Genomic DNA, 111,280 nt, shown 5'->3' on the forward strand with positions numbered 1-111,280 from the left:
CCACCGGCCCGACCGTCCCCGCCCCCTCCGACGACGAGATCGTCGCCGCCGTCGGCCCGCGCCTCCGACGCCTGCGCACCCGGCGCGACCGCACCCTCGTGTCCCTCGCAGCCGAGACGGGCATCTCGTCGAGCACCCTCTCGCGCCTCGAGAGCGGCGGTCGGCGCGCGACGCTGGAGCTGCTCCTCCCGATCGCCCGCGCCCTCGGGGCACCGCTCGACGAGCTCGTCGGCGCCGCGCCGGAGGATCCCCGCGTGCACGGGCGGCCGATGCGACGGAACGGCATGCTCATCCAGCCGCTCAGCCGCGACGCCGGCGCGCTCCAGGCGTTCAAGCACACGCTCCCACCGGGGCCGGTGCCGGAGCCCGCCGAGCAACGTGCCCACGAGGGCTTCGAGTGGCTCTACGTGCTGAGCGGGCGGCTCCGCCTGCGGCTCGGCGAGCACGATCTGGTGCTGCCGGCGGGCGAGGCCGCCGAGTTCGACACCCGGGTGCCGCACTGGTTCGGTCGCGCCGACGAGCAGCAGGTCGAGTTCCTCAGCCTGTTCGGCCGCCAGGGCGAGCGGATGCACGTCCGCGCATCCACGCGCCGCTGAGCGCGGCCACGCCTCGCCGAGCGCCTCGCGCGGCCACGCCTCGCCGAGCACCTCGCGCGGTCACGCCTCGCCGAGCACCTCGCGCGCGAAGCCCTCGGTGCGTGCCCGCAGAGTCGCGATCCGCTGCGCTCGCGCCGCCTCGAGGTCGAACCCGATGTAGGCGACCGACGGGCGCCGCCGCACGTTCACCGAGCATTCGAAGCGGGAGCAGACGAGCGTGCCGAGCGAGTCCCCCGCCCGCCCGGCCGCGCCGGCCTTCCGCGCCCCGAAGAAGACGACGTCGTTCGGGAGCTGCGCGTCGCGGCACCACGAGCACTGCGCCCGCGAGCGCGGCAGGGCGTCGGCCTGGGTGAGCAGGATCCCGACGAGGCGCTCCTCCAGCGGCACGACGACGTAGGCGCGGCGGCCCATCCGCCGGTCGCGCCAGCCGAGATGGTCGATGACCGACCAGTCCAGCGCGTCGAAGTCCTTCGGCAGCGCGAGATCGGCGACCTCCTTGCGGGAGGCGTTGACGAAGGACTCGCGGATCTCGGTCTCGGTCAGTGGCTGCATGGCGCTTCCGAGCCTAGGCCGGGATCAGCCCAGGTGGGCGACGGCCTCCTTCGGAGCCTGGGCGAGGAACTCCTCCTTCTTCACCCGGATCATCGCGACGGCGACGACGGAGGCGACGACCAGTCCGATCGCGGCCGCGACGAAGACCGCGGAGTAGCCGTCGACGAACGCGACCGGCGACTGCTGCTCGCCCGCGACTCCCGCGTAGAGGGTCGTGAAGATCGACAGCCCGATCGAGCCGCCGATCTGCATGGCGGCGTTGGCGGTCGCTCCGGCGGCACCGGCGTCGTGAGCCGCGACTCCGGTGAGCGCGAGGTTCTGCAGCGGCACGAAGACCATCGCCATGCCGACGCCCAGGAGGATCAGCGCGGGCAGCACCTCGAGGAGGTAGCCGCCGTCGGGGGTGATGCGGCTCAGGTAGAGGAGCCCGGCGGCCGCGATCAGCGGGCCGACGATCATCAGCACGCGCGGGCCGGTGCGCGGCAGCAGCTTGGCGGCGACTCCCGCGACGATCATGATCGTCACCGTCATCGGCAGGTTGGCCAGGCCGGCCTCGAGCGGCGGCAGGCCCAGGACCAGCTGCAGGTGCAGGGTCAGGTAGAGGGTGGAGCCGATCATCACGCTGCCGACGATCGCCTGCACCAGGAAGGCTCCCCCGCGGACGCGGTCGGCGACGATGCGCAGCGGCAGCGACGGGTGGTCGGAGCGGGCCTGGATCCGCACGAAGAGCGCCAGCAGCAGCACGCCGACCAGGAGGAAGCCGAGGGTGTCGACGCGGAGCCAGCCCTGCTCGGCGAGGGTGAAGCCGTAGACGACGCTCCCGAGCCCGAGCGCGACGGTGATCGTCCCGGCGACGTCGAAGCGGTTGCGCCCCTCCGCGCGGCTCTCGGTGACGAGCAGCTGGCCGGCGATCGCGCCGACCACGACGACGGGGACGTTGACGAGCAGGCACCAGCGCCAGTCGGCGAACTCGGTCAGCAGCCCGCCCAGCACGAGGCCGACGGCGGCGCCCGCTCCGGCGACCGCTCCGAAGACGGCGAAGGCCGTGCCCCGCTCGCGGCCGGAGGGGAAGGAGACGGTGAGGAGGGCCAGAGCGGCCGGAGCGAGCAGCGCAGCGAAGGCGCCCTGCAGCCCGCGGGCGGCGATCAGCTCGGTGCCGGAGGTGGCGAGGCCGCCCCAGGCGGAGGCTGCGCCGAAGCCGATCATCCCGATCAGGTAGGTGCGCTTGCGGCCGGTGTAGTCGGCGATGCGGCCGCCCAGGAGCAGGAGCGCGCCGAACGCGAGGGCGTAGGCGGTGACGACCCACTGGCGCTCGACGTCGGTGAGGCCGAGGTCCGCCTGCGCGGCGGGGAGGGCGATCGTGACGATGGTGCCGTCGAGCACGACGACGAGCTGCGTGAGCGCGAGGATCACGAGCACCCACCAGCGGCGGGCGGAGGAGGGAGCGGACGGGGAGGGCATGGCGGCCTTTCACACGGAGCGGAGCGGGACCGGCGGGTCCGGATCCGAGCCGCGTCATCGGGGCCGAACCACCCCAACCAGTTGGTTGGGCAAGGAGGAGTGTATCGTTCGAGCGCCCGGAGGTGAACCATGGAACCGAGATCCGATCCGCTGACGCCCGCTCGCGAGCGGATCCTCCGCGCCGCGTCCGTCGAGTTCGCCGCCCACGGCTTCGCGGGCGCCCGGGTCGACCGGGTGGCGGCTGCTGCGGGCCTGAACAAGGAGCGCCTCTACGCGTACTACGGCGGCAAGCGCGGGCTGTTCGTCGCGACCGTCGTCGAGGCGCTCGGCGCCCTCGACGAGACGCTCCTCGCCGACGCGGCGGACCTCCCCGATCTCGCGGGCCGCATGTTCGACCACGTCTGGGAGCACCCGGAGTTCCTCCGCCTGCTCACCTGGGCGCGCCTGGAGGGCGCCGGCGTGTGGGAGGAGGCCGGCGAGCATCTCGGCGGGGTCCCCGCCCCCGAGGCCCGGGTCCTCGAGTGGCAGCGCACCGGCGTCGTCGACGCGAGCTGGTCCGCCGACGACCTCTTCATCGCCCTCCTCGGCCTCTGCGAGATCTGGCACCTCACCCCCTTCGCGTCCCGCGGCGGCGAGGAGACCCGGGACCGCCGCCGCGCCTTCGTCGTGCACGTCGCGCGACTGGTGGGCTCACCGCGCTGAGTCCGGACCCTCGTCCGGCGTCGGCATCATCTGATTCTCGCGCTGCTGCAGCACGGCCCCCTCGTCGCCCGGGAGGACCACGCCGTCCGCTCGCTGCGCCTCGTCCTCGAGGAGGAGCGCTTCGACATCGCCGGGCACGCACGGCATCTCGGCCCCGATCATGTCCATCTCCTCGACAGCGCCGGTGACGAACGTCGCCCGCAGCACCGGTCCACCCGCCCCGTACACCGTCGGGCGCGGAGTCGAATCGGTCACCCGCCCCGTCATCCCCAGGGACTCCCAGGAGTCCGCGACCTTCCGCGCATCCCCCTCGACATCGGTGCCCGCGGGGGCCCACCAGTCGTAGCTGTAACTCGCGCCAGTCAGGCCGTCGCCGAGGCCGCACACATCGGGCCCGGCCGCGCCGTTCCGCGGCCACCAGCCCTCGATCTCGAGCCGTTCCGCGGAATTCCGCACGAACTCCACCACCCGATCCCGGCCCTCTCGGGCGGACGAGAGCGCCGCGAGGGAGTCGAGGAGGCGCCGGCCCCCGAGGGGCCGTGCCAGGGTGCTGACGGTGTCGAGGACAGGGGTGGAGAGCGCTCCTCCCCCGGCGGCCGCGAAGGCCAGGGAGATCTGCTCGACCCAGGTCGCGTCGGCCGCGCAGATCGACAGCAGCTCGCGGAAGCCCTGGAGCACCGAGAAGGACTCGACCGGCGCCCACGAGCAGCGGTTGCCGAACGCTCCCCAGGCGGCCATCAGATCGTGGAGCCGCGAGCGCAACGCCTCGTCCGCCTGCCGGGTCTGCGAGACGAAGACGTCGAGGTGCTCGGGGTCGGCGGAGGTCGTGCCACCCCCGGCGGACCCCACCGGGGACGTGCGGGCCACCGACTGCGGGGCGAACGCCGCACGGATCGGCGGCGGCACGACGGGCCGGTCGGACGGCGGACGGTCGACGACCTCGTCGACCCCGGCTGCGAGGGCCGCGGCCGGGTCGAGGCGGCGCCGCTGCTCCCGCTCGGCCGCCCGCGTCTCCCACGCCGCGTACGCCTCCCGGCGCTGCCGCTCCTCCTCGGCCTTCCTCGCGCCGACGTACGCGCCCCGGAACTCCTGGAGGGCGTGCTCGGCGGCGGCGGACCGCAGGACCCCTGGGAGGAGAGGGCGGCAGCGGTCTCGTCCGAGGCGCGGACCAGCTCCGTCGCTGCGGCGTGGTCGAAAGGGAACACGGTCACCGCCTCCTGAGTGAGAACATCTCAGGAACCATGGACCGGCTCCGGAACACACACGCGCTCGTGGCGCGAGACGAAGCGCTGGACGCACCCCGCCGACAGGCGCGCGCACGCAGAAGTGGCGCGGACCCCATCGGTCCGCGCCACTCGCTCAGATCCCGCGACTCATTCCGCCGCGGTCAGCCGCTCCAGATATCCCGCGAACGCGCGCAGGTCCTCCTCGGGCCAGGCGCTCAGCGCCTCCTGCATCCGCTGCCGCTGCTCCCCGCCGAGATCGCGCATCCGCTCGCACCCGGCAGAGCTGAGCGAGAGGAACCGCGCCCGGCCGTCGGCGGGATCGGAGGTCATCTCGACCAGTCCCAGATCGGCGAGCTGACGGGCCTGGCGGCTGATCGCACTGCGGTCGACGCCGAGCCGCTCCGCCACGGCACCGGAGTGGACCGGGCCGCACCGCTCGAGCATCCGCAGCAGCCGCAGTCCGAAGGGCGGCAGCGCCGGATCGATCGACGCCGCCGCGTCCCGGACGGCGAGACGCACCTGGACGGCGAGCGCGGTGATCTGCTCCTCGACCTCGTGCAGCGCCTCGGCCGAGGGCGCGGCGGCGGGCATCAGGAGCGCTCGATCACGTCGACGGAGCCGGTGGGAGCGGCGTGTCGGGCGCGCACGACGGCCTCCTCCTGCCGCTCCTCGTCGGCGTGACGGCCGTGCTCGGGAGTGGTCTCGCGACCCTCGCGGGCGTGCGTCGCGTCGTCCGTCCGCCGCGCCTGGCCGACGGGGCGCAGAGCCGCCTGGCCGTCGGAGGCGGCGATGAGCGCGTCCTCCGCAGCCTGCAGCGGAGTGGTGGGCTCCGCCTTGAGCTGCACCGCGTTCTTCGAGCCCAGGCTCACGTTGGGCAGGAGGATGACGGCGATCAGCGTGACGACCGCGAGCGGGATGCTGTAGAGGAACACGTCGCCCACACCGATGCCGTAGGCGCTCTCGACCACGACGCGCACGGCGTCGGGCAGAGTCGCCGGCTGCGGGATCGTGCCACTGCCCAGCGCCTGTGCGGCGAGCGCCTGGTCGGCCGGAGCGAGGCCCGCGATGCCGGTCTTGATCCGGTCGGCGATCACGGTGCCGAGCATCGAGCCCAGGACCGAGACGCCGACGGTGCCGCCGAGGCTGCGGAAGAACGTCACCGCGCTGGTCGCGACGCCGAGGTTCTTCACCTCGATCGAGTTCTGCACCACGAGGACGAGGTTCTGCATCAGCATGCCCAGGCCCGCACCGAGGACGGCCATGTAGATCCCCACGAGGACCAGGTCGGTGTCGTAGCGGAGGGTGCTGAGGAGCGAGGTCCCGATCACGGCGAGCACGCCGCCGCTGATCATGATCGCCTTCCACTTGCCGGTGCGCGAGATGATCCCGCCGAAGATCGTCGAGGCGATCAGCAGGCCGGCCATCATCGGAATGGTGAGCAGACCCGACTGGGTCGGCGTGGCTCCACGGGCGAGCTGCATGTACTGCGCGAGGAACACCGCGACGCCGAACATCGAGACGCCGACCGAGATGCTCGCCACGACGGCGAGGCTGAAGGTGCGGTTCTTGAACATGCCCATCGGGATGATCGGCTCGGACACGGTGAGCTCGGTGATCACGGCTGCGATGAGCAGCACGACGGCTCCGCCGACCATGACCGCGGTCTCCCACGAGGCCCAGTCGAAGTTCTTGCCGGCGAGCGAGACCCAGATCAGCAGGAGCGACACGCCGCCCGCGATGAGCACGGCGCCGAGGTAGTCGATCTTCACGGTGCGCTTGGGGTGCGCGGGGAGGCGCAGCGTCACCTGGAGGAGGATGATCGCGACGATCGCGACGGGCATCGCGATGAAGAAGTTCCAGCGCCAGCCGAACGCGTCGGTGACGACGCCGCCGAGCAGAGGTCCGCCGACGGTGCCGATCGCCATCACGCCGCCGAAGAGGCCGGCGTACTTGCCGCGCTCCCGGGGGCTGATGATGTCGGCCATGATGATCTGGCTCAGCGCGGCGAGTCCGCCGGCGCCCAGGCCCTGGAACACGCGGAAGACGATCAGCATGTTCGTGTCCTGCGAGAAGCCGGCCAGCGCGGAGCCGACGACGAACAGCCCGAGGGCGAGCTGGATCAGCAGCTTGCGGTTGAACAGGTCGGCGAACTTGCCCCAGAGCGGGGTGGAGACCGTGGTCGCGAGCAGGGTCGCGGTGACGACCCAGGTGTAGGCGTTCTGGTCGCCCTTGAGGTCGGAGATGATCCGGGGCAGCGAGGTCGACACGACCGTGCCCGCGAGGATCGAGACGAACATGCCCAGCAGCAGGCCGCTGAGCGATTCGAGCACCTGGCGGTGCGACATGGCGCCGTCAGGCCCGGCGGGGGCGTGCGGCGCGGCGGTTCCGCGCGGTGCGGCGCGGTGTTCGGGGTGTGACATGGGCTCCTCTTCAGCACGGCGGCGGTTCTAGTTGACTGTGATCAACTATTGACCGAGAGCAACTATATAGCCGGGCGTGGCGAATCTCCAGTGGCACTCTGCTGCCGTCCAGGCGCCGCTCCGGCCGCGCCTATCCTCGGAGCATGGACAACATCGATCGGAAGATCCTCGATCTGCTGCGCCAGAACTCCCGCGCGGGCTACGGCGACATCGGCGGAGTGGTCGGGCTCTCCGCCTCCGCGGTGAAGCGCCGGGTCGACCGCCTGGTGGCCGACGGCGTCATCCGCGGCTTCACGATCAAGGTCGATCCCGCCGTCGACGGCATGGCCACGGAGGCCTACGTCGAGCTCTTCTGCCGCGGCACAGTCGCACCCGACGAGCTCCGCCGCATCCTCTCCGCCGTCCCCGAGGTCGTCGACGCGGGCACGGTCACCGGCTCCGCCGACGCGATCGTCCACATCCGCTCGCGCGACATCCCCAGCCTCGAGCTCGCCCTCGAGAAGGTCCGCATCGCGCCCAACGTCGACCACACGCGCTCGGCGATCGTCCTCTCCCGCCTCATCCAGCGCAGCGAGGCCTGACGGATCACGCCACCTCCTCGACGCGCCTCGCGACCGCCTGGTAGTCCATTCCTGTGTGGTTGATCCAGGAGGGCGAGCATGGGCGACAGGGAACAGGCCGGCACAGCGGCACGACGAAGACGGCGCATCTGGCTGATGCTGCCGGCCCTGTTCGTCGGAGTCCTGGCCGGGCACCTCGTCGCGACCGCGGTGGGCGCCGAGGATCCGTGGGACGTCGTGGTCACCGCTGCCGCTGCGGCAGCGGTGGCGTCCGTCGTCCTCGCCCTCGTCGACCGGCGGCGCTGAGCCCTCCCTTCTGGATCGGACTCCGATGGAGGGAACGACGATGGAACAACAGAAGACGAGCACGGCACTGATCGCGGCGGCGGCCGCTCTGCTGGCGGTGCCCCTGTTCACGGCGCAGGCCGCGCACGCCGAGCCGGCGAGGCAGGAGACGAGCGGCCGGGTGCACCTCGAGGCACGGGGCGGATCGGCGTCGACGGTGACCTTCGACGTCACCGACGGCACGCGGATCGTCGAGTCGGCGGGCGGCGGGGTCGGCTTCACGGACGGCGCCCAGACGTCGGACGCGCTCCCGGAGAGGATCGACGTCGGGCGCGGCCGCACCGTGTCGGGCCACTGGTCGATCGACGACTCCGACACGCTCACCTTCCACTTCGCCGCGGACTCGGCGTCGCGCTCAGCGACAGGAGGCCTGCACCTGAACAGCGACTGGAGCTCGCCCGAGTGGGATCACTGCGTCGCCGGGAGCGGCGTCAGCGGTGCCGCGACCGGCGAGGTGATCGGCGCGATCTCCGGTCCCGGCGCGATCGCCTCCGCGACCGGCGGGCTGCTCGCGGGGATCATCGGCGGGGCGATCACCTGCTGAGCGCCGCCTGCTGAACGACCCGGATCAGGCGGGCGCGTCCGCTGCGGTGTGGACGCGCTCGCCGCCGATCCAGGTGCCCAGCACCCGGGTGTCCCCGATCGCGCGGGGGTCGCCGTCGAAGGGGTCCCGGTCGAGCAGGGCGAAGTCCGCTGCGAGTCCCACGGCGATCGAGCCCGACTCGGCCTCCAGGCCGTTCACCCACGCCGAGCCCGCCGTGGAGGCGGAGAGTGCGGCGCCGAGATCGAGGCGCTGCTCCGGGAGGAACACCTCCTCGCTCCACCCCGGCTCGCGCTCGGACGGCGCCGAGAGACGGTTCACCGCGACGTGGATCGCGGCGAGCGGGTCGGGCGTCGACACCGGCCAGTCGCTCCCCGCGGCGAGCACCGCGCCCGAGCGGAGCAGATCGCCGAAGGGGTACTGCCACGAGCCGCGCCGCTCACCGAGGAACGGCAGCGTCAGCTCCACCATCTGCGGCTCCAGCGAGGCCCACAGCATCTGCAGGTTCGCCGCGACGTCGAGCGCCCGGAAGCGCGGCAGGTCGTCCGGATGCACGACCTGCAGATGAGCGAGGTGATGACGGTTGCCGCGGCGCCCGTTCGTCTCGATCGCCCGCTCGACCGCGTCCAGGCACTCGCGCACGGCGCGGTCGCCGATCGCGTGGAAGTGCACCTGGAACCCGGCCGCGTCCAGGAGCGGCACGGCCTCGCTCAGGAGGCGCGGGTCGACCATCGAGAGTCCGTCGCCGTGACCGTGTCCACCGTGCCCGTCCAGGTAGGGCTCGAGCATCGCCGCCGTGAAGTTCTCGGCGATCCCGTCCTGCATGATCTTGACGGTCGTCGGGGCGAAGCGGTCGGTGGCGAGCGCCGCGCGCCGCGCGATCAGCTCCGGGATTTGCTCGATGCCGCGGCCGCGGTCCCACCACAGCGCGCCGCGGACCCGCCCGGTCAGCTCGCCGCTGAGCGCCGCGCGGCGGTACGCCGGTCCGGGGTCGCCCACGTCGCCGTAGGAGCCGATGATCGCGTCCTGCCACGCCGTCACCCCGAACGAGTGCAGGGTCTGCTGTCCGAGGAGCAGGGCGCGGTGGAGCTCATCGGCGCTCGCGGGCGGGAGGTGGCGGCGGACCGCGTCCATGGCACCCTCGTGCAGAGTGCCGGACGGGCTGCCGTCGGCCAGCCGCTCGATCCGTCCGTCGGCGGGGTCCGGCGTCGTGCGGTCGATCCCCGCGAGGCGCAGCGCGGCGGAGTTGACCCAGGCTCCGTGCCCGTCGGCGTTGGTGAGGAAGGCGGGCCGGTCCGGGACGACCGTGTCGAGCTCGCGCGCGGTCGGGGTGCCTGCGGGGAAGTCGGGCAGCTTCCAGCCGCCGCCGAGGATCCACTCCGCTCCGCTCTCCCGTGCCGCGTAGGCCGCGATCGTCGCGAGGTGCTCGGCGGGCGATCCGCCCTCTCCGAGCCAGCAGCGCAGCCGCGCGGCGCCGCCCCAGACCGGATGCACGTGGGCGTCCTGGAAGCCGGGGACGAGCATCCGCCCGTCGAGGTCGACGACCTCGCTGCGCGGCCCGATCCACTCGGAGACGTCGGCGCCCACCGCGACGATCCGTCCTCCGACGACAGCGACGCCGTGCGCTCGGGAGCGCACGGCGTCGGCAGTGAAGACGGCGCCGCCGGTCAGGACGAGATCAGCGGCGCGCACGGGGTCAGAAGCCCCCGGGAGAGAAGGCCGCAGTCAACTGCGAGAACAGCGACACCGTCCAGCCGATCGCGATCAGGAAGGACACGACCACGACACCGAGGAAGATCCAGAGCGGGAGGAGTCCGCCGCCGGTCACGCGCTTCACGACCACGCTGCGGCCGATCACGTACACGTAGGGCGGGACGAGGAAGGCCCACGCCCAGTGGAAGGGACGCTGCACGCCGGCCCGCTTCAGCTGGCGCCAGTCGAGGAAGGCGAAGACGACCTCCGCGGCGTAGAGCAGGAAGCCGACGACCTGGAGCACGCCGAGACCGAGGAAGTACGCGGGCGACATGCCCATCGACGAGCTCGGACCGTAGGTCGAGGCCATCGAGGACTCGACGATGGCGCTCGGCGGGAGCAGGAAGATCGAGAGCGCCGAGAGCAGCGGCAGGAGGACGACGACCCAGATCCACGGCGTGGCGGTGACGATGCTCGTGTCGCGCTGCTGCACGGGTGCTCCGGGAGCCGCGGCGTAGGCAGGGTACTGCGGCTGCTGCTGGCCGGAGGGCTGCTGCGCCTGCTGGCCGTACTGCTGGGGAGCCTGCTGGCCGTAGCCCTGCTGGCCGTACTGCTGGGGAGCCTGCTGGCCGTAGCCCTGCTGGCCGTACTGCTGGGGAGCCTGCTGGCCGTAGCCCTGCTGCGGCTGCTGCTGCCCCTCGGGCTGCCGGCCGTAGCCCTGCTGCGGGTCGGCGGACGACGGCTGCTGCGGGTACTGACCTGAGGCCGACTGCCCGTAGCTCGTCGCGGCTCCGCTCGACGTCTCCCCGTAGGCGGGACGCTCCGCGGGGGCGGCGGGCGGAGTCGGCGCGGTCGGCGGAACGGGAGTCGCGGCGGCCTGCGCCGACCCGCTCTCGGCCGGGGCGGTCGGAGTGGCCGCGGGCGCGTCGCGGAGCGACTCCGTCCAGCCGGTTCCGTCCCACCAGCGCTGACGGGACGAGCCCGCCGGGTCCGGGTACCACCCGGCGCGGGGTCCGGAGGCCTCCCCGCCCGTGCTCGCGCCCTGGTCCGTGCCGGTTCCGTTGTCGTCCGTCATGGCGTCCTCCACTCCCCTCCGGGCGTCTGCCCGCGATCTCGGACCACCGTAGCGCCGCGATGCGATGCGTGGCCTGAGGGCGGGCTGATCGCGCGCTGTCCGAGCGCTGTCCGCGCCGGCAGGCGCCGGGGCGCGGCGACCGCCAGGATGGTCGCATGCCCCACCTCCTCCGAGCCCGTGCCGCCCTCTTCGACATGGACGGGACGCTCGTCGACTCGACGGCCGTCGTCGAGACCATCTGGGGTGCCTTCGCCGAGCGCTTCGCTCTCGACCACGACGCGGTGCTCGGCGCCGTGCACGGAGTCCGCGCCGCCGACAGCGTCCGCCGCTTCGCTCCGGCCGGCAGCGACGTCGACGCGATCGTCGCGGAGCTCGACGCGTACGAGCTCGAGCACACCGAGGGCACCGTCGAGATCCCCGGTGCGACGGCGTTCCTCGCCTCGCTCCCCCGCGAGCGCGTCGCCCTGGTCACGTCCGCGAGCCCGGCACTGGCCGCCGCCCGTCTGGCCGCGGCGGGCGTCCCCTCCCCCGACACCGTCGTCACCGCGCACGACGTCGCGAACGGCAAGCCCGCTCCCGACTGCTACCTCGCCGCCGCGGCCCTGCTCGGCGTCTCCCCCGAGGACGCGCTGGTGTTCGAGGACGCCGAGGCCGGCATCCGGGCGGGTCTGGACGCCGGCATGCGCGTGATCGTCGTCGGGAGCCACGAGAGCGCGAGCACCCGGGGGCTGCCCCGGATCGCGCACTACTCCGACGCGCACGCCGCGCTCGAGGGCGACGAGCTCGTCGTCACCCTCGGCGGGCCTCAGTAGCGGATCGCGTCGATCACCTTCACCCGCACGGCGACGATCGCCGGCACGAGGCCGGCGAGCGCGCCGACGAGGGTGGCCGCCCCGAGCCCGAGCAGCGCCGCCTCGGCCGGGAACGGCGGGATGTCGGTGATCCCGTTGTCCTGCACGAAGGCCACGGTCCACGGGTTCGTGACGAGGATGACCGCGATCGTCACGCCGACGACTCCGGCGACCACGGTCGCCACGACGCTCTCCATCATGATCGAGAAGAAGATGCGGCCGGAGGAGGCGCCGAAGCTGCGCCGGATGCCGATCTCGCGGATCCGCTGCCGGACGGTGACCAGGGCGATGTTGAGCAGTCCGAGCGCGCCGAGCGCCAGCACCAGGCCCGCCACGCCGCCGATCACCCAGGTCAGCACGCCGAACGGGTCGGAGTCGTAGACCAGGTAGTCCTGCCGGTCGACCGACACCTCGACGTCGGGTCCCAGGGCACCGGCCACGTCGCGCTCCACCGCCGCGGCGAGGGGCTCGGCCACCTCGAGCGGCACCCACATCTCGTAGTTCGGCACGCCCTGCCCGCCGTACTGCGGATCGACGTCGCGGGCGACCGCCGGGTAGGCGTCCGCGAGCATCATCATCGACGGATCCGTCTCGAACTGCGAGGAGGGGGTCACGCCGACCACCACGCCCGTGACGTCGCGCTCGGAGCCGAGCAGGGTGACCACCGGGTGGGTGCGCAGATCCGGGCTCCCGATCCGCTCCCAGAAGCGCTCGTTGACGACGAGGGCGGGAGCGAGGCGCTGGGAGTCGCGGGCCGTGAACCAGGCGCCGTCCACGATCTTCAGCCGGTGCATCTCGGCGAAGGGCTGGTCGACCGCCTGCACCGCGACGTCGACGGCGCCGTCGGCGAACTGGACGCGCGCGCTGCCGTAGGTCGAGCGGCTCGCGTAGGTGATGGAGTAGCGCTCGAGCGCGCCGGTCCAGGCGGCCTGGAGGGCGTCGGCGTCGAGCTCGGCGCTGCCGGTGCCGGAGGCGTAGGCGGAGAGGAAGAGGCTCGCCGGCCGCCCGCTGGATCGCTCGGCCTGCTCGATGCTGGCCTGGCGGGCGATGCCGCCGGCGGCCACGACCGCGGTCAGGGCGGCGACGGCCACCGCGACGCCGATCAGCGAGAGCAGCACGCGGCCGCGGTGGATCCGCAGCTCGGTCCACGCCTCCACGATCGCCCCGGCGATCCCGACGAGCGCGCGCATCAGAGGACCACCGCCTCGGCGACGGTGCCCGCATCCGCGGTCGCGCCCAGGCGGCCGTGGTCGAGCCGGTAGTGGCGCTCGGCCCGCGCCGCGATGGCCGGGTCGTGGGTGATGGTGACCAGCGCCGAGCCGGACTCGCGCGCGATCTCGTCGAGCAGGCCCATCACGCTCTCGCCGGTGTCGGTGTCGAGGGCACCCGTCGGCTCGTCGGCGAGGATCAGTCGCGGTCGGCGCACCAGAGCGCGGGCGATCGCGATCCGCTGCTGCTCGCCGCCGGACATGCGCCCGGGCATCGAGTCCACGCGGTGCCCGAGGCCGACCCGCTCCAGCATCTCGGCCGCGAGGTCGCGGCGGCGCCAGAACTCCGACCCGGTCGCGTAGAGCAGCGGCGTCATCACGTTCTCGCGAGCGGTCCGCCCCTCGAGCAGGTTGAACTGCTGGAAGATGAAGCCGATGCTGCCGCCGCGGATGCGCGCGCGGGCCCGCGAGGACAGGGTCTCGGTGGGAGCGCCCTCGAGCAGCATCCGCCCCTCGGTGGGCTCGTCGATGAGCCCGAGGATGTTGAGCAGCGTCGACTTGCCGGACCCGCTGCGCCCCACGACCGAGACGTGGTCGCCCTCGCCCACCTCGAGATCGACGCCGTCCAGGATCGTCAGCGGCGGCGCGTCGGGCAGGGGCACGACCTTGCGGATCCCCTCGAGCCGGAGGATCGTCACGAGCAGAAGACCGAGCCGTCGGGCTGCGCGATGCAGTCGCCGCCCAGCTGGACGTCGGGAGCCGCCTCCTCCGCGCCCGGCACGAACTGCAGGAGCTCGGCGCCCTCCTCCACTCCGCCGGTGATCTCGACGGAGCTGCCGTCGGTGAGTCCCAGCGTCACCGGGACCTCCTCGGTGCTGCCGTCGTCCGCTCGGCGGAAGACGACGCCGGACTCCGCCGTGCCCTCGACCGCGGTGGTCGGCACGACGAGGACGTCCTCGGCCCTGCCTCCCGCGAGCGTCACCGAGGCGGCGAGCCCGGGGAACACGGTGACCTCCGTCGGCACCTGACAGGTGAAGCTCGTGCCGGAGCCGCCGGTCGAGGTCCCGCCGCCTCCGCCGTCCGTCGCTCCGCCGGTCGTGCCGCCCTCGCCGGCTCCGGCGAGAGGGGTGCTGATGGTGAGGTCGGTGCAGGTGAAGCCCGCGGGCCCGCCGGTGATCGCGACCTGCGCCTCCGTCGGCCGGTTCTGGATGCGGTAGAGCTGCTGCGCGTCGATCGTGCCGGTGACGGCGTAGCTCGGCGGCGCGACCTGGCCGGTCACCTCGCCGACCGTGACGGCCTGGTCGTGGATGACGCCGAGCGCGCTGAGGGTGCCGCCGGTCGCGGCGTAGACCCGCTCGAAGCGCACGGAGGGCTCCTGCTGGGTGAGGGTGACGGCGCCGTCCGGGCCGGTCGTCTCGACCGGGTCGCGCGGAGTCTCGACGCGGATGTCGTAGATCAGATCGCCCGACGCGACGGCCGCGCCCTGCTGCACGTAGACGTCGTCGACCGTTCCGGCCGCCGTCGCCTTCAGCGGCACGGCGGGGTCGGCGGCGACGGTGCCCTGGAGGGTGAGGTCGTTGGTGACCGTGCCGCGGGCGACCGCGACAGTGGGCTCGGTGATCTCACCGGTCGGCTGCGTCGGATCGGCCTCGGCCGCACCGTCCGGGAAGAACGCGATCTTCACGAGGGCGATGCTCGCCGCTCCGATGATGACCATCCACACGATCGGGAACACCCAACGCCGAACCGCACCCATCCCGTCCCCCGACTCCGCTTCCAGGGCGCTCCGCCGTGGGGCGCCGGAGGCAGCCTATCCGGCGACGAGGTCGCGTCCCGGACCGTGGCGCGCCCGTCAGACGGCGAGCGCCGAGACGATCGAGGCGACGCGGCGCACCCTCGTCTCGGCGGCCTTCGCGCCCTCGACCGACGTGACGTGGGCCTTCCGCGCGCTGGGCGAGAGCGCTGCGAAGCGCTCAGCAGCGCCCGCCTCGGCCAGCGCGGCCGCCAGGTCCTCCGGCACGACGACCTCGCGCGGCGCGGTGTCCAGCTCGATCACGACGTCGATCGCGTCGCCGCCGGCGAGCCGGGTCTCGCGGCGCTTCTCCGCCGAGAACGGGACGAGCGCGCGGCCTCCCATCGCTCCGACCGTGCTGGTGAAGCGGTAGCCGTTCACCGTCACCGCGACGGCCGGCCGCTTGCCGCCACCGAGGGCCTCGAGGACCTCGGGCGGCACCTCGATGCCGGTGTTGTTGCCGGTCTGGAAGAGCGTCGTGGTGAACTGCACGAGGCGATGATGGCACGGACTCTCGCGTGTCGCGCGGCTGATCGCCGTACTGACGCCCATGGCCGTCGACTCGATCTTCGTGAACCTCCCCGTCACGGATCTGGAGCGCTCGAAGGCGTTCTACACGGCGCTCGGCTGGACCCTGAATCCTCTGTTCAGCAACGACGACGCCGCCTGCTTCGTCGCCTCCGAGCACGTCTACGCGATGCTCCTCCTGCACCCCTTCTTCTCGACCTTCACGGCGAAGGAGATCATCGACGCGCGCTCCCAGGTGCAGGGCCTCTTCGCGGTGAGCGTCGGCAGCCGGGAGGAGGTCGACGAGGTGCTCGAGAACGGGCTGGCCTCCGGTGGCGCCGAGCCGGTCCCGGTGCAGGACCTCGGCTTCATGTACGCGCGCGACCTCGAGGACCCGGACGGGCACGTCTGGGAGTTCCTGTACATGGATCCTGCTGCGGCCGAGGCCGGTCCGCCCCAGGAGTGAGGGTTCGGCGCGCTCAGCAGGAGCGGGTGTCGGGGTCTCCGAGCGAGGAGCGCACGGCGTCGACCGTCATCCTGCCCTCGGGGTCGAGCCGGGCGAGCATGCGCGACATGATGTCGGCCAGCTGCGGGATCTGCTCGGCGTCGAGCGGGTCGATGACGTCGGCCAGCACGGTCGCGACGTGGCCGGGCGCCGTGTCGACGATCTTCTGGAGGCCGGCGTCGGTGAGCACCGCGTTCGTCGCGCGGCCGTCGGAGGCGCAGGGGCGGCGCTCGAGGTAGCCGCGGGCGACGAGGCGGGTCACCACGTGCGAGAGCCGGGGCAGCGTCGCGTTGGTGCGGGCGGCGAGCGTGGTCATCCGGAGGGCGCGGTCGGGTGCCTCGGACAGCATCGCCAGCGTCAGGTACTCGAAGTGCGTGAGTCCCGCATCGCGCTGCAGCTGCGTGTCGAGGGCGCCCGGCAGCAGTTCCACGACCGCGATGAAGCGCAGCCAGGCGTCGAGCTGATCGGGCGTCAGCCAGCGTGTCTCGGGCGCACTCATCCCCCCACACTACCCACTACTTGCCGCGACAAGTAAGTCCCTCTCCCCCGCGCCACCCGGCGGCGACGTGCATCCGATCAGCGCCGCCGCCGCAGCAGCCATCTCCGAGGCGAACAAGCGATTCGCGTGCCAGCGGATAGCCGTAGCCGAACGCACCCCGCTCCGCAGAACGCACCCCGTCGCGAAGCCGACCGCGCCACGGCCCGTCCACACCGCCCCCGCGAGCACCACCCTCAAGGCGAACCGCCGATCCGCGTCCCAGCGGATCGCCGTAGCCGTCCGCACCCCGCTCTGCAGAACGCACCCCGTCGCGAAGCCGACCGCGCCACGCCGGGCAAGGACCGGCGTGGAACGGACTACAGCACGTCGTCGCTCAGATCGATCGGGTTGCCGAAGCGGTGGTTCGTGATCGAGATCGCCTGCTCGCGGAGGAAGGGCAGCAGTTCGACGCGGCCGGCGGGGGTGACCGGGTCGGCGTAGACGGCGGTGTCGAGGGCGCCTCCGAGGGCGTCGGCGAGAGCGGTCGCGAGGGGGACGCGGGATCCGTCGGCGCGGGTGAGCGGGACCGGCGTGCCCGTGCTGCCGCGGGTCATGCCGGCGACGACGTCGGTGAAGGAGCCGGTCGAGTCGGACGATCGGCGGACGACGGCCTGCTGTCCGTGCGACGCGCTGCCGGGGGCCTGCGGGCCCGCGTAGCCGTCGACGCGGTCGGAGACGATGTCGCCGATGATGCGGATGCGCGGGGCCGTGATGCGGCCGGCCGCGGCGCGCTCGAGCCATTGGGCGTCGGTCTCGACGACGATGCGCGGGACGAGCCCCGCCATCTCGGCGAGCTCGTCGCCGCCGAGCATCTCCTGGACCCGCGGGGGGAGCGGGACGGACGTGGAGATGTCCATCCGGGAGCGGGTCAGCAGGCCCGCGGCGATGACGCGGAGGAGCTCTCCGAGGTCGCCGCCGTCGGCCAGACGCAGCGCGACCGGCACGCGGAGGTAGCGGAACAGGTTGCGCTCGACGCCGACCTTCGAGATGTCGGTCACCACGCCGAACTCCGTCGCCCAGGCGAGCTGGTCGGAGAGGGCGGAGCGGCGGAGCAGGTCGAACTGCTCGAACCGGAGCGAGGACTGGGCCGCCTCGATGAACTGGCGCGCGCGGTCGTCGAGGCCGCGCAGGTGCAGCGTCGAGGAGGAGCGCGCGGGCGAGGGCTTCCAGGAGCCGAGGCCGATGAGGTGGTTCGGTCCGCCGGCCTTCGCGCCGCCGCCGACGGACGAGCGCTTCCAGCCGCCGAAGGGCTGGCGCCGGACGATGGCTCCGGTGATGCCCCGGTTGACGTAGAGGTTGCCCGCCTCGACCGAGTCGATCCAGAGGGCGAGCTCGTCGGCGTGCAGGGAGTGGAGCCCGGCCGTGAGCCCGTACTCGGTGCCGTTCTGCATCCGGACAGCGTCTTCGAGGGTCGCCGCGTGCATGATCCCGAGCACGGGGCCGAAGAACTCGGTGAGGTGGACGTAGCTGTCCTCGGTGACGCCCTCGCGGATCCCGGGCGACCACAGCGTGCCGCTCTCGTCGAGGCGCTGGGGCTCGACGAGCCACGACTCGCCCCCTCCCAGCGTGGTGAGCGCGTGCAGGAGCTTGCCGGTGGGCTCCTCGATGAGCGGCCCCATCACCGCCGACGGGTCGTCGGGCCGGCCGACGCGGAGTGACGTGACGGCGTCGACCAGCTGGGCGCGGAAGCGCTTGGAGCGGGCGACCGAGCCGACCAGGATCACCAGGGAGGCGGCGGAGCACTTCTGGCCCGCGTGCCCGAAGGCGCTGCGGACGATGTCGGCGACGGCGAGGTCGTAATCGGCGTGGGGGGTGACGATGATCGCGTTCTTGCCGCTGGTCTCGGCCTGCAGTGCGAGGCCGGGCCGCCAGGAGCGGAAGAGGCGGGCGGTCTCGTAGGAGCCGGTGAGCAGCACGCGGTCCACGAGGGGGTCGGTGATCAGCGCCCGTCCCAGCTCCTCCTCGTCGAGGTCGACCAGGGCGAGGAGCTCCTGCGGGACGCCCGCGTCCCAGAGCGCCTCGACGAGCACGGCCGCCGAGCGGCGCGCCTGGGGAGCCGGCTTCACCACGACTCCGGAGCCGGCGGCGAGCGCCGCGAGGATCGATCCGGCCGGGATGGCGACCGGGAAGTTCCACGGCGGAGCGACGACGGTGACCCGCGCGGGGACGAAGGTGGCCCCGGTGACGGCGTCGAGCTCGCGGGCGCGGGTGGCGTAGTAGTGGGCGAAGTCGATGGCCTCGGAGACCTCGGGGTCGGCCTCGGCGATCGTCTTGCCGGTCTCGGAGGCCATCACCTCGATCAGGCGGTCGCGGTTCGCGGCGAGCACGAGGCCGGCGCGGTCGAGCACGGCGGCGCGGTCGTAGCCCAGGCGCTCGCCCCAGCGCTCGGCGCGGCGGGACACCGTGCGCAGCACCTCCTGGAGCTCCGCCTCGGTGCTCACGCGCGCGGCGTCGGCCGTGCCCGCTCCGATGGTCGAGCCGGCGATGCGCTCGGTGATCAGGCGCGCCCAGCGGCGGTTGCCGGGGAGGGCGGGATCGGTGTCGGGCTCGTTGTGGAAGCCCGCGGTCGCGGCGGCGGCGCCGGAGCCGCGGCTGAGGCCGAGGACGGCCTGCGTCAGGCCCGCGGCGGCCGGGTCCTGCGCCCGCTCGCCGGCGCGGGCGTGCTCCTGCACGAGGCGGCGGCCGGAGCCGGAGGACCACTCCCGCAGGCGGTCCTGCGTGCGGTTCGGCGGCGGGACGGAGTCGTCGAGGGCCTCGAGCGAGGCGCGGAAGCGTCCCAGCTCGCGCTGCATCACCTCCTCGTCGTCGAGGCGGAACGCGGCCGAGAGGAAGTTCTCGGGGCTGCTGTTCTCCTCGAGCCGACGGATGAGGTACGAGATCGCCACGTCGAACTCGTGCGGGTGCACGACGGGCGTGTAGAGGAGGAGGCGTCCGACGTCCTCGCGGACGGCGCGCGCCTGCCCGGTCGCCATCCCGAGCAGCATCTCGATCTCGACCGCGCCGGTCACCCCGCGCTCGGTCGCCGTGAGCCACGCCCAGGCGAGGTCGAAGAGGTTGTGCCCGGCGACGCCCACGCGCACCGCGTCGACGCACTCCGGCCGCAGCGCCCGGTCGAGCAGGCGCTTGTAGTTCGTGTCGGCCTCCGCCTTGCTGCCGACGGTCGCCAGCGGCCAGTCGTGCAGGGCCGCGTCGACCCGCTCCATCGCGAGGTTGGCGCCCTTCACGACGCGCACCTTGATCGGCGCTCCGCCGCGGGCCCGGCGCTCCTGCGCCCACTCGGTCAGCTCGTCGAGCACGCGGACGGAGTCGGGCAGGTACGCCTGCAGGACGATGCCCGCCTCGAGGTCGAGCATGCCCGGCTGCTCGAGGAGGCGCCGGAACACGGCGACCGTCAGGTCCAGGTCGCGGTACTCCTCCATGTCGAGGTTGATGAAGGTGGGGTCGGCGCCGGACGCGGCCGCCTGGTAGAGCGGGGTGAGACGCTCCACGACGCGGTCGACCTCCTCATCGAAGGCCCACATCGACAGCTGGCTGACGACGCTCGAGACCTTGACGCTGACGTAGTCGACGTCCGGCCGCTCGAGGAGGCGGAGGGTCCCCTCGAGGCGCCGCCGGGCCTCGCGCTCGCCGAGCACGGCCTCGCCGAGGAGATTGAGGTTGAGCCGGTCGCCGCCCTCGCGCAGCGCGGCGACGGCCGCGCCGAGACGGGCCTCCGAGGCGTCGACCACGAGGTGCCCGACGAGGCGGCGGAGGACCCGGCGGGCCGCGGGCACGACCACCCAGGGCAGCACGGGGCCGACGGCGCCGCCGGTGCTGATCGCGGCGCGCAGGTAGGAGGGGAGGAAGGCGGGCGTCTTCGCGGTGAGCGCCGCGAGGTTCTCGGCCGCGACCGAGAGGTCCTCGGGCCGGGCGACGCCGTCGACGAACCCGACGGTGAAATCGAGGCCGTTCGGATCCTGGAGCACGCCCGCGAGCCGCTGGGCGGCGGGCTCGACCGGGAACTCGCCGCTGCGCGCGATCCAGCGGCGGACCAGGGACTCGACGCGCTCGATCATCGGGCGGTCGTCGACCTCGGGCTCGGCGGCGGCGGATGCCGCGAGCTCCGGCTCCGACGCGGCGCCGGGCTCGCGCACGGCCTCGTCCTCAGCGTCGGCCTCGTCCTCAGCGTCGGGCTCGTCCTCAGCGTCGGGCTCGTCCTCAGCGTCGGGCTCGTCCTCAGCGTCGGGCTCGTCCTCAGCGTCGGGCTCGTCCTGAGCGTCGGGCTCCTGCGCGGCCTGAGACACGTCCTCGTCCACGGACGCGGACTCCGGCGCCGGCTCGACCTCGGCCCCGCTCCCGGAGCCATCGGCCTCGACCTCGTCGTCCGGCTCCGCGCCGCCCTCCGCCACGTCTCCCGGCGTCCGACCCTCGACGGTCGCGTCGACCCCGCTCCGCACGGCCGCGTCGTCGGACTCTCGCTCCGGGTCGCTGCCGGGCACACCTGGGGTCGTCGACTGCTGCATCCTCCGAGGCTAAGCCCGACCCGCCGCCCGGACGCGGCGTGACGCGGTGGTCGCGCCGACTCGCCGGCGAGCCGCCCCTGTGGAGGAGGGGATCAGTGCCGGCGATGGTCCTGGATGGTCATCCGCGGGCCGTGCCGCGGCTTCTTCGCTCCGCTGCAGCCGATCAGCCGGATGACCCGCTGCCGGTGCCCGCGCCACGGCTCGAGGAGCTCGAGCATCCCGTCGTCGTCGACCCCGAGCCGGCCCGTGAGAGCGAAGCCGACGGCCGCGGCGAGGTGGTAGTCGCCCACGCTGACCGCGTCCGGATCGCCATGGGCGCGCATCATCACCTCGGAGGCCGTCCACGGCCCGATCCCCGGCACCGACTGCAGCCGGCGGGCGACCTCGTCGCCGCCCCGCCCGAGCGCGAGGGTCCGCTCGAGGCCGGAGGCGACGAGCGCGGCGGTGAGGACGGTCCGCGAGCGCCGCGGATCCACTCCCGCGCGGTGCCAGTCCCACGACGGCACGCGCCGCCACTGCTCCGCGCTCGGTGCCACGTGCAGGGCGGCCGGCCCCGGGGCGGGCTCCCCGTGGAGGCGCACCAGCACCCGGTAGGCGCGCCACGCCTCCGTGCTGGTGACCTTCTGCTCGAGGACCGACGGCGCGAGCATCTCGAACACCAGGTTCGCGCGCGTGAGGCGCAGGCCCGACGAGCGGCGGAGCACCTCGGCGAGCGGAGCGTGGGCAGTCAGGTCGAGCCCGCTCCAGTCGTCGCCGTGGCCGAGGAGCTCGGGGACCGCGTCGATCAGCCACTCCGCTCCCCCGCCCCAGGCGCGCGCGTGCACCGCGCCGTCCGCCGCCTGCCGCAGATGCAGGGTGCCCGGGCCGAGCGGGGTGCGGAACGCCCGCCAGAAGCCGGACGCGTCGAGGAGCATGGTCGGGTCGCCGGAGCCGCGCAGCAGCGTGCGGAGGGTGAGCGCGAGGCTCACCGGCTCCGACGGCGCGTAGACCGTCGCCCAGGAGGGCTCGGGAGCGGGGGCGGGGATCGACACGCAGCGATGCTAACCGGCGGCTCCGACACCGGAGCGGACCCTTCCCCGCAGAACCCCCATCCACGACGTGTTCGGAGCGACACGCCCGGCGGATTGGTCCAGACCGCGTGAACACATGCGCGGATCCGATCCTCCGTTTCCACTGGTCAGCAGGTCGCTCCCGGGCGTAGCTTCGCGCTGTCGCGGCGGCGCTCCAGCCGCCCGGCACCCGCCAATCACTGGAGATGCGCACATGTTCGACACGACCTTCATCCGCAACGCGATCGTCAAGAGCTCTGAGACCGCTCTCGACCGTCGCCGCTTCTTCGAGGCCACCGGCGTCGCCGGCCTCGGTATCGGAGCCGCGGCCCTCGCCGCGCCCACCGCCTCCGCCGAGGAGGTCGCTGCCAGCGGCCCCAGCGACGCCTCGATCCTCAACTTCGCCCTCAACCTCGAGTACCTCGAGGCCGAGTTCTACCTCCGCGCCGTCTACGGCACCGGCCTCGGCGGCTCGGACGTGACCGGCAAGGGCACGCCCGGAGGCGTCATCGGCGGCCGCCCCGTCGACTTCAAGACCCCGTGGCTCAAGAGCTTCGCCACCGAGGTCGCGAACGACGAGAAGGCCCACGTGCAGTTCCTGCGGGCCGCGCTGGGCACCGCGAAGGTGGCCCGCCCGGCGATCAACCTCAAGGACAGCTTCAACTCCGCCGCTGTCGCGGCGGGGCTGATCAAGGCCGGTCAGTCGTTCGACCCGTTCGCGAGCGAGTCGAACTTCCTGCTCGGCGCCTTCGTCTTCGAGGACGTGGGAGTGACCGCCTACAAGGGCGCCGCCCCCCTCATCCAGTCGAAGACCTACCTCGACGCGGCCGCCGGCATCCTCGCGGTGGAGGCGTACCACGCGGGCGCGATCCGCTCGGCGATCTACGCCGCCGACCTGTCCGACTCGGCGAACAAGCTCTCCGACGCTCGCGACAGCCTCGACGGCAAGACCGACCTCGACCAGGGCGTCAAGGTCAACGGCCAGGCGAACATCGTCCCGACCGACGGCAGCTCGATCGCGTTCAGCCGCACCCCGGGCCAGGTCCTCAACATCGTGTACCTGAACCCCGCGGCCGGAACGCGCACCGGCGGATTCTTCCCCCGCGGCGTCAACGGCGAGCTCGTCACGACCTAGTCCCACCAGCACCGAGCACGACGACGGGCCCTTCCTCGAGGCGGCGAGGAGGGGCCCGTCGACGTCTGCGTGCACATCCGCTCACCGGGTCCTCTAACCTGAGCGGGTGAAGATCGGGATCCTGACCTCCGGCGGCGACTGCCCCGGCCTCAACGCCGTCATCCGCGGTGCCGTCTACAAGGGCATCAAGGTCTACGACCAGGAGTTCGTGGGCTTCCGGAACGGCTGGCGGGGAGTGGTCGACGGCGACCTCCTGCCGCTGGGCCGCCCCGAGATCCAGGGCATCGCCAAGCAGGGCGGCACGATCATCGGCACCAGCCGGACGAACCCCTTCGAGGGCGAGAACGGCGGACCCGAGAAGATCGCCGAGATGATGGACCGCAACGGCATCGACTCGATCATCGCGATCGGCGGCGAGGGCACCCTGGCGGCGGCCAAGCGCCTCACGGACGCGGGCCTCAAGATCGTCGGCGTCCCGAAGACCATCGACAACGACCTCGGCGCCACCGACTACACCTTCGGCTTCGACACCGCCGTCGGCATCGCGACCGACGCGATGGACCGCCTCCGCACCACCGGCGACTCGCACGGCCGCTGCATGGTCGCCGAGGTCATGGGCCGCCACGTCGGCTGGATCGCCCTGCACTCCGGCATGGCCGCGGGCGCCCACGTGATCCTCATCCCGGAGAAGCGCACCTCCCTCGACCAGATCGTCGAGTGGGTGCAGAGCGCGCAGGACCGCGGGCGCGCACCGCTCGTCGTGGTCGCCGAGGGCTTCTCGCTCGACACGATGGACGACGCCCACTCCGAGCGCGGCCTCGACGCCTTCGGCCGGCCGCGCCTCGGCGGCATCGGCGAGCTGCTGGCCCCGCTCATCGAGGAGCGCACCGGGATCGAGACCCGCGCCACGACGCTCGGCCACATCCAGCGCGGAGGAACGCCCACCGCGTTCGACCGCGTCCTCGCGACCCGCCTGGGCATGGCCGCCATCGACTCCGTCGTCGCCGAGCACTGGGGCCGCATGGTCGCCCTGCGCGGCACCGACATCTACCACGTGGGCTTCGCCGAGGCGCTCGGCACCCTCAAGACGGTGCCCGACGCCCGCTACGAGGAGGCGCGCACCCTCTTCGGGTAGCCGCCCGGGCGGGGGCTGTCCGTGGTCTGTCCGATCTGCAGGCACCTGCGCGATCTGCAGGCACCTGCGCGATCTGCAGGCACCTGCGCGATCTGCAGGCACCTGCGCGATCTGCAGGCACCTGTGCGATCTGCAGGCACCTGCGCGATCTGCAGGCACCTGCGCGATCTGCAGGCACCTGTGCGATCTGCAGGCACCTGTGCGATCTGCAGGACTCCGGCCGGTGAGAGCGTTCTCCTCCGCGTGACTCGTCGGTCGGATGCAGGATCTCCTGCAGATCGCACCTGCACACCGCACCCAGGCCTGCACACCGCACCCAGGCCTGCAGACCGCACCTGCACACCGCACCCAGGCCTGCACACCGCACCCAGGCCTGCAGACCGCACCTGCACACCGCACCCGGGCCTGCAGATCGCTCCTGCACATCGCACCGGAGCCTGCAGATCGCACCGGAGCCTGCACACCGCACCGACCAGCACGCCGGACCGCAGCCCGCGTTCCGGCGCGCGGCCGTCAGCCCTTCGCGCCGTCCGGGGTCGCCGTGGCGACGATCTGCGCCCGCGCGAGAGTGTGGAAGTGGGCGTTGAAGCCGAGGATCGCCGGCGTCGACTCCGGGTCGAGGTCGAGCGAGTCGACATCGAGGGCGTGCACCACGAAGAAGTAGCGGTGCTCGCGGTCCGGCGGCGCCGCTCCGACGAACTGGCGCAGCCGCATCTCGTTGGGCAGCGTCTGCGCGCCCGCCGGGAGCAGCTCGAAGCCGGCGGCTCCGGCTCCCGTGGGCAGCTCGGTGGTGTCGGCCGGGAGGTTGTAGACGGCCCAGTGCCAGAAGCCGGAGCCGGTGGGCGCGTCGGGGTCGAACACCGTCACGGCGAAGCTCTTCGTCTCGGCGGGGGCTCCCGACCAGCGCAGGTGCGGCGAGACGTCCTCGCCGCCGGAGCCTTCGCCGTAGTGGCGGGCGGACAGGGGCGCACCGTCGGCGATGTCGTCGCTCTCGAGCGCGAAGGTCGGCACCTCGCCGAGGCGGGCGTAGGGGTCGTAGGGGTCGTAGGTCCAGTCGGACATCCGGTTCTCCGTTCGGGAAGGGCGGGCGGTGGCCCGCGCCCTCAGCCTAGGAACCCGGCGCCGCACGCCGAAGGGCTTGCGGACGGGGTCAGGACCCGAGATAGCGCCCGGGCCGGTGGTTGAACGCCAGGACCAGGTTGAGCACCACCACTCCCGCCGCCGAGATCAGCACGTTCAGCGGAGGCACCACCAGCAGCGCGGCCGCGACCACGCACGCGTCGAGCGCCATCATCACGTAGCCCGCCCGCCAGCCGAGCCGCTCCTGCGCGATCAGGGCGACGATGCTGAATCCGCCCAGGCTCGACCCGTGCCGGAAGAGGATGAGGAGGCCGATCCCCGCGAGCACGTCGCCCGTGAGGACCCCGTAGACGGGCTCGATCCGCAGCTCGCCGAACGCCAGCGGGTGCAGCCCCGCCAGGACCGAGACCAGCACGATCGAGAACATGGTCCGCAGCGTGAACCGCCAGCCCTTCTTCCACAGCGAGAGGGCGAGGAACGGCACGTTGACCGTGACGAGGATCACGCCGAACGGGATGTCGAGCGGATACCCCAGCAGCAACGCGAGACCCGCGGTGCCGCCCGTGACCGCCTGGCTCGCGCGCAGCAGGTAGAGGCCGAGCGACACGACGAACGCGCCGGTGACGAGGCCGAAGACGTCCTCGAGGCGGGAGTGCGGCACGGGGGCGGAGGCGTCGGGCACCCGACGATGCTGCCACACGCCGCGCCCGGATCCGGACGTCCTCGTAGGATGTGCCGGTGCTGCCGAAGATCCTGCTGTTCTACCGCTTCGTGCCGCTGGCCGACCCCGAATCCGTGCGGCTGTGGCAGCGCGAGCTGTGCGGGTCGCTGGGCCTGCGAGGGCGCCTGCTGATCTCGGAGCACGGGGTGAACGGCACTCTGGGCGGCGGGATGGACGCCCTGAAGCGCTACGTCCGCCGCACCCGCGAGCACTCCGCCTTCCGCGGCCTCGAGGTGAAGTGGAGCGACGGCTCCGGCCTCGACGACGACGGCCGCAGCCTCGACTTCCCCGGGCTCTCGGTGAAGGTGCGCGACGAGATCGTCTCGTTCGGTGCGCCCGACGAGCTGCGGGTGGACGCCGACGGGGTCGTCGGGACGGCGCCGCGCCTCGACCCGGACCAGCTGGACGCTCTGGTGGCCGAGCGCGACGACGTGGTGCTGTTCGACGGCCGCAACGCTTTCGAGGCCGAGATCGGCCGGTTCGACGGGGCGATCGTGCCCGGAGTCAGCAGCACCCGCGAATTCGTCGAGCAGCTCGACGCCGGCGTCTACGACCACCTCAAGGGCCGGCCCGTCGTCACCTACTGCACCGGCGGCATCCGCTGCGAGGTGCTGTCGAGCCTGATGACGGCGCGCGGCTTCGGCGAGGTGTACCAGCTCGACGGAGGCGTCGTCCGCTACGCCGAGGCGCGGCGCGACCGCGGGCTGTGGAAGGGCGCGCTGTACGTCTTCGACGGCCGCGGCTCCGTGTCCTTCTCCCCCGACGCCGAGGTGCTCGGCCGCTGCACCTCGTGCGCCGCTCCGACCAGCCGGATGCGCAACTGCACCGACCTCTCCTGCCGGGCCCAGCTCGTGGTGTGCACGGACTGCGATGCGGCGGCCTGCGCCGCGCACGCGGGCCCTACGCTCGTGCCATGAGCATCGAAGCGCGCGGGCGCACCCTCGTCGACCTCCACACCGCCCCCGAGCTGCTGCAGGTGGTGAACGTCTGGGACGTGATCAGCGCGACCACGATCGCCGCGCTCCCGGAGACCCGGGCGCTCGCGACCGCCAGCCACTCCATCGCGGCGGCGTTCGGCTACGAGGACGGCGAGCGGATCCCGCTGGAGCTGCACCTGGGCATGATCGAGCGCATAGTCGCCGCCGTCGAGGTCCCGGTCTCGGCGGACCTCGAGGCGGGCTACGGAGACGCGGGCGAGACCGTCCGGCGCGCGATCGAGGTCGGCGTCGTGGGCGCGAACCTCGAGGACCAGGCGAAGCCGCTCCCGGAGGCGCTGCGGGCGGTCGAGAAGGCCGTCGCCGCGGCCGAGGAGGAGGCGGTGCCCTTCGCGCTCAACGCCCGCACGGACGTGTTCCTCCGCGCCGGCGACCGCGACCGCCGCGAGGTCCTGGCCGACGCGATCGAGCGCGGCCGCGCCTACCTCGACGCCGGCGCCGCCTGCTTCTTCGTCCCCGGGCTGCTGCAGGACGCCGAGCTGGAGTCCCTCGTCGCCGCCCTCGGGCGGCAGCGCGTCAGCGTCATCGGCGTCCCCGGATCGCAGTCCCCCGCCCGCTTCGAGGAGCTCGGGCTGGCCCGCGTCTCCTACGGCCCGTGGACGCAGCGCGTCGCCCTGACGGCGCTCCAGGACGCGGCCTCCGCCCTCTACTCCGGCGGATCCCTCCCCGAGGGCACCCGGCCCCTGAACTGACCGCCCGGCCGCGGGCCCGCGGGCGTAGCGTGGGCCCATGTACCGAGCCATCGTCGTCGAGCGGCACTCCGACTCCGACACCGACACCCCCGACCGAGCCCGCCTCCTCGAGCGCGACGACCCCGACCGCTCGCACGGCGACGTGTCGATCGCCGTCGAGTACTCGAGCGTCAACTACAAGGACGCCCTGGCGCTGGCGGGGAGACCCGGCATCGTGCGCCGCACCCCGCTCGTCGCCGGCATCGACCTGGTCGGCACCGTGGAGTACGCGGACGGCGAGGCGGGCGAGCGCTTCGACTCCGGCGACCGCGTCGTGCTGAACGGCGCCGGCCTCGGCGAGCGCCACGACGGCGGGCTCGCCGAGCGCGCCCGGGTCGACTCCGCGTCGCTGCTGCGGCTGCCCGGGGCGATCTCGTCGGCGCGCGCGGGAGCGATCGGCACCGCGGGCTTCACGGCGATGCTGGCGGTGCTGGCCCTCGAACGGCACGGCGTGCGGCCGGGCAGCGGTCCGGTCCTGGTGACGGGAGCCTCGGGAGGCGTGGGGTCGCTGGCCGTCGCGCTCCTGGCGCGCCTGGGCCACGAGGTCGTCGCCTCGACCGGCCGGCTCGGCGAGCACGGCGCTCTGCTCCAGCGCCTCGGCGCCTCCGACGTCATCGACCGCGCCGAGCTGCAGGAGGGCGGGAAGCCGCTGCAGTCCGAGCGCTGGGCGGGAGCGGTGGACTCCGCGGGCTCGCACACGCTCGCGAACGCTCTCGCGCAGACGCGGTGGGGCGGCACCGTGGCGGCGTGCGGTCTCGCGCAGGGGCCGGACCTGCCGGTGAGCGTGATGCCGTTCATCCTGCGCGGAGTGACGCTGGCCGGGATCAACTCGGTGGAGGCGCCGCGCAAGCTCCGCGAGGAGGCCTGGCGCCGCCTCGCCCACGACCTCGACCTGGAGCTGCTCGACGAGCTGACGACGACGGTGCCGCTCGGCGGGGCGATCGACGCGGCCGAGGACGTGCTCGCCGGCCGCTCGCACGGTCGGACTCTGGTCGACGTCCGCGCCTGACGGCTCGGCCTCGGAGGCGAGCGCCTCTCCGACACGAGCGCGGAGGCGGAGACGCCTCCGCGGCGCTGCAGCGCAGCAGCGGGCTGAGCGGCAGCGGGCTGTGCGGCAGCGGGCTGTGCGGCAGCGGCCCGTGGGGCGGTGCGCTACTCCGCGGCCTCGGTGGCGCCGCTCGGCTCGGCCGACGCGTGACCGACGGAGGAGTCGGGGCGCGCGGCGCGCGGCTTCGCCGACGTCCTGGGCCTCGGCGCTGGCTTCGCGGCCGCAGCAGGCTTCGCGGGGGTCGGCCCGACGGGCTTCGACCCGGTCGGCGTCGACCCGGCGGGCTCCGATTCCGCGGTCGTCGATCCGGCGGACTCCGCCGGGACCGCGGAGCCGGTCGGCACGGAGGCTGCGGCCTCCGCGGGCGCGGATCCCCGGGACTCGGCCGTCGTCGTCGCCACCGTCCGAGCACTCGTCTTCGGGGCGGCCTTCGGCGTAGCCCGCGAGTTCTTCGGAGCGGCCCCCGCTGCTGACTCCGTCGGCGCCGCGACGTCCTCCACGGCGGCGGCCGCCTCCGGAGCCGCGACCGGCGCACTCGCCGCGCTCCCGCCGCTCGCCGCCTCCCGGCCCTCGACCACCGTCGCCGGACCCGCCGCCTCCGCGGCCACGGCCGCGGCCTCCGCCGCCTTCGCCTTCTTCTTCGCGCGCTTCTCCGCCGCCGCCGCCTGGGCCCGCTCCGCCTGCTCCGCGACCTCGGGGACGATCACGAGGTCGTCGGTCTCGATCACGGGGATCGCCGCGGTCGTCGTCCCCAGCTGGAGGGCCGCGATCAGCTCGGGAGCGTGCTTGGTGCTCACGATCAGGCGGGAGTAGTCCTCGTCGACCAGGTCGATCACGACGGCCGAGGCGGTGCGCTTGATCAGCAGGAAGTCCTTGCCGCCGTGGAACTTCCACGTCCCGGCCGCGAGCGTGAGCGGGACCGCGGTACCGGGCGCGCGGATGCCCCGCACCCAGATCCAGGGGTCCTCGGTGACCGTCGCCGAGCGGATGCTCGACCGGTCGACGACGACGTCGCTGCGGTGGAACGCGAGCAGTCGCTCGGCCGCGGTGAGGCGGAGTTCGAGGCGGTCGGGGAGCACGGTCACGACGGGCATGCCCCTAGTCTGCCCCGCCGCCCGCCGCCGGGTCAGCGCCGGATCGCACAACGATGCCCCGGCGCTCGCGTGGGTGGCAGCATGGTCGGATGCCGATGGATGCGGACGAGGCGCGCCTCCTCGACGCGCTGCTGGCCGAGCGGCAGGCCGAGACGCGCGACGAGGCGGCCCGGCTCGAGGCCTCGCTGGCCGAGCTCCTGCGCGACCGCGCCGACGGCACCGCCGACGACGAGCACGACCCGGAGGGCACGCCGCTCTCGGCCGAGTGGTCGCGGATGGCCGGAGTCCGCGACGCTCTCGCCCGCACGGCGCGCGACCTCGACGCCGCTCGCGCCCGCCTCGGCACCGGCGGCTACGGGGAGTGCGCCTCCTGCGGCCGCCCGATCGGAGCCGCACGCCTCGCCGCCCGGCCCACGGCCGAGCTCTGCATCGACTGCGCCCGGCGGGCGGAGTCGCGCCTCCGCTGACGGCGGGCGGAGACCCCGCCTCCGGGCCCTCCGCCTGAAGGCCCCCACAGATCCCGGCGTGCGGAAACCCGGTTTCTCCTGCGAGCATTCACATCCGGTCGCGTCCCTCGAACAGGTCTGACGGACCACCCCCTCCCCCCCTGCTCGAAAGGCACTCCTGCGATGACCGAGACGTCGACCGCCCGATCGACCGGCGCCCCTCCCGCCCCCGACAAGCGCGCCTGGCGCTCGCTGATCGTCCTGCTCGCGGGCATGTTCATCGCCCTGCTCGACACGACCATCGTGAACGTGGCGCTGCCCACCATCCGCACCACGCTCGACGCCTCCGAGTCGACGCTCTCCTGGATCATCTCCGGCTACGCCCTCGCGTTCGGCCTCGCCCTGATCCCCGCCGGCCGCCTCGGCGACCGCTTCGGGCACAAGTGGGTCTTCGTCAGCGGCATCGCCCTGTTCACTGTCGCCAGCTTCGCGTGCGGACTGGCCGCGGACGACACCCAGCTCGTCATCGCCCGCATCGTGCAGGGCCTGGCGGGCGGCGTCTTCGTCCCGGCGGTCAACGCCTACATCCAGCTCCTCTTCCGCGGTCCCTCGCGGGGCAAGGCCTTCGCGGTGATGGGCGCGGTCCTCGGCGTCTCGTCGGCGCTCGGCCCGATCATCGGCGGCCTGATCATCCAGGCCTTCGGCGACGAGAACGGCTGGCGCCTGGTCTTCTGGGTGAACCTGCCCATCGGCGTCGCGACCCTGATCGCCGCCGCCGTCCTCCTCCCCGCCCGCCGCGACCTCGAGGCAGGCGATCGCGCCCCGAGCGGAGGCGTCGACTGGCTCGGACTCGTGCTCGTCTCCGGCGGCCTGGTCGCTCTGCTCGTCCCGCTCATCCAGGGCGAGGACGAGGGCTGGCCGCTGTGGACCTTCCTCTCGATCGCCGGCGGAGTGCTGCTCCTCGCCGCGTTCGGCGCCTGGGAGGTCCTCCACGTCCGCCGCGGCCGCGCTCCGCTGGTGCCGCCGTCGCTTTTCCGCCACCCGGCCTTCACGGGGGGCGTGATCCTCGCGCTGGTCTACTTCGCCGCCTTCACGAGCATCTTCTTCACCATCTCGCTGCTCTGGCAGTCGGGCCTCGGCCACACCGCTCTCGAGTCGGGACTGGTGTCGATCCCCTTCGCGATCGGCAGCATCATCAGCTCCTCGCAGAGCAACCGGATGACCGCGCGCCTGGGCCGCAACGTGCTGGTGATGGGCAGCGGCCTGCTCGCCATCGGGCTCGGCTGGGTCTGGCTGGTGCTGCTGACCGCGACGCCGGACTCGATCAGCAACTGGCAGCTCCTGCCGCCGCTGCTGATCGCGGGCCTGGGCAACGGCTTCTTCATCGCCCCGAACGTGCAGTTCATCGTTTCGACCGTCGACCCGCAGGACGCGGGCGCGGCCAGTGGCGTGATCTCGGCGATCCAGCGCATCGGCTCGGCCGTCGGCATCGCGGTCATCGGCAGCGTGCTGTTCGGGAGCCTCGTCATCACGGGTCCGGACACGGTCGCCTCGGGCTTCCTCGACGCCGCGGCTCCCGCGATGCTCCTCAGCACCCTGATGGCGGTCGCCGCCTTCGCGCTGGTGTTCGTGCTGCCGAAGTCGGTCTCGCGCCGGGGCTGAGGACTCCCGCCCCTGCCCGGTCGCCGCACGCCGGCGGCCGGGCGCACGGGACGGTCCGTCGCCCGGTACGGCGAGGACGTCCCGCCCGATCCCGGGCGAACCGGGAGCCTACGCCCGGGCGGCCGCCGCGGCCTTCGCCGCCGCCGGCAGCGCGTCCACGATGCGCCCGACGGCCGCGTCGTCGTGCGCCGCCGAGACGAACCACGCCTCGTAGACCGACGGCGGCAGCGAGACGCCCGCGTCGAGCATCGCGTGGAAGAACGCCGGGTAGCGGAACGACTCCTGCGCCTGGACCTCGGCGTAGTCGCGCACCGGTCGGCCCAGGTCCGTGAACATGAAGCTGAAGAGGCTCCCGGCCGTCTGCACGGTGTGCGCGACGCCCTCGGCGGTCAGCGCCGCCGACACCTCGCGCTGCAGCGTCCGCGCCGTGGCGTCGAGCGAGGCGTAGACCGCGTCGTCGGCCAGCTGCAGCGTCCGGATGCCCGCGGCCACCGCGACCGGGTTCCCGGAGAGGGTGCCCGCCTGGTACACCGGCCCTAGTGGCGCCAGGTGGTCCATGACGTCCGCACGGCCGCCGAGAGCCGCGACCGGCATCCCTCCGCCGATGACCTTGCCGAAGGTGTAGAGGTCGGCCCGGTACGGAGCCTCGGCGCCGCGGTTCTCGAGCCCCCACCAGCCGCCGGCGCTCACGCGGAACCCGGTCAGCACCTCGTCCATGATCAGCAGCGATCCGTTCGCGTGCACGAGCTCGGCGAGGGCCGCGTTGAAGCCCGGGTCCGGAGCGACGACGCCCATGTTGGCCGCCGCGGCCTCGGTGATGACCGCGGCGATGTCGGCGCCGCGCTCCGCCAGGACCGCGCGCACCGCCTCGAGGTCGTTGTACGGCAGGACGATCGTCTGCGCCGCGGTCGCGGCCGTGACGCCGGCGGAGGCGGGCAGCGAGAGGGTCGCGAGACCGGAGCCGGCGTCGGCCAGCAGCCCGTCGGAGTGGCCGTGGTAGTGGCCGGAGAACTTGATCAGCAGGTCGCGGCCGGTGACGCCGCGGGCGAGGCGGATCGCCGTCATCGTCGCCTCGGTGCCGGTCGAGACCAGGCGGAGCTTCTCGATCGGCGAGACTCCCCCGGCCGTGATCCGCGCCTCGACCAGCTCGGCGAGGTCCGTCTCGGCCGGAGTGGACGCGCCGAACGAGAGGCCGCGGGCGGCCGCCTCCTGCACCGCCGCGACGACCTCGGGGTGCGCGTGACCGAGGACGGCGGGGCCCCAGGAGCAGACGAGGTCGACGTACTCGCGCCCGTCCGCGTCCGTGATGTAGGGGCCGGCGGCGGACACCATGAAGCGCGGGGTCCCGCCGACCGAGCGGAACGCTCTGACGGGCGAATTGACGCCTCCGGGGATCGCGTGCCGGGCACGCTCGTACAGGGTGTCGTTCGCCGAGGTGGTCACCCCTCCAGGGTACGCGCGCCGCTCGGCGCCCCGGCGCCGGAGGAGCGCTTTCGGACGAGATGCCGAGGCTCGCTCCCGGGCCCAGGAGCGGCTACTTCAGCAGGTCGCGGGCGATCTCGACGGCCCAGTAGGTGAGCACGGCGTCGGCACCCGCGCGGAGGATCCCCGTGACCGACTCGAGGATCGCCGGCTCGCGCGAGATCCAGCCGTTCGCAGCGGCGGCCTCGATCATCGCGTACTCCCCCGACACCTGGTACGCCCAGACCGGCACGTCCGAGACGGAGGCGACGTCCGAGAGCACGTCGAGGTAGCTCATGGCCGGCTTCACCATCACCACGTCGGCGCCCTCGGCGAGGTCGAGGGTCGCCTCGCGCAGGCCCTCGCGGCGGTTCGCCGGGTCCTGCTGGTAGGTGCGGCGATCGCCCTCGAGCGTGGACTGCACGGCCTCGCGGAACGGACCGTAGAAGCTGGAGGCGTACTTCGCCGAGTACGCGAGGATCGCGGTGTCCAGGTGCCCGGCGCCGTCGAGAGCGGCGCGGATCGCGCCGACCTGGCCGTCCATCATCCCCGAGAGCCCGAGCAGGCGGGAGCCGGCCTCGGCCTGCGCGAGCGCCATGTCCTCGTAGCGGAGGAGCGTGGCGTCGTTGTCGACGCGCCCGCGCTCGTCGAGCACGCCGCAGTGGCCGTGATCGGTGAACTCGTCCAGGCACAGGTCGGTCTGCACGACCAGCGCATCGCCGACCTCCTCCACGACGACCCGCGTCGCGGCGTTGAGGACGCCGTCGGGGTCGGTCGCACCCGAGCCGACAGCGTCGCGCGTGGTGGGCACGCCGAACAGCATCACGCCGCCGATCCCCGCCTCGGCCGCTTCCGTCACCGCTCCGCGGACGCTGTCCAGCGAGTGGTGCAGCACTCCCGGCATCGACCCGATCGGCCGAGCCTCGGTGGTCCCCTCGGCCACGAAGAGGGGCAGGATCAGCTGCGCCGGATGGATGCGCGTCTCTTGGACGAGACGGCGGAGTGCGGGGGTCGTGCGGAGGCGGCGCGGGCGGATGGCAGTCATGTCCTCCAGCGTAATCCCGCCCCGCCGAGCGCCTCCCGGGAGCGCGGACGCCCCGCCCCGTGGAGGTGCTCCGGACGCAGGACGTCAGCCGAGAGGCGGGTCACTGCCCTGTGGAGCGAAGCCCACCTCTCTTGGCCGACGTCGTGCAGTCCTCCCCCACTCGCCTTCCGTCCGCGCCCTCCCCAGGTACGCCCTCCAGCGGGCGGGGACGCCGGCCCGCCCAGGCAGAATCCGCACATGCACGAGCTCCTCACCCTTCTCCGCTCGAGCGGCGGCTTCGCACCGGCACGAGCACTTCGAGCCGCCGGGGTCCCGCGGGCGGCCGTCGAGCGGGCACTGGCCTCACGAGACGTCGTCCGGGTGCGCCGCGGGTGGTACGCGCTGCCGCCCGTCGAGCTCGCCGCCGTACGGGCGGGCGGGGTGGTGACCTGCCTCTCGCTTCTGCACCACCTCGGGCTCTGGACCGTCGAGCGGCCCGCGCTGCACGTCGCGCTCGGCGACTCCTCCGTCCACGACCTCCGGCCCGGCTGGGTCGGTCACTGGCGCCGCTGGCCCGGGCAGGGGAGGCGCTCGTTCTCGCAGGACGGCGTCGGAGCCGCCGTTCTGCATCTCGTGACCTGCGTCGCCGAGGACGACGCGATCGTGACGATCGATTCGGCCCTGAACACGGGCCTGCTCACCTCGGACGCCCTCCTCGACCTGCGAGCCCTCGCTCCGATCGGCAAGCGCGATCTGTTCACCCGCGTCGACGGGCGGAGCCAGTCCGGCCTCGAGACGAGGACGCGTCTGAGCACTCGTCGGCACAACGTCCGGGTCCGGACTCAGGTCCCCGTCTCCGGGGTCGGCCGTGTCGATCAGATCATCGGAGACCGCCTGGTGCTCGAGAGTGACGGCCACCGCTTCCACTCCGGCATCGAGCAGTTCCACGAGGACCGGCGTCGGGACCTCGAGCTCGCCCGGCAGGAGTACCTCTGCATCCGGCTCGACAGCCACCAGATCATGGAGGACTGGCCGCGCACCGAGGAGGCCCTCTTCACCCTCGTCCGCAGGAAGGAGCACCTGTGGACCGCGGCACAGCGTCGGCGGCACGGGATCGAGTGAGTCGCTCCCCCGGTACCGCGCACGACCTCGGCCGAGAGGCGGGTCCCTGCCCTGTGGAGCGAGGCCCACCACTCCTGGCCGACGTCGTGCGCCGAAGTCGTGCGCCGAAGTCGTGCGCCGGGGAGGCGGCTCAGCGGGGAGCGCGCTCCGTGGCGACGGCGGCGACCGCGTCGATGAGGGAGGAGGCCGAGCGCTCGTCGGCGACCACGTCGACGCGCAGGCCGAAGGCGCGGGCGTCCTTCGCGGTCTGCGGGCCGATCGCGGCGACGAGGATCGACTCGGGCACCGGGCCGAGCTGCTTCTGGACCTGCTCCGCGACGCTGCCGGAGGTGACGAGGATCGCGTGCACGGCTCCGCCGGCGACGTCGGCCACGACGCGCTCCTCCACGGGGACGCCGACCGTGCGGTAGGCGACCACGGAGCGCACGTCGTGCCCGATCCGGGTGAGGCCCTCGGTGAGCAGCGGCTTGGCGATCTCGGATCGGAGCGTCAGCACGCGCAGGGGGTGCCGGCCGCCGGTCGCCTCCTCCCACTCGGCCAGGAGGCCGCGGGCGGAGTTGTCCTCGGAGGGGACGAGGTCGACGGAGTAGCCGGCGGCGACGAGCGCGGCCGCCGTGGTCTCGCCGACCGCCGCCACCTTGGTGCCCGCGGGCACGGTGGTGCGCAGGAGGGAGAGGACGTCGACGGTGGTGGCGCTCGTGACGGTCATCCAGTCGAACGCGCCGGCCTCGAGGTCGGCGAGGGCCTGCTCGAGCGCGGGGAAGTCGTCGGTCGGCGCGAAGTTGATCATCGGAGCGACGACGGGCGAGGCTCCCTTGGCTCGGAGAGCGGCGGCGACACCGTCCCCCCACGGGCCTCCGCGGGGGACGAGGATGCGCCACCCCTGCAACGGCTTCTCCCACTGGGAGTAGGCGGCGGGGACGATCACGAAGGGGCTCCCAGGGGTGCGAGTTCGGCGGCACCCGCACCGAGAAGCGCGTCAGCGAGCAGAGAGCCGCAACGGAACGCGGCTTCGACGACGGGCAGTTCGCGACCACCATACTGCGGATCCGCCCGGTGTCGACCTCCGCCGACCGAACCGTTATCGACCGGCTCCGCGACCTCCCGTGAGAGGGACGCCGCGCCGTCGACGGCGAAGACCACGCCGTGCAGGACCACTCGGTCCGCCTCGACGACCGCGGAGGCTCCGATCGGAGCGGCGCACCCGGCCTCGAGGGAGGCGAGGAGCGAGCGCTCGGCCGTGATCGCCGCGCGGGTGGGGACGTGCTCGACGGCGGCGAGAGCGGCCCGCAGCTCCTCCGACGGCTCCTCGTCGCGCACCTCGATGGCCAGCGCTCCCTGACCGGGGGCGTGCGGCGAGACGTCGAAGCCGAGCACCTCGGTGATCGCGTCGACCCGGCCGAGGCGGCGCAGGCCGGACAGGGCGAGCACGATCGCGTCCAGCGGCGAATCGCTGCCGGGCAGCACCCGCCGGAGCCGGGTGTCGATGTTGCCGCGGATGTCGACGATCTCGAGGTCCGGACGGGCGGCCAGCAGCGCCGCGCGCCGACGGGGCGAGCCCGTGCCCACGCGGGCGCCGACCGGCAGGGTCGCGAGGGTGAGCCCGTCGCGGGCGCACAGCGCGTCGCGCGGGTCCTCCCGCTCGGGCACCGCTCCGAGCAGCAGGCCCTCCACCGGAGCGGTGGGCAGGTCCTTCAGCGAGTGCACAATCGCATCGCAGCGCCCGGCGAGCAGCGCGTCGCGCAGGGCGCTGACGAACACGCCGGTGCCGCCGAGGGAGGCGAGCGAGCCGCGCATGCGGTCGCCGTCCGACTCGATGCGCACCAGCTCCACGGGCACCCCGGCGGCGGCCGACATCAGATCGGCCGTCATCCGCGTCTGCGCCACCGCGAGCGCGCTCGCGCGGGTGCCGACTCTGATGCTCACGACAGACGACTCCTCATCACGGTGCGACTCCCGCCAGAGCGGGCTTGAACCCCGCTCGCACGTTCTCGCAGCAGCCGGGGCGGCAGACGTCGTACCAGGGGCCGAGCGCCGTCATCGAGGGACGGTCCTCCGTCGGCACGCCGTTGACGCGCTCGAGGACGAGGTCGACCAGGCCGGAGACGTAGAGCGGGTCTGTACCGGGAGTCGCGACGCGGAGCGCGACGAGTCCGTGCTCCTCCGAGGTCTCGAGGGCCTCGTTGTCGAGGTCCCACATGACCTCCATGTGGTCGGACACGAAGCCGAGCGGGACGATCAGCAGCGCCCGGCGGCCGCGGGCCGGCAGCTCCGCGATGGCGTCGTTGATGTCCGGCTCGAGCCAGGGCTGGGTGGGCGGGCCGGAGCGCGACTGGTAGACGAGCTGCCAGGGCACGTCCTCGTCCGTGGCCGCGGCCATGACGACCTCGGCGACGGCGAGGTGCTGCGCCTCGTAGGCGCCGCCGGGGCCGAACTCGTGCACGTCGACGACGGTGCCGTCGTCGTGGCGCTCGTGGGGTCCGCTGCGCTCGGCGTCGGCCATGGGGATCGAGTGCGTCGAGAACAGCACCTCCACCTCGGACGTGACGTCGAGGTCGGGCATCCGCTCGCGCAGCTCGTCGAGCCCGTCGTGGACGGCCTTGACGAACGGCATGACGAAGCCGGGGTGGTCGAAGAACTGGCGCACTTTGTCGATCCGCAGCTCGCCCTCGAGGCCGGTCGCGTCGAGCGCCGCCGCGTAGTCCTCGCGGTACTGCCTGCAGGACGAGAACGAGGAGTACGCGCTGGTCGCGATGGCGAGCAGGTCGGTGAAGCCGCGCTCCTTCGCCTCCGCGACGGCCTCGCTCATGTAGGGCGCCCAGTTGCGGTTGCCCCAGAGCACGGGGAGGTCGATGCCGCGGTTCGCGAGCTCGACCTCGAGCGCCTTCTTCAGCGCGCGGTTCTGCGCGTTGATCGGGCTGACGCCGCCGAAGTGGCGGTAGTGGTGGGCGACCTCCTCGAGGCGCTCCTCCGGGATGCCGCGGCCTCGCGTGACGTTGCGCAGGAACGGGATGACGTCGTCCTGACCCTCGGGCCCGCCGAAGCCGGCGAGGAGGATCGCGTCGTAGGCCACGGGGACCTCGACGTGCTCGGGTCCGGACGCCGCCGCGGGGGTGGCCCCGCGGACGAGGATCGGCTCGCTGGTCGTGTCGCTCATCGGAGCACCTCGGCGATCTGGTCGGCGTCGATGCGCCGTCCTGTGTAGAAGGGGACTTCCTCGCGCACGTGGCGGCGGGCCTCGGTGGCGCGCAGGTCGCGCATGAGGTCGACGAGGTTGACGAGCTCCTCGTCCTCGAGGGCGAGGATCCACTCGTAGTCGCCGAGCGAGAACGAGGCGACCGTGTTGGTCAGGACGGAGCGGAACCGCGAGCCCTTGCGCCCGTGCTGGGCGAGCATCGCGCGGCGCTCCTCCTCGGGGAGGATGTACCACTCGTAGGAGCGGACGAAGGGGTAGACCGTGAGCCAGCGGGCCGGCGCCTTCCCGCGCATGTAGGCGGGGAGGTGGTTCGAGCTGAACTCGGCGTCGCGGTGCACGCCCATCGCGTTCCACGTCGGCAGGAGGCCGACCAGCAGCTCCGTGCGGCGCAGCTCGCGGTAGGCCCGCTGCAGCTCCTCGGGCGCCGGGCCGGTGAGCCACAGCATGATGTCGGCGTCGGCGCGCAGGGCCGAGACGTCGTAGGTGCCGCGGACGGTCACGCCCTCGCCCTCGAGCTGGGCGACGAGGTGCTCGTACTGCTTCACCGCGGGATCCACGGCGTCGCTGGAGAGGGTGAACGGACGTGCGGGATCCCTGCGGAGAACCGCCCAGAGCGTGTATCCCAGGGCCTGATCGGAGTGATCCTGATCGGCGGGGGGCTGCGGCGCCGGAGCGGCGGCGCTCGTGTCGGGGGCGGACTGAACGGGACCCGCCGTGCCGGCGGTCTGATCGGTCATTGATCCATCATCCCTCCGCTCGTGCCGATGCACAAAAGCGGCGGGGGCTCTGGCGCCGGAGGGCGCGGGACGCTAGCGCCCCGGGCCCTCCGGCGCTCAGTCCTCGATGATCTGCTTCGCGACGCCCCAGACGACGAGGCCCACGGCGGCGGCGGCGCCGACCGCTCCGGCGATCAGCGCGGAGGGGTTCTGGCGGCGCACGACCTGGAGCTTGCGCTCGATCGTCCGCTGGGCCGTGCGCACCTTGCGCGGCACGTTGACCTTGTACTCGATGGCGTCGAGGGTCGCGGCGAGCTCGGAGCGGGCGCGCTCGATGTCGGCCCTCAGCTGGCCGGGCTCGAGCTGCGCCGGGTCGACGAAGCGGGGCGTGGCGCTGCTGACGGATCGCTCAGTTGTCATAGCTGCCCACTCCCTTGAACGCCTGGACGTCCTTCTTGATGCTGTCGATCGAGTCCTGGGGCACCGGCGGCACGGCCTTCTTGATGGTGCGCACGCCGACGAGGGCGAGGATCACGGCCACCAGGAGGAAGAAGACGGTGACGATCAGCGCCGACAGCCAGGCCGGCAGCCAGGAGGCGATGCCGATGATCGCGAACGCGACCAGCGTCGCCCACGCGGTCAGCAGGAGGAAGGCCGCGACCGCGAACAGGCCGACGGCCAGACCCGCGCTCTTCGCCTTGCCCGCCAGCTCGTTCTTCAGCGAGGCGACCTCGGCCTTGACGAGCTCGATCACGAGGCCGGGCAGGTCGCTGACCAGCTCCCCCAGTGATCGGGCGTTCTTGGGATTGCGTTCGTTCACCACGGGAGCTCCTCGAGGGTGGGACGTGCCGGCCGGCGCGCGCCTGGCACGGCCGGAGGGATGAGCACTAGGCCCTGCTGGTGGAGGTGGACGTCGTCGACCCGCCGGAGCCGGCCGACGCCGCGGCCTCGTCGACCTTCGAGGCAGCCTTGCGGGCGGCGGCCGATGCCTCCGCCTCGCTCGCTCCCTGGGCCTTCCTGCCACCCGAGACGGCCTTGACGACCACCGAGCGCACGACCTCATACGCCTTGTCCGAGACGCTGCTCAGCTGGGCCTTCGCGGCGCCGCCGACGGCGCCCGCGACGTCCTGCACCGGCTGGGTCCGCCAGAAGCGGTCGGCCGCCGAGGCGATCTGCTCGTACCGCTTGCGGCCGGCGCGTGCTCCCAGCACGTACCCGGCTGCGGCTCCTGCCACGAAAAGAATCTTGCCCTTCACGCCTACTCCTCGTCCTGGGTCGCTCTCGCGATCGTCCACGCGGTCGGTGACCACTCGTGCCGGGGCACGCCGCGCGCTCGCACGGATGCCTGGGCCTAAGAGTAGCCGTCGGCGTCGCGGGCGTCGCTCGGCAGCCCGACTCCTTGACGCACCAGTCGGCGCCGGATAAGGGCGGCCGTCTCGGCGGCATGCGGGAGCACCGAGGCGAGGCCCGTGCCCGCGATCCAGGTGCCGGTCACGGCGACTCCCTCGATCGGAGCGAGCGCCTCGCGGAACGCCTCCAGGTGCGCGCGGCGGCCCAGCGCCGCGGCAGGCCGGACGTTGGCCCAGCGCACCCGGGCGGAGTCGACGAGCGACGCCGGATCGAGGGCGAGGCCCAGCAGCGTCGACGCGTCGAGCAGGGCGATCGCCGCCGCCTCGGCGTCGGTGCGCCCCTCGAGCGGCGGGCGCTCGCCCGGGCGCCCGTAGGAGAGGCGCAGCACGTGGCGCCCGGGCGGGAGGGAGGCGGCCAGCCAGTCCCACTTCGCCGTCGCGTGCGTGATCGCCTTGGCCGTGACGTCGGTGGCGGTGGGCGCCACGAGCACGCCGGAGCCGCGGGGGGCGGCATCCAGGCGGGCGTCGTCGAGGACGAGGGTCACCAGCTCGACGGAGTCGTGCGGCGCCTCCTCGGCGCGCTCCGCGACGGCGGGCGCGAGGCCGGCGAGCAGCGCCCGGGCGTCGCGCTCCGGCGTCGAGACGATCACCGCTCGGGCGCTCAGCGAGCCGTCGGCGAGGGTCAGGACGAAGTCCCCGTCGGAGCCGTCGAGCCGCTGCACGGAGGCGCCGGTGCGGATCTCGCCGGAGAGGTAGTCGATCCGCTGGACCAGCGCGGCGACCAGGCGGTGCATCCCGCCCTCGAGCCCGCGGACCGCGACTCCGGCCGGGAGGTTCGCGCGGAGGGCGGCCACGGCCCGGGCGAGGGAGCCCGCGCGGGTGAGCGCGCCGTTCAGTCCGGGTGCGGCGAGGTCGACGTCGATGTCGTCCGGCCGGCTCGAGTAGACGCCCGACACGACCGGCGCGACCAGGTCCTCGAGCACGCGCTCGCCCATCCGGGTGCGCACGAGCTCGGCGAGGGAGTGGGCGCGGCCGATGCGCAGCACCGGCATCAGGGTGTCGAGCCAGGCCCGCCAGGCGCCGCGGCGGCCGATCGCGCGCACCACGTCGGGGGCGAGCGGCGTGCCGGGGATGCCGAGGATGCCGGCCCGGGGCGAGGGCACGGAGCGGCCGCCCGAGAGGTGCAGCCACGAGCCGTGCGTCCGCGGCTCGACGATCGACTCGGCGAGCGGGACGCCGTCGAGGGTCAGCGCGGCGAGCGCCCGCTCGACGTGGCCGCCGCGGGTGGCGAAGCTCTCGGCGCCCGCGTCGAGCGCGGCTCCGGCCAGCGCGAGCGGGGAGACGGAGCCGCCGACCCGCTCCCCCGCCTCGAGCACCACGACGCGCAGGCCGATGCGCAGGCACTCCGCGGCGGCGGCGAGCCCCGCCACTCCGCCGCCGACGACCGCGACGTCGTACGACGCGGCGTCGCGGGGGCGCTCCTCGCTCACGGCCGCCAGGCGTGCACGAACGCGACGAGGCGCGTGAGCACGTCGGGGTCGGTCTCGGGCGGCACGCCGTGGCCGAGGTTGAGCACGTGCGCGGGCGCGCTCAGGCCGCGGCGGAGCACGTCGTCGACGTGGGCCTCGAGGACCTCCCACGGCGCGGTCAGCAGCGCCGGGTCGACGTTGCCCTGCACCGGCACGAACCCGCCGAGGCGGTGGTTGGCCTCGTCGAGCGGGATCCGGTAGTCGACGCCCACCACGTCGGCGCCGATGCCGTGCATCGCACCGAGCAGCTCGCCGGTGCCGACGCCGAAGTGCACGATCGGGACGTTGCGGCGCGTCTCCCCGTGGTCGAACGCGAGGTCGCGCACGTGGACGAGGGCGCGCGCGGAGGCGGGAGCGACGTGGGTCGTGTAGTCCGAGAGCGAGAGCGCCCCGGCCCAGGAGTCGAAGAGCTGCGCGGCGCTGGCCCCGGCGAGCACCTGCGCACGGAGGAAGCGGCCGGTGACCTCGGCGGTCCACTCCATCAGCTGCGCCCAGGCGGCGGGATCGGCGTGCATCATCGTCCGCGCGCGCAGGTGGTCCTTGGACGGGCCGCCCTCCACCAGATAGGCGGCCAGGGTGAAGGGAGCGCCGGCGAAGCCGATGAGCGGTGTGTCGCCGAGGCCCGCGACGGTGCGGCGCACGCCCTCGCGGATGGGCTCGAGCGTCTCGTCGAGCACGGACGGGTCGATCGAGGCGAGCTCGGCGACGTCGGCGGCCGTGCGCACCGGCTTCTCGAGCACCGGACCGCGCCCGGGCACGATGTCGACGCCGACGCCCGCGAGCCGCAGCGGGATCACGATGTCGCTGAAGAAGATGGCCGCGTCCACTCCGTGGCGCCGCACCGGCTGCAGGGTGATCTCGCTCGCCAGCGCCGGGTCGAGGCACGCGTCGAGCATCTTTGTGTCGGTCCGCAGGGCCCGGTACTCCGGGAGGCTGCGGCCGGCCTGGCGCATGAACCAGACGGGCGTCCTCTCGCCCCGCTCGGAGCGGTAGGCGCGCAGGAGCAGCGAGTCGGCCGTGCGGCCGGCGGAGAGGGGGTGCAGCGGATCGAGCAGGCCGTCGGTGGGGGAGGTCACCGCGGCATTATTCCAGGCGCATCCGTGCATTCCTCCCCAGTCCGGGGACCCCGCCCCGCAGAGCGCGCGTAGACTGACGTGGTGCTTCTGTGTCTGACGGCGTCGCACAAGAACGCCAGCTTCGATCTCCTCGAGAAGCTCTCCGTCGACTCCTCCGCCGTGACCGCGGCCCTCTCCGAGGGGATCGATTTCGTCTCCGGGGCAGTCGTCGTCGCGACCTGCAACCGCTTCGAGGCCTACCTCGACATCGAGGAGCCGCTGACCGCCGCGCAGGCCGTCGCCGTCGAGGCCGCCACCGCCGCCGTCAGCGCCGCGACCGGCGTCGAGCAGGACGAGCTGCGCGGGAGCGTCGACGTCGTCTCGGGCGACCGGGTGGCCGAGCACCTCTTCGCCGTCTCCAGCGGGCTCGAGTCCGTCGTGGTCGGCGAGGGTGAGATCGCGGGCCAGGTCCGCCGCTCCCTCGAGGAGGCGCGCCGGCTCGGCACCACCTCCTCCGAGCTCGAGCGCCTGTTCCAGCGCGCCTCGCAGACCTCGCGCGGCATCAAGAACCGCACCGGCCTCGGCAGCGCCGGCCGCTCGATCGTGCGCCTCGCGCTCGACCTGGCCGCGAGCCGCGTCACCGACTGGCGGGCGGCCCGCGTCCTCCTCGTCGGCACCGGCAGCTACGCGCGGGCGACCGTCGCGGCCCTGCGCGACCGCGGAGTGGTGGACATCGCCGTGCACTCCCCCTCCGGCCGCGCCGAGGGCTTCGCTGCCCGCCGCTCGCTCCGGCCCATCGCCGCCGCCGATCTCGCGCTCGAGGCGGTCTCGGCCGACATCGTCATCACCTGCACCACGACCCAGGAGCCGGTGCTCGACGCCGCCCTGCTCGCCGCCGGGCGCCTCCAGGGCTTCTCCCGCGAGCGCCAGCTCGTGATCGACCTGGGCCTGCCGCGCAACGTCGCCTCCGACGTCACCTCGGTCGCCGGGGTCGAGCTCCTCGACCTCGAGACGATCAGCCTGCACGCGCCTCTCGACGTGCTCGACGCGTCGCAGCAGGCGCGCGCACTCGTCGACAAGGCGGCCCGGAAGTTCTCGGACGTCGCCGACGAGAAGAGCCTCACTCCGGCCGTCGTCGCCCTGCGCGCCCACGTGTTCGACGCGCTCGACGCCGAGATCGAGCGGGCCCGGTCCCGCGGCGACGAGGACGGCCGCACCGAGCAGGCGCTCCGCCACCTCGCCGGCGTCCTGCTGCACACCCCGAGCGTCCGCGCCCGCGACTACGCGCGCGCCGGAGCCCAGGAGGCGTACCTCACCGGGCTCGAGGCGCTCTTCGGCATCGAGGTCCCGGCCGAGCCCGCCGTCGCGCGCCCCGACGCGGACGCCGCCACCGCGTGAGCCTCCGGCTCCCCTTCGACGCGGAGCCGCTGCGCTCCGCGCCGCTGCTCACCGAGCGCCTGCTCCTGCGCCCCCTCGGGCCGGAGGACGCCGAGGACCACGCGCGCTACCAGGGCGACGCCGACGCCGTGAGGTTCCTCCGCTGGCCGGTGCGCACCCCTGAGGAGTCGCGGGCGCACCTGCAGCGCCGCCTCCCCTCGACACGGCTCGCCGCCGACGGCGACGTGGCCGTGCTGGCGATCGTCCCCCGCGAGGGCGTCCTCGCCGGGCGGATGATCGGCGACCTCACGCTCATCGCGTCGTCCGTCGAGCAGGAGGCGGTCGAGATCGGCTGGGTGCTGCACCCGGAGGCGCAGGGGCGCGGCTACGCGACCGAGTCCGCCCGGGCGCTGCTCGACCTCGCGTTCGACACCCTCGGCGCGCACCGCGTGATCGCGCGGCTCGACGCCCGGAACACCGCCTCCGCCCGCCTCTGCGAGCGCCTCGGGATGCGCCTCGAGGCGCACCACCGGGAGGACGAGTTCTGCAAGGGCGAGTGGACCTCGACCCTCGTCTTCGCCATGCTCTCCCGCGAGCGCTGACCGCAGCGCCCGCTCGTCCGCGCTCGCCGGGACGCCGCCGGCCTGTCGGGTCGGCGGCGTCCCGGGAGGAGCGTCAGGCCCCGCGGAGCCCGGTGAAGAGGTAGGACTCGAGCTGCTCGAGCGGGATGCGCTCCTGCTTCATCGTGTCGCGGTCGCGGACGGTCACGGCGTCGTCCTCGAGGGAGTCGAAGTCGACGGTCACGCAGTACGGGGTGCCGATCTCGTCCTGGCGGCGGTAGCGGCGGCCGATCGCTCCGGAGTCGTCGAAGTCGACGTTCCAGAGCTGGCGCAGCTGGTCGGCGACGCGGCGCGCGAGCGGAGAGAGGGCCTCGTTGCGCGAGAGCGGCAGCACGGCCACCTTGACGGGCGCCAGGCGCGGGTCGAGGTGCAGCACGGTGCGCGTCTCGACCTTGCCCTTGGCGTTCGGCGGCAGCTCCTGCTCCTCGTAGGCGTCGACGAGGAACGCCATGAGTGCGCGGGTGAGGCCGAACGACGGCTCGATCACGAACGGCACGTAGCGCTCGTTCTTGTTCTGGTCGAAGAACGAGAGGTCCTTGCCCGAGTGCTCGATGTGCGTCTTGAGGTCGTAGTCGGTGCGGTTCGCGACTCCCATCAGCTCGCCCCACTCGCCCGAGGCGAAGCTGAAGCGGTACTCGATGTCGACGGTGCGCTTGGAGTAGTGGGAGAGCTTGTCCTTCGGGTGCTCGTACTGCCGGATGTTCTCGGGGTTCATCCCGAGCCCGACGAACCAGTCCCAGGCGAGCTGCATCCAGGTCTCCTGCCACTCCTCGTCCGTGCCGGGCTCGACGAAGAACTCGAGCTCCATCTGCTCGAACTCGCGGGTGCGGAAGATGAAGTTGCCGGGGGTGATCTCGTTGCGGAACGCCTTGCCGATCTGGCCGATGCCGAAGGGCGGCTTGCGGCGGGCGCTCTGCAGCACGTTCGCGAAGTTGGTGAAGATGCCCTGGGCGGTCTCGGGACGCAGGTAGTGCAGCCCCGACTCGTCGTCGACGACGCCGAGGTAGGTCTTCATCAGGCCCGAGAACTGCTTGATCTCGGTCCACTGGCCGACCTTGTCGGGGTGCTCCGGGTCCGGGATGTCGGCGAGGCCGTTCACGGGCGGGTGGCCGTTGACCTCCTCGTACTTCTCGAAGAGGTGGTCGGCGCGGTAGCGCTTGTGGGTGATCAGCGACTCGGTCAGCGGGTCCGAGAAGACGCCAACGTGTCCCGAGGCGTGCCAGATCGCCGTGGGCAGGATGACCGCGGAGTCCAGGCCGACGACGTCGCCCCGGCCCTGCACGAAGGTCTTCCACCACTGGCGCTTGATGTTCTCCTTGAACTCCACGCCGAGCGGCCCGTAGTCCCACGCGGAGCGGGTGCCCCCGTAGATCTCACCCGAGGGGAAGACGAATCCCCTGTGCTGCGCGAGGGTGATGACTTTGTCGAGGGTGGTGGGTTCTGCCACGGGTTGCTCCTCAGCTGTTCGGGCGCACGGGGCCCCGGCGCGCGCCGGCTGCGCGCGTCCTTCTGGTGTGCCCCCATGGTAGCCGCGGGGGCGCCGCACCGGTCGGCCCGCGGCGGGCATGATGAGCGGATGAGCACCCTCCCGCCGATCGTCGTGTCCGCCGTCGCGGTCCTCCGCGACCGGCGCGTCCTGATGGTCACGGCGCGGGGCCGGGAGGTCCTCTACCTCCCCGGCGGCAAGGTCGACGAGGGCGAGAGCGGGATCGAGGCGGCGGCCCGCGAGGCACGCGAGGAGCTCGGCGCGGTCGCGCTCGGCCTCGAGCCCCTGTTCACCGTCCGCACCCAGGCGCACGGCGAGCCGGAGGGGCGCGAGGTGCACATGAGCGTCTTCGCCGCCGAGCTCGACCGGGAGGCGCGCCCGAGCGGCGAGATCGACTCGCTGCACTGGGTCGACGGCTCCTATGCGGGCCGCTGCCCGCCCGCCGGGGTCGAGACCCTCCGGCTGCTGCGAGGTCTCGATCTCGTCGACTGACCCTCCGGCGCCGGGCCGACCGCGGGGCGGCTAGCCTCGTGGCGTGGAGACGAGACGGCGTGCACGGGACCGGTCGAGCGCGGAGGAGCCGGACCGCCTCGAGCCGGTGCGGCTGGAGGCGGCCGTGCCGATCCTGCGGATCTTCTCGGTCGCCAAGGCGGGCGAGTTCTACGTCGACTACCTCGGCTTCGAGGTGGACTGGGAGCACCGCGCCGCGCTCGACGCCCCTCTCTACCTGCAGGTGTCGCGCTCGGGGCTGCGCCTGCACCTCAGCGAGCACCACCGCGACGGCAGTCCCGGCGCCGCGGTGCACGTCGCCCTCCGCGGAGTCCGCGAGCTGCACGCCGAGCTCGACGCGAAGGCCTACCCCTACCTCAACCCGCGGATCACCCGCACGCCGTTCGGCTTCGCGCTCGATGTGATCGATCCGTTCGGCAACCAGCTGCGCTTCGCGGAGCCGGCTCCGGTGCCGCGCCTGCCCTGATCGATGCGCGTGCGGGTGCTTGTACAACCTGAGCGCCGACTGATCAAGCGTTCACCGCCCGTCCATGCACTTCGGAGTCCCATCCTTTAGCGTGGCTCCGATGGCTTCACGGGGGACGATCGAGCGGCCGGACACGGCCCGGGCGACGGGACGGCAGCGCCGCCCGCGGCTCCGCTTCATGGATGCCGCGCCGCTGGCGACAGGCCTGCTGGGCTCGATCGCGATCCTCCTCGGCTCGCTCGGCGTGGGCTACCTGCCCGCCGACTCGCCCATCCGCGACTGGCCCCTCATCGCCTCGATCCGCGCCACGGGCTGGCTCACCGAGTCCAGCGGCGCCCTCGTCGTCGGCGGCGGGATGCTGCTGCTGATCGCGTGGCTCCGCCTGCGCACGGTCGCCCTCGCGGCGGGCCCCGGCTCCGTCCGCACCATCGTGGTGGCGGCCCTCGCCTGGACCGCTCCGCTGCTGGTGACGGTGCCGCTGTTCAGCCACGACATGTTCTCCTACGTGGCGCAGGGGCGCCTGATGACCCAGGGCATCGACCCCTACACGCACGGCGTCGCGACGCTCCCCGGCTGGTTCGACCTCGGCGTCGACCCGCTCTGGGCCGACACGCCCACGCCCTACGGGCCCCTCTACCTCCTGATCGAGCGCACCGCCGTGCAGTTCGCGGGCTACGGCGCTCCCGAGCTCTCCATCGCGATGCTCCGCGCCGTGTCGGTCGCCGGAGTGGCCGTGATGTCCGTCTACGCGCTCCGCCTGGCGCGCCTGCGCGGCCTCTCTGTCCCGCTCACCGCCTGGACGATCGTCGCCAACCCGCTGACCCTCGTGCTCTTCGTCGTCGCCGGCCACAACGACTCCGTGATGCTGGCGCTCATCCTCGCGTCGCTCTACTACGCCCAGACCGACCGCCGCATCGCCGCCGTCGTGCTGATGGCCGGAGCGATCGCGATCAAGCCGATCGCCGTGATCGCGCTCCCCGTGCTCGCGCTGCTGTGGCTGCGCCACGACGCGACGTGGCGCGAGCGCGCCCGCGGCTGGCTCTGGACGGGCGCCGGAGCGCTCGGCCTCGTGGTCGCCGTCGGGCTGCTCGCCGGGGTCGGAGTCGGCTGGGTCGCGGCGATGGTCGTGCCCGGCTCGATCCTGCACTGGTACGCGCCGATGTCGTTCGTCACGGTCTCGGTCTCCCGCGCCGTCGAGTTCACCGGTCACGACCCCGCCGCGGCGATCGCGGTGGTCAAGATCCTCGCGCTCGGGCTCGCCGGCCTGATCGCCGCGCGCCTCATGCTGTCGCGGCGCTCGATCGATCCGCTCGCCCGCCTCTCCGGCGCGCTGCTCGCGTTCGTGACCGCGTCGACCGCCATCCACCCCTGGTACGCCCTCTGGATCCTGCCGATCGCCGCGCTCGCGCGCCCGTGGAGCCGCTCCCACGTGCACCTGGCGGTCTACGCGTCGATCTTCCTCCTGTGCGTCACGCTCGCCGAGCCCATCGACGGCGGAGGCGGCACGATGGACCAGATCCCGGCTCGGGTCGCGACGATCGCCGCGATCGCCGTGGTCGGGATGTACGTCCTCCTCGGCTACACCGACGAGGAGCGGGTCGAGGGGCTGCCCCTCGTGCGCGCTCTTCCGTTCGGCTCCGTGATCCTCGCCCGCCTCAGCGGCGGCCGCCTGGTCGACGCCCGGATGGCCGCGACGCGCCTGCGCGACTAGCCGGGGCCGCGGCTCAGGAGTCGGACTCGTCGCTCCGGCGACGGGTGCGGCGGTCGAGCGCGGCCTGCGCCGTCTCGGCGGCCGAGCGCGCGGAGCCGACCGGCCCGGAGGGGCCGGCGAGGGTGCTCGAGAGGGACGACAGCCAGCCGGAGTCGTCGCGACCGGTGTTCAGCGCATCCGAGAAGAGGGGGAGCTCGCTGCGGGTGGCGTGGATCGCGTAGGACTCGCGGGTGAACCCGTTGTCGGGGACGACGGGCGTCCTGCGGGACGCGCGGGCGGCGTCCTCGGCCTGCTCCTGGCGCGAGGCGACCGGCGCCTGCTCCTGTGCGGCCTGCTCCTGAGCGGCCTCCGGAGGCGTCTGCTCCAGGGGGGCGTCGCGCTCGTCGCGCGGGGTGCTGCTGTCGTCGTCCACGGCGGTCCTCCTGCTCTCCGCCCCGAGCGGAGGAGCGGGCGCCGCGGTGATGGGGCGGCGCCTGGTCAGGCTACCCCTCGTTCAGGGCGTGGCGTCGTCGCTGGCGCCTGATCGTGGCGCGGGGCGCCAGACGACCAGTTCGGTCCGGCGCTGCGCGCGCGTCCCGTGGCGCAGAGTGACCACGTCGCCCTCGAGGCCGGCTGCGAACACACGGCGGCCCGGCCGGTTCAGGAGCTCGTCGGCGAGGGCCGACTCCAGCTCGCGCACCCGCTGCGAGAGCGACTGCACCTGGTTCTCGAGCTGCAGGATGCGCGCGATGCCCTCGAGCGAGACGCCCTCGGAGGACAGCCGGGCGACCTCGCGCAGCTGCACCACATCGCGCATCGAGTAGCGACGCGACTTGCCCGCGGTCCGGGTCGGGCTCACGAGCCCGAGCCGGTCGTACTGCCGCAGGGTCTGCGGGTGCATCCCCGCCAGCTCGGCGGCGACGGCGATCGCGAAGACGGGCGTGTTCTCGTCCATGTCTCCTCCTCCGACCGGTCGCGCCGATCCGGTGCTAGTAGCGGGCCTTCTCCAGGATGTCCTCGCGCGGGTCCTCGTCCGGCTCGGCGGCGGCGTAGGCCTCGAGGGCCTCCCGGGCGGCACCGGACAGGTGGCTCGGGACGGCGACCTGCAGGACGGCGAGCAGATCGCCCGTGCCCTTGGTGGTCGTGACGCCGCGGCCCTTGACGCGCAGGACACGGCCGCTCGGGGTTCCGGCGGCGACCCGCAGCTTGACGGGCTCGCCGCCGAGGGTCGGCACCTCGATCGTCGCGCCGAAGACGGCCTCGACGAAGGTGACGGGGACCGTCACCCGCAGGTTCAGCCCGTCGCGCTCGAACACGGGGTGCTTGCGGACCGAGACGGTGAGCACCAGATCGCCGGGCTCGCCGCCGTCCGGACTGGGGCGGCCCTTGCCGCGGACGCGGATCTTCTGGTCGTCGGCGACGCCGGCCGGGATGCGCACCGAGAGGGTGCGCCCGTCGCCGGTCTGCAGCTGGACGGTGTCGCCCCGGGTCGCGGTGCGGAAGTCGATGGTGGTGCTGGCGGTGACGTCGGCGCCCTTCTGCGGGCCGCCGAAGCCGCGGTAGCCGCCGCTGGGCTGGCCGAAGCGGTTGCCTCCGCCGCCGAACATGCCGCCGAGGATGTCCTCGAAGCCGGGCGGCGGGCCCTGCTGGGTGCTGTAGGAGGTGCGCCCGCCCTGGCCGAACATGCCGCCGAAGACGTCGTCGAACCCTCCTGGCTGGCCGCCCGCGGTGAAGCGCGCTCCGCCGCCCATGGCGCGGATCTGGTCGTACTCCTTGCGCTGCTCGGCGTCCGAGAGCACGGTGTACGCCTCGCTGATCTCCTTGAAGCGCGCCTCGGCCTTCGCGTCCCCCGGGTTGGAGTCGGGGTGGAACTGGCGGGCGAGCTTGCGGTAGGTCTTCTTCAGGTCCGCGGCGGAGACGTCCTTGGACACGCCGAGGACCTTGTAGAAGTCCTTGTCGAACCAATCCTGGCTGGCCATGTGCCTCTTCCTGTGTCGAATGCGGCGAGGGACCCCGCCCCGGTCCGGCAGCGTGCTGCCGAGCGGGGCGGGGTCCTCCGCGGTGGTGGTGCCGGTGGCGGGGTCAGTCGGCGGGGACTGCCACGACCACCTTGGCGGCCCGCAGCAGCGAGCCTCCGAGGTAGTAGCCCGCCTCGACGACGTCCGCGACCGTGGAGGTCTCGGCGCCGGGGGTGGGCTGCTGGAAGATCGCCTCGTGGATGTTCGGGTCGAACAGGTCGCCCACGGCGCCGGTCTTCACCAGGCCGAGCTTCTCCACTCCGCCGCGCAGCTTCTGCGCGATGGCCGTGAAGGGCCCGCCCTCGGCGAGGTCGCCGTGCTTCTCGGCGCGGTCGAGGTCGTCGAGCACGGGGAGGATGACCTTCACCGCGTCGCCGATCGCCCGCTCCTTGTCGACCTGGCGGTTCGCCTCGGTGCGCTTGCGGTAGTTCGCGTACTCCGCGGTCACCCGCTGGAGGTCGGCGAGGTGCTCGGCCGCGAGCGTCTCGGCGCTGGACTGGCCCGAGAGGAACGAGAGGTCGGCGTCCGAGAGGCTGGTCTCGACGTCGGGCCCCTCGGCCTCGATGAGGCCCTCCTGGTCCTGGGCGTCCTTCGCCGCCTCGGCTCCCGCCTCGCCGCCGGTGACCGGCTGCTCCTCGGGGAGGTCCTGGGGCTCGTTCTCGGCTGCCATGGCTACTTCGTGTCCTTCGGCTCGTCCTCGTCGATGACCTCGGCGTCGACGATGTCCTCGTCGTCCTTCTTGTCACCGTCGGCCGGAGCGTCCGCGGGGGCGCTCTGCGCGGCCTGGTCCTGGGAGTAGATCGCCTGGCCGATCTTGGTCTGCGAGGCGTTGAGGGCGTCGAACGCGGTCTTGACGGCCGCGTCGTCGTCGCCGGCGAGCGCGGTCTTCAGCGCGTCGACGTCGCCCTGCACCTCGGACTTGACGTCCTCGGGCAGCTTGTCCTCGTTGTCCTTGATCAGCTTGTCGATCGAATACGCCAGGGTCTCGGCGTTGTTGCGGATCTCGGCGGCCTCGCGGCGGGCCTTGTCCTCGGCGGCGTGCTCCTCGGCCTCGCGGACCATGCGGTCGATGTCGTCCTTGGGAAGCGACGAGCCGCCCGTGATCGTCATCGACTGCTCCTTGCCGGTGCCCTTGTCCTTCGCGGACACGTGGACGATGCCGTTGGCGTCGATGTCGAAGGTGACCTCGACCTGCGGGATGCCGCGCGGGGCCGGCGCGATGCCGGTCAGCTCGAACGTGCCCAGGTTCTTGTTGTCGCGCGTGAACTCGCGCTCGCCCTGGAAGACCTGGATCGCGACGGACGGCTGGTTGTCGTCGGCCGTGGTGAAGGTCTCGGACCTCTTGGTCGGGATCGCGGTGTTGCGCTCGATGAGCTTGGTCATGATCCCGCCCTTGGTCTCGATGCCCAGCGAGAGCGGGGTCACGTCGATCAGGAGGACGTCCTTGCGCTCGCCCTTGAGGACACCGGCCTGCAGCGCGGCGCCGACGGCGACGACCTCGTCCGGGTTGACGCCCTTGTTGGGCTCCTTGCCGCCGGTGAGCTTCTTGACGAGCTCGGCCACGGCCGGCATGCGGGTCGAGCCGCCGACGAGGACCACGTGCGCGATGTCCTCGACCTTGACGCCCGCCTCGGCGATGACGTCGGTGAAGGGCTTGCGGGTGCGCTCGATCAGGTCGCTGGTGAGCTCCTCGAACTTGGCGCGGGTGAGCGTCTCGTCGAGGTTCGCCGGGCCGTTCTCGGTGAGCGAGAGGTAGGGCAGCTGTATGCTGGTCGAGGTGCTCGAGGACAGCTCCTTCTTCGCCTGCTCCGCGGCCTCCTTGAGGCGCTGGCGCGCGATCTTGTCCTTCGAGACGTCGACGCCGGTCGAGTCCTTGAAGCGCTTGACCAGGTGGTCGACGACGCGCTGGTCCCAGTCGTCGCCGCCGAGGCGGTTGTCGCCCGAGGTCGCGCGGACCTGGATGGTCGAGAAGTCGTCGTCCTTGCCCACCTCGAGGAGGGAGACGTCGAACGTTCCGCCGCCGAGGTCGAAGACGAGGATGAGCTCGTCCTCCTTGCCCTTGTCGAGGCCGTAGGCGAGAGCGGCCGCGGTGGGCTCGTTGATGATGCGCAGGACGTTGAGGCCGGCGATCTCGCCGGCGTCCTTGGTCGCCTGGCGCTCGGCGTCGTTGAAGTAGGCCGGGACGGTGATGACCGCGTCGGTCACCTTGTCGCCGAGGTACTGCTCCGCGTCGCGCTTGAGCTTGCCCAGGATGCGGGCCGAGATCTCCTGCGGGGTGTACTTCTTGTCCTCCACGCCGAAGGTCCAGTCGGTGCCCATGTGGCGCTTGACCGACGCGATGGTGCGGTCGACGTTGGTGACGGCCTGGCGCTTCGCGGTCTCGCCGACGAGCACCTCCCCGTCCTTGGTGAACGCCACGACGGACGGCGTGGTGCGGAAGCCCTCGGCGTTGGCGATGACGGTGGGCTCGCCTCCCTCGAGGACGGCCACGACAGAGTTGGTGGTTCCCAGGTCGATGCCTACGGCACGGGACATATGCGTTGTTCTCCTTCGCGATCGGCGTCGCGCGGGCGGCGGCCGGTCAGTTGACGGGTGGTGCGGAATCCTCTGCGGGAGTTGAGCCCCGCACGCTCAAGTTTACGCATCCGTCGTCTCGCGTCAAGTCCGGAGGCGAGAAGTTGAGTCGCATCGGCTCAACTCTCAGACTCGCGGGTCCCGCGGCTTCCGGCCGTTCACCTCCTCCCCCTACGGTGGGCCCATGACGACGCGCACCGGCCGCTGGCCCGTCCTCGCCTGGGGCCTGTGGGACTGGGGCGGCTCGGCCTTCAACGCGGTGGTGACCACCTTCGTCTTCACCGTCTACCTGACCACCGACGGGCTCTTCGGCACATCGAGCGGAGTCTCGGCCGCGCTCGGCTGGTCGCTCGCCGCCGCCGGCGTGGTCGTCGCCGTCATCGCGCCGATCACCGGCCGCCGGGCCGACCTCGGCGGGCGCCGCCGGTTCTGGCTGGGGGTCCACTCCTCCGTCGTCGTCCTCTGCATCCTGCTGATGTTCCTCGTGCGCCCCGACCCGGCTCTCCTCTGGCTGGGACTCGGACTGCTCGCGGTCGGCACGGTCTTCTTCGAGTTCGCGAGCGTCAACTACAACGCGATGCTCCTCCAGGTCTCGACCCGGGCGACCATCGGCCGCGTCTCCGGCTTCGGCTGGGGCATGGGGTACGTCGGCGGCATCGTCCTGCTGCTCATCGTGTATGTCGGCTTCATCTCGCCCGAGGTCGGGCTCTTCGGGGTGACGGGGGACGACGGCCTCGACGTGCGCGTCTCGATCCTGGTCGCCGGCGTGTGGTTCGCGGTCTTCGCCCTCCCGGTGCTGGTCGCGGTGCCGGAGACGCCGGCGCGGGCGAGCCGGGCGGAGCGCGTCGGCGTGATCGCCTCCTACCGCGCGCTCTTCGCGCAGGTCGCCGCCCTCTGGCGCGAGAGCAGGAGCACGGTGGCCTTCCTCATCGCCAGCGCGGTGTTCCGCGACGGGCTCACCGGGGTCTTCACCTTCGGCGGCGTGCTGGCGCAGGGCACCTTCGGCTTCGACGCCGGCGAGGTGATCCTGTTCGCGATCGCCGCGAACGTCGTCGCCGGAGTGGCGACCATCTCGGTCGGCGCGCTCGACGACCGCATCGGCCCCAAGGCCGTGATCGTCGCGTCGCTCATCGGCCTGGTCGTCTGCGGCACGGCCGTCTTCGTCCTGCACGACGGGGGGAGCACGGTGTTCTGGATCTTCGGCCTGCTGCTGTGCCTGTTCGTCGGCCCGGCGCAGTCGGCGAGCCGCAGCTACCTCGCCCGCCTCATCCCGGAGGGACGCGAGGGCGAGATCTTCGGCCTCTACGCGACCACCGGGCGCGCGGCCTCGTTCCTCGCTCCCGCCGCCTTCGCGGCCGCCGTCTCGATCGCCGCGGCGGTCTCGGGCAGCGGCGAGGCGAACGTGCAGTACTGGGGCATCCTCGGGCTCGTCCTCGTCCTCGCCGTCGGACTGGTGCTGCTCCTGCCGGTGCGCCGCCCGCCGGCGACCGCCCCCGTCGTGCCGGAGCCGCAGCTCGCTCCGCCCGCTCGCCGGGACTGACGAGGCCGGCACGCGGAGAGGCGGTCGACGTCTCTCCGCGCGCGCCGCCGGACGCGGTCAGACCGTGGCGATCCAGAACACGATCAGCAGGAGCGTGACGAGGAAGCCGGTCAGGAAGTTCAGCGCGAGGAAGCGCTTCCAGCCCGCGTTCGCCTGCTCCGCCTCGGCGTCCTCGAGGGACCGGTACGGCCAGATGCTCACCGCGTACGGCACCGCGAGGATAGCCGCGAGGGTCCCCGGCCAGGGCAGCAGGAGCAGGAGCAGTCCGCTCGCGACGTAGGCGCCGATGGCGAAGCGCGTGGTCGCCTTCGCCCCGATCACGGTCGCGATCGAGCCGATGCCGCCCGCCCGGTCGGCCAGGATGTCCTGCACCGCTCCGAAGGCGTGGCTCGCGATCCCCCAGAGGAAGAACGCCACGAGCAGCGCCACCAGCGGTCCGGTGACCACGGTGCCCGCGAGGGCGATCCCGTAGACGGCGGGGCTGACGAAGTGGGTGGCCGAGGTCAGCGAGTCGACGAAGGGCCGCTCCTTGAAGCGGAGCCCCGGCGCGCTGTAGGCGATCACGGCGAAGACGCTGATCGCGAGGACCAGCCAGGAGACCGGGGACCCGAGCAGCACCAGCGCCACCAGGAACGGCACGTTCGTGGCCACCGCCGCGATCAGCGTCGCGCGGTGCTCGCTCCGGTCGAGCACGGCTCCCTCGACGCCGCCCTTGCGGGGGTTCCGCAGGTCGGACTCGTAGTCGAAGACGTCGTTGATCCCGTACATCGCGAGGTTGTAGGGGATGAGGAAGTAGATCGTGCCGAGCACGAAGGCGAGGTCGATCTCGCGGGTGGTCAGCAGATACGCCGCCGCGAACGGGTAGGCGGTGTTGACCCAGCTCAGCGGGCGGCTCGAGACGAACAGCGCGCGCAGCCGGTTCATGGCTCGCTCCGACGTCGCGAGGGCAGGAGGACCCAGAGCGCCGGGAGGGCGAGGGCCGCGGCGATCGCGTAGGCGAAGTCCTCGATCGGAGCGACGCCGATCCGGATCCCCGAGATCAGGTCGTCGTCGTAGGCGACCAGCAGGCCCACTCCGATCATGATGTTGTCGAACACGGCGGTCGTCACCAGCAGCACGGCGAGCGTGCCGAGGACGGCGGGCAGGCGCAGGACACGACGGCGCAGCGCGAGCAGCAGCAGCACCAGCACCACCGCGAGGAACACGGCGTTGAGGAGGAGGTAGGTCACGCGCGCGCCTCCGCCCGCCGGGCGACCCGCTGCGAGAGGAAGCCGTGCACGTCCATCGTCAGGTAGCAGAGCAGGGTGAGGAAGAGGACCTCCTCGACCGGGAGCTCCGGAGCGAGCTGCAGACCGGTCATGTAGGAGGTCTCGCCGCGGAAGAACACGCCCAGGCCGATCCCCACGAGGTCCCAGACCAGGAAGAACGCGACTCCCACGGGCAGCACGATCGCCGCGCGGCGGGCGTCCGCCCAGAAGAACAGCCGGAAGCGGCGGTCGAGCACGATCATCCCGGTGATCGAGACGAGGAGCGCGAGCAGGTAGAGGATCCCCACGCCTACTCCCCCACGGCGACGGGCGCGACCGGAGCCGACGGCGTCTCCCGCACGGGCAGCGGCTCGGTCGACACGTCGCCGCGCACGCGCTTGAGCATGACCTCGGCGCTGATGATGCACATCGGCAGGCCGATGCCGGGGATCGTGGAGCTGCCGGCGAAGAGCAGCCCGTCGACGTGCCTGCTGACGTTCCCGGCGCGGAAGAAGGCGCTCTGCGAGAGGACGTGGGCCGGCCCGAGCATCGAGCCGCGCCAGGCGCCGAGATCGCTCTCGAAGTCGGCCGGGCCGATGGTGCGGCGGACGACGATGCGCTCGGCCAGATCGGTCGCGCCGGTCCAGGTCGCGATCTGCGCGACGGCCTGGTCGGCGATGGCCTCGACGCGCGCGTCGCCCGCGCCGTCGACTCCGCCGTGACCGATCGAGGTGTCGGCCGGGATCGGCACGAGCACGAACAGGTTCTCGTGCCCTTCCGGAGCCGTGCTCGCGTCGGTCGCGCTCGGGCGGCAGACGTAGATCGACGCGGGGTCGGGGACGGTCGGGTGCTCGCCGAAGATCTTGTCGAAGTTGTCGCGCCAGTCCTTCGTGAAGAGCAGGGTGTGGTGCTCGAGCTCGGGCAGCTTTCCGCGCACGCCCAGGAGGACGAGGACGGCGCTCGGGCCGGGCTCGCGCTTCTCCCAGTAGGACGGCGGGTAGGTCCGCAGCTCCTCGGGGAGGAGCGACTGCTCGGTGGTGAAGAGGTCGGAGGCGTTGACGACCAGGTCGGCGGGGATCCGCTCCGTGCCGTCGGGGCCCGTGAACTCGACACCGACGACCTCGGCGCCTCGGCGCCCGCCGCGGGGCGAGCGCGCGGTGAGGATCCGCGTCGCGGGCGAGGAGGTGCGGACGGTGACGCCCGCCTCCTCGGCGACGTCGGCGACCGCCTCGATCAGCTTCGTGAATCCGCCCATCGGGTAGAGCACGCCGTCGGCGAGGTCGAGGTGGCTCATCAGGTGGTACATGCTCGGCGCGGCGAACGGCGAGGAGCCGAGGAAGACGGCCGGGTAGCCGAGGATCTGGCGCAGCCGGTTGTCGGTGACCGCCGTCGCCGCGAACGTGTCGAGCGGCGTGAGCAGCAGGCGGCCGAGCCTCCCGGTCCGGCTGAGCACGTCGCGGCGCAGCAGCGGGAGGAAGGAGGAGAAGCTCGTGTAGAGGAAGCGGCGCTTGGCCATCTCGTAGGTGTCGCGCGCGGAGTCGAGGTACGCGCGCATCCGCTCGCCCGCTCCGGGCTCGATGCTCTCGAAGAGCGCGAGGTTGGACTCGAGGTCGGCGAGCACGTCGATCGGCTCGTCGACGCCCTCGCTGTAGACGCGGTAGCCGGGGTCGAGCGTGACGAGGTCGAGGCGCTCCTCGGCGCTGGTGCCCATCAGGCGGAAGAAGTGGTCGAACACCTCGGGCATCAGGTACCAGGAGGGACCGGTGTCGAAGCGGAAGCCCTCGTGCTCCCACGAGCCGGCGCGGCCGCCGACGGCCTCGCGCGCCTCCAGGAGGGTCACGTCGTAGCCGTCGCGCGCGAGCAGCGCGGCGGAGGCGAGCCCGCCGATCCCGCCGCCGATGACGACGGCGCGGTGCGGGCCGGTCCTCGAGCGGGTCGCGCGGACGGGGCCGGGGCCCAGGCGCGGGCCGAGCGTCGAGACGGCCGCCCTCGCGGCGAGCGCCGCCTTCGTGGCCGTGGGCACGCTGACGCGGGCGCGGAGGAGCTCCTCAGCGGGCGTGGCGCGGATCCGGTCGGCCAGGGCGGCGAAGAGGGAGTGGGCGAGCAGGACCGCGCGCCGGCTGGAGCGCGGGAGCTCGGGCACGATGGCGGCGGCCTCGGCGAGGTCGTCGTCGAGGTCGGCGAGCAGCGAGGCCTTGTCGCGCTCGGAGAACGCGCGCGGGTCGATTCCGGGGAAGTAGCTGCGGCCGAGGCCGTCGACGTCGGCGGCGAGATCGCGGAGGAAGTTGACCTTCTGGAACGCGGCGCCCAGGCGGCGCGCTCCGGCCACGAGCCGCTCGCGGGCGGCCTCGGAGACGAGCCCCGCGTCCGGCGCCGCGAGGAACACGTGCAGGCACATCAGCCCCACGACCTCGGCGGAGCCGTAGACGTAGGCCTCGAAGGACTCGGGGGTGTGCTCGGTCTCGCGGAGGTCGGCGCGCATCGAGGCGAAGAACGGACGGGTGAGCTCGGTGCCGAATCCTGTCGCCCGAGCGGTCCGCGCGAAGGCGTGGATCACGAGGTTGGAGCTGTAGCCGGAGGCGAGGGCGCGCTCGGTCTCGGCCTCGAAGGCGTCGAGGGACTCCTCGACCGCGGCCCGGTCGAGACGGGCCTCCTCGGCGACGCCGTCGACGATCTCGTCGGCGACGCGCACGAGGGCGTAGACGTCCTCCACCCGCTCGCGGACGCCCGGGGCGAGCAGGCGCGTGGCCAGCCCGAAGGAGGTGGAGTAGCGGCGGATCACCTGCGCGGACGACTCGTGCGCGACGCGGTCGTACAGTTCGCTCTGGCGGCTCATCGTGCCACCGTACGGGGGCTCGGCCGGGCGGAGCGCATCGTCGCGCGCATCCGCGCGTGGCGGGCAGCGCTCATCGGGTGCGCCCGACCACGCTGGCCACCAGCGGACGGACCTCGTTGCGGAACGCCTCCGACACCGCGGGGGTCTCCAGGGCCGCCCAGGCGCGGTCGGCGAACTGGTTCGCGAGCCCCTCGGCGTAGCTGCGGGCGCCGCACTCCTCGAGGATGCCGCGCACCTTCTCCGCGGTCTCCGGCGCGAGGTGCTCGTCGCCGATCAGCGCCTCGATGTCGGGCCAGCAGTCCGTGCCGGCCGCGTGGGCGATGAGGACGGTGCGCTTGCCCTCGCGGAGGTCGCCCAGCGTGGTCTTGCCGGTCTGACCCTCCGAGCCGAAGACGCCGAGCAGGTCGTCGACGATCTGGTAGGCGATGCCGATCCAGCGGCCGAACTCGCCGAGCGCGTCCACCGCGGCGTCCGAGGCCCCGGCGAGGATCGCTCCGGCCTGGAGCGGCGCCTCGAAGGAGTAGACGGCCGTCTTGAGGCGCTCCATCTCGAGCACCTCGTCGACCGAGGGCATGCCCGGCATGAGGGAGAAGTCCACATCGGCCAGCTCGCCCGCGGCCGAGGCGAAGACGGCTTCGTCGAGCAGGGTGAGCAGGCGGGCGCGCACGCCGTCCGAGGCGCCGACGCCCTCGACGAGGCGGTGGGCGCCGGTGAGCGCGAGGTCTCCGGCGATCACGGCCACCGAGGTGCCGCGGTGCTCGGCGATCGGGATGGAGAGGCCTGCGGTCGTCGCCTCGTCGCGGTAGCTGCCCGAGACGTTCGGGCCGCCGCGGCGCACGAAGTCGCGGTCGATCACGTCGTCGTGCACGATCAGCGCGGTGTGCAGCAGCTCGAACGCCGCGCCGAGATGGGCGGCGGCCTCCGGATCCTGGCCGCCGTGGGCCTCGTACGCCGAGATCACCATCAGCGGGCGGAAGCGCTTGCCGCCGCGGGTGTTGGCCTCCAGCGTCTGCCAGAGGGTCAGGTAGCGGGGTCCGAGACGCACCGCCCGGGACCTCGCCAACGAGAAGAACCTGTCCAGGACGGCATCAACGTGCTCCTGCCTCAACCGGGACAGAACCACGGGGTCGCGCGTATCCACGTGGGAAGGCTAACAAAGGGGAGAACCCGAACGATAAGCCGGCTGATGTGTTGCGGCGTGCTTGACTTGCGGGTATGACTTCGCCAGCCGCCACTGTGCAGACGGACCGGATCGAGCAGGTGGTCCTCCTCGACGAGGCCGGGAACGCCGTGGGAGTCGCCGACAAGGCGACCGTGCACGACACGGCCACTCCCCTGCACCTCGCGTTCTCCTGCCACGTCTTCTCCCCGGACGGCGCGCTGCTCGTGACCCGCCGCGCGCTGGAGAAGCGCACCTGGCCGGGCGTCTGGACCAACTCCTTCTGCGGGCATCCCGCCCCGGGCGAGCGGATCGAGGACGCCGTCGTCCGCCGGGCCGAGCGCGAGCTCGGCGCCCGACTGGCCACGCTGGAGGTCGCCCTGCCGGACTTCCGCTACCGCGCGGTCGACGCGTCCGGCATCGTCGAGAACGAGATCTGCCCCGTCTACACGGCGACGTTGTCGAGCCGCGACGCCCTCGATCCGCGCCTCGACGAGGTCATGGACTACGAGTGGGTCGACGCCGAGGCGACGCTCGCCGCCGTCCGCTCGACGCCGTGGGCGTTCTCCCCCTGGCTCGTGCTGCAGCTCCCCCGCCTGCTCGGCTGACCCCCGCGCCCGGATCCCTCCCCGCGAGATGCCACTTCGGTACGCGTTCACCGGCGTGTCGCGTACCGAAGTGGCATCTCGCGGAGGGCGTCAGTCCGAGTAGACGTCCGTGCGGTGGAAGTTGAGCGCCGAGCGCGACGCGGTCGGGCCGCGCTGGCCCTGGTACCGCGAGCTGTACTCCGCCGAGCCGTAGGGCTTCTCGGCGGGCGAGCTGAGGCGGAAGAAGCACATCTGGCCGATCTTCATCCCCGGCCAGAGCGTGATGGGGAGCGTCGCGACGTTGCTGAGCTCGAGGGTGACGTGGCCGGTGAAGCCCGGATCGATGAACCCGGCGGTCGAGTGGGTCAGCAGCCCGAGCCGCCCGAGCGAGCTCTTGCCCTCGAGTCGCGCAGCGATGTCGTCCGGCAGCGACACCTCCTCGTAGGTCGAGCCGAGCACGAACTCTCCCGGGTGGAGGATGAACGGCTCGCCCTGCGGCGTCTCGACCAGGCGGGTCAGCTCGGGCTGGTCCTCGGCCGGATCGATGTACGGGTAGCGGTGGTTGTCGAACAGCCGGAAGAAGCGGTCGAGGCGCACATCGACGGACGACGGCTGCAGCATCGACGGATCGTGCGGGGCGAGCCCCACGCGGCCGGAGGCGAGTTCGAGCGAGATGTCGCGGTCGGAGAGGAGCACGCTGCGATCCTAGAGCGTGGCGCGACCCCGGGGCGTGGGCCGGTCGCGGGCCTTGCTACGATGTCCTGGTGCGCCCGAGCGGCGCCGCGCGAGTGTAGTTCAATGGTAGAACTTCTGCTTCCCAAGCAGATGGCGCGGGTTCGATTCCCGTCACTCGCTCTCCTCCCCCTCGCCCGCGACCGGTCCTCCGTCCGAGGCGAGCGGCTCCTCCTCCAGCGCTGCAGCGGCGTCCGTCAGCCCAGCGGCGTCCGGTCAGCCCAGCGGCGTCCGTCAGCCCAGCGGCGTCCGTCAGCCCAGCGGCGTCCGGTCAGCCCAGCAGCGGTAGCCGACCGACCATCTTGTCGATCCGGTTCCTCGGCCCCACCAGGCTGACCGCGAGGTACTGCAGCTCGTCCGAGCCGCTCGCCGCCACCGCCTCCCTGTACTCGTCGTACACGCGGGTGGCCTGCGCCGAGGCGGGCATGTCGGCGACGAACGTCCCCGCGTGCGCCTCGGCCTTCGGCCGGATCGCGAGCAGAGCGGCCGCGTCGGCGGCGAGGACCGTGCAGCCGGCCCACGGCAGACCGGGATGCAGCGATCCGGAGGCGTCGGCGGGGCTCGGTCCGAGCAGTCCCGCGACGTGCGCGGCCGTCGCGGCGCCCACGCAGATCGCGGCGTTCACGGCGCGGCCGGCCGGGAGGGACTCGTCGACGACGACCACCCACTTGAGGCGGGCCGAGCGGGTGGGCGCGGCGGTGTCGATCTCGTCGGGGTGGAAGCCGACGGCGTCGGGGACGGGGACGGGGACGGTCATGCTGCTCCTCGGTTCGTGCGAAGTGTCGTCACGAACAGTAGGCAGTCGAGATCGCCTGCGGCACGATCTCCGTATGAACGACCAGCAGAACGGCCCAGGAGCGGCACTCGACGAACTCGACGTCCGGATCCTGCACATCCTGCAGTCGGATGCACGGATCACGAACCGGGACCTCGCAGCCGCCGTGCACGTCTCGCCGACCACCGCCCTCGACCGCACGAGGAGCCTCCGGCGCCGCGGCGTCATCACCGGCGCGACGCTCACTCTCGACTTCGCCGCCCTCGGGCGCGGCGTGCAGGCGCTGATCGCGGTCCGCATCCGTCCGCCGTCGCGGGAGATCATCGAGGCCTTCCGCGACTGGGTCGCCGGCCTCGACGAGACGGTCGGCGTGTTCGTCACCTCCGGCTCGGAGGACTTCATCATCCACGTCGCCGTCCGCGACAACCAGGACCTCTACGCCTTCGTCATCGACGAGCTGACCCAGCGCCGCGAGGTCGCCGACGTGCGCACCTCGGTCGTCTACGAGCACCTGCGCGAGCAGGTCGTCCTGCCGCTGGAGCCGCACGGCCGCGCGGAGCGGTGAGGCGCCCGAGCGGCGTTCCGACGCGACACGCCGGGCGGATCCGCGGCAGCGCGCGGGATCGGGGGACGCAGAGGGCAGGGTGGAGGGGTGACAGAGCTCGTCCAGATCCCGTCGCCGGGCGTCGCCCTCGAGTACGGGCACCCCGGCCGGCCCGTGGTGGTCGTGCTGCACGACGTGTTCGGGCGCCTTCCGTGGCTGGAGCCGTTCGCTGAGGCCGTGGCGAAGCACGGCTACCACGTGCTCGTGCCGGACCTCTACGACGGCTGGGCCACGCTCGCCCCGGAGGACGCGCGAGACCTCGCCGCGATGGCCGCGCAGGACCGCACCCTCGCCGCCGTCGCCGAGGCGGTCGGCGCCGGAGTCGCGGCCGGGGCCCCGCGCAGCGCCGTCATCGGCTTCGGCTTCGGCGGCCGCCTCGGGCTGCTCGCCGCGGGCACCGGGCTCGTGGACGCGGTCGTCGCGTACTACGCCACCCTCGGCGCCCAGGAGCACGTGCTGGTGCCGTGCCCGACCCTCCTGCACTACGCGCAGAGCGACGAGTGGCCCGCGGGCGACGACCCGGAGTCGTTCGTCGGACGGCTGAAGGAGTCGGGGACGCCGGTCACGGCGCACACCTACCCGGACACGCAGCGGCACTTCGCGAACGGCAACCTGCGCGACGCGGTGAGCCCCGCCTCCGCGGCGCTCGCCTACGCGCGGACGCTCTCGTTCCTCAATCCGCAGCTCATCGACACCTGAGCGCTCAGCCCTGCACGTCGTGCAGGTGGTGCTGGACGTCGTGCAGGTAGTACCGGGCGATCGTGTCGACCGTGAAGGCCGCGCCGTCGCTGCGGCGACCGCGGCGCTGCCACTGGGCGCCGGCGACGGAGTCGAACACCTCGGCGATGCGCTCGGCCGACTCGACCAGCTCGCGGCCGACCGTGGCCGGGTCCTGCTGGTCGTAGCGCTCCTCCACGGCGGTGACGTCCTGGTCCCAGTTGGGGTAGAGCGGGTCGTCGCCGGCGAGCATCAGCTGCACGCGGGTGCGGTAGATGCGGTGCACATCGCGCACGTGCGCGGCGTACTCGAGCGGCGACCAGGTCTCGTCGTCGGGCCGGCCCGCCGCGTCGTCGCGGTCGAGCACGTAGGGCCACGCGGCGGCGTTCTCGCGGATGAGCTCGGCGACCTCGTCGGCGTCGACGAGCGAGGCGTCGAAACCGCACTCGAGGCAGGGGCGCTCGAGGACCCAGGTCCAGTCCTTGGTGTCGGGAGTGATCGGCATGGCACCAGAGTAGGGCGCCGCCGGGTCAGCAGCGCGTCGGGGTGCCCTGCACGGCGCCGCGCTCGCCGTCGGCCGTCCACGGGAGCTCGGGCAGGCCCTCGGCTCCCGAAGCGGCTCCCTGCTCGACGGCGATGGCTGCCAGGGTGCGGGCGACCGTCGCGGCGAAGTCGCCGCCGGGCGTCGAGCTGTTGATCGAGACGGCCACGGTCAGGCCCGAGACCGGGTCGGAGTAGGCCGCGGTGACGAAGCCGGGCGCGAGGCCCGAGAAGCCGCGGAGGGGTCCCGCCTCGTGCCCGCCGAGCCCGGCGCGGAGGTAGTCGGCGCGACCCTGGCCCTGGACGACCGGGTCCTGCCACATCGCGTCGCCCGCGGGATCGGTCGCGAGGCCCGTCGCCAGCCGCCGGAGGTCCTCGAGATCGGTCAGCGCTCCGCCCGCGGCGCCGAGGGCGGACGGGGACGCGGCGGTGACGTCGAGGCGCACGTCGCAGCGCTTCTCCCCGGTCGCCGGGTCCAGCGCGACCGCGTAGCCGCGGGGGGACGGAGCGGGCAGGTCGACCTCGGAGGCGCCGGGCAGCTCCGTGCTGCGCAGCCCGTACCGCGGCACCACGTACTGGTCGTAGAGCTCCCCGATGCTCCGACCGGTCACCTGCGTCGCGACGATGCCGGCGAGCAGCGGACCGGTGGCGGAGTCGGACCACGCCGCTCCGGGCTCGGCCGAGGCGCCGCGCACCTGGGCGGCGGCGAGCAGCTCGAGCGTCGGCCACTGCCGCGGAGGGTTCTGGAGCACGGTCGGCCAGAGGGCCGATCGGAAGTCGGCCAGGCCGGAGGTGTGCGCGCAGAGCTCGCGCAGGGTGAGCCCGTCGATGCCGGGCAGGGAGCGGAGCGTCTCGCCGACGTCGGCGTCGAGGTCGACCCGGCCGGAGTCGGCGAGGGCGAGGACCACGTCGCAGGTCATCGCCTCGGTGCCGCCGGTGCCGAGCCGCAGGTGCGCGTCGGTGGTGAGGGCGGTGGTGCGCTCGTCCGACTCCCAGCCGACCGCGCCCTCCCAGCTGCCGCCCCACGGCGACCAGACTCCGGCGACCGCTCCGGTCGCGCCGGCGACGCCGACCGTCTCGTCGAGGAACCCCGTCAGCGCGGAGGCGAGCTCCTCCGGTGCTTCCTGCGCGGGCGCCTCCGCCACCCGCGAGGCGGCGGCGGGCGTGCAGCCGGCCAGTGCGAGCACGAGGACTGGGACGACGAGCAGTCCCGTCCGCGTCCGTCTGCGAGATCCCATGCCGTGCGACTCCCCCGTCGTCTGCGAACGGCACCACTGTACGGGGGCGCTGTCCGGCCGGAGAGGGCCGCTGAGCGCCCGATCGCGATTCGTGTCCTGACCGTGACCGGCGGAGTCCACCCCGTTCCCAAACCGGCAGGCGCCGGGTTACGAAGAGAGGGAGTACAGCGCAGAGGCGCTGCTCCAAGGAGGTAAGAGACCATGCGCAGATCCCCCAATCGTCTGCTGGCGACTCTCTTCGGAGCCGTCTACGTCGTCGTTGGGCTCCTCGGCTTCGTCGTCACCGGAGGCGTGCAGTTCCTCTCGACCGAAGGCGGGCTCCTGCTCGGGATCTTCGAGGTGAACCCGCTGCACAACATCGCCCACCTGCTCATCGGAGGCGCGCTGCTGATCGCGGGCCTGTCGACCGCCGCCGCGGCGAACACCGTCAACGTGACCGTCGGAGCGGTGTACCTGCTCCTGGGCATCGTCGGCTTCTTCCTGGTCGACACCGCCGTGAACGTGCTGGCGCTGAACACCGCCGACCACTTCCTGCACCTGGCCAGCGCGCTGGTGCTCCTGGGAGTCGGGCTCGGCACCGAGAAGACGGCGAGGACGCGCACCGCCGCGACCGCCTGACCCGGGCGGCACCCGCCGCCCCCCTCTACTCCGTCCGCCGTGGGCCCGCCGTTTTCCGCGGCGGACGGACTGAACGGCCCCGGACGACACGATGCGGTGTGTCGATCCGGGGCCTCCTCTTCTTCCTCGAACCAGCGAAGGAGCCGCCATGACCACCGTGGCCCGCTGCAACGCCGCTTTCGCCGGACTCGGCGCCGGGCTCGTCCACCTCTCGCTCGCCGCCGGCGGGGAGGGCGTGCAGGCTCCGGTGATCGGTGTCCTCGGCGCCGTCGAGATCCTCTGGGCGGTCCTCGTCCTGGCGCGCGGCCGGATCGTCGTGGCGCGCACGTCGCTGGTCGTGGCGGTCGCCTCCCTGGCGGCGTTCGCGCTCGCTCTGGCCCTGGGCGCACTCACCGAGCCCCTGCCCGCACTGGCCGCCGCGGTCCTCCAGCTGATCGCGGTCGCTGTGGTGGCCGTCTCGCTCCGCTCTCCTCGCGCGGAGGAGAAGGCCGTCTCGCCGTCGCGCGCGCTCGTCGGGCTCCTGGCCGGAGCGCTCACCGTCTCGGCCCTCGCCACCCCCGCCATGGCCGCCTCCTCGGGCGGCTCGGGCGACATGGGCGGGATGATGCACTCGGTCGTCGACGGCGGACACGGGCACTGACGCCCTCTGGTCCCGGCGACTCCGCTCGGCTAAGGTAAGGCCAACCTAAGCAGCGAGGGAGGCCACCGTGTCGAACGTCATCCCGTTCTCCGAGGCCCTGCGCCTGCGCATCGGGCAGTCCGGCGCGGACGACGAGGGCGCCGCCTTCATGACCTCGCTGATGACCGGCTCCGGCAGCCGCGACGACTACATCGCGCTCGTCTCGCAGCACTACTTCGTCTACGAGGCCCTCGAGGCCGTAGCGGAGGACATGGCCGGCGATCCGGTCGCGGAGCCGTTCCTCTCGGCCAAGCTCACCCGGCTCCCCGCGATCGCGGAGGACCTGCGCTTCCTCGTCGGCGAGGACTGGCGCGAGCGCATCCGTCCGCTGCCCTCGACCAGCGCCTACGTCGACCGCATCCGCACCGTGGCCTCGGGCTGGAGCGGCGGCTTCGTCGCCCACCACTACACGCGCTACCTCGGCGACCTCTCCGGCTGCGCGATCGTGCGCGGGCTGCTGCAGCGGCGGTTCGGCTTCGAGACCAACGGCGTCGGCTTCTTCCTCTTCGGCGAGATCGCCGCGCCGTCGGCCTTCCGCGCCACCTACCGCGAGCAGCTCGACGCCGCGGGCTGGGACGAGGAGGAGCGCGAGCGGGTCATCGCGGAGGTCGCGGAGGCGTACCGGCTGACGACGGAGCTGTTCCGCGATCTCGCCCGGACCTGCGCGGCGGCCTGAGGCCCCTGCTCCGACGTCCTCCGCCGGGCGTCACTCCGCCGACGCCTCCGCGACAGCCGCCGGCTCCGCCCGCCGCTCGGACATGAACCGCAGCACGTCCTTGTCGACGATGATGTCGCTCGGCCGGAGCGGCCGGGTCAGGTAGAGGCCCTCGAGGCTCGTGATGCGGCTGAGCGCCACGTAGGTCTGCCCGGGCGCGAACGCGCGCTGCCCGAGATCGACCACGGCCGAGTCGTAGGTCTTGCCCTGCGACTTGTGGATCGTGACCGCCCAGGCCAGCCGCAGCGGGAACTGCGCGAACTCGGCGACGATCTCGCGGGTCAGCTTCTTCGTCGCGGCGGAGTAGGAGTAGCGGTAGCGCTCCCAGGTCGCCGGCTCGACCTCGTGGACCTCGCCGTCGACCTCGACCCACACCGTCCCCGCGACCTTCGTCACGCGGCCGATCGTGCCGTTCACCCAGCGCTGCTCGGAGTCGTTGCGCAGGAACATCACGTGCGCGCCGATCTTGAGCTCGAGGTTCTGGTCCGCCGGATACGCGCGCCCGCCGAAGTCGCCGCTGATCTCGGCCGAGGCGGTCTTGAGCGGGCCCTTCAGCCGCGCCAGCGCCGCCTGGTTGATGCGGTTGACCGTGTCGTTGCGGGTCGCGAGCGTGATCGCGTCGTCGGCCGGCGGCGTCCGCGCGCCCGCCGCGTTCAGCACGTCGGCGATCTCCTTCGTCACCATGCCGAAGCGGACCGCGTTGAGCATCCACTTGAAGCGCTCGTCGCTCTGCCGGTGGATCCGGCCGAGCTCGACGATCCGCAGCGGCGCCTCCTGCCAGACGAGGGCGTCGAAGAACCACAGCGAGCGGTAGCGGTCGGCGAAGTAGGCGCGCTCCTCCGGATCGCCGGGGACGGGCGCGAGCTGGAACGGGTCGCCGAAGAGGACGACCTGCACGCCCCCGAACGGCTCGGAGCGCCGCTGCCGCGCCTGCCGGAGGCTGCGGTCGATCCCGTCGAGCAGGTCGGCGTTCACCATCGAGATCTCGTCGATGACGAGCGTGTCGATGGTGTTGAGGAGCTTGCGCAGCTCGGGCGGCTGGTCGAGGTCGGAGTCGGCGATGACGCCGATCGGCAGCCGGAACAACGAGTGGATGGTCTGGCCGCCGACGTTCAGGGCCGCGACCCCGGTGGGGGCGCAGATGACGATCTGCTTGTCGGTGTTCCAGCTCAGGTGGTTGAGCAGGGTGGACTTGCCCGTGCCCGCGCGACCCGTGACGAACAGGTGCTCGCGCGTGTTCTCGATGAGGTCGAAGACCCGCTGCTGCTCGTCGGAGAGGGTCGGCTGAGTCACCGCTCCACTGTACCCAGCGGAGACAGGCGCCCCGCCTCCTCCCCCGTCACCGCCGGCAGGAGCGACGGTGACGGAGGCCTGGGGAGGAGGCTCCGCGACCGGCTCACACGTCTCGGACGCGGGTGACCAGGAGGGCGGGCACGACGGCCGCGGCGACCCAGGCCAGCGAGGCCAGGACGGCGGTGCCGACGCCGACGCCGGTGCCGGACTCGTCCGGCAGGCGGGAGAGCGTCGACCCCAGGCTCGAGAGGAGATAGGCGGACGCATCGGTGATCCACTGCGCGTCGAGGAGCGAGCCCGCCAGCGAGACGACGATCGGGAGCACGAAGAGGACCCCGACGGCGGTGCCGATCGCCGCCGCGGAGCTGCGCAGCAGCGCGCCCAGCCCGACGGCGAAGGCCCCGACGACGGCGAGGTGGAACGCGCCGCCGACGAGTGCGCCGAGGACCTCGCCGTCGACCACCGGCGCCGCTCCCCTGCCCGCCAGCCCGGAGGCGATCAGGGCGAACGACCCGCCCGTGGTGATCAGGCCGAGCACGAAGGCGACGAGGGCCACCATCGCCGTGCGGGCGAGCAGCGAGGGTAGACGGCGTGGGACGGCGGTGTAGGTCGACCGGATCATCCCGGTCGTGTACTCCCCTCCGATCGAGAGGGCGCCGAGGACCGCGACGACGAGGCCGACCAGCTGCAGGTGCACGGTGGCGGCGGCGACCGCCAGCTGAGTCGCCCCCTCGGCGGATCCGACACCGTCGAGGGTCCCCCCGAGGATCGCCGCGAGACCGAGGGCGAGGAGGACCGAGACGCCGAGCGACCACCAGGTGGAGCGGACGGTCGCCAGCTTGAGCGCCTCCGAGGCGACGACTCCCCCGGCTCGGAGCCGGACGCCGTCGAGAGTGGAAGGACGGGGTGCGGTGCTCTGAGCGGTCATCGGACGGCTCCTTCCGTGGCGGAGGCGGTCGCGGTGGCGTACTCGACGGCGTCCGCCGTCATCGCGGTGTAGGCGTCCTCGAGCGAGCGGGTCAGCGGTGTGAGGGCGTGCAGGACGATGCCGCCGCGCAGCGACAGCTCGCCGATCGCGGAGGCGTCGAGTCCCTCCACCTCGAGCCCGCCCTCGGTGCGGGCCACCCGGGCGCCGCCTCCGGCGAGCAGCTCGGCCAGGCGGTCGGCCTCGGGGCTCGCGACGCGCACCCGGGGGCGCGCCTCCGCGAGGAAGTCGGCGAGGGGGGCGTCCGCGAGGATGCGGCCCCGGCCGAGGACGATGATGTGATCCGCCGTCTGCGCCATCTCGCTCATCAGGTGCGAGGACAGCAGGACGCAGCGGCCCTCCGCCGCCTGGCCCCGCACGAAGTCGCGGACCCAGCGCACCCCCTCGGGGTCGAGCCCGTTGACCGGCTCGTCGAGCAGGAGCGTCCGGGGGTCGCCCAGCAGGGCCGTCGCGATGCCGACCCGCTGGCCCATCCCGAGCGAGAAGCCGCCCACGCGCTTGCGGGCGACGCTCTGCAGACCGACGAGCTCGATCACCTCCTCCACGCGTGCGCGCGGGATGCGGTGGGTCGCGGCGATGACGCGGAGGTGGTCGCGGACCGACCGCCCCCGGTGCGCCGCCTTCGCGTCGAGCAGGGCGCCGACCTCGCGCAGCGGAGCCGAGTGCTCGGCGTAGGGCCGGCCGTTGACGCGGACCGAGCCCGACGTCGGCCGGTCCAGCCCGACGATCATCCGCATGGTCGTCGACTTGCCGGCCCCGTTCGGGCCCAGGAAGCCCGTCACCCGTCCGGGCTCGACGGTGAAGTCGATCGCGTCCACCGCCGTCTTGGCGCCGAACCTCTTGGTCAGTCCTCGTGCCTCGATCATGAGGCCCCCTTCGCTCGTCCGAGCCGCCCGGCGCGGCCTCGGAGGAGGGCCCGGCCCAGCGGCGCGGCCAGTCTAGGAACGAAGGCGCCGTCGGCGTCGGATGTGGCGCGAGATGCGGGGGTGCGCCCACCCGCATCGGGGGGCTGACCCCCGTACCCCGGGGCGTCAGCCGCGCTTCTGCAGGGCGGCCAGGCGGTCGTTGTAGGCCGTGAGCTCGGCCTCTCCGGTGCGGTCGGCCTGGCGGTCGCGGCGCTTGGTCTCGCGGGCGTCGGAGCGGCTCCACATCATCGCCACGACGATCGCGAGCGCGAGGGTGGGGATCTCGCCGATGCTCCACGCGATGCCGCCGGCCGCCTGCTGATCGGCGAGCGCGGAGGTGCCCCAGCCCATCGCCCCGTACCAGTCGGCGAGGAGCAGCCCCTCCCCCGTCATCAGCGCGAGGCCGAAGAAGGCGTGGAACGCCATCGTGCCCAGCAGCAGCAGGAGGCGCATCGCGTAGGGCACGCGGTGCACGCTCGGGTCCACTCCGATCAGCACGCTGACGAACAGGTACCCGGTGATGAGGAAGTGGACGATCATCCACTCGTGGCCGATGTGGTCCGTGGTGGCCCAGCGGAACAGCGGGGAGTAGTAGAAGCCCCAGAGCGACCCGACGAACAGCAGCGCGGCCACGATCGGGTGCGAGATCGCGGTGGCGAAGCGCGAGTGCACGGCGAGCAGCACCCACTCGCGGGCGCCGCGGGAGCCGTCGGTGCGGCGGGCGGCGGCGCGGACGATCAGCGTGACCGGTGCCGCCGGGACGAGCAGCAGCGGCACCGCCATCGTGAGGACCATGTGCGAGAGCATGTGGGCGCTGAACAGGTACTTCTCGTACGCGTTCACTCCGCCGTTCGTGATGTAGGCCAGGAGGAGCATGCCCGCGATCCAGAGGATCGTGCGGTGCAGGGGCCAGCGGTCGCCGCGGCGGTGCAGGCGCACCACTCCGGCGACGTAGAACGCGATGGCGAAGGAGCAGACCAGGAGCCAGACCAGGTCGATGTTCCAGAGCGTGAGGAAGTTCATCGCGCTCGCGGGCGGCGGCAGGGGCTCGCCCGTCAGCAGCTGGGCCGGGGTCGGATCCGTCAGCTGGCTCGCGGCGACCTGGTCGACCGGGGTCGCGGTGCGCGCGAGCGCCGCGGCGACTCCGGAGGCGATCCCCATGAAGGCGATCTCGGCGCCCACGAGCCACCAGAAGCTGCGGCCGCCGACGCCGCCCGCCTTCCGCATCCGATCGATGAGGTAGCGGCGCTGCAGCACGCCGAACAGGCCCAGCGCGACCAGGGCCGCGACCTTGACCAGCACGAGGATCCCGTAGCCGGTGAGCAGGTTGTCGAGGGTGGCGAGCCGGAGCTCGGCGCTGACGTAGCCGGACGCCGCGACCACGACGAAGCTCACGAGCGCGAGGCTGGAGTAGCGCTCGATCACGGGCAGCAGGCGGGAGCCGCCGAGCAGGGGCCGCAACGCGATGACGGTGATGAGGCCGCCCAGCCAGATCGCCGCGAAGACGAGGTGCAGGCCCAGCGCCGTGACGGCGGCGTCGTGCCCGCTCGCTCCCGCCGCGTGCCCCTGCTGCGCCATGGGCAGCAGCGTGAGCAGGGCCAGGCCCGTGACGAAGACGAGCGCGGTCTGGTTGCGGACGGCGAAGCAGAGGACGGTGACGACGGCCGCGAGCAGGGTCGTGATGAGCCAGGCCTGGCCGACCTCGATGCTGCCGATGAAGTAGCTGAGCTTGGTGCCGAAGTCGCGGTCGAGGCTCAGGGGCGTCTGCGTGACGTTGAGGAAGGTGAGGAACCCGGTCACCGCGCTGGCCGCCGCGAAGAAGGCGGCGCTGGCGGCCGCGACGTCGAGGGCGATCGAGAACTCGGTGCGCGGCTCGGGCGCGGCCTCGGCGACCGCGGTGCGCGCGGGGGCGACCGAGGTGCGCGTCGATCCGGCGCGGGACGAGGACTGGCCACCGCGCGAGGAGGCGTGGCCGGCGCGCGAGGAGGCGTGCGCGGTCGACGCGCGGGACGACGACCGGGCGTCGCGCGCGGCGGCGGCGCGGGGGCTCAGCGCGAACAGCGTCAGCACGAGCGAGCCGATCATGCCCGCGGCGCCGAGATTGACGGCGAGCTTGGCGATGGGGAGGCCGTAGCGGACCACGGGGCCGGGATCGTTCAGCAGCGGAGCCGCGGCTCCCCCGCCGAAGGCCAGGGCCGCGAGGAGGGCGACGAGCGCTGCGGCGACGAGCACGAGCGCAGGGCCGACGATCCGGACGGTTCGATTCACCGCTCCAGCCTACGTTCCGCGGCTGATCGGGAGCCGCGTCCGCGGACGACGACGGCCCCGGCGCATGCCGGGGCCGTGTCGGAGGGCGCGACTACTTCGCGGCGGCCTTGAGCTTGGTGCCCGCGGAGACCTTGACCGAGTGGCCGGCGGCGATCTGGATGGTCTCGCCGGTCTGCGGGTTGCGGCCGGTGCGCGCGGCGCGGGAGGTGCGCTCGACGGCGATCCAGCCGGGGATGGTGACCTTCACGTCGTTCGACACGGAGTCGGCGAGGGTGGTGAAGAGCGAGTCGAGGACGCCGTTGACGGCGGCCTGGCTCTGGCCGGAGTCGGCGGCGATCTTCGCGACGAGCTCGGTGCGGTTGAGCGACTTGTCAGCCATGGAGTGTCCTCCCAGGACGTTCTCGCTGTCGGAACAGCTGGTTTCGATGGATCGTCCTCGGCCGGGGACGGACGTCCTCAACCGGTCGGACCGTCGGTAACCTACCAGCCCCGCCCCGGATCTCCGGCGATTCCGACCTCGAGACGCCCGGAACGACGCCGATCGCGCCGGTCGGTCCCTCCACAGGAGGCGCTCGGCGCCCCTCGTCCACCGATCCGCCGATCGCCTCTCCGCGGGGCCCACCGCCTGACGAGGATCGGCGCATGACGACGACGGCATTCCTTCCTCCACCCGCTCCGGCCGGCTCGGGCCTCCCCCGCCCGCCGCGGCTGCACCCTTCCGCCCGTCGACCGTACGAGCCCGGGCTCGCGGCGCTCGCGCTGGGCCTGCTCGCGCTCGCGTCCTCCGTGCATCCGCTCTGGGCGCTCCCCGCGGTCGCCGTGGCGGTCGCCGCGGTGACCGCGTCCGTGCGGGCGCTGCGGTGGACGGGCGAGCGGAGGAGCGCGGTGGCCGGGCTCGCCTGCGCGGCTCTCGCGCTGCTCGTCTGCTCCGTCACGGCACCCGCCTCCGTGCGGGCGGGCCTCGCCGTGCTGGCCTGGATCGCCTCCCTGCGGCCCGGCCCGTGAGCGGGCGCGGCTCCGGTCCAGCCCGCCTCGCTACAGTGACGGCGGCCCGCGCCCGAGCGGGCCGGGAGGACGGCCACGATGGCTCAGACGGACGGTTGGATCTCGACGGCGATCTGGTGGCACGTCTACCCGCTCGGCTTCACCGGCGCCGAGGCGAGCGCCTCGGAGGGTCCGGGTCCGGACGACGAGCCGCAGCACCGCCTCCGCGCCCTGCTGCCCTGGCTCGACGACCTGCTGGCGCTGGGCTGCAACGGGCTGCTGCTCGGGCCGGTCTTCGCCTCCTCCACTCACGGCTACGACACGGTCGACCACTTCCGGGTCGATCCGCGCCTCGGCGACGAGGCCGACCTCGACGCGCTGATCGCCGCGTGCCGCGAGCGCGGGATCCGCGTTCTGCTCGACGGCGTCTTCAACCACGTGGGACGAGAGCACCCCTGGTGGCGTGCCGCGGTCGCGGCCGGCGAGGGCTCCTCCGAGGCGGCGCGCTTCTCCCGCAGCGAGCGGTCGCAGGAGGTCGACGGTCTCCGCGTCGACGTGTTCGAGGGCCACGACGCCCTGGTCGAGCTCGACAACGGGAACCCCGAGGTCGCGGAGCACGTGTCCTCCGTGCTCGCGCACTGGCTCGAGCGGGGCATCGACGGCTGGAGGCTCGACGCGGCGTACGCGGTCGCGCCGGCGGCCTGGCACGCAGCGATCGACCCCGTGCGCCGGCGCTTCCCCGACGCCTGGTTCGTCGGCGAGGTCATCCACGGCGACTACTCCGGCTACGTGCGGGAGTCGGGGCTCGACTCGGTCACGCAGTACGAGCTCTGGAAGGCCGTCCGCAACTCCCTCGAGGAGGCGAACCTCTTCGAGCTGGCCTGGTCGCTGAAGCGCCACGACGAGTTCGTCCGCGAGTTCCTGCCCCTGACCTTCCTCGGCAACCATGACGTGACCCGGATCGCCAGCGCGATCAGCGACGAGCGCCACCACGGCCACGCCACGGCGATCCTCGGCTTCGTCGCCGGCGTGCCGAGCATCTACTCCGGTGACGAGCGGGGCCTGCGCGGCGTCAAGGAGGAGCGGATCGGCGGCGACGACGCGATCCGCCCCGAGTTCCCGGCCGATCCCGCCGAGTGGCCGGGCGGGGAGGCGTACCGGGCCCACCAGGAGGTCATCGCGTTCCGCCGACGGAATCCGTGGCTGGTCGGCGCGAGCACCCGCACGGTCGACCTCTCCAACACCGCCGTGCTGCTCGTGGCGGAGGGCCGGGAGGGACGCACCGCGCGGCTCGCGCTGAACCTCGGCGACGAGACGGCGACCGTCGGCGGCGTCCAGGTCGCTCCCCACTCCTGGTCGCTGCACGACTGACCCGGCGCCCAGGCGGCAGGTCAGTGCTCGACGGAGCATCGACCTCCGGGAGCCGGTCCTCTACGCTCGGGCGCATGCCGAGACCTGCACGAGGACCCTCCGACGGGCGAGCCGACTCGATCGACGACGCCGGGATGCCGGCGTCCGGACTGGAGCAGGCGTTCGCCGCCCCCGTCGACCCGGAGAGCGACCCCGGACCGGGCGAGAGGAGCGGCCTCTCGAGCCGCATCGCCCAGGAGCTGCTCGAGGACGGCTTCGGCCTCGACGCGAGCGACGAGGAGACTCCGTCCCGAGCGGTCGAGATCGACGACCCCGCCCGCGCCGTCGGCGACGATCCCGCCCAGCCCGTGCACGGCTCGATGTCCGGCGAGTTCGAGCGCCGCTGAGCCCGGCCGCCCGCCGTCGGTCGGCCGTCGTCACCCCGGCGGTGCCGCGCCGCCCGCCGCCGGAGCCGGGTCCGGATCGGCCGCCTGCAGCTCGGCGAGGAATCCGGGACGGAGCACGCGCGCCTCGATCGACGAGGCTCCCGAGGTCCAGCCGTCGCCGAGCGGACGCCCGGGCGTGAGCAGCACGTGTCCCGGCGTCCCCGCTCGGCCGAGCACGGCGGCGACGCGGCCCTCCGGATCGTAGAGGGCGTGGTCGACGAGCGGTCCGTAGACGGCGTGCACCGCGAAGTCCTCACGGCGGCCGAGGAGGACGGGCAGCAGCTCCTCGCCCGGGCGCAGGCCGTGGGGCCACCAGCGGAAGCGCTCGACGAGCTCGTGGCAGGAGGCGCACGAGGGCGAGAAGAAGACGAGGTGCGTCGCCGGGCGGGACAGCTCCTCGAGCGTCAGGAGCTCGCCGGCCACCGTGACGAACGCGAGGTCGGCGGCCGAGAGGTCGCCCTCGGGCGCGGGCCCCGGCGCGGACCCCCGGTCGGCTGCGGAGAAGCGGGCGGCCGCCCGGACGCGAGCGGCCGTCGACGCCGCACGGCGGTCGCGCACCAGCGCGAGCGAGACCGCGGCGAGCGCGGCGGCGAGGCCTGACGCCGCCGCCGAGGCCCCGCCGCCGCCGAGCAGCGCGGCCGGAGCGAGCCCGCCGAGCGCCCCGGCGACCGCCAGCACGAGCAGCACCGCGTTCCTCGCGACGGTGCGTCCGGTCATCCGCGCCGAGCCCAGGCCGCCGAAGCACTCGCAGTCGACGTCCTCCCTGGCGCGGACCGCGCGGACGGCGACGACGAGGAACACGGCGTCGAGGAGCGCCACCGGCACGAGGGCGGCACGGTGCAGCGGAGCGGGCGCCAGCACCACTGCGGCGCCGAGCGCGATCTCGACGACGGGGAAGGCGGCCGCGAACCAGCCGCGGCGCCGGAGGAGGAGCGGGACCCCGAGCGCCTCGAGGCTCACCCGGAACCGCTCCGTGCGGCCCAGCTTCAGGGCACCGCTGACGACGAGCACCGCGCCCGCGCACCACGCGGCGATCGCGAGAACCGCCTCCACCATCCGTCGCCTCCTCGCTCGGCACCGACCCGCGCGACGCTACCGGCGAGGACGGGCCTCCCGCGGCCGAGGCGGGGAACGAGACGGAGACGGCGCGAACGGGCGCCTTCCGCCCGCCCGACGAGCCGCTGCCGACGCATCCGGCGCGCCGATCCGTCCAGGCGTGGCGCTCCCGGGCTCCCTCCCGGTCCCGGACGCCCGCTCCGCCGTACACTGCGAGAGGATCGGAGGGGTCATGCGGGGACGGCGAGCGCGCGACGAGCGGCACGGCACTGCCGCGACCCCGACGGCGGACGCCGCTCCCCCGGCTCCGGTCCCGGCTCCGGCGCCCTCGGACTCGCCCGACGACGCCTCGGGCGACGTCTCGACCGGCATGCGGATCGCCGCCGCCTGGTCGTGGCGGTTCCTCGCCGTCGCCGGTCTCCTCTACCTCCTCGTGCGCCTCGTCTCGCTGCTGCCCGTGATCGTCGTGCCGGTGCTGATCGCCCTGCTGCTCACCGCGCTCCTCACCCCGCTGCGGAACCGGCTCGAGCGCCTGCGGCTCCCCCGCCCGCTCGCGGTCCTGGTCTCGATCGTCCTGATGCTCCTCCTGCTGACCGGCCTCGTCGGGCTGGTGGTCGTGCAGTCCCGCTCCGGCTTCAGCGGCGTGGGGCAGCGCGCTCTCGACGCGGTCGACGGCGTCGAGGCGTGGCTGCGGAGCCCGCCGCTGTCGTTCTCGGACGTGCAGCTCTCGGACTGGGCGCAGCGCGCGGTCGACTGGGCCGACGCGCAGGCGTCGACCATCGCGTCCGGAGCCCTCGCCGTCGGCTCCCAGCTCGCCGAGGTCTTCGCCGGGACGCTGCTCACGCTGTTCTCGCTGATCTTCCTGCTCCTCGACGGCCGCCGGATCTGGCACTGGTTCCTCCGCCTCCTCCCCCGCCGCGCGCGCCCCGCGATGGAGCGCGGCGGTGCCGCCGGCTGGCGGACCCTCAGCCAGTTCGTGATCGCGCAGCTCGGCGTCGCCGGGATCAACGCCGTCGGCATCGGCATCGGCGCGCTCGCGCTGCAGCTGCCGCTCGTCGTGCCGATCGCGATCGTGGTGTTCCTCGGCTCCTTCGTCCCGATCCTCGGCGCGATCGTGACCGGTGCGCTCGCCGCGCTGGTCGCGCTGCTGTTCAGCGGGCCGGTCGCCGCGCTGGTGATGGTCGGCGTCGTGATCCTGGTGCACCTGCTCGAGGGGCACGTGCTGCAGCCGCTGATCCTCGGGACCGCCGTGAAGGTGCATCCGCTCGCCGTGGTCCTCGGAGTCGCGACCGGGCTCGAGGTGGCCGGGCTCGCCGGGGCGCTGTTCGCCGTGCCGGCCATCGCGACGCTGAACGCGGCGGTCACCGCCATGCGGGCCCGCGCGCCCGTCGCGGAGTGAGCGCGTTCGATCCGGGCGCCCGACCCGGATCGACGGTGCTGCCCGCCCTCGCCTGCCCGGTCTGCGGCGGTGAACTCGCCCCCGATGCGCTCCCCCGGCCCTCCTCGCTCCGCTGCCCTCTCGGGCACAGTGCAGACCTCGCCCGCCAGGGCTACGCCTCGCTGCTGCGCGGCAAGCACGCGACCTCGGGCGACACCGCGGCGATGGTGCAGGCCCGCGCCGACCTGCTCGGCTCCGGCCACTACCGGGTGATCCAGGACGCGGTCGCCGCGGCCGTCCCCGGCGACGCGCGGCTCGTGGTCGACCTGGGCTGCGGCACCGGGGCGTACCTCGCGGCCGTGCTCGACGCGCATCCGGCGGCGGACGGGCTGGGCCTGGACCTCTCGGCCCCGGCCGCCCGCCGCGCCGCCCGCGCGCACCCCCGGGCGGCGATCGCGACCGCGGACCTCTGGCAGCCCCTCCCGCTGGCCGACGCCTCCGCCGACGCGCTGCTCACCGTCTTCGCGCCGCGGAACGCCCCGGAGATGCGGCGGGTGCTCCGTCCTGGCGGCGTCGCCGTCGTCGTCACTCCGCGCGAGCGGCACCTGCACGAGATCCGCGAGCGGTTCGGGATGCTCGGCATCGACGCCGGCAAGGCTGAGCGGCTCGACGAGCAGCTGGCGGGGTTCGCGCTCGGGGAGCGCATCGAGCTGGACACGGCAGTGCTGATGAGCGTCGACGAGCTGCGCGCCGAGGTGCTGATGGGGCCGAGCGCCCACCACGTGGATCCCGAGGCGCTGGACGCTCGACTCGCGGCAATGGAGGGGACGACCGCGGTGACGGTCGCGGTCACCGTGTCGCGCTTCGTGCGCGCGGAGTAGCGGCGGGCGCGCCGCCGGCCCCGCGTCAGTACGTCTCGCGCCGGCGCTCCTGGTCGACCACTGCTTCCCGGTCCGCGAGGCGGCGCAGGCCCGCGAGGGGCTGGGCCATCCGGTGGTTGCCGCGGAGGACCGGCTCGGCCCGGTCGAGGAAGGCCCAGTAGCCGGCGGTCACCGGGCAGGCGTTCTCGCCCAGGCGCACCTTCGGGTCGAAGCGGCAGCCGCCGCAGTAGTCGGACATCCGGTTGATGTACGCGCCGCCCGACGCGTAGGGCTTCGTCGCGACGACGCCGCCGTCGGCGTGCTGGGACATCCCGATCACGTTCGCGGGCATCACCCACTCCGTGCCGTCGACGAAGACGTCCACGAACCAGTCGTTGAGCTCCGCCGGGTCCCAGCCCCGCTGCAGTCCCCAGTTACCGAGCACCATCAGGCGCTGGATGTGGTGAGCCCAGCCGTGACGGTGCACGTCGTCGAGAGTCTCGTGCAGGCAGTTCGCCTCGATGCCGCTCGGGTCGAGAGCGAGCAGCTCGGCGGGCAGCGGCGTGGAGGCGCCGAGCGCCCGGCTGCGGTTCCGGTACTCCGGGCCGAGGTGCCAGAACAGGTTCCAGACGTAGTCGCGCCAGCCGAGGATCTGGCGGACGAAGCCCTCCGTGGCCGCGATCGGGGCGCCGCCGGCGGCGTACTCGGCCTCGGCCGCGTCGATGACGGCGCGCGGATCGAGGACGCCGAGATTCATCGGGGCGCTGAGCAGCGAGTGCGCCATCGTCCAGTCGCCCGAGAGCATCGCGTCCTCGTAGGTCCCGAAGTCGCCCAGGCGCGACGACACGAAGTCGGCGAGCGCCGCCTCGGCCTCGGCGGGCGTCGCGGCGAAGCGGCGCGGACCGTCGGCGCCGACCAGGCGGACCGCCCCCTCGGCCTCCCAGCGCGCGAGGTCGGTGCGCACCTCCTCGTCGATGTCGTCCTCCTCCGGCCACCACGGGTCGGGCAGGCCGAGCCGGGAGGCACCCTTGGGCGGCGGCTGGCGGTTGTCGTGGTCGTAGTTCCAGCGGCCGCCCTCGGGCTGGTCGCCGCGCATCAGCACGCCGGTGCGCTCGCGGCTCCACCGGTAGAAGTCCTCCAGCAGCAGGCGCTTGCCGAAGCGGGCGAGCGCCCACTCGCGGAAGTCCTCCTCGGCCGTGATGAAGCCGCGGCTGGGCAGGACGCTCATGCCGAGCCGGCGGGCGAGGCGGCGGCCGCCGCGGGTCGGCGGATCGATCACCTCGAGATCGTCGCGCCCGGCGAGGGCCTCGCCGAAGGTCTCGGAGCGCACGTACTCGACGCGGTCGCCGAGCTCGCGGGCCCGGTGGCGCAGCGCCGACAGCAGCAGCTGCGCCTTCGCGCGGTGCATCGGGCGGCGCCCGAAGGCCGATCGGGCCTCGACCAGCAGCATCGGGCCGCCGTCGTCGAAGGCCGGGCCGAGCTGGCCGATGACGCTCCAGCGGGTGCGAGGGGGTCTGCTCATCCTCGGAGGCTAGGCGGACGGATCCGGCGCCGGTAGGAGTTGCGCGGCACGGATGTGCAGCCGCCACGTCTTGCACCCCCGCCCGCGATGCAGAAGTCTCGGAGCGAGCGCGGCCGATCCGACCGCGCACCGACGCGACGAAGCGAGGAGGCCGCCATGGCCCACCACGACCACGACAACGAGCACCACGAGGGTCACGAGCACCACGACCACCACGAGGGTCACGACGAGCACACCGCCGGCCACGGCCGTCACGTCGCCGAGGGCACGAGCACCGAGGACACCGAGGGCGGCGAGTACACCTCGACCGAGGGCGTCTCGCACACCGCCGGCGAGGCCGAGGGCAGCTACGTCGACACCTCGGTCAACGAGCAGGCCACCGCCGACAAGGGCAGCTACGTCGACACCAGCGCCGCGGGCACCTCCGCCGAGGGCGAGGGCGAGTACACCGACCGCGACGAGTGACCCGCGCTCGCGCCCAGGCGCCGCGCATCCCGCCGGGACACCGCGCTCCGGCCGGTGTCCCGGCGGGGAGCGGGCGCCTCGGCGGGACGCGGTGGGCCGCCGGAGCTTCAGGCGGGCTTCAGCGGGCCCGCGGCTAGCCTGGGCTCGCGCGGGACTCCGCGCGCCGAGCCCGGGGAGGCCGCCATCCGCATCCTGGTCGTCGACGACGAGATCAATCTGCTCCGCGCCCTCGAGACGGGCCTGGAGGCCGAGGGCTTCGCCGTGGACACCGCCACCACCGGCACCGACGCCCTCTGGTACGCGCAGGAGGCCGACTACGCCGCCATCGTCCTCGACCTGATGCTCCCGGACCTCAGCGGGTTCCGCGTCTGCGAGCGCCTGCGCGCCGCCGAGGACTGGACCCCGATCCTGATGCTCACGGCGAAGGACGGCGACCTCGACCAGGTCGAGGCCCTCGACACCGGAGCCGACGACTACCTCACCAAGCCGTTCTCGTTCCCGGTGCTCGTCGCGCGGCTGCGCGCCCTCATCCGCCGCGGAGCCGCCGAGCGGCCGACCGTGCGCGTCGTCGGCGACCTCGTGCTGGATCCCGCCTCCCGGAGCGTCGAGCGGGGCGGAGTGGCCGTGCCGCTGACCGCGCGCGAGTTCAGCGTCCTCGAGTACTTCGTCTCGCGGACGGGCGAGGTCGTCTCCAAGCGGGACGTCCTCGGAGCCGTCTGGGACTTCGACTACGACGGCGACCCGAACATCGTCGAGGTGTACGTCCGCACCCTGCGCAACAAGATCGACCGGCCCTTCGGCCGCGACACCCTCCGCACCCGGCGCGGGGCGGGCTACACGCTGGTGGCCGGGTGAGCCGCCGGAGCCTGCGGACCCGCATCACCGCGGCCGCGACCGCCGTGGTGGCCGCCGCCGCGCTCCTCGGGAGCGTGCTCTTCGTCCTGGTCCTCTCCTCCGTGCTCGCCTCGAGCACCGCCTCCGCCGCCGACGCCGAGGCGGAGCGGGTCGCGGCGCTGGTGGAGCAGGGCGGGCCGGAGGCGGTCCGCGGCTCGGAGGGACTGGTCCAGCTCGTGGTGGACGGGCGGGTCGCCGCGGCGGGCGAGGACGCGGAGGACCTCCCTCCGCTCGCGCGGGCCGAGAGCGACGACCCGGTCACGGTCGACGTGGACGACGAGGGGCCGGTGGTGGTCGCCGCCCGCCGGCTCGACGACGACTCCCTCGTGGTGGTCGGCGTGCCCGACGAGGGCCGCGAGGAGGCGGTGTCCACCACGATCGGACTGCTCGCGGTCGCCGTCCCGCTGCTGATCGCGCTGGTGGCGGTGGTGTGCGCCCTCGTCGTCGGCCGGGCGCTGCGCCCCGTGGAGCGGATGCGCACGGAGGCCGAGGCGGTCACCTCCTCCGCCCTGGACCGCCGGATCGCCGCCCCCGGCTCCGGCGACGAGGTCGACCGGCTGGCGCACACCCTCAATCGGATGCTCGATCGGCTGCAGAACGGGCAGGAGCGGCAGCGGCGCTTCGTCTCGGACGCCTCGCACGAGCTGCGCTCCCCCGTCGCGGCGCTGCGCCAGACCGCGGAGGTGGCGCTCGCGCACCCGGACCGGCTCGACTCCGCCCGGCTGGCGAGGACGGTCGCGGAGGAGTCGGTGCGGCTCGGCGGCCTGATCGAGGGCCTGCTGCTGCTCGCCCGGGCGGACGAGGCGCGCCTGGCCGTGGCGGCGGCCCCGGTGGACCTCGACGACCTCGCCCTCGGCGAGGTGCGGCGCCTGCGCGACTCCGGAGCCCGAGTCGACGCGAGCGGGATCTCGCCCGTGCAGGCGGTGGTCGACGAAGCCCTGCTCGCGCGAGCGCTGCGGAACCTCGTCGACAACGCGATGCGGCACCGCTCCTCGCAGCTGGCGCTCTCGACCCGGATCGACGGAGCGGAGGCGGTGCTCGCGGTGGACGACGACGGACCGGGGATCCCGGCGGCGGAGCGCGAGCGTGTGCTCGAGCGCTTCGTCCGTCTCGACGAGGGCCGGGCGCGCGACGCCGGAGGATCGGGGCTCGGCCTGGCGATCGTCGCCGGGATCGCCCGGGCGCACGGCGGACGGGTCGTCGTGGGCGACTCGGCGCTGGGCGGCGCCCGGGTCGAGGTGCGGGTGCCGCTCGTCCGCTGAGCGGGCGCTTCAGGCTGGCTTCAGCGCCCGACCGCGAGAGTGCTGGAGGCGTCGACGAGCGGCGCCGGGACGGAGCCGTCGTGCAGAAGAAGACGAAGATCATCGCCGGGATCGCCGGAGCGGTCGTGCTGATCGGAGCCGGGACGGGCATCGCCTACGCCGCGACCGACGGCTTCGAGGGATCCGACTCCCTCACCGGCAGCGACCTGGACCGCGCGAGCGAGGCAGCCCTCGCCGAGATCGGTGGCGGGACCGTCACCTCGGCCGAGCGCGACGACGACGGCGCCACCGGCTACGAGCTGGACCTGACCGGCCGCGACGGCCTCGAGTACGAGGTGCGCCTCGACGACTCCTTCGCCGTCGTGTCCGTCGACCCCGACGACCGCGCTCTCGAGGCGGGCTCCGGCGACGCCGTCGCCCCGGCCGGCGGCGGCGACCCCACCGCGGCCGCCGTGGATCCGGACGACCTCACCGGCGACGACCTCGCCCGTGCGAGCGAGGCCGCGCTGGGCGCAGTCGGCTCGGGGACGGTCACCGAGGCAGAGCGCAGCGACGACGCCGACCACGTCTTCGAGGTGGAGGTCACCCGCGAGGACGGCACCGACGTGGACGTCGAGCTCGACGCCGCGTTCGTCGTGCTCTCGACGCAGGAGTAGCGCTCTAGCGGCCGCCGGGGCCCTTCGCGGCCCCGGGCGCGGCACCGCTGCCCGCGGGCGCGCCGACTCCGGTCGCTGCGCCGCGAGCGCCGGGACCGTTGCCGTTGCCGCCCGCGTTGCCGTTGCCGTTGCCGCCCGCGTTGCCGTTGCCGTTGCCGTTGCCGTTGCCGTTGCCGTTGCCGGGAGCGTTCCCGCTGTTGCCCGGTGCGTCGCCGCCGTTCCCCGGAGCGTCGCCGCTGCCGCCCGGAGCGTCGTCGCCGGGAGCGGCCGGGGTCTCCTCCGCGGGCTCCTCCGGCTCGGTCGGCGTCTCCTCCGGCTCCGACTCCTCGGGCGAGGGCGCGGGGTCGTCCTCGGTCTCGACGGGAGCGGGAGTGTCCTCCGGCTCCTCCTCGACCGGGGTCGTCTCTTCGGGAGCCGGCGCCGTCGTCTCGGCGGGCGTCGGCTCCGGGGCTCCCGCGATCAGGGACTCGAGGTCGCCGCGGACGACGTCGACCTGCGTCTGCACCGTCGCCGCGCGGTCGGAGCTGACCGAGCCCTCGGCGAGCGCGGCGTCGAGCGCCGACTGCAGTGCGGCGAGCTCGGTGAGGGCGCCCTGGTAGTCGTCGGCCGAGGCCTTCTCGGCGACGGCCACCACCGCGTCGTCGAGGGTCCGGGCGGTGCCGTCGTCGATGCCCTGCGGCGCGGAGGAGCAGCCGCTCAGCAGCAGGACCGAGGCGAGCACGGCGCCGGCGGCGCGCAGTCGGAGGCCCCTCACGAGCGGATGCTCTCGCGCAGCTGACGCAGGTGGTCGCCCAGCTCGCCGTCCACCTGCGGCAGAGGAGACTGGGGACCGTCGATCAGGATGATCGCGAGCCCGACGGCGACCGCGACCAGCGCGAGCACCAGCACGATGAGCCACGGGCTCGGGCCGCGGCGCTGCGGAGCCGCGGACGCGGAGCGGAGCGGGGCCGTGCGCGGCGCCGGAGCGGCCTGCGGCGCCTGAGCGGTCTGCGGGGCCGGAGCGATCCGCTCGGTCGCCGTGAAGCGCTGCGTCGGAGCGATCGCCTCCGTGGCCGGGTCGGCCGCGAGCCGGCGGGTCGGGTCGAGAGCCTCCGTCCGCGTGATCTGCTCGGTCTCGGGGAGGGGCTCCGTCGACATCACGCGGGTGGCGGGGACGTCGGGGACGACGATGGCCGCAGGCGGGGAGTCGCGCCGCGGATCGATCAGGCGGCGCGCCGACTCCGCCACCTGCAGCGCGGCGGGGCGCTCATCGGGCTCGCGCCGCGTCATCGCGGTCAGGAGCGAGGTCCAGCCGCTGCCGAGCGACTCCGAGACCTCGGGATCGCGGAGCAGGCGGGCGAGCGTCACCTCGATCGCCGAGCCCGTGAACGGGCGGCGGCCGGTCAGCGACTCCAGGAGCACCAGGCCGAGGGAGTAGATGTCGCTCGCCGAGGTGACCGGATCGCCGTGCGCCTGCTCGGGGCTGAGGTAGGCGGCGGTGCCGATGAGGGTGCCGGGGGCGGTGATCCGCGTCGCGTCGATGAGGGAGGCGATGCCGAAGTCGGCCAGCTTCGGGCGGAACTCGCGGCTGGTCAGCGGGCTCGGGACGAGCAGGACGTTCGACGGCTTCACGTCGCGGTGCACGACTCCGGCCGCGTGGACCGTGTGCAGCGCCTCGCCGAGGTCGCCCGCCATCGAGGCGACGTCGTTCGGCGCGACCGGGCCCTGCGCGAGCCGCTCGGACAGGCTCGGGCCCTCGGCGAGCTCCATCACCATGTAGGCCTGGCCGTTGGTGTCGTCGCCGCCGTCGTGCGCGTCGTAGAGGGTGACGAGGGCGGGGTGGTTGAGGGCCGCGAGCAGCCGGATCTCGGACGCCTTGCGCTGCAGGTCCTGCGCGTCGTCGATGCCGGGGGCGAACATCTTCAGCGCGACGGAGCGGCCGAGGACGCCGTCGCGCGCCCGGTAGACCGTGGCCATGCCGCCTCGGCCGATGAGCTCCTCGATCGTGTACCGGCCGTCGACCGTCGTCCCGACGATGCGGGTGTCGCCTGTCCGGTGGGATGCCACGGGTCCTCCTCGCGGTCGGCGGCGGGTGTGCCGCGCCCCCCGGTGCGACCGTCGACCCAGGGTAGTACGTCGACCCTGCACGCCGCCCTCCCTCGGCCGGGCTGTCAAGCGGGTGCCCCCGCGGACGCCCCGACGTAGCGTCGGAGGTCCCGACGAAAGGCGACGACATGGACCAGGACCGCACGGAGCAGGACGACCAGGGCTCGACCATCGGCAAGCCGGACGGGGCGGCGCCCGCCACCTCCTCCGAGAGCGAGACCATCGAGAAGGACATCTCGGAGTCGCCCGGCAGCGAGCGCGAGACCGAGGCCAAGCAGGACTCGGACCCGGCGGAGAGCCGCACCGAGGTCTCCGGCTCGGCCGAGGTGAAGGCCGTGCCCGGCACGGGCGGCCCGGACGACGTGGGCGACGTCGAGGTCGACCCCGACGAGGTCTCGCTGAACGGCAAGCCGTTCCCGGGTCACGCCGGCACGAAGTAGGACGCCCGGGAGGGGCGGGGCCGCGGCTCCGCCCCTCCCGCGTTCTCACCCGGACGGCGCGGGCGAGGGAGGGAGGCGCCGGCCGTGGCGCGGATCAGCCCGGGCCTGTCAGGCCAGCGGCGTCAGCAGGCCCGGGTCGCGGCGGTCGACGGTGCGGGAGTTGTTGACGCGGCGGTCGACCGGGTGGGCCGTGACGGTCGAGGCCATCGCGACGGACGCCCGGTCGAGGGTGGCGAGCATCTCCTCGGCGGAGGCGAGCGGCGCAGGGTCGAGCCAGGCGTCGCGCACGTCGGGGGTGAGGAACACCGGCATCCGGTCGTGCACCTCGCCGGAGGCGTCGCGCGCCTCGCGGGTGATGACCGTGAAGGAGACGCGCCAGTCGTCGCCCTCCTTGCGCGCCGTGTAGAGGCCGGCCGCGGCGAGGATCGGCTCCTCGCCCTGCAGGAACCAGGGCTGCTTGCCGTCGGCGCGGGTCTCCCACTCGTAGTACCCGCGCATCGGGACGATCGCGCGCTGCTTGGCGAACGCTCCGCGGAACAGGCCGTTCGTCGCGACCGTCTCGAGGCGCGCGTTGATCGGCGAGGGCCCCTTGCCCTTCGACCAGGACGGGGTGAAGCCCCAGGACGCGAGCTCCAGCTCGCGCTCCCGCTCTCCCTCGTGGAGCCGCTCGCGCACGATCGGCGCGATGTCGGTGGGAGCGACGCTGTAGTCGGGCGCCCAGTCCTCGGCGCGCCCGCCCGCGGCGACGAACTCGCGGATCAGCTCATCGGTCTCGGAGTCCATCGCGAAGCGGCCGCACATGCGGGACAGGCTACGCCGCACCTCCGACGCCGCGCGAGGCGCCCGGTCCGACCACCCGGGACTTCGCGGACCAGAAGCGCATCAGCGCGCCGGCGAGGATCGAGCCCAGCGCACCCGCGGCGAGATCGCCGAGCGTGTCCTCGTAGCCGACGAAGATCGAGGAGTCGATGAAGCGGTGCCCCGCCCACTCGCCCCACTCCCACAGCACGCCCGCGGTCGTGCCGAAGCAGGCGCAGAGCACGACCGCCGGGAGCAGCGGCCCGCGATCGCCCGCGACGGCCGGCACCACTCCGGCCCGCGCGGCGACGATGTAGGCCACCGCGGCGATCAACCCGTTGAGCACGCAGTGCACGACCAGGTCCCACTGCGGCCAGGCCTCGTAGAGGCCGAGGACGCTGCTCCAGGACGCCACGAGCAGCGCGAGCCCGAAGAGGGCGTCGAGCGCCGGCCGGATGCCGAGGAAGCGCGGCAGCACCAGCCCGATCGCCGCGAGCGCGAGCACCGCCACGTCGACCAGGTCCCAGCCGATCGCGGCCGCCACGATGCTCGCCGCCCCGATCGCGCGGATGCCGTCGGCCGTCCACTCCCCGCGTGTGCGCGGGGGCTCGAGGAAGGTCTCGACGAGGGCGGTGCCGCTCACGGGTTCGTGAAGCGCAGCACGGCCTGGACCGGCTCGTGGTCGGAGGGCGCCGCTCCCCCGTAGCGGACGGCGTTGATCCCCGCGGAGACGACCTCGAACGCGCCCGCGCTGACGAGCAGCCAGTCGATCCGCTTGCCCGGCGCGGGCGGGCGGTAGTTCGAGAAGGTGCTCCAGGAGTGGGTGAGGTGCTCCTCCGCCGTCTCCCACGCGTCCACGAGGCTGCCCTCGTCGAGGATCGTCCGGTAGGGGACGGTGTCGACGTCGGTGTTGGTGTCGCCCATCACGATCGCGGGGCGTCCGAGCTCGAGGACGCGGCGAGCGATCAGCTCGGCGGAGCGCTGGCGCGAGCGCCGCGAGATGTGGTCGAAGTGGGTCGAGATCACGGTGAGCTCGCGGCTGGTCGCGTGATCGGTCAGCTCCGCGATCACGGCCGTGCGGGGGATGCGGTTGCCCCAGCTGCGCGAGCCGGCGACGTCCGGGGTGTCCGACAGGGCGATCTGGGTCCAGTGCCGGACGGCGTAGCGGCTGCGGTCGACGAAGAGCATCACGCGCTCGCCGCCGCGGTCCGCGTCCCGGCCGAAGCCCATCGCCTCGAAGGAGGAGCCCAGCGCCTCGTGCACGGCGGCCGACTGGTCCGGCAGCGCCTCCTGCACGGCGAGGATCGAGGGGCGCTCCTGCTCCAGCACCCGCTGGACGAGCGGGCGGCGGCGGTCCCACTGGTCGACGGCACGGGAGGTGAGGCGCGGCATCCGGCGGCGGATGTTGTAGGTCATCACGTGCAGCTCGGGCGCCTCGGTCGGGCCGATCAGAGGCGTCGCGTCGGTCATCACTCCACCCTACGGGGGCGGATCGAGGTGGCAGGGAGGCTTGCGGTGACCGCTCGCGGCCGCTCTACTTCGGTCATGCCCCTCTCCCCGGACCTCACCGCTCTCGCCGACGAGCGCTTCGTCTCGCTCACCACGTTCCGCAAGTCCGGGGACGCCGTCTCGACCCCGGTCTGGATCGCCCGCGACGGCGACGAGCTGATCGTCACCACTCCCCGCCGCAGCGGCAAGGTGAAGCGCCTCCGCAACGACGCGCGGGTGACTCTCGTCCCGTGCGACCGCCGCGGCCGCATCTCGGACTACGCGGTGCCGGTCGAGGCCGCCGCGGAGATCGACGCCGACCCCGGCGAGGTCGAGCGCCTGGGCCGCGTGTTCCTGGCGAAGTACCGGCTCGAGTACCGCGTCTTCCTCCTGATCGAGGGCCTGGTGACCCGCGCCGACCGCACCCGCGTGATGCTCCGCGTCTCCGACCGCTGACCCCGCGCGGCCCTACACCCCCGGAGGCTCCCGCTGGAAGGCCTGGGGGCCGCCGGACCCCGGGTCTACGGTGAGGCGATCGCCGGTGCCCCTGCGCGCTTCCCGCGCGCGCTCCGGCGGCAGTCAGAAGGAGCACGCAATGAGCATCGGAGCAGGGATCTTCCTCCTCGTCGTCGGCGCGGTCCTCGCCTTCGCGGTGGACGTGCAGGTGTCCGGGATCGACCTGAAGCTGGTCGGCTACATCCTCATGGCGGCCGGAGCGGTCGGCCTGATCCTCGGGCTGGTCCTGCTGACACGCCGCCGTCAGGCCGTCTCGACCACGCGCTCGGCCGTCGACCCGGCCAGCGGCGAGCAGGTCACCCGCCGCTCGAGCGAGAGCGACGGTCCGCTGATCTGATCGGCGGAACGACGAAGGGCGGGACCTCGCGGTCCCGCCCTTCGTCGTTCACGGCCCTACTCGGTGGGCTCGTCCGGCTCTCCGCCGGAGACGGTGTCGGTGTCGCCGCCACCGGAGGAGGTGTCCGTCCCGGTGCCGTCGGGGAGGTCCTCGGTCTTCTCGGTGTCCTCACCCGTGGTGCGGTCGGTGCTCATGGCGCTCTCCCTTCACGTCGGCGACCTGCCGACCCTCCCACTCTGCTCCGCCCGCGCCTCGCGGGGCAGGGGGTAGCGGAGGCGGAGGCCGGCGTGGAAGGCGCCTACTCCTCGACGACGATCGTGGTGATGACCGGGTTGCGGCGGTGGCGGCGGGTCAGCCAGCGGCCGAGGGTGCGCGTGATCAGCGCCTCCATGGCCTCGAGCTCGACCGGCTTGCCCGCGGCCTGCAGGACCGCGTCGTCGATCGCCTTGCTCGCGTTGGCCTTCCAGCCCGGCTCCTCGACGAAACCGCGGGTGAAGAACTCGACCGGCTCGCCGAGGGTGCCGCGGTCGAGGTCGGCGATGGCGAGGACCGTGATGGCCCCCTCCTCGGCGAGGACGATGCGGTCGTTCATCGCGTCCTCGGTGGCGACGCCCATCGTGGTGCCGTCGACCAGGATCTGGTCGGCCGGGATGCGCCCGCTGATGCGCGAGCGGCCCTTCACCAGGTCGATCGAGACGCCGTCCTCGATGACGAAGACGTCCTTCTCGTCGATCCCGGTGCGGGTCGCGATCGCCGCGTTCGCAGTGAGGTGGCGCCACTCGCCGTGCACGGGGAGCACCGCGGTGGGGCGGAGGATGTTGTAGCAGTAGGCGAGCTCGCCCGCGCTGGCGTGACCCGAGACGTGCACCTTGGCGTTGCCCTTGTGCACGACGGTGGCGCCCCAGCGGGTGAAGGCGTTGATGATCCGGTAGATCGCGTTCTCGTTGCCGGGGATCAGCGAGCTGGCCAGCAGCACGGTGTCGCCGGGGCCGATGTCGATGATGTGGTCCTTGTTGGCCATGCGCGAGAGCGCCGCCATCGGCTCGCCCTGCGAACCGGTGCAGATCATCACGATCTCGGTCGCGGGGAGCTTCTCGAGCACCTTCATGTCGACGACGAGGCCGGCCGGGATCTTGAGGTAGCCCAGGTCGGCGGCGATGCCCATGTTGCGGACCATCGAGCGGCCGACGAAGGCGACCTTGCGGCCGTGGCGCTGCGCGGCGTCGAGGACCTGCTGGATGCGGTGCACGTGGCTCGCGAAGCTGGACACGACGATGCGGCGCGGCGCGGTGCGGAACACCTGGTCGATCGCGGGGGCGAGGTCGCCCTCCGAGATCGCGAAGCCGGGGACGTCGGCGTTGGTGGAGTCGACCAGGAACAGGTCGACGCCCTCGTCGCCGAGGCGCGCGAAGCCGGGGAGGTCGGTGGTGCGCCCGTCGAGCGGGAACTGGTCCATCTTGAAGTCGCCCGTGTGCAGCACGAGGCCGGCCTCGGTGCGGATCGCGACGGCGAGCCCGTCCGGGATGGAGTGGTTCACGGCGAGGAACTCGAGGTCGAAGACGCCGGCGTCGATCCGGTCGCCCTCCTTCACCGGGCGCGTGCGCGGGGTGATGCGGTGCTCCTGCAGCTTCGCGCTGATCAGCGCGAGGGTGAAGGTCGAGGCGATGATCGGGATGTCGCCGCGCTCCTTGAGGAGGTAGGGCACACCGCCGATGTGGTCCTCGTGGCCGTGGGTGAGGACGATGGCCTCGATGTCCTTCAGGCGCGAGCGGATCGCGGCGAAGTCGGGGAGGATCACGTCGATGCCGGGCTGGTTCTCCTCCGGGAAGAGGACGCCGCAGTCGACGATGAGCAGCTTGCCCTTGTGCTCGAAGACGGTCATGTTGCGGCCGATCTCGCCGAGGCCGCCGAGCGGGGTGATCCGCATGGCGCCCTTCTCGAGGGGCTTGGGCTTGGGGAGCTCGAGGTGGTGGCGGGCGGGCTTGGCGGTTCTGGCGTTTCTCATGCGGTTCTTCCGGGAGGGAGTGGCTGGACGCGGGCGCGCGGCGCAGGGTCCGACCGCGCGCCCGGTCGGGCCGCGGTGATGTGTCGCTCCGGCGCTGTGAGCGCTGTCGGGAGCGGGTGGAGGTGTGCGGGACGGGTCCGGGCGGGGCCGCTCTCAGCGGGCGGTGCCGTCCGTGCGGCGCGCTCTCGCGCACCGGCCGTCCCGTACATCCTGCCAGCGTTCCCTGGGTCGCGGGTCCAGGAGGCGGGATCCGGCCCTCGCAGGCGCTCAGGCGCGCGCGTCCTCCGGGGCCTCGGCGGCCTCCTCCGCCGCGCGGAGCACGCGCAGGGTGTTGCGTCCGGCCAGGTCGAGCAGCTCGGCGTCGCTCCAGCCGCGGTCGGCCAGCTCGGCGAGCAGGCGCGGGTAGCCCGAGACGTCGCCGAGCCCCTCGGGCAGGTCGGCGACGCCGTCGAAGTCGCTGCCGAGGCCGACGTGCCGCGACCCGACCGCCTGTCGGGCGGCGTCGACGTGGTCGGCGACCTGCGCGACGGTGACCAGCGGCGCCGGATGCGCGAGGCGCCACTGCTCGAAGGCGGCGAGCGCGGCGGGCTCGGCCACCGGGAACGCGGCCCGGTTCGCCCGGGCGGCGTCCTCGGGCGCCTCGGAGGGGCGGGGGGCGCGGGGCCAGGGCATCGAGGTGGTGATCCCGAGCTCGGCGCGGGCGGCGTCGGCCTCGGCCGACCAGTCGGCGAAGGCGCGCGAGACGAACTGAGCGACGAAGGCGATCTGCAACACTCCTCCGTTCGCGGCGAGCGCCGCGAGAGCGCGGGCGGAGACGTTGCGCGGGTGCGCGGCGACGTCCGCGACTCCGGAGTGGGAGTAGAGGACGGGAGCGGAGGCGGCGGCGAGCGCGGCGAGCTGGGTGCGCTCGGAGGTGTGCGAGAGGTCGACGACGACGCCGAGCCTGTTCAGCTCGCGGACGACGGCCACCCCGTCCGCCGTCAGCCCGCCCTCGACCGGGGTGCCGGTGGCGGCCTCCGCCCAGTCGAGCGAGCTGTTGTGCGTGAGCGTCATCGTCCGGACGCCCAGCCGGGCGAGCATCCGGAGCACGCCGAGGGAGGAGGCGACGGAGTGGCCGCCCTCGATCCCGAGGAACGAGGCGATCCGACCGGAGGCGATCGCCTGCTCCGCCTCCCGCACCGTGGTCACGATCCGGAGGTCGCGCGGGTGGGCGGCGGCGAACCGGTACGCGGCGTCGATCTGCTCCAGCGTCGCGGCGACCGCGTCGCCCTCGCTCTGCAGGGCCGAGACGAAGACCGACCAGACCTGCGCCGAGACTCCCCCCGCACGCAGCCGCGGCAGGTCGGTGTGGAACTCCGGGCGGAGCCGGTCGAAGCCCTCGACGCGGTACCCCTCGTAGCGCCGCAGCCCGCAGAGCAGGTCGTTGTGCGTGTCGAGCAGCACCTCGCCCTCGAGGAGCCGGCGGAGGCGCTCGGCGCTCACGCGTCGTCGTCGGTGGGGATCGGCCCGACGCCGCGCCAGCGGGAGAACACCAGGGTCGTGTAGGTGTCGGCGACCACCGGATCGGAGGTGACGCAGTCGAGCACGAAGTCGCTCAGCTCGTCGGGGCTCGCGGCGACCACCTCGATCAGGTAGTCGTCCTCGCCCGCGACCAGCCACAGGTTCACCACCTGGGGCAGCTTCGACATCGCCTCGGCGAAGCGGGCGTTCTCGGCCCGCGAGTGCTCGCGCAGCTGCACGCGGAGGATCGCGCGGATGCCCTTGCCGAGCAGGCGCGCGTCGACCTCGGCGTGGAAGCCCGAGATGACTCCGCTCTCGATCAGCGCCCGCACCCGGGCCAGCGAGGAGGAGGGTGCGAGGCCGATCCGGTCGGCCAGCTCCTTGTTCGGGATGCGCCCGTCCTGCACCAGGACGTTGATGATCGCGCGGTCGACCTCGTCGAGCCGGACCGGCCTAATTATGTTCGGCAAGGGAGACACCTTTCGAGGGCGTGAGCCGCTTCTGTGCGGCCAGAGTGGGAATCGCTGTACAGGATACAGACCATTTGCCTCAGGAGGCATCACCGTGCAGACTTTCTGCGAGATCACCGAACGCATGCGCCAGTCCCCTCGATGACGCCGCACCCTCCCGACTCCCCCGAGTCTCCCGATGCACCACACACGAAGGGGTACCTCCTCCCATGAAACGGCTCCCGAAGCTCCTGATGGCGGCGGTCGCGATGACCGCGGCCGTCGGCCTGCTGTCCGCCTGCGGCACCGACTCGACGTCGTCGAGCCAGGCCGGCACGTCCTCCCACGTCCTCACGGTCGGCAAGCTGCTCCCCCTGCAGGCCGTCGATCCGCACAAGGTGAACGACGGCATGTCGAACGAGGTGCTCACCGCCGTCTTCGACGGCCTCTACACGCTCGACGCCGACGGCCAGATCGACCCGCTGATGGCGGAGAGCGTCGAGAAGTCCGACGACGGCCTGACCTACACGTTCACGATCCGCGACGCGTCGTGGAGCAACGGGACGCCGGTCACCGCGCAGGACTTCGAGTACTCGTGGAAGCGCCTGGTGAACCCGGCCACCGCGGCTCCGAACAGCAACGAGGCGGTCGCCGCCGGCATCAAGAACGCCAACGAGATCGTCAACGAGGGGATGGACTACACCCAGCTCGGCGTCACGGCGCTCGACGACAAGACCCTGCAGGTGCAGCTCGCCGCCGACGTGCCCTACTTCCAGGCGCTGCTGGTGCGGCCCGCGTTCCTCCCGGTGAACCAGGCCTACCTCGAGAGCGTGGGCGACACCTACGGTCAGACCCCCGAGACGACGATCTACAACGGGCCCTTCGTCTGGGACTCGTGGGACTTCGCCAACAACTTCTCGGTCGCCAAGAACGCCGACTACTGGAACGCCTCCGGGATCGACCTGGACGCGATCAAGTGGCAGGTCGTGAAGGACTCGCAGACCGCGGCGCTCCTCCAGGAGAGCGGCGACCTCGACTTCACCGAGATCTCCGGCAGCCTGATCGACCGCTACACCGACTCCCCCGAGCTGACCACGGCGCTCGAGGTGCACATGTGGTACTTCTACCCCAACCTCCAGAACCCGGCGCTCGCGAACGAGGACATCCGCACCGCGCTGGCCACCTCCTTCGACAAGGAGGCGCTCGCCGACGAGGTGCTGAAGAACGGCGCCCAGCCGGCCGACTACTTCGTCGGGCAGAACCTGGCGGTCGGACCCGACGGGAAGCAGTTCCGCGACACCGGCGGCAGCTACCTCGCCTACGACCTCGACGCGGCGCAGGCCGCCTGGACGAAGGGCCTCGCCACCCTGGGCACCGACTCCGTGAGCCTGAAGCTCTCGTACTGGGACGACGAGGCCTCGATCGCGCAGGCCGAGTACGTCGCCTCGCAGTGGGAGGCCAACCTGCCCGGCCTGAGCATCGAGCTCACCAGCCAGCCCAAGGCGACGGCGAACGAGCAGGCCACGGCCGGCGACTTCGACCTCTACCTCTTCCGCTGGGGCCCCGACTACAAGGACCCGATGGCGTTCCTGGAGCTGCTGTCCTCCACCTCCGCCCGCGACTTCGGCGGCTACGCGAACCCGGAGTACGACTCGATCATCGCCGCGGCCCGCACCGCCGACATGCTCTCCCAGCCGGAGGCGCGCTGGCAGAGCCTGCACGACGCGGAGGACATCCTGATGGGCGACGTGGCGGTGATCCCGACCGTGCAGAACGGCATCGCGATGCTGATCAACCCGGCCGTGCAGGGCATGGAGGTCCGCAACGTGAGCCTGACCTGGAACTACCGCCTCGTCACGAAGGACGACTGATGCGGACCACCCCCCGAGAGGAGACGGCACGATGACCGCGACGAGGACCCTGCGCGAGCTGATGGAGTCCGGGAGCGTCCTGGCCCCCTGCGTCTTCGACTGCTCCTCCGCCCGCGCGGTCGAGCTGGCCGGCTTCGAGGCGATGCTGCTGAGCGGATCGGAGGTGTCGATGTCGATGAAGGGCATCCCCGACCTCGGGCTGCTCTCGCTGGAGGAGCTCCTCTGGGCGGTGGAGCGGATCGTCGACATGTCGCCGCTGCCGCTCGCGGTCGACATCGAGGACGGCTTCGGCGCCAGCCCCCTGCAGGTCTACGAGACCTGCAGGCGGGTGGCCAAGGCCGGCGCGATGGCGGTGCTGATGGAGGACGAGTTCGAGCCCGGCTACGCCCGGGACGTCTCGGCCGACAACATGATCCCCCGCGAGGAGTACTACGCGAAGGTGCGGGCCGCCGTCCGCGCCGTCGAGGGCACCGACTGCATGGTGATCGCGCGCAGCAACTACGGCAGCGCGAACCTGGAGGAGGGCATCCAGCGGATGATCGACTGCGTCGCCCTCGGAGCGCACGCGACGGTCGTGGTCAACGTCACGACCCTCGCGGACGCCGCCGAGGTGGCCCGACGGGTGCCGGGGCTGAAGATGTTCGCCGACATCAACGCCAAGCGCGGCCTCGAGCAGATGTCGTTCGCGCAGCTGGCGGAGCTGGGCTTCCAGCTGGTCACGATGCACTTCACGATGAAGGCGGCCATGGCCGGGATGATCGAGGCCGGCCGGGCGAACCTCGCCGAGATGGGCAACACGTACTCGAACGAGCTGATGCCGGAGGAGTACCCCGGTCACAGCGGCATGGCGTTCTTCGCCGCACAGGAGCTGCTCGACCTCGAGTCGGAGTTCTCGGGCCGCGTCCAGTCGTTCAACGACCCGCGGACCGTGCACACGGCCCCGGCCGGCTGAGCGCGACCGCACCGCAGGAGGGCCGTCCGCCCGCGCCTCGAGCGCGGCGGGCGGCCCTCCGTCGTGCGCGGGGCGCGCGGGGCGCGGCGCCGAACATCGTTCGGCCGGCAGCCCCCATCGCCGCACGCCGCCGAATCCGCTTCGGCAGCAGCCGCGCTTCAGCACTTCTGTTCGGCTGACTTGCTGCTGATCCGCGTTCTATGCAGACTTGAGCCACTACCACCGAACGACCGAGGCTCCGAAGCCGGATCAACGAAAGAGACTCACTCCCATGACTGAACTGGCACAGACGAGCGGAACCGCCACGATCGGCTCCTCTCAGCCCGACTTCGTCGAGATCGACGGCTTCACGCTCACGATCGAGGACATCGCCCTCGTCGCCCGCGGGCTCTCGGACGGCACCTTCCCCGAGGTCGTCCTCAGCGACGAGGCCCGCCGGGTCACGAACGAGGCCCGGGCCTACGTCGACGAGCACTTCCTCGCCCCCGACGCCCCCGCCATCTACGGCATCAACACCGGGCTCGGCCGGCTGATGGACGTCCGCGTCCCCGCCGAGGACCAGGCCCGCTTCCAGCGCCTGGTGATCAACTCCCACTCGGCCGGAGTCGGCGAGCCGCTCCCCCTGGACGAGACCCGCGCGCTCCTGCTGCTGCGCACCAACGCGATCGCCAAGGGCATGTCGGGCGTGCGGATCGAGTGCATCGACCGCCTGATCGCGATGCTCAACGCCGACGTCCTGCCGGTCATCCCGGGCCAGGGCTCGGTCGGCGCCTCGGGCGACCTCGCCCCCCTCGCGCACATGGTCAGCGTGATGGTCGGCCACGAGAAGGCCGAGGCCTACCACCGCGGCGTGCGGATGCCCGCCGTCGAGGCCCTCGAGGCCGCCGGGCTCGCCACCGAGTTCGAGCTCAAGCCCAAGGACGTCCTCGCCCTGATCAACGGCTCGACCATCTCGCTCGCCACCGCCTGCCTCGCCCTGCACGACGCGTGGAGCCTCACCCGCCAGGCGGACGTGGCCCTCTCGCTCTCGCTCGAGGCGATCCGCGGCGAGCTCGACGCGTTCGACGAGCGCATCCACCTCGCGCGGAACGCCCCCGGCCAGGTCGACGTCGCCGCGAACGTCCGCGCCCTCACCGCGGGCAGCGAGCGCACCGTCGAGGAGGCGCGCCGCCTCCGCCTCCCGGACGAGCAGCGCGTCGGCGGCGTCTACAAGCCGCGCGTGCAGGACGCCTACTCGCTCCGCTGCGCGCCGCAGGTGCACGGCACGACCCGCGAGTCGCTCCTGTTCGCGCAGACCCTGCTGGTGCGCGAGGCCAACGCCGCGACCGACAACCCGCTGGTGCTCCCGAACGGCGAGGGCGGCTACGACGTGCTCTCCGGCGGCAACTTCCACGGCGAGCCGATCGGCGTCGCGGCCGACCTCATCTCGATCGCGGTGGCCGAGATCGGGGCCATCTCCGAGCGCCGCTCGTTCCGTCTCACCGACCCCAACCTCAGCTACGGACTGCCGCTCAACCTCGTCGGAGGCCAGCTCGGCCTCAACACGGGCTTCTCGATCGTGCACTGCGCGGCGGCGGCCATCGCCTCCGAGAACAAGGTGCTCTGCTTCCCCTCCGTCGTCGACTCGATCCCGACGAAGGCGAACCAGGAGGACCACGTCTCGATGTGCACCTTCTCCTCGCGGAAGGCGCGCAGCATCATCCACAACACGCAGGTGATCCTCGGAGTGGAGTTCATCCTCGCCACCCAGGGCATCGACCTCGCGTCGCCGCACCTGGAGGACCGGGCGCTCGGCGAGGGCAGCACGGCCGCCTACGAGGCGGTCCGCTCGATCGTCCCGATGACCCGCGAGGACATCTATCAGTCGGAGCAGATGATCAACGCGCAGGCGATGGTCGTGCTCGGCACCGTCCTCACCGCCGTCGAGGCGCGCATCGGAGCCGTGCGGTGACCGCGGGCGGGACGGTCGTCCACGGCCGCGTCGTCACGCCGGGCGCCGTGATCGAGGACGGGGCGGTGGTCGTCGAGGACGGCCGCATCGCCGCCGTGCTCCGCGGACGCGAGGCGGCGCGCGCCCTCGCGGAGGCCTCGGTCGTGATCGGCGGCGCGGGGATGCTCGTCCTGCCCGGCGCGGTCGACGCGCACGTCCACGCCTTCTCGGAGCCGGCCGAGACGTTCACCGGCGCGACCGCGGCCGCCGCGGCGGGCGGGGTGACCACGATCCTCGACATGCCCTACGACGCGGGCAGCCCGGTGAACACGGCCGCCGCCGTCGTCGCCAAGCGCGAGCGCCTCGAGCGCGAGGCCGTCGTCGACGTCGCCCTGCACGGCACGGTCCGCCCCGGGGACGGCGCGCGGGACGTGGCCGGGATGATCGACGAGGGCGTCTGCGGATTCAAGGTCTCGCTGTTCGAGACCGATCCGATCCGCTTCCCCCGCATCCCCTCCGACCAGCTGCTCGAGGCCTTCGCGATCATGGCCGAGCGAGGCGTCCGCGTCGGCGTGCACGCGGAGGACGGCGAGATCATCGGCGCGCTCGTCGCGGCGGCGAGGGCCGCCGGCCGCACCGCCCCCCTCGACCACGTCCGCAGCCGCCCGCCCGTGTCCGAGACCTCCTCGGTCGCGCTCGGACTCGAGCTCGCCTCGGCGGCCGGTGTTCCCTTCCACATCTTCCACGCGAGCCTCCCCGGCACCGTCGAGCTCGTGACGGCGAGCGCCGACCGCGGGCTCGACGCGACGCTGGAGACCTGCCCGCACTACCTCGTCCTCAGCGAGGACGACATGGAGCGCCTCGGCGCCCTCGGCAAGATCAATCCGCCGCTGCGCACCGCCGAGCACGCGCGCGGGATGTGGGAGGCGCTCGCCGACGGCCGGATCGGCCTGGTGACCTCCGACCACGCGCCGTGGCCGCTGGCGAAGAAGAGCGCCGACGTGATCTTCGACAACGCCTCCGGAGCGCCCGGCGTGCAGACCCTGCTGCCGATCGTGATCGGCGCCGGCTACCTCGGCGGCCGCCTCTCGCTGCTGCGCGCCGCCGAGGTCCTCGCGACGAACCCCGCCCGCGCGTTCGGCCTCGGCCACCGCAAGGGCGCGATCGAGGCGGGCCTGGACGCGGACTTCGCCGTGGTCGACCCGTCCGGCACGACCGTGATCGACGAGACGCCGATGCTCTCGACCGCGACCTGGAGCCCCTACGCGGGCATGTCCTTCCCCGGGCGCCTCGAGACCACCGTGGTCCGCGGGACCCCCGTCTTCAGCCGGGAGGCGGGCCTGCTCGGCCGGCCGGGCGACGGCCGCTTCGTCGCGAGGGCCGCCTGATGGGCGAGCAGTCCCTCCGCGCCTACGTCGACGCGCTGCCGGCCGACGAGCTCGTCACCGTCGAGCGCACCGTCGACGCCCGCTTCGAGCTGTCGAGCGTGCTCGCGCTCCTGGACCGCGGGCCGGCCGTGCGCCTGACCTCCGTCGCCGGCTCGGCCCACCCGGTCGTCGGCAACGTGCTCTCCAGCCGCGAGCGGATCGCCCGCGCCGTCGGCTGCCGGGTCGACGAGCTGCTCGACCGGCTCACCGCCGCGGTCGCCGACCGCACCCCGGTGCGCGTGGTCGAGGACGCCCCGGTGCAGGCCGTGCGCCTGCCCGCCGCCTCCGTGTGGGAGGAGGTCGTCGCTCCGGTCTGGTTCGACAAGGACTCCGGCGGCTACCTCACCGCCGGGCTCATCGTGGCGTTCGACCCGGTGACCGGGCACCGCAACGCCTCCTACGCGCGGATCAAGCCGCTCGACGCGACCACCGGCTTCGTCGGGATCGCGCCGAACCACCACCTCACCGCGCTCTCGCGCTCGGCCGCGGCCGTCGGCGGGCTCCCCGTCGCCGTGGTCCTCGGAGCGCACCCGGCCGTGCAGCTCGCCGCCTGCTGCTACCTCGCCCTCGGCGACGACGAGCTGGAGCACGCCGCCCACCTGCTCGGCGAGGAGGTGCGGGTCGCGCGGGCGACGACCAGCGACGTGCTCGTCCCCGCCGACGCCGAGATCGTGATCGAGGGGATCCTGCACGCCGACCGGCCGGTGCACGAGGGCCTCGTGAACGAGTACCACGGCATGTACGAGGACTACGGCGACGGGATCACCCTCGAGGTCACCGCCGTGACCCGCCGCGAGTCCCCCGAGGTCCAGGTGATCCTGCCCGGCCTCTCCTCCGAGCACAGCTACATCGCGGCGCTGCCCATCGCCGCCGGCATCCGGCACGCGCTGCGGAACGTCGGCTGCGACATCGTCGACGTGGCGGTCACGCACTCCGGCGGCGGTCGCGTCGACGTGGTGGTCGCGATCGCGAACGGCCGTCCGGGCACCGCCAAGCGCGTGATGTTCGGCGCGTTCGCGGCCGTCAGCATGGTCAAGCAGGTCACCGTCGTCGACTCCGACGTGGACGCCTGGGACCCGGAGCACGTGCACTGGGCCCGGACGAGCCGGATGCGGTGGGACCGCGACCTGATGCTGGTCGACGGGGTCGCCACCGACCGCAACGTGCCGATGCAGGTCGGCGGCACCGTGACGAAGGTCGGGATGGACGCGACCCGCAAGGAGGGCGACCGCGCCCTCGGCGCCGAGCTGGCCGTCCCGCCCGGCGACGTCCTCCGCCGCGTGCGCGACGCCCTCGTCGCCGACGGGCTGACCCTCCGCCCCGCGATCGTCGTGCACGGCTCTCTGGCCGACGACGGGAAGGACCTCCGATGACCCCGGACGTGCGCTTCCCCGACACGGACCGGCTTGCCCTCGACCTCGACGAGATCGCCGGCCTCGTCGACTCCTCGCGCCCCGGCTGGAGCCGCGTGGCGATGACCGAGGTCGACACCGACTCGCGCCACTGGGTCGCCGAGCGGATGCGCTCCGCGGGCCTCGAGGTCCGGATCGACGGGATCGGCAATGTGATCGGCACCCTCGCCGGCACGGGGGCCGCCCGCCGCGCGATCGTGATCGGCTCGCACACCGACACGGTGGACGGCGGCGGGCGCTACGACGGCATCGTCGGCGTGCTGGGCGCGATCGAGGTGGCGCGCCTGCTGCAGGAGTCGGGGATCCGGCTCCACCACGACCTGCGCGTCGTCGACTTCTACAACGAGGAGGCCAACCGCTTCGAGCTCTCCTGCCTGGGCAGCCGCGCGCTCGCCGGCTCGCTCACGGGCGAGCACCTCTCGGCGACCGACGACACCGGGCGCACCCTCGGCGCCGCGCTCGAGGCCGCCGGCTGGTCCGATCCGCTCTCGGGCACCCGCTGGAGCCCCGACGAGGTGCTCGGCTTCCTCGAGCTGCACATCGAGCAGGGGCCGGTCCTCGAGCGCGAGGGGCTGCCGCTCGGAGTCGTCACCTCGATCGCGGGGATCTCGCGGTTCCGCACCCTCTTCTCGGGCCGCCGCGACCACGCGGGCACCATGCCGATGGCGCTGCGGCACGACGCCGGCTGCGCCGCGGCCGGCGTGGTCCTCGCGGTCGAGCGCATCGCCTCCCGGGCCGCGGAGGCGGTCGGCACCGTCGGCTCCGTCACCTTCACCCCGGAGGCGACCAGCGTCGTCACCGAGAGCGCCCTGGTCACCGCGGAGTTCCGCAGCCCCGACCCCTGCTGGTTCACCCTGGCCCGCGAGCAGATCGCCGAGGCCGCGGCCTCCGAGGCGGCGGCGCGGGGCCTCGGCCACGAGGTGACCTGGCTGCCCTGGGAGCGCCCGACGGCCATCGACCCCCGCCTCGCGGACGGCATCGGCCGCTCCATCGAGCGCCTCGGCCACCCCGCCGCCCGCCTCTACAGCGGAGCCGGGCACGACGGGGTGCAGATGGCGAGACTGGGACCCATCGGCATGATCTTCATCCCCTCGCAGGACGGCCGCAGCCACTGCCCGGAGGAGTACACCGGGATCACGGACATCGCGGTGGGCGTGCACGCGCTCGCGCAGTCCGTGCTCACCCTCGACAAGGAAGGCCTCTCATGAACCGCACCCGCCAGGAGCCCCCCGGCCGCGTGATCGTCGCGATCACCGGCGCCTCCGGAGTCGGCATCGGGGTCCGCATCCTCGAGCTGCTGCGGATGGATCCGGGGCTGCGCAGCGACGTCATCGTCTCGAAGGCGGGCGCGATGACGCTCGACCAGGAGTGCGGCCTCACCCAGAAGCAGGTGGAGGCGCTCGCCGACACGGCTCATCGGCCCGCGCACATCGGCGCCTCCATCGCGTCGGGGTCCACGCCCGCCACAGCGATGGTGATCGCGCCCTGCACGATCAAGACCCTCAGCGGCATCGCCTACGGGCTCGCCGACAACCTGATCACCCGGGCGGCCGACGTCTGCCTCAAGGAGGGCGTCCCGACCCTCCTGATGGTGCGGGAGTCGCCGCTGCACCGCGGGCACCTCGCCGCGATGGACGCGGTGGCCCGCTCGGGCGGCATCATCGCGCCGCCGGTCCCCGCGTTCTACACGCGGCCGGCCTCGGTGGAGGAGATCATCGACTCCCTCGCCCGCCGCGCCCTGGTGCGCGTGGGGCTGACCCAGTTCCACGCCCGCTCCTGGGCCGGCATCCCCGAGGACGGCGCTCGCACCGAGATCGCCGAGGGGTCGAGCCGGTGACGAAGTACGTCGCCACCCGGCTGCTCACCTCGGTCTTCACGATCGTCGCGATCGCGATCGTGATGTTCGCGCTGCTGCAGCTGCTCCCGGGCTCGCCCTTCAACAGCGAGAAGCTCGACGCGGTGCAGAAGGAGCTGCTCACCCAGAAGTACGGGCTCGACGAGCCGGTGCTCCTGCGGCTGGGCACCTACCTGGTGAACCTCGCCCGCGGCGACTTCGGCATCTCGTACAACCTCATCCCGGACTTCCCCGTCTCGGAGATGCTCGGCAGCCGCCTGCCCGTCACCATCCGCATCGGACTCCAGGCCCTCGTCCTCGGCGTGGTGCTGGGCCTGCTGATCGGCATCGTCTCGGCGATCCGCCCGCGCGGCTGGTTCGACAATCTCTCGACGTTCGTCTCGGTGATCGCCTTCAGCGTCCCCTCGTTCGTGATCGCGCTGCTGCTGGTCTACTTCGTCGGCTTCGAGTGGAAGCTGCTGCCGATCCGGTACTCCGAGTCGGACCCCTTCACCTCGAGCGTGCTGCCGACGATCTCGCTCGCCGCCTACGTGATGGCGGTGACCGCCCGCTACGCCCGCTCCGAGATGCTCGACTGCCTCGAGAGCGACTACATCCTCCTGGCGAAGGCGAAGGGCATCGGCCCCTCGAAGGTGATCGGGCGGCACGCGCTGCGCAACACCCTGGTCTCGATCATCACGGTGCTCTCGCCGCTGCTGATCGGCCTGATCACCGGGTCCGTCGTCATCGAGCAGATCTTCGGAGCGCCGGGCCTGGGCCAGCTGCTGCTCACGGCGATCCAGAACGTCGACTACAACATCGTCATCGCGATCAGCCTCGTCTACAGCATCATCTACATCCTCGTGATGCTGCTCGTCGACGTGCTCTACGGACTGATCGACCCCCGCATCCGACTGGCAGGACAGGCAGCATGAGCGACCGCGTCTCCCCCACGGCCGGCCTCGACGCCGGCGTCCCGCCCGAGGGCCTGCGCCTGGTCTCGCCGGGCAACCGGCCCGCCGGCCCGCCGACCACCTCGACCCGCATCATCCGCGGCGGCGGCCGCGACATCGCCCGGCGCTTCCGCGGCAACTGGCCCGCGATGGTCGGCCTGGTGCTGCTGGTGGTCATCGTCGTGCTGAGCCTGGTGGTCCCCTTCTTCCCCGCGGCCGGAGGAGGAGCGGACGTCGGCTCGCGCTTCCTCCCGCCGCGCGTGCCGCTGCTCGAGGGCCTCGGGATCCTCGACGGCACCCGCGACGGCCAGGACGCGTACGCCGCGGCGGGACTGCCGCCCGGCACCTACTTCCTCTTCGGCACCGACGAGCTGGGCCGCGACGTGTGGTCGCGGGTCTGGAGCGGCACGCGCGTCTCGCTCCTGATCGCCGTGATCGCCTTCGCGATCGACGTGGTCATCGGCATGACCTACGGCCTCGTCTCGGGCTACTTCGGCGGTCGCACCGACTCGGCGATGCAGCGCGTGGTCGAGGTGCTCTCCGGCATCCCGCAGCTGGTGATCGTGACGCTCTTCGTGGTCGCCGTCGGGCCGGGCATCGGCGCGATCGTCTTCGGCCTGCTGCTGAGCAACTGGCTCGCGATGAGCCGCGTCAGCCGCGCGCAGGCGCTGCGCCAGAAGACGGAGGAGTACGTGCTCGCCTCGCGCACCCTCGGAGCGCGGGACAGCCGGATCGTGTTCGTCGAGATCCTCCCGAACATCATCGGCCCGATCGTGACGATGAGCATGTTCTCGATCCCGTCGGCGATCTTCACCGAGTCGTACCTGTCGTTCGTGGGCCTGGGCGTCCAGGCGCCGATGGCCTCGCTCGGCTCGCTCGTCAGCGTCGGCTACAAGTCGTTCCTCTCCTATCCGTTCCTCGTGATCGTCCCCGTGGTCGTGCTGGGCCTGCTCATGGTGGCGTTCACGCTCGTCGCCGACGGGCTGAAAGAGGCCACCGATCCGCGACTGTCCCACTCGAGAGGCCACTGACATGACTGAGAGCAGCACGGGCACGACCCGTCAGGACACGGCCGGGCCGGCGCGCGGCAGAGTGCTCCTGTCGGTGCGCGATCTGGCGATCTCGTTCGACAACGAGGGCGGCAGCGTCGAGGCGATCCGCGGACTGGGCTTCGACCTGCACGAGGGCGAGGTGGTCGCGATCGTCGGCGAGTCCGGCAGCGGCAAGTCGGTCACGGCTCGCGCGATCCTCGGCCTGATGGCCCGCAACCAGCGGATCACCGCGGGCAGCATCGAGTTCTCGCACCGGAGCGACGACGGCACGGTGACCACGAAGGACATCGCGGCGATGCCCGAGTCGGCGATCCGCCGCGAGATCTGCGGGCGCCGCATCGCGATGGTGTTCCAGGACGCCCTGACCTGCCTCGACCCGACGATGTCGGTCGGCAAGCAGGTGATGGAGGGGATCCAGGAGCACTTCGGGCTCGGCCGCCGCGAGGCGCGCGCCCGAGCCGTGGAGCTCCTCGGCGAGGTCGGCATCGACGATCCGGAGCGGCGGTTCAAGCAGTACCCCCACCAGCTCTCCGGAGGAATGTGCCAGCGGGTGAACATCGCCATCGCGCTGTCGTGCAACCCGGACGTGCTGATCTGCGACGAGCCGACCACCGCGCTCGACGTGACGATCCAGCTGCGGATCCTCGAGCTGCTGAAGCGCCTGCAGGCGGACCGCGGCCTCTCGGTGATCTTCATCACCCACGACCTCGGCGTCGTCGCGACCGTCGCCGACCACGTCAGCGTGATGTACGCCGGGCGGATCATCGAGCAGGGCACCGCCGAGGAGGTCTTCTACGACCCGCGGCACCCCTACACCTGGGGCCTGCTCTCGGCGATGCCGGACCTGACCACCGACTCCCCCGAGCTGTTCGCCATCCCCGGCAGCCCGGCGAGCCTGGTGAACCGCGCGCCGGGCGACCCCTTCGCTCCGAGGAACCCGTTCGCGCTCGAGATCGACTTCGTCGAGGAGCCGCCGCTGTTCGACGTCGGCGGCGGGCACCGGGTCGCCTCGTGGCTCTGCCACCCCTCCGCTCCCCCGGTCGAGATGCCGGCGCCGCTGCGCGCCAAGATCGACGCCATGCTCGCCCCCAGTGAAGGACCGACCCCGTGACCGCACTCGCTCCGACGCCCGACCCCGCGCCCGCCCTGCTCTCGGTGCGCGGCCTCACCCAGGTGTTCCGGCTGGGGCGGCGCCACCACGTGACCGCGATCGGCGGCGTCGACTTCGAGATCCGGCGCGGCGAGACCTTCGGGCTGGTCGGGGAGTCGGGCAGCGGCAAGTCCACGATCGGCCGATCGATCATCCGGCTGATCGACCCGACCGACGGCCAGGTGGTGCTCGCGGGCCGCACGATCAGCGGCCGGCTCGACGCCGCCCAGCGCGACCACCTGCGCTCCAGCATCCAGATGATCTTCCAGAACCCGATGTCGAGCCTCAACCCGCGCAAGACCGTCTTCGACATCGTCGCGCAGGGACTCACGACCCAGCGCCGGTACTCCTCCGCCGCCGAGCGCGACGAGAAGGTCTACGCGATCCTCGAGAAGGTCGGCCTCGACCGCTCCCACGCCGACCGCTACCCGCACCAGTTCTCGGGCGGACAGCGGCAGCGCATCGGCATCGCGCGCGCACTCGTGATGCAGCCCGACCTCGTGATCGCGGACGAGTGCGTCTCGGCGCTCGACGTCTCGATCCAGGCGCAGGTCGTGAACCTGATGCGCGCACTCCAGGAGGAGCTCGGCACCGCGTACCTCTTCATCGCCCACGACCTCGCGATGGTGAAGTACATCTCGGACCGCATCGGCGTCATGCACAAGGGCCACCTGGTCGAGACGGGCACGACCGCCGAGATCTTCTCCGGACCCGTGCACCCGTACACCCGCTCGCTGCTGCGCGCCGTGCTCTCGGCGGACCCGCGCGCGATGCGCCGCCGCGCCCCCTCCGAGCCGTACGACCCGGTCGCGCTCGGGATCGACTACTCGGCCGGGAGCGTCCACGAGCTCTCGCCGACCCACCGCGTCCTGGCGACCCCGGAGGAGCTGGCCGCCTGGCGCGCGTGACCGGCGCGGTTTGATGGCTTTACTGCGCTTTATTCGATCTGAATAAAGTGCCCTAAAACTCCTAAACTGGTATGTCTGTCGGAGCGGACGGCGTGTTGTCCATCGGATGGGACGTACCGCCGGCAGAAGGACTGGCCGATCATCGGGATCTCAGGCTGGACCTGACGGACGTCCTCGTCGCCGTGGGTGAAGCGGCGGCCGAGCAGGGCGAGGGGATCGTCCTGCTCATCGACGAGGTGGCGCCGGACGTCAGGACTCGTCGGCCTCGAAGCGCAGGGGGAGGTCGGCCACCGGCAGCCCGGAGGCGCGCACGGCGGCCTCGATCGCGGTATGCCCGCCGTCGGGCGCGACGATCCGCAGGCCGTCCTCGGTCGCCCAGTAAGCGGTGACGCCGTGCTCCTCGACGAGGGTCGTGAGCAGCGCAGCGGTCCGCTCCTGCTCGCCGGGACCGACGGTGATCGCGGTCCACGGGCCGGAGATCTCGACGGGGGCGCCCCGGTCCGCGCCCGCAGCGTCCCGCAGGTCCTCCGCCGCCCGGACGATCGGGAGCAGCGCGGGCAGCCCGCCGGAGACGTCCTCGAAGGCGTCGAGGGCGAAGGCCCCCTCGCGGACCGACGCGTGCAGCTCCAGGCCGCGGCCGAGTCCGTCGATCCGCTCGAGCAGGGCCGACGCGTCGACAGCGGGAGCGGGGCACGCGGCGGTCGGCTCCTCCGCGCCCGCGAAGGAGAGGGCGTTCCCGCCTGCCGACGTCGCCCGGAACGACCACAGCACCGGATCCGCGTACTCGGTCGCGCAGGCGGTCGCGAGGGCGTCGGCGAGAGCCGGCTCCTCGACCGCGACCCCGACCCACGAGGTCGGCGGGCCGAACGCGGGCGCCTCGACCCAGCGCTCGGCGCCGTCGAGGGAGACTCCGGGCACCGCGGCGACCTCGCTCGTCAGACGGTCGAAGCCGGCGTCGGGCCGCGCGAAGTGCGTCTCGTCGATCGTCCAGACGAGGAGCGTCAGCCCGCCGGCGGCGAGGGCCGCGGCGAGGACGCCGGCGATGGGGAGGAGGAGACGACGGGACATACCGCCATCCTCGCTCCCCTCCCCCGCGGCGTCACGTGGACATCGGGCGAACGGACGGTGCGCCGGCGACGGCGGCTCCGGCCCGCGCCGCTGCTTCCTGGAGGGACCGTCCCGTCCACCCGCCCGGTCCGCGTCCGACTGCTCCCGCTCCGGCACAAGGCCCAGCGCGCGGGCCGCCGTGTCCGCTTGACTGGGGGCGACGCGCCGACCCTCGGCGCACCCGGGAGGCGACATGGCGAACCACCGTTTCGAGCTGCGGTCCGGCCGCGGGATGGGCGTCTCGGCGGCGGGCGATCCCGTCGCCGACCGGCTGGTGGTGTTCTGCCACCCCACCCCCGGAGCGGGCGGATTCGACCCCGACCCGACCGTCACCGGCCCATGGGGCCTGCACCTGCTGATCCTCGACCGCCCCGGCTACGGCGCCTCGGACCCGGTCGACGCCGCTCACGGCCGCGTCGAGGACCGCGCGGACGACCTCGCCGAGTACCTGCGCCGCTCGGAGCGCACGGCCCGCATGGTCGAGGGCGCCCGCTTCGGCAGCGTCGGCGTGGTCGGCTGGGGCTCCGGCGGCGCGTTCGCGCTCTCGCTCGCGGCCCGGCACCCCGACCTCGTCGACCGCCTCGCGCTGGTCGGCACCCCCGCGCCCCCGCAGGCCGGCGTGATCGTGCACCCCACCGGCGCGTGGGAGCGGCGCGAGACTCTGCGCGGGGAGGACGCCGACACGATCGCCGCCGCCCTCCCGCAGACGCAGCCGGGCCTGGACGCGCTCGGGATCGACTCCGACGACCCGGTGCTCGCCACCCACGGCGGACTGCGCAACCGGCTGGAGCGGATGCTCGCCGAGGGCTGGCGGCAGGGACCGAGCGGCGCCGCGACCGACCTCGCGGCCCTCCGCGACGGCTCCTGGGCCGACGACCTCGACCGGGTGACGGCCGAGACGCTCCTGGTCCACGGCGATGCGGATCCGGTGGCGAGCGCCGAGGACGGCCGCTGGTACCGCGGCCGCCTCGCCCAGGCCCGCACCGTGACGGTCGACGGAGCCGGCCGGCTGGCGCTGGTGCGCGAGTGGCGCCGGATCCTCGACCACGTCGCTCCGCTCGAGCGCGGGGCGGAGGGCCGATGAGCCGCCTGGGCGCGGGCCCCCTCGTGCTCGTGTCGGCGATGGCGGTCTCGGGAGTCGTCCACCTGGTGCATCCGCGGACCTTCGACGCGGTGGTCCCGCGCGGGATGCCGGGCTCGGCGCGCGCCTGGGTCCTCGTCTCGGGAGCGGCGGAGCTGGCCTGTGCGGCCGCGACGCTGCATCCGCGGACCCGCGCGGCCGGCGGTCTCGCCTCCGCCGCCCTGATGGCCGCTGTGTTCCCCGGCAACGTGCAGATGGCGCGGGACGCCCGTCGGCCGCGGACCCGGGCGATCACGCTGCTGCGCCTCCCGCTCCAGATCCCGCTCGTGCTCTGGGGGCTCCAGGCGGCACGCAGCCGCTGACGCAAGCCCGCGCGGGCGCGGATCGCCCGCTGCTACCGTCCAGGCATGACCGACCAGAGCGCGGACGACCGCCACGACCAGTTGACCAGCGCCCCGAAGGCGACGGAGGCCGACGCGGCCCCGCGCATCGAGGTCTCGACCACCGAGGCCGGCGACACCCGCATCGACATCCGCGAGGACGCCGCCGTGCGTCCGGGCCGGGTCGACGAGAACGGCGACGAGCTCGACGAGAACCGCGACGATGCCTGAGCGCCGCCGTGCCGCCGTCGTCTACAACCCGGTCAAGGTCGACCTGGAGTCCGTGAAGGCGGCCGTGAAGCGCGCCGAGGAGGCCGCCGGCTGGGAGGAGACGCTCTGGTACGAGACCTCCGTCGAGGACCCCGGAGCCGGCCAGACGAAGGAGGCCCTCGCCGCGGGCGCCGACGTCGTGATCGCGGCCGGCGGCGACGGGACGGTCCGCGTCGTGGCGGAGGCCCTTCGCGGCTCCGACGCGTCGCTCGCGCTGCTGCCCTCCGGCACGGGCAACCTGCTCGCCCGCAACCTGAACCTCACGCTCGACGACATCGACAACGCCCTCACCGTCGCGTTCTCCGGTCGGGACCGCGCGATCGACGTCGGGATGATCGACATCGAGACGTCGACGGGCCGCGACCGCCACGCCTACGTCGTGATGGCGGGCCTCGGGATCGACGCGAAGATGCTCGCCAACACCGACGACGACCTCAAGAAGCGCGCCGGCTGGCTCGCGTACGTGGACGCGCTCCGGAAGGCGCTCCTCGACAAGAACCAGCTCGAGTTCCGCTACCGCCTCGACGACTCGAAGACCCGCAAGGTGCGCGCGCACACGATCATCGTGGGCAACTGCGGCGCCCTACCCGCGAACATCCTCCTTCTGCCGGACGCGGCCGTCGACGACGGCGAGTTCGACATCGTGCTGCTGCGCCCCGAGG

114 protein-coding genes and 1 tRNA gene (1 of these 115 cut by a window edge) are annotated in these 111,280 nt (G+C 73.1%); 55 read left to right on the forward strand and 60 right to left on the reverse strand.

Translation table 11 applies throughout. The features are described from left to right. Positions 1-38 precede the first annotated feature (38 nt). Positions 39-596 (forward strand): helix-turn-helix domain-containing protein, encoded by a 558-nt coding sequence (locus C5D08_RS05655; protein WP_104276309.1) that lies wholly within the window; start codon positions 39-41, stop codon positions 594-596. 60 nt (positions 597-656) lie between these two features. Here C5D08_RS05655 and C5D08_RS05660 read toward each other — a convergent pair whose 3' ends face one another. Together C5D08_RS05660 and C5D08_RS05665 are read right to left on the reverse strand one after the other, a co-directional pair. Continuing rightward, complete coding sequence (locus C5D08_RS05660) at positions 657-1,148, reverse strand: FBP domain-containing protein (protein ID WP_104276204.1); 492 nt, start codon at positions 1,146-1,148, stop codon at positions 657-659. Positions 1,149-1,172: 24 nt separating this feature from the next. Beyond that, a complete protein-coding gene (locus C5D08_RS05665; protein WP_104276205.1) occupies positions 1,173-2,609 on the reverse strand; it encodes an MFS transporter in 1,437 nt (478 codons plus the stop codon). A 129-nt stretch (positions 2,610-2,738) separates the two neighbouring features. On the opposite strand from C5D08_RS05665, the gene C5D08_RS05670 reads away from it, so the two are divergent. Next, positions 2,739-3,311, forward strand: a complete 573-nt coding sequence (locus C5D08_RS05670) for a TetR family transcriptional regulator (RefSeq protein ID WP_104276206.1) — start codon at positions 2,739-2,741, stop codon at positions 3,309-3,311. On the opposite strand, the gene C5D08_RS05675 is transcribed toward C5D08_RS05670, so the two are convergent. The 3 genes from C5D08_RS05675 to C5D08_RS05685 all read right to left on the reverse strand — a co-directional run bounded on the left by C5D08_RS05675 (position 3,300) and on the right by C5D08_RS05685 (position 6,882). Further along, a complete protein-coding gene (locus C5D08_RS05675) occupies positions 3,300-4,217 on the reverse strand; it encodes a hypothetical protein (protein WP_104276207.1) in 918 nt (305 codons plus the stop codon). The two genes, C5D08_RS05670 and C5D08_RS05675, sit on opposite strands and share 12 nt — an antisense overlap. Before the next feature lie 467 nt (positions 4,218-4,684). After that, on the reverse strand, positions 4,685-5,128 hold the full coding sequence (locus C5D08_RS05680; RefSeq protein ID WP_104276208.1) for a MarR family winged helix-turn-helix transcriptional regulator: 444 nt from the start codon (positions 5,126-5,128) through the stop codon (positions 4,685-4,687). After that, complete coding sequence (locus C5D08_RS05685; RefSeq protein WP_104276209.1) at positions 5,128-6,882, reverse strand: MDR family MFS transporter; 1,755 nt, start codon at positions 6,880-6,882, stop codon at positions 5,128-5,130. Before C5D08_RS05685 ends, C5D08_RS05680 begins: the two co-directional genes overlap by 1 nt. 218 nt (positions 6,883-7,100) lie before the next feature. On the opposite strand from C5D08_RS05685, the gene C5D08_RS05690 reads away from it, so the two are divergent. The 3 genes from C5D08_RS05690 (at position 7,101) to C5D08_RS05695 (ending at position 8,406) form a co-directional block, all read left to right on the forward strand. Next, positions 7,101-7,538, forward strand: a complete 438-nt coding sequence (locus C5D08_RS05690) for an Lrp/AsnC family transcriptional regulator (protein WP_104222855.1) — start codon at positions 7,101-7,103, stop codon at positions 7,536-7,538. Between the two features lie 78 nt (positions 7,539-7,616). Continuing rightward, positions 7,617-7,823 (forward strand): hypothetical protein, encoded by a 207-nt coding sequence (locus C5D08_RS16625; RefSeq protein ID WP_146082628.1) that lies wholly within the window; start codon positions 7,617-7,619, stop codon positions 7,821-7,823. A gap of 40 nt (positions 7,824-7,863) precedes the next feature. After that, positions 7,864-8,406 carry a hypothetical protein gene (locus C5D08_RS05695; RefSeq protein WP_146086057.1) on the forward strand — a complete coding sequence of 181 codons (543 nt, stop codon included), beginning with the start codon at positions 7,864-7,866 and terminating at the stop codon, positions 8,404-8,406. Between the two features lie 24 nt (positions 8,407-8,430). Here the strand turns inward: C5D08_RS05695 and C5D08_RS05700 are convergent, their stop codons facing one another. Further along, positions 8,431-10,095: an amidohydrolase gene (locus tag C5D08_RS05700; protein ID WP_104276211.1), complete on the reverse strand. Its 1,665-nt coding sequence runs from the start codon at positions 10,093-10,095 to the stop codon at positions 8,431-8,433. 4 nt (positions 10,096-10,099) lie between these two features. Continuing rightward, on the reverse strand, positions 10,100-11,170 hold the full coding sequence (locus C5D08_RS17270) for a DUF2510 domain-containing protein (protein ID WP_258067330.1): 1,071 nt from the start codon (positions 11,168-11,170) through the stop codon (positions 10,100-10,102). 155 nt (positions 11,171-11,325) lie between these two features. Here C5D08_RS17270 and C5D08_RS05710 point away from each other — a divergent pair, with 155 nt between their 5' ends. Continuing rightward, entirely contained in the window at positions 11,326-11,982 is a 657-nt protein-coding gene (locus C5D08_RS05710; RefSeq protein ID WP_104276212.1) for an HAD-IA family hydrolase, read from the forward strand. Here C5D08_RS05710 and C5D08_RS05715 read toward each other — a convergent pair. The 4 genes from C5D08_RS05715 to C5D08_RS05730 all read right to left on the reverse strand — a co-directional run bounded on the left by C5D08_RS05715 (position 11,976) and on the right by C5D08_RS05730 (position 15,513). Continuing rightward, entirely contained in the window at positions 11,976-13,211 is a 1,236-nt protein-coding gene (locus C5D08_RS05715) for an ABC transporter permease (protein WP_104276213.1), read from the reverse strand. The two genes, C5D08_RS05710 and C5D08_RS05715, sit on opposite strands and share 7 nt — an antisense overlap. Next, on the reverse strand, positions 13,211-13,927 hold the full coding sequence (locus tag C5D08_RS05720) for an ABC transporter ATP-binding protein (protein WP_104276214.1): 717 nt from the start codon (positions 13,925-13,927) through the stop codon (positions 13,211-13,213). Before C5D08_RS05720 ends, C5D08_RS05715 begins: the two co-directional genes overlap by 1 nt. Then, positions 13,924-14,946 carry an efflux RND transporter periplasmic adaptor subunit gene (locus C5D08_RS05725; protein ID WP_146082626.1) on the reverse strand — a complete coding sequence of 341 codons (1,023 nt, stop codon included), beginning with the start codon at positions 14,944-14,946 and terminating at the stop codon, positions 13,924-13,926. The genes C5D08_RS05720 and C5D08_RS05725 overlap by 4 nt, the downstream gene beginning before the upstream one ends. Positions 14,947-15,081: 135 nt before the next feature. Beyond that, positions 15,082-15,513: a YdeI/OmpD-associated family protein gene (locus C5D08_RS05730; protein ID WP_104276216.1), complete on the reverse strand. Its 432-nt coding sequence runs from the start codon at positions 15,511-15,513 to the stop codon at positions 15,082-15,084. 58 nt (positions 15,514-15,571) lie between these two features. Here C5D08_RS05730 and C5D08_RS05735 point away from each other — a divergent pair, with 58 nt between their 5' ends. After that, complete coding sequence (locus tag C5D08_RS05735; protein WP_104276217.1) at positions 15,572-15,994, forward strand: VOC family protein; 423 nt, start codon at positions 15,572-15,574, stop codon at positions 15,992-15,994. Between the two features lie 13 nt (positions 15,995-16,007). Here the strand turns inward: C5D08_RS05735 and C5D08_RS05740 are convergent, their stop codons facing one another. The 3 genes from C5D08_RS05740 to C5D08_RS05750 all read right to left on the reverse strand — a co-directional run bounded on the left by C5D08_RS05740 (position 16,008) and on the right by C5D08_RS05750 (position 22,104). Further along, positions 16,008-16,532, reverse strand: a complete 525-nt coding sequence (locus C5D08_RS05740; protein ID WP_104233099.1) for a MarR family winged helix-turn-helix transcriptional regulator — start codon at positions 16,530-16,532, stop codon at positions 16,008-16,010. 356 nt (positions 16,533-16,888) lie between these two features. Further along, positions 16,889-20,626 (reverse strand): proline dehydrogenase family protein, encoded by a 3,738-nt coding sequence (locus C5D08_RS05745; protein WP_104276310.1) that lies wholly within the window; start codon positions 20,624-20,626, stop codon positions 16,889-16,891. A gap of 539 nt (positions 20,627-21,165) precedes the next feature. Continuing rightward, positions 21,166-22,104: a DNA-3-methyladenine glycosylase gene (locus tag C5D08_RS05750; protein WP_258065265.1), complete on the reverse strand. Its 939-nt coding sequence runs from the start codon at positions 22,102-22,104 to the stop codon at positions 21,166-21,168. Positions 22,105-22,336: 232 nt separating this feature from the next. Between C5D08_RS05750 and C5D08_RS05755 the strand changes: the two genes are divergently transcribed. Continuing rightward, positions 22,337-23,257 (forward strand): ferritin-like domain-containing protein, encoded by a 921-nt coding sequence (locus C5D08_RS05755; protein ID WP_104222865.1) that lies wholly within the window; start codon positions 22,337-22,339, stop codon positions 23,255-23,257. A 106-nt stretch (positions 23,258-23,363) separates the two neighbouring features. After that, positions 23,364-24,392 (forward strand): 6-phosphofructokinase, encoded by a 1,029-nt coding sequence (locus C5D08_RS05760; protein ID WP_104276218.1) that lies wholly within the window; start codon positions 23,364-23,366, stop codon positions 24,390-24,392. 513 nt (positions 24,393-24,905) lie between these two features. Here C5D08_RS05760 and C5D08_RS05765 read toward each other — a convergent pair. After that, complete coding sequence (locus tag C5D08_RS05765) at positions 24,906-25,454, reverse strand: YbhB/YbcL family Raf kinase inhibitor-like protein (protein WP_104276219.1); 549 nt, start codon at positions 25,452-25,454, stop codon at positions 24,906-24,908. Between the two features lie 88 nt (positions 25,455-25,542). Next, a complete protein-coding gene (locus C5D08_RS05770) occupies positions 25,543-26,154 on the reverse strand; it encodes a YitT family protein (RefSeq protein ID WP_244230588.1) in 612 nt (203 codons plus the stop codon). A 56-nt stretch (positions 26,155-26,210) separates the two neighbouring features. Between C5D08_RS05770 and C5D08_RS05775 the strand changes: the two genes are divergently transcribed. The 3 genes from C5D08_RS05775 to C5D08_RS05785 are packed head-to-tail and all read left to right on the forward strand — an operon-like array spanning position 26,211 to position 28,928. Further along, complete coding sequence (locus tag C5D08_RS05775; RefSeq protein ID WP_104276220.1) at positions 26,211-27,110, forward strand: rhodanese-related sulfurtransferase; 900 nt, start codon at positions 26,211-26,213, stop codon at positions 27,108-27,110. Then, the gene (locus tag C5D08_RS05780; RefSeq protein WP_104276221.1) at positions 27,107-27,880 is read left to right on the forward strand and encodes an isocitrate lyase/phosphoenolpyruvate mutase family protein; all 774 of its coding nucleotides are present in this window, start codon (positions 27,107-27,109) and stop codon (positions 27,878-27,880) included. Before C5D08_RS05775 ends, C5D08_RS05780 begins: the two co-directional genes overlap by 4 nt. Positions 27,881-27,917: 37 nt before the next feature. Next, entirely contained in the window at positions 27,918-28,928 is a 1,011-nt protein-coding gene (locus C5D08_RS05785; RefSeq protein WP_104276222.1) for an MDR family oxidoreductase, read from the forward strand. A gap of 143 nt (positions 28,929-29,071) precedes the next feature. Here C5D08_RS05785 and C5D08_RS17275 read toward each other — a convergent pair whose 3' ends face one another. Then, positions 29,072-30,061: a hypothetical protein gene (locus tag C5D08_RS17275; protein WP_258067331.1), complete on the reverse strand. Its 990-nt coding sequence runs from the start codon at positions 30,059-30,061 to the stop codon at positions 29,072-29,074. 89 nt (positions 30,062-30,150) lie between these two features. Between C5D08_RS17275 and C5D08_RS05795 the strand changes: the two genes are divergently transcribed. Continuing rightward, complete coding sequence (locus C5D08_RS05795) at positions 30,151-30,528, forward strand: TraR/DksA family transcriptional regulator (RefSeq protein ID WP_258067332.1); 378 nt, start codon at positions 30,151-30,153, stop codon at positions 30,526-30,528. A gap of 162 nt (positions 30,529-30,690) precedes the next feature. Continuing rightward, complete coding sequence (locus tag C5D08_RS05800; RefSeq protein WP_104233092.1) at positions 30,691-32,169, forward strand: MFS transporter; 1,479 nt, start codon at positions 30,691-30,693, stop codon at positions 32,167-32,169. A gap of 108 nt (positions 32,170-32,277) precedes the next feature. Here the strand turns inward: C5D08_RS05800 and hemL are convergent, their stop codons facing one another. Further along, positions 32,278-33,612, reverse strand: coding sequence for a glutamate-1-semialdehyde 2,1-aminomutase (hemL, locus tag C5D08_RS05805; protein ID WP_104276224.1), 1,335 nt, complete (start codon positions 33,610-33,612; stop codon positions 32,278-32,280). Positions 33,613-33,703: 91 nt separating this feature from the next. Then, positions 33,704-34,675: a porphobilinogen synthase gene (gene hemB, locus C5D08_RS05810; RefSeq protein WP_104276225.1), complete on the reverse strand. Its 972-nt coding sequence runs from the start codon at positions 34,673-34,675 to the stop codon at positions 33,704-33,706. 237 nt (positions 34,676-34,912) lie between these two features. On the opposite strand from hemB, the gene C5D08_RS05815 reads away from it, so the two are divergent. Then, positions 34,913-35,776 (forward strand): type IV toxin-antitoxin system AbiEi family antitoxin domain-containing protein, encoded by an 864-nt coding sequence (locus C5D08_RS05815; protein ID WP_146086058.1) that lies wholly within the window; start codon positions 34,913-34,915, stop codon positions 35,774-35,776. A gap of 130 nt (positions 35,777-35,906) precedes the next feature. On the opposite strand, the gene C5D08_RS05820 is transcribed toward C5D08_RS05815, so the two are convergent. The 9 genes from C5D08_RS05820 to hemE form a co-directional block, all read right to left on the reverse strand. Continuing rightward, complete coding sequence (locus tag C5D08_RS05820) at positions 35,907-36,701, reverse strand: uroporphyrinogen-III synthase (protein ID WP_104276312.1); 795 nt, start codon at positions 36,699-36,701, stop codon at positions 35,907-35,909. Then, entirely contained in the window at positions 36,701-37,702 is a 1,002-nt protein-coding gene (gene hemC / locus C5D08_RS05825) for a hydroxymethylbilane synthase (protein WP_104276227.1), read from the reverse strand. The genes C5D08_RS05820 and hemC overlap by 1 nt, the downstream gene beginning before the upstream one ends. Before the next feature lie 16 nt (positions 37,703-37,718). Continuing rightward, on the reverse strand, positions 37,719-38,933 hold the full coding sequence (locus tag C5D08_RS05830; protein WP_104276228.1) for a ferrochelatase: 1,215 nt from the start codon (positions 38,931-38,933) through the stop codon (positions 37,719-37,721). Next, the gene (gene hemQ / locus C5D08_RS05835; protein ID WP_104276229.1) at positions 38,930-39,709 is read right to left on the reverse strand and encodes a hydrogen peroxide-dependent heme synthase; all 780 of its coding nucleotides are present in this window, start codon (positions 39,707-39,709) and stop codon (positions 38,930-38,932) included. Before hemQ ends, C5D08_RS05830 begins: the two co-directional genes overlap by 4 nt. Positions 39,710-39,805: 96 nt before the next feature. Beyond that, a complete protein-coding gene (locus tag C5D08_RS05840) occupies positions 39,806-40,108 on the reverse strand; it encodes a DUF3618 domain-containing protein (protein ID WP_104276230.1) in 303 nt (100 codons plus the stop codon). Beyond that, positions 40,098-40,508 carry a phage holin family protein gene (locus C5D08_RS17280; RefSeq protein ID WP_244229489.1) on the reverse strand — a complete coding sequence of 137 codons (411 nt, stop codon included), beginning with the start codon at positions 40,506-40,508 and terminating at the stop codon, positions 40,098-40,100. Before C5D08_RS17280 ends, C5D08_RS05840 begins: the two co-directional genes overlap by 11 nt. Positions 40,509-40,575: 67 nt before the next feature. After that, positions 40,576-40,923 (reverse strand): YtxH domain-containing protein, encoded by a 348-nt coding sequence (locus C5D08_RS17285; protein WP_258067333.1) that lies wholly within the window; start codon positions 40,921-40,923, stop codon positions 40,576-40,578. Between the two features lie 116 nt (positions 40,924-41,039). Further along, complete coding sequence (locus C5D08_RS05855; RefSeq protein WP_258065077.1) at positions 41,040-42,527, reverse strand: NAD(P)/FAD-dependent oxidoreductase; 1,488 nt, start codon at positions 42,525-42,527, stop codon at positions 41,040-41,042. Then, positions 42,524-43,672, reverse strand: coding sequence for a uroporphyrinogen decarboxylase (hemE, locus tag C5D08_RS05860; protein ID WP_104255341.1), 1,149 nt, complete (start codon positions 43,670-43,672; stop codon positions 42,524-42,526). Before hemE ends, C5D08_RS05855 begins: the two co-directional genes overlap by 4 nt. A 51-nt stretch (positions 43,673-43,723) precedes the next feature. Here hemE and C5D08_RS05865 point away from each other — a divergent pair, with 51 nt between their 5' ends. Continuing rightward, positions 43,724-45,019, forward strand: a complete 1,296-nt coding sequence (locus tag C5D08_RS05865; RefSeq protein WP_104276314.1) for a glutamyl-tRNA reductase — start codon at positions 43,724-43,726, stop codon at positions 45,017-45,019. Continuing rightward, on the forward strand, positions 45,016-45,600 hold the full coding sequence (locus tag C5D08_RS05870; RefSeq protein ID WP_219815155.1) for a GNAT family N-acetyltransferase: 585 nt from the start codon (positions 45,016-45,018) through the stop codon (positions 45,598-45,600). Before C5D08_RS05865 ends, C5D08_RS05870 begins: the two co-directional genes overlap by 4 nt. 73 nt (positions 45,601-45,673) lie before the next feature. On the opposite strand, the gene C5D08_RS05875 is transcribed toward C5D08_RS05870, so the two are convergent. Continuing rightward, a complete protein-coding gene (locus C5D08_RS05875) occupies positions 45,674-47,065 on the reverse strand; it encodes a glycine--tRNA ligase (protein ID WP_104226140.1) in 1,392 nt (463 codons plus the stop codon). Positions 47,066-47,194: 129 nt separating this feature from the next. Between C5D08_RS05875 and C5D08_RS05880 the strand changes: the two genes are divergently transcribed. The 3 genes from C5D08_RS05880 to mptB all read left to right on the forward strand — a co-directional run bounded on the left by C5D08_RS05880 (position 47,195) and on the right by mptB (position 49,791). After that, positions 47,195-47,596, forward strand: coding sequence for an NUDIX domain-containing protein (locus tag C5D08_RS05880; RefSeq protein WP_104276232.1), 402 nt, complete (start codon positions 47,195-47,197; stop codon positions 47,594-47,596). Between the two features lie 43 nt (positions 47,597-47,639). Further along, complete coding sequence (locus C5D08_RS05885; protein WP_208543318.1) at positions 47,640-48,080, forward strand: glyoxalase superfamily protein; 441 nt, start codon at positions 47,640-47,642, stop codon at positions 48,078-48,080. Between the two features lie 100 nt (positions 48,081-48,180). Beyond that, positions 48,181-49,791, forward strand: a complete 1,611-nt coding sequence (mptB, locus tag C5D08_RS05890; RefSeq protein WP_104276233.1) for a polyprenol phosphomannose-dependent alpha 1,6 mannosyltransferase MptB — start codon at positions 48,181-48,183, stop codon at positions 49,789-49,791. Between the two features lie 13 nt (positions 49,792-49,804). Here the strand turns inward: mptB and C5D08_RS05895 are convergent, their stop codons facing one another. From C5D08_RS05895 to dnaK, 5 genes are all read right to left on the reverse strand, one after another. Next, positions 49,805-50,203: a hypothetical protein gene (locus C5D08_RS05895; RefSeq protein ID WP_104276234.1), complete on the reverse strand. Its 399-nt coding sequence runs from the start codon at positions 50,201-50,203 to the stop codon at positions 49,805-49,807. 81 nt (positions 50,204-50,284) lie between these two features. Next, entirely contained in the window at positions 50,285-50,725 is a 441-nt protein-coding gene (locus C5D08_RS05900) for a heat shock protein transcriptional repressor HspR (RefSeq protein ID WP_104276235.1), read from the reverse strand. A gap of 34 nt (positions 50,726-50,759) precedes the next feature. Further along, complete coding sequence (locus tag C5D08_RS05905; RefSeq protein ID WP_104276236.1) at positions 50,760-51,749, reverse strand: DnaJ C-terminal domain-containing protein; 990 nt, start codon at positions 51,747-51,749, stop codon at positions 50,760-50,762. Between the two features lie 103 nt (positions 51,750-51,852). After that, positions 51,853-52,458 (reverse strand): nucleotide exchange factor GrpE, encoded by a 606-nt coding sequence (locus C5D08_RS05910; RefSeq protein WP_104276237.1) that lies wholly within the window; start codon positions 52,456-52,458, stop codon positions 51,853-51,855. A 2-nt stretch (positions 52,459-52,460) separates the two neighbouring features. Then, entirely contained in the window at positions 52,461-54,323 is a 1,863-nt protein-coding gene (gene dnaK / locus C5D08_RS05915) for a molecular chaperone DnaK (protein WP_104222890.1), read from the reverse strand. Between the two features lie 223 nt (positions 54,324-54,546). Between dnaK and C5D08_RS05920 the strand changes: the two genes are divergently transcribed. Continuing rightward, positions 54,547-55,902 carry an MFS transporter gene (locus tag C5D08_RS05920; RefSeq protein WP_104276238.1) on the forward strand — a complete coding sequence of 452 codons (1,356 nt, stop codon included), beginning with the start codon at positions 54,547-54,549 and terminating at the stop codon, positions 55,900-55,902. 57 nt (positions 55,903-55,959) lie between these two features. Here C5D08_RS05920 and C5D08_RS05925 read toward each other — a convergent pair whose 3' ends face one another. From C5D08_RS05925 to C5D08_RS05945, 5 genes are all read right to left on the reverse strand, one after another. Further along, a complete protein-coding gene (locus C5D08_RS05925; protein WP_104276239.1) occupies positions 55,960-56,826 on the reverse strand; it encodes a prenyltransferase in 867 nt (288 codons plus the stop codon). Further along, on the reverse strand, positions 56,823-57,131 hold the full coding sequence (locus tag C5D08_RS05930) for a lycopene cyclase domain-containing protein (protein ID WP_104276240.1): 309 nt from the start codon (positions 57,129-57,131) through the stop codon (positions 56,823-56,825). The genes C5D08_RS05925 and C5D08_RS05930 overlap by 4 nt, the downstream gene beginning before the upstream one ends. Beyond that, positions 57,128-57,457, reverse strand: coding sequence for a lycopene cyclase domain-containing protein (locus tag C5D08_RS05935; RefSeq protein WP_104276241.1), 330 nt, complete (start codon positions 57,455-57,457; stop codon positions 57,128-57,130). Before C5D08_RS05935 ends, C5D08_RS05930 begins: the two co-directional genes overlap by 4 nt. Positions 57,458-57,459: 2 nt before the next feature. After that, complete coding sequence (gene crtI / locus C5D08_RS05940) at positions 57,460-59,985, reverse strand: phytoene desaturase family protein (protein WP_104276242.1); 2,526 nt, start codon at positions 59,983-59,985, stop codon at positions 57,460-57,462. 70 nt (positions 59,986-60,055) lie between these two features. Then, positions 60,056-61,030, reverse strand: a complete 975-nt coding sequence (locus C5D08_RS05945) for a polyprenyl synthetase family protein (protein ID WP_244229492.1) — start codon at positions 61,028-61,030, stop codon at positions 60,056-60,058. A gap of 170 nt (positions 61,031-61,200) precedes the next feature. Between C5D08_RS05945 and idi the strand changes: the two genes are divergently transcribed. Beyond that, positions 61,201-61,752 carry an isopentenyl-diphosphate Delta-isomerase gene (gene idi / locus C5D08_RS05950; RefSeq protein ID WP_104276243.1) on the forward strand — a complete coding sequence of 184 codons (552 nt, stop codon included), beginning with the start codon at positions 61,201-61,203 and terminating at the stop codon, positions 61,750-61,752. Positions 61,753-61,842: 90 nt separating this feature from the next. On the opposite strand, the gene dcd is transcribed toward idi, so the two are convergent. Then, complete coding sequence (gene dcd, locus C5D08_RS05955) at positions 61,843-62,427, reverse strand: dCTP deaminase (protein ID WP_104276244.1); 585 nt, start codon at positions 62,425-62,427, stop codon at positions 61,843-61,845. Between the two features lie 88 nt (positions 62,428-62,515). Here dcd and C5D08_RS05960 point away from each other — a divergent pair. Next, positions 62,516-62,586, forward strand: a tRNA-Gly gene (locus C5D08_RS05960). Between the two features lie 148 nt (positions 62,587-62,734). Here the strand turns inward: C5D08_RS05960 and C5D08_RS05965 are convergent. Next, positions 62,735-63,220 (reverse strand): DUF2000 domain-containing protein, encoded by a 486-nt coding sequence (locus C5D08_RS05965; RefSeq protein ID WP_104276245.1) that lies wholly within the window; start codon positions 63,218-63,220, stop codon positions 62,735-62,737. 73 nt (positions 63,221-63,293) lie between these two features. On the opposite strand from C5D08_RS05965, the gene C5D08_RS05970 reads away from it, so the two are divergent. Together C5D08_RS05970 and C5D08_RS05975 are read left to right on the forward strand one after the other, a co-directional pair. Next, positions 63,294-63,803, forward strand: coding sequence for an Lrp/AsnC family transcriptional regulator (locus C5D08_RS05970; RefSeq protein WP_104276246.1), 510 nt, complete (start codon positions 63,294-63,296; stop codon positions 63,801-63,803). Positions 63,804-63,890: 87 nt separating this feature from the next. Then, positions 63,891-64,541 (forward strand): dienelactone hydrolase family protein, encoded by a 651-nt coding sequence (locus tag C5D08_RS05975; protein ID WP_104276247.1) that lies wholly within the window; start codon positions 63,891-63,893, stop codon positions 64,539-64,541. Between the two features lie 4 nt (positions 64,542-64,545). Here C5D08_RS05975 and C5D08_RS05980 read toward each other — a convergent pair whose 3' ends face one another. Both C5D08_RS05980 and C5D08_RS05985 read right to left on the reverse strand, forming a co-directional pair. Beyond that, positions 64,546-65,064, reverse strand: a complete 519-nt coding sequence (locus C5D08_RS05980) for a DinB family protein (RefSeq protein ID WP_104276248.1) — start codon at positions 65,062-65,064, stop codon at positions 64,546-64,548. A gap of 25 nt (positions 65,065-65,089) precedes the next feature. Beyond that, positions 65,090-66,337 (reverse strand): serine hydrolase, encoded by a 1,248-nt coding sequence (locus C5D08_RS05985; RefSeq protein ID WP_104276249.1) that lies wholly within the window; start codon positions 66,335-66,337, stop codon positions 65,090-65,092. A gap of 201 nt (positions 66,338-66,538) precedes the next feature. Between C5D08_RS05985 and C5D08_RS05990 the strand changes: the two genes are divergently transcribed. The 3 genes from C5D08_RS05990 (at position 66,539) to C5D08_RS06000 (ending at position 68,310) form a co-directional block, all read left to right on the forward strand. Next, entirely contained in the window at positions 66,539-66,955 is a 417-nt protein-coding gene (locus C5D08_RS05990; protein WP_104276250.1) for a DUF4383 domain-containing protein, read from the forward strand. Between the two features lie 148 nt (positions 66,956-67,103). Next, complete coding sequence (locus C5D08_RS05995) at positions 67,104-67,595, forward strand: hypothetical protein (protein ID WP_104276251.1); 492 nt, start codon at positions 67,104-67,106, stop codon at positions 67,593-67,595. A gap of 67 nt (positions 67,596-67,662) precedes the next feature. Next, positions 67,663-68,310: a heme oxygenase (biliverdin-producing) gene (locus tag C5D08_RS06000; protein WP_104276252.1), complete on the forward strand. Its 648-nt coding sequence runs from the start codon at positions 67,663-67,665 to the stop codon at positions 68,308-68,310. 30 nt (positions 68,311-68,340) lie between these two features. Here C5D08_RS06000 and C5D08_RS06005 read toward each other — a convergent pair whose 3' ends face one another. The 5 genes from C5D08_RS06005 to C5D08_RS06020 all read right to left on the reverse strand — a co-directional run bounded on the left by C5D08_RS06005 (position 68,341) and on the right by C5D08_RS06020 (position 74,179). After that, positions 68,341-69,642, reverse strand: a complete 1,302-nt coding sequence (locus C5D08_RS06005) for an ATP-dependent RecD-like DNA helicase (RefSeq protein ID WP_258067334.1) — start codon at positions 69,640-69,642, stop codon at positions 68,341-68,343. A 103-nt stretch (positions 69,643-69,745) separates the two neighbouring features. After that, entirely contained in the window at positions 69,746-70,570 is an 825-nt protein-coding gene (locus C5D08_RS17295; protein WP_258065076.1) for an ABC transporter permease, read from the reverse strand. Further along, on the reverse strand, positions 70,567-71,493 hold the full coding sequence (locus C5D08_RS06010) for an ABC transporter ATP-binding protein (protein ID WP_104276254.1): 927 nt from the start codon (positions 71,491-71,493) through the stop codon (positions 70,567-70,569). Before C5D08_RS06010 ends, C5D08_RS17295 begins: the two co-directional genes overlap by 4 nt. 165 nt (positions 71,494-71,658) lie before the next feature. Beyond that, positions 71,659-73,800 (reverse strand): bifunctional copper resistance protein CopD/cytochrome c oxidase assembly protein, encoded by a 2,142-nt coding sequence (locus C5D08_RS06015; protein ID WP_258067335.1) that lies wholly within the window; start codon positions 73,798-73,800, stop codon positions 71,659-71,661. A gap of 91 nt (positions 73,801-73,891) precedes the next feature. Further along, positions 73,892-74,179, reverse strand: coding sequence for an HU family DNA-binding protein (locus C5D08_RS06020; protein ID WP_056037903.1), 288 nt, complete (start codon positions 74,177-74,179; stop codon positions 73,892-73,894). Positions 74,180-74,442: 263 nt separating this feature from the next. Here C5D08_RS06020 and C5D08_RS06025 point away from each other — a divergent pair, with 263 nt between their 5' ends. The 3 genes from C5D08_RS06025 to C5D08_RS17300 all read left to right on the forward strand — a co-directional run bounded on the left by C5D08_RS06025 (position 74,443) and on the right by C5D08_RS17300 (position 76,541). Continuing rightward, entirely contained in the window at positions 74,443-74,805 is a 363-nt protein-coding gene (locus C5D08_RS06025; protein ID WP_104276255.1) for a hypothetical protein, read from the forward strand. Between the two features lie 78 nt (positions 74,806-74,883). Beyond that, on the forward strand, positions 74,884-76,155 hold the full coding sequence (locus C5D08_RS06030; RefSeq protein ID WP_104276256.1) for an alpha-amylase family glycosyl hydrolase: 1,272 nt from the start codon (positions 74,884-74,886) through the stop codon (positions 76,153-76,155). Between the two features lie 74 nt (positions 76,156-76,229). Next, entirely contained in the window at positions 76,230-76,541 is a 312-nt protein-coding gene (locus C5D08_RS17300) for a hypothetical protein (protein ID WP_146086060.1), read from the forward strand. Positions 76,542-76,571: 30 nt separating this feature from the next. Here the strand turns inward: C5D08_RS17300 and C5D08_RS17305 are convergent, their stop codons facing one another. Then, complete coding sequence (locus C5D08_RS17305; RefSeq protein ID WP_104276258.1) at positions 76,572-77,636, reverse strand: MauE/DoxX family redox-associated membrane protein; 1,065 nt, start codon at positions 77,634-77,636, stop codon at positions 76,572-76,574. 232 nt (positions 77,637-77,868) lie between these two features. Here C5D08_RS17305 and C5D08_RS06045 point away from each other — a divergent pair, with 232 nt between their 5' ends. Together C5D08_RS06045 and C5D08_RS06050 are read left to right on the forward strand one after the other, a co-directional pair. Beyond that, positions 77,869-79,035, forward strand: a complete 1,167-nt coding sequence (locus C5D08_RS06045; protein WP_104276259.1) for an AI-2E family transporter — start codon at positions 77,869-77,871, stop codon at positions 79,033-79,035. Continuing rightward, entirely contained in the window at positions 79,032-79,895 is an 864-nt protein-coding gene (locus C5D08_RS06050) for a methyltransferase domain-containing protein (protein ID WP_104276260.1), read from the forward strand. The genes C5D08_RS06045 and C5D08_RS06050 overlap by 4 nt, the downstream gene beginning before the upstream one ends. A 25-nt stretch (positions 79,896-79,920) precedes the next feature. Here C5D08_RS06050 and C5D08_RS06055 read toward each other — a convergent pair whose 3' ends face one another. Then, on the reverse strand, positions 79,921-81,396 hold the full coding sequence (locus C5D08_RS06055) for a cryptochrome/photolyase family protein (RefSeq protein ID WP_104276261.1): 1,476 nt from the start codon (positions 81,394-81,396) through the stop codon (positions 79,921-79,923). A gap of 156 nt (positions 81,397-81,552) precedes the next feature. On the opposite strand from C5D08_RS06055, the gene C5D08_RS17180 reads away from it, so the two are divergent. The 4 genes from C5D08_RS17180 to C5D08_RS06075 all read left to right on the forward strand — a co-directional run bounded on the left by C5D08_RS17180 (position 81,553) and on the right by C5D08_RS06075 (position 84,673). Continuing rightward, positions 81,553-81,861 (forward strand): hypothetical protein, encoded by a 309-nt coding sequence (locus tag C5D08_RS17180; RefSeq protein WP_104276262.1) that lies wholly within the window; start codon positions 81,553-81,555, stop codon positions 81,859-81,861. 183 nt (positions 81,862-82,044) lie between these two features. Then, complete coding sequence (locus tag C5D08_RS06065; RefSeq protein ID WP_104276317.1) at positions 82,045-82,716, forward strand: response regulator transcription factor; 672 nt, start codon at positions 82,045-82,047, stop codon at positions 82,714-82,716. Further along, a complete protein-coding gene (locus tag C5D08_RS06070; protein ID WP_104276263.1) occupies positions 82,713-84,017 on the forward strand; it encodes an ATP-binding protein in 1,305 nt (434 codons plus the stop codon). The genes C5D08_RS06065 and C5D08_RS06070 overlap by 4 nt, the downstream gene beginning before the upstream one ends. An 80-nt stretch (positions 84,018-84,097) precedes the next feature. After that, positions 84,098-84,673, forward strand: coding sequence for a PepSY domain-containing protein (locus C5D08_RS06075; RefSeq protein ID WP_104276264.1), 576 nt, complete (start codon positions 84,098-84,100; stop codon positions 84,671-84,673). 4 nt (positions 84,674-84,677) lie between these two features. On the opposite strand, the gene C5D08_RS06080 is transcribed toward C5D08_RS06075, so the two are convergent. Then, a complete protein-coding gene (locus C5D08_RS06080) occupies positions 84,678-85,427 on the reverse strand; it encodes a hypothetical protein (RefSeq protein ID WP_104276265.1) in 750 nt (249 codons plus the stop codon). Further along, entirely contained in the window at positions 85,424-86,719 is a 1,296-nt protein-coding gene (locus C5D08_RS06085) for a serine/threonine-protein kinase (RefSeq protein ID WP_104276266.1), read from the reverse strand. The genes C5D08_RS06080 and C5D08_RS06085 overlap by 4 nt, the downstream gene beginning before the upstream one ends. 167 nt (positions 86,720-86,886) lie before the next feature. Between C5D08_RS06085 and C5D08_RS06090 the strand changes: the two genes are divergently transcribed. After that, the gene (locus C5D08_RS06090; RefSeq protein ID WP_104222919.1) at positions 86,887-87,198 is read left to right on the forward strand and encodes a hypothetical protein; all 312 of its coding nucleotides are present in this window, start codon (positions 86,887-86,889) and stop codon (positions 87,196-87,198) included. A gap of 108 nt (positions 87,199-87,306) precedes the next feature. Here the strand turns inward: C5D08_RS06090 and C5D08_RS06095 are convergent, their stop codons facing one another. Genes C5D08_RS06095 through C5D08_RS06105 form a run of 3 tightly spaced genes read right to left on the reverse strand, consistent with a single transcriptional unit; the run spans position 87,307 to position 89,466 of the window. Then, positions 87,307-87,999 carry an SOS response-associated peptidase gene (locus C5D08_RS06095; protein WP_104276267.1) on the reverse strand — a complete coding sequence of 231 codons (693 nt, stop codon included), beginning with the start codon at positions 87,997-87,999 and terminating at the stop codon, positions 87,307-87,309. A 10-nt stretch (positions 88,000-88,009) separates the two neighbouring features. After that, positions 88,010-88,639: a hypothetical protein gene (locus C5D08_RS06100; protein WP_104276268.1), complete on the reverse strand. Its 630-nt coding sequence runs from the start codon at positions 88,637-88,639 to the stop codon at positions 88,010-88,012. Then, the gene (locus C5D08_RS06105; RefSeq protein WP_104276269.1) at positions 88,636-89,466 is read right to left on the reverse strand and encodes an endonuclease/exonuclease/phosphatase family protein; all 831 of its coding nucleotides are present in this window, start codon (positions 89,464-89,466) and stop codon (positions 88,636-88,638) included. Before C5D08_RS06105 ends, C5D08_RS06100 begins: the two co-directional genes overlap by 4 nt. A 75-nt stretch (positions 89,467-89,541) precedes the next feature. On the opposite strand from C5D08_RS06105, the gene C5D08_RS06110 reads away from it, so the two are divergent. Further along, positions 89,542-89,940 (forward strand): PPOX class F420-dependent oxidoreductase, encoded by a 399-nt coding sequence (locus tag C5D08_RS06110; protein ID WP_104276270.1) that lies wholly within the window; start codon positions 89,542-89,544, stop codon positions 89,938-89,940. Between the two features lie 139 nt (positions 89,941-90,079). Further along, positions 90,080-90,337, forward strand: coding sequence for a DUF6458 family protein (locus tag C5D08_RS06115; protein ID WP_104222924.1), 258 nt, complete (start codon positions 90,080-90,082; stop codon positions 90,335-90,337). A gap of 56 nt (positions 90,338-90,393) precedes the next feature. Here C5D08_RS06115 and C5D08_RS16930 read toward each other — a convergent pair whose 3' ends face one another. From C5D08_RS16930 to C5D08_RS06130, 4 genes are all read right to left on the reverse strand, one after another. Continuing rightward, complete coding sequence (locus C5D08_RS16930) at positions 90,394-90,531, reverse strand: hypothetical protein (protein WP_181110003.1); 138 nt, start codon at positions 90,529-90,531, stop codon at positions 90,394-90,396. A 104-nt stretch (positions 90,532-90,635) separates the two neighbouring features. Beyond that, entirely contained in the window at positions 90,636-92,342 is a 1,707-nt protein-coding gene (locus tag C5D08_RS06120) for a ribonuclease J (RefSeq protein WP_104222925.1), read from the reverse strand. 267 nt (positions 92,343-92,609) lie between these two features. After that, on the reverse strand, positions 92,610-93,824 hold the full coding sequence (locus C5D08_RS06125; protein WP_104276271.1) for a dipeptidase: 1,215 nt from the start codon (positions 93,822-93,824) through the stop codon (positions 92,610-92,612). Then, a complete protein-coding gene (locus tag C5D08_RS06130; protein WP_208543320.1) occupies positions 93,821-94,312 on the reverse strand; it encodes an Lrp/AsnC family transcriptional regulator in 492 nt (163 codons plus the stop codon). The genes C5D08_RS06125 and C5D08_RS06130 overlap by 4 nt, the downstream gene beginning before the upstream one ends. A 209-nt stretch (positions 94,313-94,521) precedes the next feature. Between C5D08_RS06130 and C5D08_RS06135 the strand changes: the two genes are divergently transcribed. The 11 genes from C5D08_RS06135 (at position 94,522) to C5D08_RS06185 (ending at position 107,780) form a co-directional block, all read left to right on the forward strand. After that, positions 94,522-96,162, forward strand: coding sequence for a peptide ABC transporter substrate-binding protein (locus C5D08_RS06135; RefSeq protein ID WP_104276272.1), 1,641 nt, complete (start codon positions 94,522-94,524; stop codon positions 96,160-96,162). Positions 96,163-96,193: 31 nt separating this feature from the next. Then, positions 96,194-97,114 (forward strand): oxaloacetate decarboxylase, encoded by a 921-nt coding sequence (locus C5D08_RS06140; RefSeq protein WP_104276273.1) that lies wholly within the window; start codon positions 96,194-96,196, stop codon positions 97,112-97,114. Between the two features lie 271 nt (positions 97,115-97,385). Beyond that, positions 97,386-99,065 carry a histidine ammonia-lyase gene (gene hutH / locus C5D08_RS06145; RefSeq protein ID WP_104276274.1) on the forward strand — a complete coding sequence of 560 codons (1,680 nt, stop codon included), beginning with the start codon at positions 97,386-97,388 and terminating at the stop codon, positions 99,063-99,065. Then, positions 99,062-100,432 (forward strand): dihydroorotase family protein, encoded by a 1,371-nt coding sequence (locus tag C5D08_RS06150; protein WP_104276275.1) that lies wholly within the window; start codon positions 99,062-99,064, stop codon positions 100,430-100,432. Before hutH ends, C5D08_RS06150 begins: the two co-directional genes overlap by 4 nt. Continuing rightward, the gene (locus C5D08_RS06155) at positions 100,432-101,844 is read left to right on the forward strand and encodes a UbiD family decarboxylase (protein ID WP_104276276.1); all 1,413 of its coding nucleotides are present in this window, start codon (positions 100,432-100,434) and stop codon (positions 101,842-101,844) included. The genes C5D08_RS06150 and C5D08_RS06155 overlap by 1 nt, the downstream gene beginning before the upstream one ends. Further along, positions 101,841-103,091 carry a M20 family metallo-hydrolase gene (locus C5D08_RS06160; protein ID WP_104276277.1) on the forward strand — a complete coding sequence of 417 codons (1,251 nt, stop codon included), beginning with the start codon at positions 101,841-101,843 and terminating at the stop codon, positions 103,089-103,091. The genes C5D08_RS06155 and C5D08_RS06160 overlap by 4 nt, the downstream gene beginning before the upstream one ends. Continuing rightward, positions 103,088-103,720, forward strand: coding sequence for a UbiX family flavin prenyltransferase (locus tag C5D08_RS06165; RefSeq protein ID WP_104276278.1), 633 nt, complete (start codon positions 103,088-103,090; stop codon positions 103,718-103,720). Before C5D08_RS06160 ends, C5D08_RS06165 begins: the two co-directional genes overlap by 4 nt. Beyond that, on the forward strand, positions 103,717-104,652 hold the full coding sequence (locus C5D08_RS06170) for an ABC transporter permease (protein WP_104276279.1): 936 nt from the start codon (positions 103,717-103,719) through the stop codon (positions 104,650-104,652). Before C5D08_RS06165 ends, C5D08_RS06170 begins: the two co-directional genes overlap by 4 nt. Then, positions 104,649-105,701, forward strand: a complete 1,053-nt coding sequence (locus C5D08_RS06175) for an ABC transporter permease (protein ID WP_104238807.1) — start codon at positions 104,649-104,651, stop codon at positions 105,699-105,701. The genes C5D08_RS06170 and C5D08_RS06175 overlap by 4 nt, the downstream gene beginning before the upstream one ends. 1 nt (position 105,702) lies before the next feature. After that, positions 105,703-106,833 carry an ABC transporter ATP-binding protein gene (locus tag C5D08_RS06180; protein ID WP_104276280.1) on the forward strand — a complete coding sequence of 377 codons (1,131 nt, stop codon included), beginning with the start codon at positions 105,703-105,705 and terminating at the stop codon, positions 106,831-106,833. After that, a complete protein-coding gene (locus C5D08_RS06185) occupies positions 106,830-107,780 on the forward strand; it encodes an ABC transporter ATP-binding protein (protein WP_219815156.1) in 951 nt (316 codons plus the stop codon). Before C5D08_RS06180 ends, C5D08_RS06185 begins: the two co-directional genes overlap by 4 nt. A gap of 249 nt (positions 107,781-108,029) precedes the next feature. Here the strand turns inward: C5D08_RS06185 and C5D08_RS06195 are convergent, their stop codons facing one another. Further along, positions 108,030-108,848, reverse strand: coding sequence for a hypothetical protein (locus C5D08_RS06195; RefSeq protein ID WP_104276281.1), 819 nt, complete (start codon positions 108,846-108,848; stop codon positions 108,030-108,032). A gap of 232 nt (positions 108,849-109,080) precedes the next feature. On the opposite strand from C5D08_RS06195, the gene C5D08_RS06200 reads away from it, so the two are divergent. The 4 genes in view from C5D08_RS06200 to C5D08_RS06215 are tightly spaced (at most 45 nt apart) and all read left to right on the forward strand, a layout consistent with a single transcriptional unit that may run on beyond the window. Beyond that, complete coding sequence (locus tag C5D08_RS06200; protein ID WP_104276282.1) at positions 109,081-109,971, forward strand: alpha/beta fold hydrolase; 891 nt, start codon at positions 109,081-109,083, stop codon at positions 109,969-109,971. Then, on the forward strand, positions 109,968-110,330 hold the full coding sequence (locus tag C5D08_RS06205; protein ID WP_104276283.1) for a hypothetical protein: 363 nt from the start codon (positions 109,968-109,970) through the stop codon (positions 110,328-110,330). Before C5D08_RS06200 ends, C5D08_RS06205 begins: the two co-directional genes overlap by 4 nt. Before the next feature lie 45 nt (positions 110,331-110,375). Then, complete coding sequence (locus C5D08_RS06210) at positions 110,376-110,579, forward strand: multidrug transporter (protein ID WP_104276284.1); 204 nt, start codon at positions 110,376-110,378, stop codon at positions 110,577-110,579. Then, positions 110,572-111,280, forward strand: the 5' portion of a protein-coding gene (locus tag C5D08_RS06215; RefSeq protein WP_104276285.1) for a diacylglycerol kinase family protein. 257 nt of this gene lie beyond the right edge of the window; the window shows 709 of its 966 coding nt (coding positions 1-709); the start codon lies at positions 110,572-110,574; its stop codon lies beyond the right edge, outside the window. The genes C5D08_RS06210 and C5D08_RS06215 overlap by 8 nt, the downstream gene beginning before the upstream one ends.

The organism is Rathayibacter sp. AY1B6 (assembly GCF_002932755.1).
In the GTDB taxonomy this organism is placed as follows: domain Bacteria; phylum Actinomycetota; class Actinomycetes; order Actinomycetales; family Microbacteriaceae; genus Rathayibacter.

Coding starts and splice junctions, on each gene's coding strand:
- C5D08_RS05660 (WP_104276204.1), bottom strand. CDS start 1,148: ATGCAGCCACTGACCGAGACCGAGATCCGCGAGTCCTTCGTCAACGCC.
- C5D08_RS05665 (WP_104276205.1), bottom strand. CDS start 2,609: ATGCCCTCCCCGTCCGCTCCCTCCTCCGCCCGCCGCTGGTGGGTGCTC.
- C5D08_RS05670 (WP_104276206.1), top strand. CDS start 2,739: ATGGAACCGAGATCCGATCCGCTGACGCCCGCTCGCGAGCGGATCCTC.
- C5D08_RS05680 (WP_104276208.1), bottom strand. CDS start 5,128: ATGCCCGCCGCCGCGCCCTCGGCCGAGGCGCTGCACGAGGTCGAGGAG.
- C5D08_RS05685 (WP_104276209.1), bottom strand. CDS start 6,882: ATGTCGCACCGCCAGGTGCTCGAATCGCTCAGCGGCCTGCTGCTGGGC.
- C5D08_RS05690 (WP_104222855.1), top strand. CDS start 7,101: ATGGACAACATCGATCGGAAGATCCTCGATCTGCTGCGCCAGAACTCC.
- C5D08_RS16625 (WP_146082628.1), top strand. CDS start 7,617: ATGGGCGACAGGGAACAGGCCGGCACAGCGGCACGACGAAGACGGCGC.
- C5D08_RS05695 (WP_146086057.1), top strand. CDS start 7,864: ATGGAACAACAGAAGACGAGCACGGCACTGATCGCGGCGGCGGCCGCT.
- C5D08_RS17270 (WP_258067330.1), bottom strand. CDS start 11,170: ATGACGGACGACAACGGAACCGGCACGGACCAGGGCGCGAGCACGGGC.
- C5D08_RS05710 (WP_104276212.1), top strand. CDS start 11,326: ATGCCCCACCTCCTCCGAGCCCGTGCCGCCCTCTTCGACATGGACGGG.
- C5D08_RS05715 (WP_104276213.1), bottom strand. CDS start 13,211: ATGCGCGCGCTCGTCGGGATCGCCGGGGCGATCGTGGAGGCGTGGACC.
- C5D08_RS05725 (WP_146082626.1), bottom strand. CDS start 14,946: ATGGTCATCATCGGAGCGGCGAGCATCGCCCTCGTGAAGATCGCGTTC.
- C5D08_RS05735 (WP_104276217.1), top strand. CDS start 15,572: ATGGCCGTCGACTCGATCTTCGTGAACCTCCCCGTCACGGATCTGGAG.
- C5D08_RS05740 (WP_104233099.1), bottom strand. CDS start 16,532: ATGAGTGCGCCCGAGACACGCTGGCTGACGCCCGATCAGCTCGACGCC.
- C5D08_RS05745 (WP_104276310.1), bottom strand. CDS start 20,626: ATGATCGAGCGCGTCGAGTCCCTGGTCCGCCGCTGGATCGCGCGCAGC.
- C5D08_RS05755 (WP_104222865.1), top strand. CDS start 22,337: ATGTTCGACACGACCTTCATCCGCAACGCGATCGTCAAGAGCTCTGAG.
- C5D08_RS05765 (WP_104276219.1), bottom strand. CDS start 25,454: ATGTCCGACTGGACCTACGACCCCTACGACCCCTACGCCCGCCTCGGC.
- C5D08_RS05780 (WP_104276221.1), top strand. CDS start 27,107: ATGAGCATCGAAGCGCGCGGGCGCACCCTCGTCGACCTCCACACCGCC.
- C5D08_RS05785 (WP_104276222.1), top strand. CDS start 27,918: ATGTACCGAGCCATCGTCGTCGAGCGGCACTCCGACTCCGACACCGAC.
- C5D08_RS17275 (WP_258067331.1), bottom strand. CDS start 30,061: ATGCCCGTCGTGACCGTGCTCCCCGACCGCCTCGAACTCCGCCTCACC.
- C5D08_RS05795 (WP_258067332.1), top strand. CDS start 30,151: ATGCCGATGGATGCGGACGAGGCGCGCCTCCTCGACGCGCTGCTGGCC.
- C5D08_RS05800 (WP_104233092.1), top strand. CDS start 30,691: ATGACCGAGACGTCGACCGCCCGATCGACCGGCGCCCCTCCCGCCCCC.
- hemB (WP_104276225.1), bottom strand. CDS start 34,675: ATGACTGCCATCCGCCCGCGCCGCCTCCGCACGACCCCCGCACTCCGC.
- C5D08_RS05815 (WP_146086058.1), top strand. CDS start 34,913: ATGCACGAGCTCCTCACCCTTCTCCGCTCGAGCGGCGGCTTCGCACCG.
- C5D08_RS05830 (WP_104276228.1), bottom strand. CDS start 38,933: ATGAGCGACACGACCAGCGAGCCGATCCTCGTCCGCGGGGCCACCCCC.
- hemQ (WP_104276229.1), bottom strand. CDS start 39,709: ATGACCGATCAGACCGCCGGCACGGCGGGTCCCGTTCAGTCCGCCCCC.
- C5D08_RS05840 (WP_104276230.1), bottom strand. CDS start 40,108: ATGACAACTGAGCGATCCGTCAGCAGCGCCACGCCCCGCTTCGTCGAC.
- hemE (WP_104255341.1), bottom strand. CDS start 43,672: ATGCACGGATGCGCCTGGAATAATGCCGCGGTGACCTCCCCCACCGAC.
- C5D08_RS05880 (WP_104276232.1), top strand. CDS start 47,195: ATGAGCACCCTCCCGCCGATCGTCGTGTCCGCCGTCGCGGTCCTCCGC.
- mptB (WP_104276233.1), top strand. CDS start 48,181: ATGGCTTCACGGGGGACGATCGAGCGGCCGGACACGGCCCGGGCGACG.
- C5D08_RS05900 (WP_104276235.1), bottom strand. CDS start 50,725: ATGGACGAGAACACGCCCGTCTTCGCGATCGCCGTCGCCGCCGAGCTG.
- C5D08_RS05905 (WP_104276236.1), bottom strand. CDS start 51,749: ATGGCCAGCCAGGATTGGTTCGACAAGGACTTCTACAAGGTCCTCGGC.
- C5D08_RS05910 (WP_104276237.1), bottom strand. CDS start 52,458: ATGGCAGCCGAGAACGAGCCCCAGGACCTCCCCGAGGAGCAGCCGGTC.
- dnaK (WP_104222890.1), bottom strand. CDS start 54,323: ATGTCCCGTGCCGTAGGCATCGACCTGGGAACCACCAACTCTGTCGTG.
- C5D08_RS05920 (WP_104276238.1), top strand. CDS start 54,547: ATGACGACGCGCACCGGCCGCTGGCCCGTCCTCGCCTGGGGCCTGTGG.
- C5D08_RS05925 (WP_104276239.1), bottom strand. CDS start 56,826: ATGAACCGGCTGCGCGCGCTGTTCGTCTCGAGCCGCCCGCTGAGCTGG.
- crtI (WP_104276242.1), bottom strand. CDS start 59,985: ATGAGCCGCCAGAGCGAACTGTACGACCGCGTCGCGCACGAGTCGTCC.
- idi (WP_104276243.1), top strand. CDS start 61,201: ATGACTTCGCCAGCCGCCACTGTGCAGACGGACCGGATCGAGCAGGTG.
- C5D08_RS05965 (WP_104276245.1), bottom strand. CDS start 63,220: ATGACCGTCCCCGTCCCCGTCCCCGACGCCGTCGGCTTCCACCCCGAC.
- C5D08_RS05970 (WP_104276246.1), top strand. CDS start 63,294: ATGAACGACCAGCAGAACGGCCCAGGAGCGGCACTCGACGAACTCGAC.
- C5D08_RS05980 (WP_104276248.1), bottom strand. CDS start 65,064: ATGCCGATCACTCCCGACACCAAGGACTGGACCTGGGTCCTCGAGCGC.
- C5D08_RS05985 (WP_104276249.1), bottom strand. CDS start 66,337: ATGGGATCTCGCAGACGGACGCGGACGGGACTGCTCGTCGTCCCAGTC.
- C5D08_RS05990 (WP_104276250.1), top strand. CDS start 66,539: ATGCGCAGATCCCCCAATCGTCTGCTGGCGACTCTCTTCGGAGCCGTC.
- C5D08_RS05995 (WP_104276251.1), top strand. CDS start 67,104: ATGACCACCGTGGCCCGCTGCAACGCCGCTTTCGCCGGACTCGGCGCC.
- C5D08_RS17295 (WP_258065076.1), bottom strand. CDS start 70,570: ATGACCGCTCAGAGCACCGCACCCCGTCCTTCCACTCTCGACGGCGTC.
- C5D08_RS06010 (WP_104276254.1), bottom strand. CDS start 71,493: ATGATCGAGGCACGAGGACTGACCAAGAGGTTCGGCGCCAAGACGGCG.
- C5D08_RS06020 (WP_056037903.1), bottom strand. CDS start 74,179: ATGGCTGACAAGTCGCTCAACCGCACCGAGCTCGTCGCGAAGATCGCC.
- C5D08_RS06025 (WP_104276255.1), top strand. CDS start 74,443: ATGACGACGACGGCATTCCTTCCTCCACCCGCTCCGGCCGGCTCGGGC.
- C5D08_RS06030 (WP_104276256.1), top strand. CDS start 74,884: ATGGCTCAGACGGACGGTTGGATCTCGACGGCGATCTGGTGGCACGTC.
- C5D08_RS17300 (WP_146086060.1), top strand. CDS start 76,230: ATGCCGAGACCTGCACGAGGACCCTCCGACGGGCGAGCCGACTCGATC.
- C5D08_RS17305 (WP_104276258.1), bottom strand. CDS start 77,636: ATGGTGGAGGCGGTTCTCGCGATCGCCGCGTGGTGCGCGGGCGCGGTG.
- C5D08_RS06045 (WP_104276259.1), top strand. CDS start 77,869: ATGCGGGGACGGCGAGCGCGCGACGAGCGGCACGGCACTGCCGCGACC.
- C5D08_RS06055 (WP_104276261.1), bottom strand. CDS start 81,396: ATGAGCAGACCCCCTCGCACCCGCTGGAGCGTCATCGGCCAGCTCGGC.
- C5D08_RS17180 (WP_104276262.1), top strand. CDS start 81,553: ATGGCCCACCACGACCACGACAACGAGCACCACGAGGGTCACGAGCAC.
- C5D08_RS06090 (WP_104222919.1), top strand. CDS start 86,887: ATGGACCAGGACCGCACGGAGCAGGACGACCAGGGCTCGACCATCGGC.
- C5D08_RS06095 (WP_104276267.1), bottom strand. CDS start 87,999: ATGTGCGGCCGCTTCGCGATGGACTCCGAGACCGATGAGCTGATCCGC.
- C5D08_RS06105 (WP_104276269.1), bottom strand. CDS start 89,466: ATGACCGACGCGACGCCTCTGATCGGCCCGACCGAGGCGCCCGAGCTG.
- C5D08_RS06110 (WP_104276270.1), top strand. CDS start 89,542: ATGCCCCTCTCCCCGGACCTCACCGCTCTCGCCGACGAGCGCTTCGTC.
- C5D08_RS06115 (WP_104222924.1), top strand. CDS start 90,080: ATGAGCATCGGAGCAGGGATCTTCCTCCTCGTCGTCGGCGCGGTCCTC.
- C5D08_RS16930 (WP_181110003.1), bottom strand. CDS start 90,531: ATGAGCACCGACCGCACCACGGGTGAGGACACCGAGAAGACCGAGGAC.
- C5D08_RS06120 (WP_104222925.1), bottom strand. CDS start 92,342: ATGAGAAACGCCAGAACCGCCAAGCCCGCCCGCCACCACCTCGAGCTC.
- C5D08_RS06135 (WP_104276272.1), top strand. CDS start 94,522: ATGAAACGGCTCCCGAAGCTCCTGATGGCGGCGGTCGCGATGACCGCG.
- C5D08_RS06140 (WP_104276273.1), top strand. CDS start 96,194: ATGACCGCGACGAGGACCCTGCGCGAGCTGATGGAGTCCGGGAGCGTC.
- hutH (WP_104276274.1), top strand. CDS start 97,386: ATGACTGAACTGGCACAGACGAGCGGAACCGCCACGATCGGCTCCTCT.
- C5D08_RS06155 (WP_104276276.1), top strand. CDS start 100,432: ATGGGCGAGCAGTCCCTCCGCGCCTACGTCGACGCGCTGCCGGCCGAC.
- C5D08_RS06160 (WP_104276277.1), top strand. CDS start 101,841: ATGACCCCGGACGTGCGCTTCCCCGACACGGACCGGCTTGCCCTCGAC.
- C5D08_RS06165 (WP_104276278.1), top strand. CDS start 103,088: ATGAACCGCACCCGCCAGGAGCCCCCCGGCCGCGTGATCGTCGCGATC.
- C5D08_RS06175 (WP_104238807.1), top strand. CDS start 104,649: ATGAGCGACCGCGTCTCCCCCACGGCCGGCCTCGACGCCGGCGTCCCG.
- C5D08_RS06180 (WP_104276280.1), top strand. CDS start 105,703: ATGACTGAGAGCAGCACGGGCACGACCCGTCAGGACACGGCCGGGCCG.
- C5D08_RS06195 (WP_104276281.1), bottom strand. CDS start 108,848: ATGTCCCGTCGTCTCCTCCTCCCCATCGCCGGCGTCCTCGCCGCGGCC.
- C5D08_RS06200 (WP_104276282.1), top strand. CDS start 109,081: ATGGCGAACCACCGTTTCGAGCTGCGGTCCGGCCGCGGGATGGGCGTC.
- C5D08_RS06205 (WP_104276283.1), top strand. CDS start 109,968: ATGAGCCGCCTGGGCGCGGGCCCCCTCGTGCTCGTGTCGGCGATGGCG.
- C5D08_RS06210 (WP_104276284.1), top strand. CDS start 110,376: ATGACCGACCAGAGCGCGGACGACCGCCACGACCAGTTGACCAGCGCC.